The organism is Streptomyces sp. NPDC039609 (genome assembly GCF_055596705.1).
This window is the reverse complement of the sequence record NZ_JBVIUJ010000002.1, coordinates 665999-779307: the sequence shown is the minus strand read 5'-3', so window position 1 is coordinate 779307 and position 113309 is coordinate 665999. Positions and strand designations below refer to the sequence as shown.

General features: G+C 71.6%; 103 protein-coding genes, 1 tRNA gene and 3 pseudogenes (1 of these 107 cut by a window edge). 55 read left to right on the top strand and 52 right to left on the bottom strand.

Translation table 11 applies throughout. The features are described from left to right. Positions 1 to 69: 69 nt before the first annotated feature. From ACZ561_RS08960 to ACZ561_RS08940, 5 genes are all read left to right on the top strand, one after another. Positions 70 to 1317 carry a cytochrome P450 gene (locus ACZ561_RS08960; protein ID WP_470991211.1) on the top strand — a complete coding sequence of 416 codons (1248 nt, stop codon included), beginning with the start codon at positions 70 to 72 and terminating at the stop codon, positions 1315 to 1317. A gap of 138 nt (positions 1318 to 1455) precedes the next feature. Continuing rightward, a complete protein-coding gene (locus tag ACZ561_RS08955; RefSeq protein WP_470991209.1) occupies positions 1456 to 2514 on the top strand; it encodes a DUF2330 domain-containing protein in 1059 nt (352 codons plus the stop codon). After that, positions 2511 to 3179, top strand: a complete 669-nt coding sequence (locus tag ACZ561_RS08950; protein WP_470991207.1) for an O-methyltransferase — start codon at positions 2511 to 2513, stop codon at positions 3177 to 3179. Before ACZ561_RS08955 ends, ACZ561_RS08950 begins: the two co-directional genes overlap by 4 nt. A gap of 31 nt (positions 3180 to 3210) precedes the next feature. Further along, positions 3211 to 3546 carry an antibiotic biosynthesis monooxygenase family protein gene (locus tag ACZ561_RS08945; protein ID WP_470991205.1) on the top strand — a complete coding sequence of 112 codons (336 nt, stop codon included), beginning with the start codon at positions 3211 to 3213 and terminating at the stop codon, positions 3544 to 3546. Between the two features lie 44 nt (positions 3547 to 3590). Continuing rightward, complete coding sequence (locus ACZ561_RS08940) at positions 3591 to 4076, top strand: GNAT family N-acetyltransferase (RefSeq protein WP_470991203.1); 486 nt, start codon at positions 3591 to 3593, stop codon at positions 4074 to 4076. Positions 4077 to 4217: 141 nt separating this feature from the next. Here the strand turns inward: ACZ561_RS08940 and ACZ561_RS08935 are convergent, their stop codons facing one another. Next, positions 4218 to 6272 (bottom strand): MDR family MFS transporter, encoded by a 2055-nt coding sequence (locus ACZ561_RS08935; RefSeq protein ID WP_470991201.1) that lies wholly within the window; start codon positions 6270 to 6272, stop codon positions 4218 to 4220. A gap of 150 nt (positions 6273 to 6422) precedes the next feature. On the opposite strand from ACZ561_RS08935, the gene ACZ561_RS08930 reads away from it, so the two are divergent. Next, a complete protein-coding gene (locus ACZ561_RS08930) occupies positions 6423 to 7415 on the top strand; it encodes a peptidoglycan-binding domain-containing protein (protein ID WP_470991199.1) in 993 nt (330 codons plus the stop codon). Positions 7416 to 7686: 271 nt separating this feature from the next. Next, positions 7687 to 8355 (top strand): HAD family hydrolase, encoded by a 669-nt coding sequence (locus tag ACZ561_RS08925; protein WP_470991197.1) that lies wholly within the window; start codon positions 7687 to 7689, stop codon positions 8353 to 8355. A gap of 107 nt (positions 8356 to 8462) precedes the next feature. Here the strand turns inward: ACZ561_RS08925 and ACZ561_RS08920 are convergent, their stop codons facing one another. Further along, positions 8463 to 9203 carry an ABC transporter permease gene (locus ACZ561_RS08920; protein ID WP_470991195.1) on the bottom strand — a complete coding sequence of 247 codons (741 nt, stop codon included), beginning with the start codon at positions 9201 to 9203 and terminating at the stop codon, positions 8463 to 8465. A 185-nt stretch (positions 9204 to 9388) separates the two neighbouring features. Between ACZ561_RS08920 and ACZ561_RS08915 the strand changes: the two genes are divergently transcribed. From ACZ561_RS08915 to ACZ561_RS08900, 4 genes are all read left to right on the top strand, one after another. Further along, positions 9389 to 10051: an HNH endonuclease family protein gene (locus ACZ561_RS08915; protein ID WP_470991193.1), complete on the top strand. Its 663-nt coding sequence runs from the start codon at positions 9389 to 9391 to the stop codon at positions 10049 to 10051. Between the two features lie 63 nt (positions 10052 to 10114). Continuing rightward, the gene (locus tag ACZ561_RS08910; RefSeq protein WP_470991192.1) at positions 10115 to 11764 is read left to right on the top strand and encodes a DUF7800 domain-containing protein; all 1650 of its coding nucleotides are present in this window, start codon (positions 10115 to 10117) and stop codon (positions 11762 to 11764) included. A gap of 179 nt (positions 11765 to 11943) precedes the next feature. After that, on the top strand, positions 11944 to 12405 hold the full coding sequence (locus ACZ561_RS08905) for a DoxX family protein (RefSeq protein WP_470991190.1): 462 nt from the start codon (positions 11944 to 11946) through the stop codon (positions 12403 to 12405). A gap of 96 nt (positions 12406 to 12501) precedes the next feature. Further along, the gene (locus ACZ561_RS08900; RefSeq protein WP_470991352.1) at positions 12502 to 13125 is read left to right on the top strand and encodes a DedA family protein; all 624 of its coding nucleotides are present in this window, start codon (positions 12502 to 12504) and stop codon (positions 13123 to 13125) included. Here the strand turns inward: ACZ561_RS08900 and ACZ561_RS08895 are convergent. Then, on the bottom strand, positions 13085 to 13333 hold the full coding sequence (locus ACZ561_RS08895; protein WP_329121055.1) for a DUF2277 domain-containing protein: 249 nt from the start codon (positions 13331 to 13333) through the stop codon (positions 13085 to 13087). The two genes, ACZ561_RS08900 and ACZ561_RS08895, sit on opposite strands and share 41 nt — an antisense overlap. A 314-nt stretch (positions 13334 to 13647) precedes the next feature. Continuing rightward, positions 13648 to 13872, bottom strand: coding sequence for a hypothetical protein (locus tag ACZ561_RS08890; RefSeq protein ID WP_470991189.1), 225 nt, complete (start codon positions 13870 to 13872; stop codon positions 13648 to 13650). Positions 13873 to 14062: 190 nt separating this feature from the next. On the opposite strand from ACZ561_RS08890, the gene ACZ561_RS08885 reads away from it, so the two are divergent. Next, on the top strand, positions 14063 to 14821 hold the full coding sequence (locus ACZ561_RS08885; RefSeq protein WP_470991187.1) for a GntR family transcriptional regulator: 759 nt from the start codon (positions 14063 to 14065) through the stop codon (positions 14819 to 14821). Here ACZ561_RS08885 and ACZ561_RS08880 read toward each other — a convergent pair. Then, positions 14763 to 15596, bottom strand: a complete 834-nt coding sequence (locus ACZ561_RS08880; RefSeq protein ID WP_470991185.1) for an MBL fold metallo-hydrolase — start codon at positions 15594 to 15596, stop codon at positions 14763 to 14765. The two genes, ACZ561_RS08885 and ACZ561_RS08880, sit on opposite strands and share 59 nt — an antisense overlap. Next, on the bottom strand, positions 15596 to 16141 hold the full coding sequence (locus ACZ561_RS08875) for a DUF4231 domain-containing protein (protein ID WP_470991183.1): 546 nt from the start codon (positions 16139 to 16141) through the stop codon (positions 15596 to 15598). Before ACZ561_RS08875 ends, ACZ561_RS08880 begins: the two co-directional genes overlap by 1 nt. 719 nt (positions 16142 to 16860) lie before the next feature. Between ACZ561_RS08875 and ACZ561_RS08870 the strand changes: the two genes are divergently transcribed. Both ACZ561_RS08870 and ACZ561_RS08865 read left to right on the top strand, forming a co-directional pair. Beyond that, positions 16861 to 17154, top strand: coding sequence for a hypothetical protein (locus ACZ561_RS08870; protein ID WP_470991181.1), 294 nt, complete (start codon positions 16861 to 16863; stop codon positions 17152 to 17154). A gap of 545 nt (positions 17155 to 17699) precedes the next feature. Continuing rightward, positions 17700 to 18131 carry an SMI1/KNR4 family protein gene (locus ACZ561_RS08865; RefSeq protein WP_470991179.1) on the top strand — a complete coding sequence of 144 codons (432 nt, stop codon included), beginning with the start codon at positions 17700 to 17702 and terminating at the stop codon, positions 18129 to 18131. A 215-nt stretch (positions 18132 to 18346) separates the two neighbouring features. On the opposite strand, the gene ACZ561_RS08860 is transcribed toward ACZ561_RS08865, so the two are convergent. From ACZ561_RS08860 to ACZ561_RS08845, 4 genes are all read right to left on the bottom strand, one after another. After that, the gene (locus ACZ561_RS08860; RefSeq protein ID WP_470991177.1) at positions 18347 to 19003 is read right to left on the bottom strand and encodes a hypothetical protein; all 657 of its coding nucleotides are present in this window, start codon (positions 19001 to 19003) and stop codon (positions 18347 to 18349) included. A 495-nt stretch (positions 19004 to 19498) separates the two neighbouring features. Further along, the gene (locus ACZ561_RS08855; RefSeq protein ID WP_470991175.1) at positions 19499 to 20056 is read right to left on the bottom strand and encodes an SMI1/KNR4 family protein; all 558 of its coding nucleotides are present in this window, start codon (positions 20054 to 20056) and stop codon (positions 19499 to 19501) included. Between the two features lie 523 nt (positions 20057 to 20579). Further along, a complete protein-coding gene (locus ACZ561_RS08850; protein WP_470991173.1) occupies positions 20580 to 21038 on the bottom strand; it encodes a hypothetical protein in 459 nt (152 codons plus the stop codon). A gap of 216 nt (positions 21039 to 21254) precedes the next feature. Then, positions 21255 to 21515 (bottom strand): DUF7660 family protein, encoded by a 261-nt coding sequence (locus tag ACZ561_RS08845; protein WP_470991171.1) that lies wholly within the window; start codon positions 21513 to 21515, stop codon positions 21255 to 21257. Between the two features lie 479 nt (positions 21516 to 21994). Between ACZ561_RS08845 and ACZ561_RS08840 the strand changes: the two genes are divergently transcribed. Then, a complete protein-coding gene (locus tag ACZ561_RS08840; protein ID WP_470991169.1) occupies positions 21995 to 22597 on the top strand; it encodes a DUF485 domain-containing protein in 603 nt (200 codons plus the stop codon). Further along, positions 22594 to 24213: a sodium/solute symporter gene (locus ACZ561_RS08835; RefSeq protein ID WP_470991167.1), complete on the top strand. Its 1620-nt coding sequence runs from the start codon at positions 22594 to 22596 to the stop codon at positions 24211 to 24213. Before ACZ561_RS08840 ends, ACZ561_RS08835 begins: the two co-directional genes overlap by 4 nt. A gap of 400 nt (positions 24214 to 24613) precedes the next feature. Here ACZ561_RS08835 and ACZ561_RS08830 read toward each other — a convergent pair whose 3' ends face one another. Beyond that, complete coding sequence (locus ACZ561_RS08830; protein ID WP_469285737.1) at positions 24614 to 24793, bottom strand: hypothetical protein; 180 nt, start codon at positions 24791 to 24793, stop codon at positions 24614 to 24616. Positions 24794 to 25317: 524 nt separating this feature from the next. Beyond that, positions 25318 to 25620, bottom strand: coding sequence for a hypothetical protein (locus ACZ561_RS08825; protein WP_470991164.1), 303 nt, complete (start codon positions 25618 to 25620; stop codon positions 25318 to 25320). A gap of 214 nt (positions 25621 to 25834) precedes the next feature. Between ACZ561_RS08825 and ACZ561_RS08820 the strand changes: the two are divergent. Then, positions 25835 to 26047: pseudogene (locus tag ACZ561_RS08820) on the top strand (tyrosine-type recombinase/integrase); the annotation flags it as partial. Positions 26048 to 26108: 61 nt separating this feature from the next. Here the strand turns inward: ACZ561_RS08820 and ACZ561_RS08815 are convergent. Further along, a tRNA-Val gene (locus ACZ561_RS08815) sits at positions 26109 to 26183 on the bottom strand. A 164-nt stretch (positions 26184 to 26347) separates the two neighbouring features. Here ACZ561_RS08815 and ACZ561_RS08810 point away from each other — a divergent pair. From ACZ561_RS08810 to ACZ561_RS08800, 3 genes are all read left to right on the top strand, one after another. Further along, complete coding sequence (locus ACZ561_RS08810; RefSeq protein WP_470991162.1) at positions 26348 to 27121, top strand: DUF4097 family beta strand repeat-containing protein; 774 nt, start codon at positions 26348 to 26350, stop codon at positions 27119 to 27121. A 77-nt stretch (positions 27122 to 27198) separates the two neighbouring features. Continuing rightward, complete coding sequence (locus ACZ561_RS08805; protein WP_470991160.1) at positions 27199 to 28608, top strand: hypothetical protein; 1410 nt, start codon at positions 27199 to 27201, stop codon at positions 28606 to 28608. A 9-nt stretch (positions 28609 to 28617) separates the two neighbouring features. Continuing rightward, complete coding sequence (locus tag ACZ561_RS08800) at positions 28618 to 28845, top strand: FmdB family zinc ribbon protein (RefSeq protein ID WP_470991158.1); 228 nt, start codon at positions 28618 to 28620, stop codon at positions 28843 to 28845. Between the two features lie 134 nt (positions 28846 to 28979). Here ACZ561_RS08800 and ACZ561_RS08795 read toward each other — a convergent pair whose 3' ends face one another. Then, a complete protein-coding gene (locus ACZ561_RS08795) occupies positions 28980 to 29618 on the bottom strand; it encodes a response regulator transcription factor (RefSeq protein WP_470991350.1) in 639 nt (212 codons plus the stop codon). Further along, positions 29618 to 30772 (bottom strand): sensor histidine kinase, encoded by a 1155-nt coding sequence (locus ACZ561_RS08790; RefSeq protein WP_470991156.1) that lies wholly within the window; start codon positions 30770 to 30772, stop codon positions 29618 to 29620. The genes ACZ561_RS08795 and ACZ561_RS08790 overlap by 1 nt, the downstream gene beginning before the upstream one ends. A gap of 271 nt (positions 30773 to 31043) precedes the next feature. On the opposite strand from ACZ561_RS08790, the gene ACZ561_RS08785 reads away from it, so the two are divergent. Further along, the gene (locus ACZ561_RS08785; protein WP_470991154.1) at positions 31044 to 31661 is read left to right on the top strand and encodes a DedA family protein; all 618 of its coding nucleotides are present in this window, start codon (positions 31044 to 31046) and stop codon (positions 31659 to 31661) included. Here ACZ561_RS08785 and ACZ561_RS08780 read toward each other — a convergent pair. Genes ACZ561_RS08780 through ACZ561_RS08770 form a run of 3 tightly spaced genes read right to left on the bottom strand, consistent with a single transcriptional unit; the run spans position 31624 to position 36266 of the window. Continuing rightward, a complete protein-coding gene (locus ACZ561_RS08780) occupies positions 31624 to 32481 on the bottom strand; it encodes an HAD family hydrolase (RefSeq protein ID WP_470991347.1) in 858 nt (285 codons plus the stop codon). The two genes, ACZ561_RS08785 and ACZ561_RS08780, sit on opposite strands and share 38 nt — an antisense overlap. An 11-nt stretch (positions 32482 to 32492) precedes the next feature. Then, positions 32493 to 35078, bottom strand: coding sequence for a phosphoribosyltransferase (locus tag ACZ561_RS08775; protein ID WP_470991152.1), 2586 nt, complete (start codon positions 35076 to 35078; stop codon positions 32493 to 32495). Positions 35079 to 35096: 18 nt separating this feature from the next. Then, positions 35097 to 36266, bottom strand: coding sequence for an HpcH/HpaI aldolase/citrate lyase family protein (locus ACZ561_RS08770; protein WP_470991150.1), 1170 nt, complete (start codon positions 36264 to 36266; stop codon positions 35097 to 35099). 177 nt (positions 36267 to 36443) lie between these two features. Here ACZ561_RS08770 and ACZ561_RS08765 point away from each other — a divergent pair, with 177 nt between their 5' ends. Further along, complete coding sequence (locus ACZ561_RS08765) at positions 36444 to 37340, top strand: TerD family protein (RefSeq protein ID WP_470991148.1); 897 nt, start codon at positions 36444 to 36446, stop codon at positions 37338 to 37340. Between the two features lie 33 nt (positions 37341 to 37373). Here the strand turns inward: ACZ561_RS08765 and ACZ561_RS08760 are convergent, their stop codons facing one another. From ACZ561_RS08760 to ACZ561_RS08735, 6 genes are all read right to left on the bottom strand, one after another. Continuing rightward, positions 37374 to 38111, bottom strand: a complete 738-nt coding sequence (locus ACZ561_RS08760) for a TerD family protein (protein WP_376444893.1) — start codon at positions 38109 to 38111, stop codon at positions 37374 to 37376. Positions 38112 to 38207: 96 nt separating this feature from the next. Further along, positions 38208 to 39353, bottom strand: coding sequence for a DUF475 domain-containing protein (locus tag ACZ561_RS08755; protein WP_470991146.1), 1146 nt, complete (start codon positions 39351 to 39353; stop codon positions 38208 to 38210). Between the two features lie 30 nt (positions 39354 to 39383). Then, positions 39384 to 39959 carry a TerD family protein gene (locus ACZ561_RS08750; RefSeq protein WP_470991144.1) on the bottom strand — a complete coding sequence of 192 codons (576 nt, stop codon included), beginning with the start codon at positions 39957 to 39959 and terminating at the stop codon, positions 39384 to 39386. A gap of 297 nt (positions 39960 to 40256) precedes the next feature. Next, positions 40257 to 40832, bottom strand: a complete 576-nt coding sequence (locus tag ACZ561_RS08745; protein ID WP_376437728.1) for a TerD family protein — start codon at positions 40830 to 40832, stop codon at positions 40257 to 40259. A 113-nt stretch (positions 40833 to 40945) separates the two neighbouring features. Next, entirely contained in the window at positions 40946 to 41404 is a 459-nt protein-coding gene (locus tag ACZ561_RS08740; protein ID WP_470991142.1) for a peroxiredoxin, read from the bottom strand. Positions 41405 to 41503: 99 nt separating this feature from the next. Next, positions 41504 to 41926, bottom strand: coding sequence for a DUF3052 domain-containing protein (locus ACZ561_RS08735; RefSeq protein ID WP_137989507.1), 423 nt, complete (start codon positions 41924 to 41926; stop codon positions 41504 to 41506). A 400-nt stretch (positions 41927 to 42326) separates the two neighbouring features. On the opposite strand from ACZ561_RS08735, the gene aceE reads away from it, so the two are divergent. Then, complete coding sequence (gene aceE / locus ACZ561_RS08730; RefSeq protein ID WP_470991140.1) at positions 42327 to 45059, top strand: pyruvate dehydrogenase (acetyl-transferring), homodimeric type; 2733 nt, start codon at positions 42327 to 42329, stop codon at positions 45057 to 45059. A gap of 66 nt (positions 45060 to 45125) precedes the next feature. Further along, positions 45126 to 46001, top strand: coding sequence for a potassium channel family protein (locus ACZ561_RS08725; protein ID WP_470991138.1), 876 nt, complete (start codon positions 45126 to 45128; stop codon positions 45999 to 46001). Here ACZ561_RS08725 and ACZ561_RS08720 read toward each other — a convergent pair. Next, complete coding sequence (locus tag ACZ561_RS08720) at positions 45982 to 46404, bottom strand: peptidase inhibitor family I36 protein (protein WP_470991136.1); 423 nt, start codon at positions 46402 to 46404, stop codon at positions 45982 to 45984. The two genes, ACZ561_RS08725 and ACZ561_RS08720, sit on opposite strands and share 20 nt — an antisense overlap. A 239-nt stretch (positions 46405 to 46643) precedes the next feature. Continuing rightward, positions 46644 to 48266: an MFS transporter gene (locus ACZ561_RS08715; RefSeq protein WP_470991134.1), complete on the bottom strand. Its 1623-nt coding sequence runs from the start codon at positions 48264 to 48266 to the stop codon at positions 46644 to 46646. 126 nt (positions 48267 to 48392) lie between these two features. Between ACZ561_RS08715 and ACZ561_RS08710 the strand changes: the two genes are divergently transcribed. From ACZ561_RS08710 to ACZ561_RS08680, 7 genes are all read left to right on the top strand, one after another. Next, the gene (locus tag ACZ561_RS08710) at positions 48393 to 49025 is read left to right on the top strand and encodes a TetR family transcriptional regulator (RefSeq protein ID WP_470991132.1); all 633 of its coding nucleotides are present in this window, start codon (positions 48393 to 48395) and stop codon (positions 49023 to 49025) included. A gap of 301 nt (positions 49026 to 49326) precedes the next feature. After that, a complete protein-coding gene (locus ACZ561_RS08705; protein WP_470991130.1) occupies positions 49327 to 50538 on the top strand; it encodes an alpha/beta hydrolase in 1212 nt (403 codons plus the stop codon). Between the two features lie 65 nt (positions 50539 to 50603). Continuing rightward, on the top strand, positions 50604 to 51500 hold the full coding sequence (locus tag ACZ561_RS08700) for a DUF4429 domain-containing protein (RefSeq protein WP_470991128.1): 897 nt from the start codon (positions 50604 to 50606) through the stop codon (positions 51498 to 51500). Between the two features lie 481 nt (positions 51501 to 51981). Further along, complete coding sequence (locus tag ACZ561_RS08695) at positions 51982 to 53247, top strand: sensor histidine kinase (protein WP_470991344.1); 1266 nt, start codon at positions 51982 to 51984, stop codon at positions 53245 to 53247. After that, the gene (locus ACZ561_RS08690) at positions 53244 to 53930 is read left to right on the top strand and encodes a response regulator (protein WP_470991126.1); all 687 of its coding nucleotides are present in this window, start codon (positions 53244 to 53246) and stop codon (positions 53928 to 53930) included. The genes ACZ561_RS08695 and ACZ561_RS08690 overlap by 4 nt, the downstream gene beginning before the upstream one ends. 874 nt (positions 53931 to 54804) lie before the next feature. Beyond that, on the top strand, positions 54805 to 55785 hold the full coding sequence (locus ACZ561_RS08685; protein WP_470991124.1) for an alpha/beta hydrolase: 981 nt from the start codon (positions 54805 to 54807) through the stop codon (positions 55783 to 55785). Beyond that, positions 55782 to 56978: an acyltransferase family protein gene (locus ACZ561_RS08680; RefSeq protein WP_470991122.1), complete on the top strand. Its 1197-nt coding sequence runs from the start codon at positions 55782 to 55784 to the stop codon at positions 56976 to 56978. Before ACZ561_RS08685 ends, ACZ561_RS08680 begins: the two co-directional genes overlap by 4 nt. Positions 56979 to 57064: 86 nt before the next feature. Here ACZ561_RS08680 and ACZ561_RS08675 read toward each other — a convergent pair whose 3' ends face one another. Then, positions 57065 to 58078: an aldo/keto reductase gene (locus ACZ561_RS08675; RefSeq protein WP_470991120.1), complete on the bottom strand. Its 1014-nt coding sequence runs from the start codon at positions 58076 to 58078 to the stop codon at positions 57065 to 57067. Next, entirely contained in the window at positions 58075 to 58494 is a 420-nt protein-coding gene (locus ACZ561_RS08670) for a MerR family transcriptional regulator (protein ID WP_470991118.1), read from the bottom strand. The genes ACZ561_RS08675 and ACZ561_RS08670 overlap by 4 nt, the downstream gene beginning before the upstream one ends. Before the next feature lie 52 nt (positions 58495 to 58546). On the opposite strand from ACZ561_RS08670, the gene ACZ561_RS08665 reads away from it, so the two are divergent. Continuing rightward, the gene (locus tag ACZ561_RS08665) at positions 58547 to 59368 is read left to right on the top strand and encodes a serine hydrolase domain-containing protein (protein ID WP_470991116.1); all 822 of its coding nucleotides are present in this window, start codon (positions 58547 to 58549) and stop codon (positions 59366 to 59368) included. A 4-nt stretch (positions 59369 to 59372) separates the two neighbouring features. Here ACZ561_RS08665 and ACZ561_RS08660 read toward each other — a convergent pair whose 3' ends face one another. The 5 genes from ACZ561_RS08660 to ACZ561_RS08640 form a co-directional block, all read right to left on the bottom strand. Next, positions 59373 to 60131, bottom strand: a complete 759-nt coding sequence (locus ACZ561_RS08660; protein WP_470991114.1) for a hypothetical protein — start codon at positions 60129 to 60131, stop codon at positions 59373 to 59375. Next, entirely contained in the window at positions 60128 to 61546 is a 1419-nt protein-coding gene (locus ACZ561_RS08655) for an ATP-binding protein (protein ID WP_470991341.1), read from the bottom strand. Before ACZ561_RS08655 ends, ACZ561_RS08660 begins: the two co-directional genes overlap by 4 nt. Positions 61547 to 61572: 26 nt before the next feature. Continuing rightward, positions 61573 to 62256, bottom strand: a complete 684-nt coding sequence (locus ACZ561_RS08650; RefSeq protein ID WP_470991112.1) for a response regulator — start codon at positions 62254 to 62256, stop codon at positions 61573 to 61575. An 89-nt stretch (positions 62257 to 62345) separates the two neighbouring features. Then, positions 62346 to 63938, bottom strand: a complete 1593-nt coding sequence (gene murJ, locus ACZ561_RS08645; RefSeq protein ID WP_470991338.1) for a murein biosynthesis integral membrane protein MurJ — start codon at positions 63936 to 63938, stop codon at positions 62346 to 62348. A 38-nt stretch (positions 63939 to 63976) separates the two neighbouring features. After that, entirely contained in the window at positions 63977 to 65155 is a 1179-nt protein-coding gene (locus ACZ561_RS08640; RefSeq protein WP_470991110.1) for a lipid II:glycine glycyltransferase FemX, read from the bottom strand. 190 nt (positions 65156 to 65345) lie between these two features. On the opposite strand from ACZ561_RS08640, the gene ACZ561_RS08635 reads away from it, so the two are divergent. Next, positions 65346 to 66542 (top strand): L,D-transpeptidase, encoded by a 1197-nt coding sequence (locus ACZ561_RS08635; RefSeq protein ID WP_470991108.1) that lies wholly within the window; start codon positions 65346 to 65348, stop codon positions 66540 to 66542. Positions 66543 to 66768: 226 nt separating this feature from the next. Here ACZ561_RS08635 and ACZ561_RS08630 read toward each other — a convergent pair whose 3' ends face one another. Next, positions 66769 to 67428, bottom strand: coding sequence for a pirin family protein (locus ACZ561_RS08630; RefSeq protein ID WP_470991106.1), 660 nt, complete (start codon positions 67426 to 67428; stop codon positions 66769 to 66771). A 126-nt stretch (positions 67429 to 67554) separates the two neighbouring features. Between ACZ561_RS08630 and fasR the strand changes: the two genes are divergently transcribed. The 5 genes from fasR to fabF all read left to right on the top strand — a co-directional run bounded on the left by fasR (position 67555) and on the right by fabF (position 72478). Continuing rightward, positions 67555 to 68736, top strand: a complete 1182-nt coding sequence (gene fasR / locus ACZ561_RS08625; RefSeq protein ID WP_376437667.1) for a fatty acid biosynthesis transcriptional regulator FasR — start codon at positions 67555 to 67557, stop codon at positions 68734 to 68736. Positions 68737 to 68825: 89 nt separating this feature from the next. Then, positions 68826 to 69743, top strand: coding sequence for an ACP S-malonyltransferase (locus tag ACZ561_RS08620; RefSeq protein ID WP_470991104.1), 918 nt, complete (start codon positions 68826 to 68828; stop codon positions 69741 to 69743). A gap of 17 nt (positions 69744 to 69760) precedes the next feature. After that, the gene (locus tag ACZ561_RS08615; RefSeq protein ID WP_470991102.1) at positions 69761 to 70831 is read left to right on the top strand and encodes a beta-ketoacyl-ACP synthase 3; all 1071 of its coding nucleotides are present in this window, start codon (positions 69761 to 69763) and stop codon (positions 70829 to 70831) included. A 56-nt stretch (positions 70832 to 70887) separates the two neighbouring features. Further along, a complete protein-coding gene (locus ACZ561_RS08610; RefSeq protein ID WP_362366823.1) occupies positions 70888 to 71136 on the top strand; it encodes an acyl carrier protein in 249 nt (82 codons plus the stop codon). A 79-nt stretch (positions 71137 to 71215) separates the two neighbouring features. Continuing rightward, complete coding sequence (fabF, locus tag ACZ561_RS08605; protein ID WP_470991100.1) at positions 71216 to 72478, top strand: beta-ketoacyl-ACP synthase II; 1263 nt, start codon at positions 71216 to 71218, stop codon at positions 72476 to 72478. Positions 72479 to 72539: 61 nt separating this feature from the next. Here fabF and ACZ561_RS08600 read toward each other — a convergent pair whose 3' ends face one another. Further along, positions 72540 to 73034 carry a DUF3145 domain-containing protein gene (locus ACZ561_RS08600; RefSeq protein ID WP_137989482.1) on the bottom strand — a complete coding sequence of 165 codons (495 nt, stop codon included), beginning with the start codon at positions 73032 to 73034 and terminating at the stop codon, positions 72540 to 72542. Between the two features lie 261 nt (positions 73035 to 73295). Between ACZ561_RS08600 and ACZ561_RS08595 the strand changes: the two genes are divergently transcribed. Both ACZ561_RS08595 and ACZ561_RS08590 read left to right on the top strand, forming a co-directional pair. Continuing rightward, the gene (locus tag ACZ561_RS08595) at positions 73296 to 74195 is read left to right on the top strand and encodes an SGNH/GDSL hydrolase family protein (RefSeq protein WP_470991098.1); all 900 of its coding nucleotides are present in this window, start codon (positions 73296 to 73298) and stop codon (positions 74193 to 74195) included. 11 nt (positions 74196 to 74206) lie between these two features. Beyond that, entirely contained in the window at positions 74207 to 75139 is a 933-nt protein-coding gene (locus ACZ561_RS08590) for an aldose epimerase family protein (RefSeq protein ID WP_470991096.1), read from the top strand. Between the two features lie 59 nt (positions 75140 to 75198). Here the strand turns inward: ACZ561_RS08590 and ACZ561_RS08585 are convergent, their stop codons facing one another. Then, a complete protein-coding gene (locus tag ACZ561_RS08585; protein ID WP_470991094.1) occupies positions 75199 to 77646 on the bottom strand; it encodes a glycoside hydrolase family 3 protein in 2448 nt (815 codons plus the stop codon). Positions 77647 to 77803: 157 nt separating this feature from the next. Here ACZ561_RS08585 and ACZ561_RS08580 point away from each other — a divergent pair, with 157 nt between their 5' ends. The 3 genes from ACZ561_RS08580 (at position 77804) to ACZ561_RS08570 (ending at position 80455) form a co-directional block, all read left to right on the top strand. After that, positions 77804 to 78373, top strand: coding sequence for a TetR/AcrR family transcriptional regulator (locus ACZ561_RS08580; protein WP_376437644.1), 570 nt, complete (start codon positions 77804 to 77806; stop codon positions 78371 to 78373). Positions 78374 to 78451: 78 nt separating this feature from the next. Continuing rightward, complete coding sequence (locus ACZ561_RS08575; protein WP_470991334.1) at positions 78452 to 79693, top strand: pyroglutamyl-peptidase I; 1242 nt, start codon at positions 78452 to 78454, stop codon at positions 79691 to 79693. A gap of 48 nt (positions 79694 to 79741) precedes the next feature. Beyond that, positions 79742 to 80455, top strand: a complete 714-nt coding sequence (locus ACZ561_RS08570; RefSeq protein ID WP_470991092.1) for a carbon-nitrogen hydrolase family protein — start codon at positions 79742 to 79744, stop codon at positions 80453 to 80455. Between the two features lie 16 nt (positions 80456 to 80471). Here ACZ561_RS08570 and ACZ561_RS08565 read toward each other — a convergent pair whose 3' ends face one another. Next, positions 80472 to 81290, bottom strand: a complete 819-nt coding sequence (locus tag ACZ561_RS08565) for an EI24 domain-containing protein (protein ID WP_470991091.1) — start codon at positions 81288 to 81290, stop codon at positions 80472 to 80474. A 100-nt stretch (positions 81291 to 81390) separates the two neighbouring features. On the opposite strand from ACZ561_RS08565, the gene ACZ561_RS08560 reads away from it, so the two are divergent. Beyond that, positions 81391 to 83919: a M14 family zinc carboxypeptidase gene (locus tag ACZ561_RS08560; protein WP_470991089.1), complete on the top strand. Its 2529-nt coding sequence runs from the start codon at positions 81391 to 81393 to the stop codon at positions 83917 to 83919. Positions 83920 to 84015: 96 nt separating this feature from the next. On the opposite strand, the gene ACZ561_RS08555 is transcribed toward ACZ561_RS08560, so the two are convergent. Next, entirely contained in the window at positions 84016 to 84438 is a 423-nt protein-coding gene (locus ACZ561_RS08555; RefSeq protein ID WP_352189301.1) for an organic hydroperoxide resistance protein, read from the bottom strand. 63 nt (positions 84439 to 84501) lie between these two features. Beyond that, positions 84502 to 85521 (bottom strand): NADP-dependent oxidoreductase, encoded by a 1020-nt coding sequence (locus ACZ561_RS08550; RefSeq protein WP_470991087.1) that lies wholly within the window; start codon positions 85519 to 85521, stop codon positions 84502 to 84504. Between the two features lie 94 nt (positions 85522 to 85615). On the opposite strand from ACZ561_RS08550, the gene ACZ561_RS08545 reads away from it, so the two are divergent. Further along, positions 85616 to 86050 (top strand): MarR family winged helix-turn-helix transcriptional regulator, encoded by a 435-nt coding sequence (locus ACZ561_RS08545; protein ID WP_470991085.1) that lies wholly within the window; start codon positions 85616 to 85618, stop codon positions 86048 to 86050. A 22-nt stretch (positions 86051 to 86072) separates the two neighbouring features. On the opposite strand, the gene ACZ561_RS08540 is transcribed toward ACZ561_RS08545, so the two are convergent. Further along, a complete protein-coding gene (locus ACZ561_RS08540; RefSeq protein WP_470991083.1) occupies positions 86073 to 86891 on the bottom strand; it encodes an SCO2400 family protein in 819 nt (272 codons plus the stop codon). A 122-nt stretch (positions 86892 to 87013) separates the two neighbouring features. Here ACZ561_RS08540 and ACZ561_RS08535 point away from each other — a divergent pair, with 122 nt between their 5' ends. The 6 genes and pseudogenes from ACZ561_RS08535 to ACZ561_RS08510 all read left to right on the top strand — a co-directional run bounded on the left by ACZ561_RS08535 (position 87014) and on the right by ACZ561_RS08510 (position 94852). Then, positions 87014 to 87565 carry a hypothetical protein gene (locus ACZ561_RS08535; protein ID WP_470991081.1) on the top strand — a complete coding sequence of 184 codons (552 nt, stop codon included), beginning with the start codon at positions 87014 to 87016 and terminating at the stop codon, positions 87563 to 87565. Positions 87566 to 88046: 481 nt separating this feature from the next. Continuing rightward, positions 88047 to 89090 (top strand): rod shape-determining protein, encoded by a 1044-nt coding sequence (locus tag ACZ561_RS08530; protein WP_470991079.1) that lies wholly within the window; start codon positions 88047 to 88049, stop codon positions 89088 to 89090. A gap of 36 nt (positions 89091 to 89126) precedes the next feature. Then, positions 89127 to 90650, top strand: coding sequence for a GAF domain-containing protein (locus tag ACZ561_RS08525; protein ID WP_470991077.1), 1524 nt, complete (start codon positions 89127 to 89129; stop codon positions 90648 to 90650). Positions 90651 to 90819: 169 nt separating this feature from the next. Further along, positions 90820 to 91982, top strand: a pseudogene (locus tag ACZ561_RS08520) (MFS transporter). 49 nt (positions 91983 to 92031) lie between these two features. After that, positions 92032 to 93507 (top strand): acyl-CoA synthetase, encoded by a 1476-nt coding sequence (locus ACZ561_RS08515; RefSeq protein ID WP_470991075.1) that lies wholly within the window; start codon positions 92032 to 92034, stop codon positions 93505 to 93507. Then, positions 93500 to 94852, top strand: coding sequence for a carboxyl transferase domain-containing protein (locus ACZ561_RS08510; RefSeq protein WP_470991073.1), 1353 nt, complete (start codon positions 93500 to 93502; stop codon positions 94850 to 94852). The genes ACZ561_RS08515 and ACZ561_RS08510 overlap by 8 nt, the downstream gene beginning before the upstream one ends. A gap of 72 nt (positions 94853 to 94924) precedes the next feature. Here the strand turns inward: ACZ561_RS08510 and ACZ561_RS08505 are convergent, their stop codons facing one another. The 4 genes from ACZ561_RS08505 to ACZ561_RS08490 all read right to left on the bottom strand — a co-directional run bounded on the left by ACZ561_RS08505 (position 94925) and on the right by ACZ561_RS08490 (position 103907). Next, on the bottom strand, positions 94925 to 98593 hold the full coding sequence (locus ACZ561_RS08505; protein WP_470991071.1) for a S8 family serine peptidase: 3669 nt from the start codon (positions 98591 to 98593) through the stop codon (positions 94925 to 94927). Between the two features lie 124 nt (positions 98594 to 98717). Continuing rightward, positions 98718 to 99977: an MFS transporter gene (locus ACZ561_RS08500; RefSeq protein ID WP_470991069.1), complete on the bottom strand. Its 1260-nt coding sequence runs from the start codon at positions 99975 to 99977 to the stop codon at positions 98718 to 98720. Next, positions 99974 to 100420 (bottom strand): GNAT family N-acetyltransferase, encoded by a 447-nt coding sequence (locus ACZ561_RS08495; protein WP_470991067.1) that lies wholly within the window; start codon positions 100418 to 100420, stop codon positions 99974 to 99976. Before ACZ561_RS08495 ends, ACZ561_RS08500 begins: the two co-directional genes overlap by 4 nt. A 127-nt stretch (positions 100421 to 100547) precedes the next feature. After that, positions 100548 to 103907 carry an AfsR/SARP family transcriptional regulator gene (locus ACZ561_RS08490; protein ID WP_470991065.1) on the bottom strand — a complete coding sequence of 1120 codons (3360 nt, stop codon included), beginning with the start codon at positions 103905 to 103907 and terminating at the stop codon, positions 100548 to 100550. 117 nt (positions 103908 to 104024) lie between these two features. Here ACZ561_RS08490 and ACZ561_RS08485 point away from each other — a divergent pair, with 117 nt between their 5' ends. Genes ACZ561_RS08485 through ACZ561_RS08475 form a run of 3 tightly spaced genes read left to right on the top strand, consistent with a single transcriptional unit; the run spans position 104025 to position 106940 of the window. Beyond that, the gene (locus ACZ561_RS08485) at positions 104025 to 104783 is read left to right on the top strand and encodes an SDR family oxidoreductase (protein WP_470991063.1); all 759 of its coding nucleotides are present in this window, start codon (positions 104025 to 104027) and stop codon (positions 104781 to 104783) included. A gap of 52 nt (positions 104784 to 104835) precedes the next feature. Then, positions 104836 to 105441: an NAD(P)H oxidoreductase gene (locus tag ACZ561_RS08480; protein ID WP_470991061.1), complete on the top strand. Its 606-nt coding sequence runs from the start codon at positions 104836 to 104838 to the stop codon at positions 105439 to 105441. Further along, the gene (locus ACZ561_RS08475) at positions 105438 to 106940 is read left to right on the top strand and encodes an MFS transporter (protein WP_470991059.1); all 1503 of its coding nucleotides are present in this window, start codon (positions 105438 to 105440) and stop codon (positions 106938 to 106940) included. The genes ACZ561_RS08480 and ACZ561_RS08475 overlap by 4 nt, the downstream gene beginning before the upstream one ends. Before the next feature lie 96 nt (positions 106941 to 107036). On the opposite strand, the gene ACZ561_RS08470 is transcribed toward ACZ561_RS08475, so the two are convergent. Next, positions 107037 to 107519: a MarR family winged helix-turn-helix transcriptional regulator gene (locus tag ACZ561_RS08470; RefSeq protein WP_470991057.1), complete on the bottom strand. Its 483-nt coding sequence runs from the start codon at positions 107517 to 107519 to the stop codon at positions 107037 to 107039. A 105-nt stretch (positions 107520 to 107624) separates the two neighbouring features. On the opposite strand from ACZ561_RS08470, the gene ACZ561_RS08465 reads away from it, so the two are divergent. Then, positions 107625 to 108041, top strand: coding sequence for an organic hydroperoxide resistance protein (locus tag ACZ561_RS08465; protein ID WP_470991055.1), 417 nt, complete (start codon positions 107625 to 107627; stop codon positions 108039 to 108041). A 440-nt stretch (positions 108042 to 108481) separates the two neighbouring features. Here ACZ561_RS08465 and ACZ561_RS08460 read toward each other — a convergent pair whose 3' ends face one another. The 7 genes and pseudogenes from ACZ561_RS08460 to ACZ561_RS08430 all read right to left on the bottom strand — a co-directional run. Next, positions 108482 to 108757: an SH3 domain-containing protein gene (locus ACZ561_RS08460; RefSeq protein ID WP_470991053.1), complete on the bottom strand. Its 276-nt coding sequence runs from the start codon at positions 108755 to 108757 to the stop codon at positions 108482 to 108484. Between the two features lie 266 nt (positions 108758 to 109023). Continuing rightward, positions 109024 to 109638: a hypothetical protein gene (locus ACZ561_RS08455; protein ID WP_470991051.1), complete on the bottom strand. Its 615-nt coding sequence runs from the start codon at positions 109636 to 109638 to the stop codon at positions 109024 to 109026. Positions 109639 to 109801: 163 nt separating this feature from the next. Then, a pseudogene (locus ACZ561_RS08450) lies at positions 109802 to 110027 on the bottom strand (transposase family protein); the annotation flags it as partial. Positions 110028 to 110469: 442 nt separating this feature from the next. Next, positions 110470 to 110619: a hypothetical protein gene (locus tag ACZ561_RS08445; protein ID WP_376437572.1), complete on the bottom strand. Its 150-nt coding sequence runs from the start codon at positions 110617 to 110619 to the stop codon at positions 110470 to 110472. A gap of 32 nt (positions 110620 to 110651) precedes the next feature. Continuing rightward, the gene (locus ACZ561_RS08440) at positions 110652 to 111914 is read right to left on the bottom strand and encodes an ABC transporter permease (protein ID WP_470991049.1); all 1263 of its coding nucleotides are present in this window, start codon (positions 111912 to 111914) and stop codon (positions 110652 to 110654) included. Continuing rightward, positions 111908 to 112621, bottom strand: a complete 714-nt coding sequence (locus tag ACZ561_RS08435) for an ABC transporter ATP-binding protein (protein ID WP_470991047.1) — start codon at positions 112619 to 112621, stop codon at positions 111908 to 111910. The genes ACZ561_RS08440 and ACZ561_RS08435 overlap by 7 nt, the downstream gene beginning before the upstream one ends. Continuing rightward, a protein-coding gene (locus ACZ561_RS08430; RefSeq protein ID WP_470991045.1) for a peptidoglycan-binding protein crosses the window boundary here: on the bottom strand, positions 112618 to 113309 show its 3' end. 826 nt of this gene lie beyond the right edge of the window; 692 of the gene's 1518 nt are visible here — the last part of the coding sequence; its start codon lies off the right edge, out of view; it ends in the stop codon at positions 112618 to 112620. The genes ACZ561_RS08435 and ACZ561_RS08430 overlap by 4 nt, the downstream gene beginning before the upstream one ends.

Sequence of the window (113309 nt, the reverse complement as noted above, 5' to 3'; positions counted from 1 at the left end):
GGTCACCTTCTGATGGACCGTCAGACATGCTGTCAGGCACGCGTGTCTCAGACATGGAGTGTGTTGCCGATGCCCTGCCCTCACCTCCCCGAAGGGTTCGACGCCACCGACCCCGATCTGCTCCAGAGCCGCATCCCCTTCCCGGAGTTCGCGCGGCTGCGACAGACCGCGCCCGTCTGGTGGTGCCCCCAGCCGCGCGGCATCACCGGCTTCGACGACGAGGGCTACTGGGCCGTCACCCGGCACGCGGACGTCAAGTACGTCTCTACCCACCCCGAGCTGTTCTCCTCCACCGAGAACACGGCCGTCATCCGCTTCAACGAGCACATCACCCGGGACCAGATCGAGGTCCAGAAGCTGATCATGCTCAACATGGACCCGCCCGAGCACACCCGGGTCCGCCAGATCGTCCAGCGCGGCTTCACGCCCCGCGCGATCCGCACCCTGGAGGCGGCGCTGCGCGAGCGCGCCCGGGCGATCGTCGAGGAGGCGAAGCGGAACGTCGCGTCCGACGGCTCCTTCGACTTCGTCACCCAGGTCGCCGTCGAGCTGCCGCTCCAGGCGATCGCCGAACTCATCGGCGTACCGCAGGAGGACCGCGCCCGGATCTTCGACTGGTCGAACAAGATGGTCGCCTACGACGACCCCGAGTACGCCATCACCGAGGAGATCGGCGCAGAGGCCGCCATGGAACTCATCGGGTACTCGATGAACCTGGCCGCCGAGCGCAAGGAGTGTCCGGCCAAGGACATCGTGACCCAGCTCGTCGCCGCCGAGGGCCAGGGCAACCTCTCCTCGGACGAGTTCGGCTTCTTCGTGCTGCTGCTGGCGGTAGCCGGCAACGAGACCACCCGTAACGCCATCAGCCACGGCATGTACGCCTTCCTCACCCACCCCGAGCAGTGGGAGCTCTACAAGCGGGAGCGCCCGGCGACCACCGCCGAGGAGATCGTGCGCTGGGCGACCCCGGTGGTCTCCTTCCAGCGGACGGCCACCCAGGACACCGAGATCGGCGGCCAGAAGATCCGCAAGGGCGACCGGGTCGGACTCTTCTACTCCTCCGCCAACAACGACCCCGAGGTCTTCGAGAACCCCGAGACCTTCGACATCACCCGCGACCCGAACCCGCACCTCGGCTTCGGCGGCGGAGGCCCGCACTTCTGCCTCGGCAAGTCGCTCGCCATCAACGAGATCGACCTGATCTTCAACGCCCTCGCGGACGTCCTGCCCGATCTGACACTCGCGGGCGAGCCGCGCCGGCTGCGCGCGGCCTGGCTGAACGGGATCAAGGAGCTGCAGGTCCGGGTCGGCTCCTGACAGACCGGAAGGCGGGAGCCCGTCCCCCCTACGCCTGGGGCTCCCGTCTCCCGCCTCCCTCGGCCTCACGGCACGCGGAACCGGAACCTCGCGCCCCGCGTCTGAGCGCACATGCGGGGGACACAGAGAATTCTGGCCATGATCGTCGCGCTGCTCGCGCTCCAGCTCGGCACACTGATCGCACCGGCCTATGCGTGCGGCTGCGGGGCGATGATCCCCGACCGGAACCAGCGCATCGGCGTCGACCGGGAGACCTCGGCCGTGCGCTGGGACGGCCGTACGGAACAGATCGTGATGCGCTTCACGGTGCGCGGGAACGCCGAACGGGCCGCCTGGATCATGCCCGTACCCGGCCGGGCCGACGTCGCGCTGGGCGACCCGGAGCTCTTCGACGCCCTGGAGGACCTCACCCGGCCCGAGCGCAAGGACCGGTACTACTTCTGGCCGCGCGGCGGCGACTGGCCCTTCGACCGCAACGTCACGGACGGGGCCGGGGCCGCCCTGCCCGGGAACAGCGCCGACGTCGGTGTCGTCGGGCGCGAGCGGCTCGGCCCCTTCGACGTGGCCCGGCTGACCGCCACGGACCCGAAGGCGCTGAGCGGCTGGCTGGAGGAGAACGGCTTCGAGCTCTCCGACCGGCTCTCGACCGAACTGCGGCCGTACGTCGAGCGGAAGTGGGAGTACGTCGCGGTGCGTCTCGCGCCCGACGCCACCGGCACGGCGCTCCGGGGCGACCTCACTCCGCTCAGGATCACCTTCGCCAGCGACCGTCTCGTCTACCCCATGAGGCTCTCCCGCCTGGCGAAGACCCCTCAGTCCCTCGGCCTGTACGTCCTCGCCGACCACCGCATGGAGCCGCGCGACGACATCGGCGGAGCGCCGCCCGAGGTGACCTTCGCGGGCGGGATCGAGGAGAAGGAGGGCGCTGTGGCGGCGCTCACCGGCGGGCGCCCGGTCTATCTGACCGCCTTCGACCAGGAGTTCCCCGAACCGTCGCGGATCGACGGCGACCACGAACTGAGGACGGTCGCCGACACCCCGTACCGGGAGGTGATCTACACCGGCCGGCTGCTCACGGTCGGCGACGGGATCCCGGTCTGGCTCCTGACAGTCTCCGGCGTGCTGCTCGCGGCGGCCGGAACGGCCGTGGCGGTACGCGCCCGGCGCAGGCGCCCTGCGGTACGTTCGGCCGCATGACCAACGACCAATGGACCGCCGTAGACCGCTACTTCACCGACCTGCTCGCCCCGGCCGACGAGGCGCTCGCCGCCACGCTCGCCGACTCGACGGCCGCCGGGCTCCCCGAGATCGCCGTCGCCCCCAACCAGGGCAAGCTGCTGAACCTGCTCGTCGCGACGCGGGGCGCGCGCACGGTTCTGGAGATCGGCACGCTCGGCGCCTACAGCACCATCTGGATGGCCAGGGCGCTGCCCGCCGACGGCCGGATGATCACCCTGGAGTACAACCCGGCCCACGCTGAGGTGGCCCGCGCCAACATCGCCCGCGCCGGCCTCGACTCGATCGTCGAGGTCCGGACGGGCGCGGCCCTGGACACCCTGCCGAAGCTGGAGGCGGAGGGCGCGGGCCCGTTCGACTTCGTCTTCATCGACGCCGACAAGGCGAACAACCCGCACTACGTGGAGTGGGCGCTGAGGCTCTCCCGCCCCGGCACGGTCATCGTCGTCGACAACGTGGTGCGCGGCGGCAAGGTCGCCGAGGAGGACCCGAACGATGCGGCGATCACCGGCACCCGCGCGATGTTCGAACTGATCTCGCGCGAGCCCCGGTTGGACGCGACGGCGTTCCAGACGGTGGGTATGCGGGGGTACGACGGGCTGCTGATGGCCCGGGTCGTGGGCTAGGACCCGGGGTGCCGGTCATATCCTGCCCTTCATGAGCATCGTGAAGATCAACGTCCTGACCGTCCCGGCCGAGCAGCGCGAGGTCCTGGAGAAGCGCTTCGCGTCCCGCGCCGGTGCCGTGGAGGGCTCCGACGGCTTCGAGTGGTTCGAGCTGCTGCGGCCGCTGGAGGGGACGGACCAGTACCTGGTCTACACCCGCTGGCGCAGCGAGGAGGACTTCCAGAACTGGATGAGCGGTTCCATGAAGGCGGCCCACCAGGGCACCTCGGGCGGTCCCGAGGGCGAGGGCCGCCCGAAGCCGGCGGCGACCGGCTCCACGCTGTGGTCGTTCGAGGTCGTCCAGCAGGCCGCGCCCAAGCAGGGCTGACCGCGCTCGAAAACCAGGCGACGGGTCCGGGTCGTGCGTCCAGAATGGCGCGCATGACCTGGACCTTCGCCCCCGAGCGTGTCGACACCCCGGACGCCACCGCCCTGCGCCGCGACTACTACGACGATGTGGCGAGCCGCTACTGGCAGCGGCCCGCGACCGAGGCGGAGATCGACGAAGGGCTGACGAACGACGGGGTGGAGCGTCTGACTCCGCCGACCGGACAGTTCCTGGTGGCCCGGTACGAGGGTGAGGCGGCCGGCTGCGGTGGTGTGCTGCTCCTCGACGGGGAACGCGCCGAGCTGACCCGGGTGTTCCTGCGCCACGCCTTCCGGGGCAAGGGCGGAGCCGGGGCCCTGCTCGGGCACCTGGAGGACGCGGCCCGTGAACTGGGCATGCGTCGGATGGTCCTCAACACCCGTCTGGACCTGGTCGAGGCGCGTGCCTTGTACGGCCGCCACGGATACGCGGAGATCCCGGCGTACTGCGAGGGCCCGTACATGGACATCTGGTACGGCAAGGACCTCTGACGGCACGGCGGTTACGCGGGGTGGCCGCCGGACGGGTTACGCGTGCTGATCGGACGGTCGGGCGCTGCGGCCGCCGGGCGGGTTACGCGGGTGGCCGCCGGGCGGTTTACGCGTAGTAGCTCCGGACGGTCTCCGGGCGGTTTACGCGTGGTGGTCGCGGGGTGGCTCCGGCAGGCGCGGTCGCTCCGCGTCCGAGCCGTTCAGCTCGGCCGTCAGCTCCTCCACCAGCTGCACCAGATCCGTCGGCCGGTCCGGCCCCCACCAGTCCCCCAGCAGCTCGGCGAGCGAGTCCTCACGCGCCTTCGCCAGCTTCGCGGCGGCCTCGACCCCCTCGTCGGTGAGGATCAGCTGCAGCCCCTCCCGGCGTGCGAGGCGGCGCTCCTCGACCTGGCGGGACGCCTCGGTGATGGCCCGCAGCGGTACGGGGGTGGTCTCGGCCAACCGGGCCGGTTCCACGGTCCCGTGGCGGCGGATCCGCAACAGCAGCCAGCTCGCGGCCGGCAGCAGATCGAGCCCGGCTCTCGCGGTGATCTTCTCGTAGATCTCCCTGCGCCCCTTGCGGGAACCGAGCACGGACAGAGCGCGCGCGCACTCCTCGTAGGAGGACCGCTCCACCGGATTGGAGGCCAGGGTCTGGCTGGCGTCGGGGGCGGTGACCGAGCCGCGCAGCTTGTCCTCCTTGAGGAACCAGGCGACCACGAAGGCGACGAAGACCACCGGCGCCGCGTAGAGGAAGACGTCGGTGATCGAGGTCGCGTACGCGTGCACGACCGACGGCTGCAGCTCGGGCGGGAGCGCGGCGATCGCGCGCGGGTCGGCGGCGATCTGTTCGGGGCCGGTCCCGGGCGGCAGCGGCTGTCCGGCGAGGGCGCCCTCCAGCTGTGTGTTGAGCCCATGGGTGAAGATGGCGCCGAAGACGGCGACACCGAACGAGGCCCCGATGGAACGGAAGAAGGTCGCGCCCGCGGTGGCGACGCCGAGGTCCTGGTAGGAGACGGCGTTCTGGACGACGAGGACGAGGACCTGGATGACCAGGCCGAGTCCGACGCCGAAGACGAAGAAGTCGACGCTCATCTGCCAGGTGGAGCTGTGTTCCGTCAGTCTGTGGAGCAGCAGCAGCCCGAGGGTCGTGACGGCGGTGCCCGCGATGGGGAAGACCTTCCAACGGCCGGTGCGGGAGACGACCTGACCGGAGGTCGTCGAGGCGAGGAACATGCCGACGACCATGGGCAGCATGTGGACGCCGGACGCGGTCGGGGTGACGTCCTGGACGACCTGGAGGAACGTCGGCAGATAGGTCATCGCGCCGAACATCGCGAAGCCCACGACGAAGCTGATGGCCGAGACGAGGGTGAAGGTCCGGATCCGGAACAGCTTCAGCGGCAGTACGGGCTCGGCGGCGCGCTGCTCGACGTACACGAAGCAGACGAGGAGTACGGCTCCGAGGGCGGCGAGCCCGATGATCTGGGGGGATCCCCAGTCCCAGGTGGTGCCGCCGAGGGAGGCGACGAGCACGAGGCAGGTGGCGACCGAGGCGATGAGGACGGTGCCGAGGTAGTCGATGGTGTGCCGGGTGCGGCGCGCCGGGATGTGCAGCACGGCGGCGATCACGAAGAGGGCGACGATGCCGATGGGCAGGTTGATGTAGAAGACCCAGCGCCAGGAGAGGTGCTGGGTGAACAGTCCGCCGAGCAGCGGGCCGAGGATGCTGCTGCCGCCGAAGACGGCGCCGAACATCCCCTGGTACCTGCCGCGTTCCCGGGGCGGGACGAGGTCGCCGACGATGGCCATCGACAGGACGATGAGGCCGCCGCCGCCGAGCCCCTGGAGGGCGCGGAAACCGATGAGCTGCGGCATGTTCTGCGCGATGCCGCAGAGGGCGGAGCCGACGAGGAAGATGACGATGGCGGCCTGGAAGAGCTTTTTGCGGCCGTACTGGTCGCCGAGCTTGCCCCACAGGGGCGTCCCCGCCGTCGACGCGAGAATGTACGCGGTGACGACCCAGGAGAGGTGCTCCATGCCGCCGAGCTCGCTGACGATCGTCGGCAGGGCGGTGGAGACGATGGTCTGATCGAGTGCGGCGAGCAGCATGCCGAGCAGCAGGGCACCGATCGCGACGACAATGCTTCGGCGACTCCGCCCCTCGCCAGGAGCGGGGTCGCCGCCGAGGTCCGGCGAGCGTACTTCCTGGGCCATGAGCATCTCCGGGGCGTGTCCTCAGGGGTCCGTATCCCCTCATCCTGATCGTTGTGCCCCCTTATGTCCTCCCGAGGGGACGGCTGTTCAGGTGACGGACAGGAGCGGCCTGCATAATCGCTGCCAGGTGAACTGGGGAGGGGATCCACCATGACCGGACACGTCTGTCCTGAATGTGGTGTACAGAGAAGACCGGGCTGCGCCTGCGTCCAGGCGGAGATCGCCGCGGCGGAGGACTTCGACCCGCTGCGGATCAGGCCGTACGTGACCCTGGACGCGCCGGCACGGGGCGCGAACGAGGCACCGCCGCCGCCTCCGATTCCGCTTCCGGTTCCGGTTCCTGCGCCGGGTTCCGTCTCGGGGTCCGCTCCCGGTCCGGTGGCGCCCGCGGCCGCACCCGTACCGCCGACGGTGGCACCCCCGGTCGGGGACGGCCCCGAGACCATGCCGCTGCTGCTGCCCGGGATCGGCGCGACGCCCGCACCGGACGACGACGCCTATGACGGGACCGACGGGCGCTACGAGTACGACAGGTACGACGAGCCCGAGCCACGGCCCGCCACGCGCCGGCGGGGCGCGATCGTGGCGCTCGCGGCGGCGGTCGCGGTCGCGGTCGTCGCCACGGCGGCGGTCGCGGCGGGCCTGCTGGAGGACGGGGACGAGACGGACGACCGCGCGGCCGTGCCCACGGTCACCACGAGCGCGTCGGAGAACGTCGCCGTATCGGAGGAGCCGACCACCACGCCGTCCACGTCGGCATCGGCGTCGGCCTCCGCATCGCGCTCCGCTTCGGCTTCGCCCTCGCCCTCCGCCGTCCGGACCACGAAGGCCACCACCACCGCGCCGGCCGTTCCGCCGCCGCCCACGGCCACCCGGACCACGTCCGCCCCCACCCCCACGCCCACCCGGGAGACGGCACCCCCGACTCTGCGCCAGGGGGACTCCGGGGCCGAGGTCGAGGAGCTGCAGCTGCGGCTCAAGCAGGCGTGGGGGGTCTACGACGGCCCGATCGACGGCGAGTACTCCAGGCAGGTGAGGCGCGCGGTGGAGAGGTTCCAGGAGTACCACTCCATCGAGGACGACGAAGAAGGCGTGTACGGGCCCGAGACCAGGCGCGCCCTGGAGGCGCTGACCACCGGCTGAGGTGCCCCACCGGGCACCCGCCCCGCCGGGGCACCTCCCGATCCACCGGGCGCCGTCCGATCCACCGGCGCCGTCCGGTCCACCGGTGCCATCCGGTCCGCATGGCACCGTCCGGTCCGCCTGGCACGGCCCGAAGTCCGCGATGCGGAACGGATTGGCGTAGACGGCTCCTCGTTTTGTATCGTGGAGAAACAAAGTGGCTCCCGCCCGCACTCCCTGACCGGTGGGCGGGACCACTTCGTTCTCCTCCCACCCCCTCTGGAGACCGTCGATGCCCGCCATCACCCCGGCAACGCTCACGACCCGCGCCCTCCTGCTCGACATGGACGGCACCCTCGTCAACTCGGATGCCGTCGTCGAGCGCTGCTGGCGCCGATGGGCGATCCGGCACGGGCTGGACCCGGAGCAGGCGCTCAAGGTGGTCCACGGCCGCCAGGGGTACGCGACGATGGCCGCCCTCCTCCCGGACCGGCCCATGGAGCAGAACCACGCGGACAACCGGGTGATGCTGGCGGAGGAGACCGCCGACCTCGACGGCGTCGTCCCCGTCCCGGGCGCTCCGGCGTTCATGGACGCCATCGACGGCCTCCCGCACGCGCTGGTGACCTCGGCCGACGAGACCCTCGCCCAGGCCCGAATGGGCGCGGCGGGGCTGCGGATGCCGGAGACCCGGGTCACGGCGGAGCGGGTCGGCGCGAGCAAGCCGGACCCGGAGGGCTTCCTCAAGGGCGCGGCGGAACTGGGCTTCGACCCGGCCGACTGCGTGGTCTTCGAGGACTCCGAGGCCGGCATCCAGGCGGGACGCGCGGCCGGAATGCGGGTGGTGGGCGTGGGCCCGAGGGCGGCGGCCTTCGCCCCGGACGTCCACGTCATGGACCTCACGGCACTCACGGTGACGCGGATACCCGACGGCACCCTCCGCCTGACGTTCCCGGCGTAAGGCCCGGCGGCGGCGCCCGCCCGAGGGTCCCGCCGCCCTCCGCCTGACGTTCCCGGCGTAAGGCCCGGCGGCGGCGCCCGCCCGAGGGTCCCGCCTCGCCCCGGCGGTCAGCCGCGCGCCAGAGCGCCCCGCGCCACCAGTTCCAGGACGACGGCCACCGCCACCGCCTGGACAACCAGCAGCGCCACCAGCACGAACAGTTGCACCGCTCCCGCCTGCCACGGCGACGCACCGCCCAGCAGCATCCCCACGAACGCGCCCGGCAGCGTGACGAGTCCGACCGTCCGCGTCTGATCGAGGCCCGGCAGCAGCGCGTCCGACGCCGCCCGCCGCGCGACCTCCAGGCGCGCCTCGCGCTCGGCGAGGCCGAGGGCGAGTCCCGCCTCCACCTCACCGCGCCGTGTCTCCAGTTCGTCCAGCGCACGTCGCCCGCCCAGCACAGTGGCCGTCAGCGCCCCGCCGATGAGGATGCCGGTCACCGGGATGAGCGCCACGCCCCGCACCGGCACGAGCCCGGTCAGCACGAGCGCCCCGACGACCGGCACCACACCCGCCGCGATCGGCGCGCCGGCCCACCACCAGCCGCGCCCCGGGGACGGCACCACCCGCCGCCCGGCCGTCCACACGGCCACCCCGTACATCAACAGCAGGAACCCCGGCAGCAGCGGCAGATACCGCATCACCGAGCCGATCACCAGCGACACCGCGATCAACTGGACCGCCGCACGCCCACCCGCGACCAGCGTGTCGCGGGCGCGCCCGAGCCGAGCGAGCGCGACGACACCCGCGGCCACGGCGAGGAGAACGGCCAGAACCACCGCAAAGGTGATGTTCACTTCCAGAAGCACATGCCAACCCTAGGGGCGGGAAACGGAACTGTCGTTCCGTCACCCTTGATATGACGTGCCCATGTCGCCACCCTGTTACCTGGCGCACCCCCCACCGAAACCTGGCGCCATCACGCTGACCTGGCCGCCCGGCACCCCGCCCGGGGACGGCATGGCCAAGGTCCCCCCATCCCCAGGGAGTTCGTATGCTTGCCGCAAGCGTCTACGCGCGTCGAATAGCCCGTCGCACGACCGTGCTCGCCGCCACCGCCGCCCTCTCCGTCACCGGCCTCCTCGCCACCGCCCCCACCGCTCAGGCCGCCATGCCCACGCCGGTCAGCGCGGCCACCGCCCGTACCTACCTCGCCTCCCTCACGGTGAAGGCGGAAGGTTCCTCCTCCGGCTACAGCCGTGATCTCTTCCCCCACTGGATCACCCAGTCCGGCGCGTGCAACACCCGCGAGGTCGTCCTCAAGCGCGACGGCGTGAACGTCGGCCAGGACTCCAGCTGTGCCGCCGTCAGCGGCACGTGGTTCTCCGAGTACGACGGCGCGACCTGGACCGTCGCCTCCGACCTCGACATCGACCACATGGTGCCGCTCGCCGAGGCCTGGCGCTCGGGCGCCAACTCGTGGACCACCGCCAAGCGCCAGCAGTTCGCCAACGACCTGACCCGTCCGCAGCTCATCGCGGTGACGGACAACGTCAACCAGTCCAAGGGCGACCAGGACCCCGCCGAGTGGCTGCCGTCGCGCACCTCGTACCGCTGCACCTACGTCCGCGCCTGGGTCCACACGAAGTACTACTGGGGCCTGAGCGTCGACTCGGCCGAGAAGAGCGCCCTCCAGTCCGTCCTGAACGGCTGCTGAGAACGCTTCCTGCACCCCTCCGTCGTTCCGTACCGTACGGCGGGACGACGGAGGGGGATCACGATGGCGGCCGGGCTCAGAATCGGACCACTGCTGCGGTACGTCGACGGGGTGACCGGCGACTCCGCGACGATCTGGATCGAGGCCGACCGGCCGTGCACGGCGGAGGCCCGGTGCGCGTCCGGCGCCGGCGGCAGCACCCGCACGTTCCAGATCGCCGGCCACCACTACGCCGTGATCCCGGTGACCGGCCTGACGCCGGGCACGGCGACGGAGTACGAGATACGGCTGGACGGCCGCCGGGTCTGGCCCCTGCCCGACTCCCGCTTCCCGCCGAGCACCATCCGCACACCGGCCCCCGGTGACGCGGTCTCCGTGACCTTCGGCTCGTGCCGCTGGGCGGCGAAGCCCGCGGCCGGACACGACCCGGTCGGCCCGGACGCCCTCGACACCCTCGCGACGCATCTGGCCACCCACCCCGACGCCGAACGCCCCGACGTGCTCCTGCTGTTGGGCGACCAGGTGTACGCGGACGAGACCTCGGCCGCCACGCGCCGCTGGCTCGCCGCCCGCCGGGATCCGCGCGACCCTCCGGGCTCGGAGGTCGGCGAGTACGAGGAGTACACCCGGCTCTACGACGAGTCCTGGCAGGACCCCGAGGTCGGCTGGCTGCTCTCCACCGTCCCCAGCTGCATGATCTTCGACGATCACGACATCATCGACGACTGGAACACCAGCGCCGCCTGGCTGACGCGGATGCGCGCCACACACTGGTGGAGCGAGCGGGTGCTGAGCGGGCTGATGTCGTACTGGGTCTACCAGCACCTCGGCAATCTCTCCCCCGCGGAGCTCGCCGCCGACCCCCTGTACGCCGAGGTGTGCGGCTCACCCGACGGCACGGACGCGCTACGGCGGTTCGTGGCGCAGGCGGACGCCGATCCGGCGTGCGTGCGCTGGAGTTACCGCCGTGACTTCGGCCGCACCCGGCTGCTGATGATCGACACCCGGGCGGCCCGCGTCCTGCGGGAGGACGGGCGGGCGATGCTGGACGAGGCCGAGGCGGCCTGGGTCCGCGAACAGGCGCTGTCCGACCGGGGTTCGTACGACCATCTCCTCGTGGGCACGTCGCTGCCCTGGCTGCTGCCCCCGCTGATCCATGACGCGGAGACCTGGAACGCGGCACTGTGCCGGGGCGTACGGGGCGGTCCGGGCGGGCGGTGGGCGCGGTTCGCGGAGGATCTGCGGCAGCGGGCCGACCTGGAGCACTGGGCGGCGTTCCCTTCGTCGTTCGAGGCCCTGACGCGCCTGCTGGCGGAGGCGGGCAGCGGCCCGCAGGCGCCGGCGACGGTGTGCGTCCTGTCGGGGGACGTCCACCACGCGTATGTGGCAGAGCCCCGATGGCCCGACGGGGAACCCGAGGCTCGGGTGACGCAGCTGACCTGCTCGCCGCTCCACAACGCGATCCCGCTCTCGGTCCGCCTGGGCTTCCGGTTCGGCTGGAGCCGCGCCGGCCGCCGACTGGGCCGCGTCCTCGCCCGCCACGCCCACGTGGACCCCGCGGCGGTCAGCTGGCGCAGGACGGGCGGCCCCTGGTTCGGGAACCAGCTGATGACCCTCGCCCTGCGTGGCCGTTCGGCCCGCCTGACGCTCACTCAGGCCCGCCGGGGCGGCCGCCTGGTGACCGTGGACGAACGGATCCTCAGCGGCAGTTGAGTCCCGGACGCGCCGCGGCCGAGGCCGAGGCCGCGTGACGATCGCCACAGATCTTCGAATGACCGAATGTTGAACTTGCAAGTACTACTGAGGGGTGCCTAACCTGACGGCCTCATCGGTTCCGTCCCCCACGTTCCGTTTCCTTCGGAAGCGGAACCGACCGAAGGAGTCCCGTCCCCATGAACAACCTGCCGAACCGCCTCAATCAGGCCCAGCCGTACGCGTTCGGCCTGTTCCGGATCGTCATAGGCCTGCTCTTCGCCTGCCACGGCGCCGCCTCGCTCTTCGGCGTCCTCGGCGGCGCGATGGGCGGTGGCACCGTGCCCGCCGGCACCTGGCCCGGCTGGTACGCGGCCGTGATCCAGCTGGTCGCGGGCGGGCTGGTCCTCGTCGGCCTGGGCACCCGTACCGCCGCGTTCCTCGCCTCCGGCTCGATGGCGTACGCGTACTTCAAGGTCCACCAGCCCGAGGCGCTCTTCCCGCTCCAGAACAACGGCGAGTCCGCGGCGCTCTTCTGCTGGGCGTTCCTGCTGCTCGTCTTCACCGGCCCGGGCGCGCTGGCACTCGACCGGCTCTTCGGCGCCGCCCGCGGCGCCGGGGCGGAGCAGCGCGAGAAGCAGGCCGCTCCGGTCACGGCGTAACACCCCGGAGTGCAGGGGCCGGATTCCGCTTGTGCGGTTTCCGGCCCCTGCCCCGTTTTCGCACTCCGCGCCCGCGTAGGCTCTGGCGCTGTGAATGTGCTCGACAGCATCGGGTCACTGCGGTCACTGACCGCGGGCCCGTGGATCTACGCGGCGGTGGCCACGTCGGTGCTTCTCGACGTCTTCCTGCCGGTGCTGCCGAGCGGGGTCCTCGTGATCACGGCCGCGACGGCGGCGGCGACCGCCACGGCGGCCTCCCCCGACGTCCCCTCCGTGCTCCCCCTTCTCCTGTGCGCGGCCACGGCCTCCGTCCTCGGCGACTTCGTCGCGTACCGGCTGGCCTGGCGCGGCGGCGCAAGGCTCGATCGAGCCATCGCCCGCTCACGTCGGCTGACCGTCGCGCAGGAACGTCTCGGCGTGGCGCTGGCGCGTGGCGGAGGGCTGCTCGTGGTGATCGCGCGCTTCGCCCCCGCGGGGCGCTCGGTGGTCTCGCTGGGCGCGGGTGCGGCCAGGCGGCGGATCGCGGAGTTCCTGCCGTGGTCGGCGCTCGCCGGCGTGGCCTGGGCGGGCTACAGCGTGGCGCTCGGCTGGTTCGGCGGCCTGTGGCTGGGGGCGACCTGGATCGGCGCGGGGGTCTCGATCCTCGCGCTCTTCCTGGCGGGCGCACTGGCGGCCTATGTCATACGGCGTCCGGCTGCGGCTCCCGCACCGGCTTCCTGAGCCCGCGCACCTCCAGGCCGTCGAGGAGCCGCTCGGTCGCGGCGGCGATCTCGTCCACGGCCCGGTCGAACACCTCGCGGTTGTGCGCGGCGGGGTGATGGAAGCCGGAGACCTTGCGCACGTACTGCAAGGCGGCGGCGCGCATGTCCTCCTCGGTGGCCTCTTCGGGCAGGGCGGGCGGTCGGAGAGTCTTGATGCTGCGGCACATGCCTCCAGTGTGACGCGCCCTACTGACAACGTCAGGGCCCGCGACTCTGCCGGCGGGCGCGTACGGCGGGGGGCGGCCTGCCGGGAGGGGACGGCGCACACGGCGGTGGGCGCACACGGGGGCGGGCGCACTTGGCACGCTCGGCGGGGGTGAGCGCGCACGGGGGCGGGCCGCAGGCACGGAGGTGGTCGGCGCACACGGGGCGGTGGCCGCAGGCACGGAGGTGGCGCGCACAGCGGGGGTGGGCGCACACGAGGGACGAACGGCAGGCACGGAGGTAGTCGGCGCACACGGCGGCGATCGGCACCGGCGGGTCAGGTCCCGAGACCCCGTCTGCTCCGCGCGTTGATCTCCGCGGCGCGCGCCCGCAGCTCTCTCATGGGCGTGGCGAGATGCACGTCGCCGGGTTCGGCCTCCCACTCGCAGCCGCCGTGGACGGGCCGGATCAGAAGCCGGCCGGCGACGCTGTCCACATAGAAGCCGACCCGCCCGGTGGCGGCGTCACGGACCAGGTCACCGACCTCGGGCAGTGGTTGCACGATCCCCTCCGTCCCGGAGCTCCAGTTCTCTAGAGATACACCCAGAGAAACCCGATGACTCCTCCCTGTCAACGTATCTCTAGAGATGTCCCCCGTTGGATGGATCGACCGCACGGGTCGGCGCACACACGTGCATCCGCTCGTCCGAGCGCGCCGTAGGGTGTCCCGCAACGAAGGGAGTGGTCCACCCATGACTGACCAGGACAGCGGTCGTCGGCCCAAGTACCAGCGCATCGCCGACGAGTTGAGAACCGCCATCCAGTCAGGCGCCTTCGCCCCCGGCGACCGGCTCCCCGGCGAGAACGATCTGATGACCACGTACGACGTGGCGCGGATGACGGCCCGCCAGGCCCTGTCCGTACTCCGCAACGAGGGCCTGGCCGAGGCCCGCAAGGGCGCCGGGGTCTTCGTCCGCTCCTTCCGCCCGCTGCGCCGCCGGGGCATCCCCCGGCTCGCGCAGGACCACTGGGGCACGGGCCGCTCGGTCTGGTCGGCGGACATCGAGGACCGGGCGCTCGTGGTGGACCAGATCGAGGTCGGCGAGGCGGCGGCGGACGCGCGGGTGGCCGCAGCGCTGGGCCTGCCGCCGGACTCCCCGGTCTGCGTCCGCAGCCGCCGCTTCGTCCTGGACGACAAGCCGGTCCTGCTCTCCGTCTCCTACCTGCCGGCCACCCTCGCCCAGGGCACCCCGATCACGGCCCCGGACACGGGCCCCGGCGGCACCTACGCCCGGCTGACCGAACTCGGGCACCAGCCGGTCCACTTCCGCGAGGAGATCCGTTGCCGGATGCCCACGGCCGACGAATCCACGCGGCTCTCCCTGGAGTTCGGAACGCCGGTGATCCTGATCGGCCGTACGGCCTTCACGGACAAGGGGGTTGCGGTCGAGCTCAACGAGATGACGCTGGACTCCGCGTCGTACGTCCTGGAGTACGACTTCGACGCGTGACGGCGAATACGGTGCCGGGTGCGGCGTATTCGACCGCGCCAGCACCCGCACCCGCACCCGCACCCGCGAACACCCTGCCGGCGTCCGCGACGGCGTGCTCGGGCGCGATGCCGGGCCCCACGTGGGTCACGACCAGCCTGCCGACGCGGGCGTCGACGGCCGTCCTCCCCGCCTGCTCGGCGGAGTGATGCCCGGGCCCCTCACCGTCGGCCTCACAGACGAACAGTTCGCAGTCCCGGGCGAGTTCGGTGAGGGCGGGGCAGGGCTCGCAGTCACCGGAGTACGCGATCCGGCGCCCGTCCTGGTCTTCGACGCGCAGCGCGAAGGCGGGCATCCCACCATGCTCGACGGCGCGCGCACGCAGGCTCAGCCCACCCACGCGGACCTCATGTCCGTCGTACAACTCCTCGATGGCGAAGGCGTCTTCGACGGGACTGCGGTGGGGCCCGTTGGTCAGAAACGCGGCGAGCCGATCGGCGATGGCGGGCGGCCCGTAGAGAGGCACCGGCGCATCGAGCCGGATGTCCGCGTACAGGAGCGCGTAGTAGGCGGTGAGCAGGTCGGAGCAGTGATCGGCATGCAGATGGGAGATCCACACCGCGTCGATCTCGCCGAGCCCGGTGTACCGCTGCAGCTCCCCGAGCGACCCGCTGCCGGCGTCCACCCACACGCGGACGCCGCCGCCCTCGACGAGATACCCCGAGCAGGGGTTCCCGGGCCGGGGACAGGGGGTGGCGGATCCGAGCACGGTGATCCGCAGCGCGTCGTCGCCCATCAGCTTCCGCCCGCCACGGTCCCGGCCTCGGGGCGGGGCGTCGGCACACCGTTCTGCTGCACATCGGCGTTCACCTGCCCGCCGAGGGTCATGACGTTGAGGGTCGCGGAGTTCTCGTTGGCGATGGCCTTCTCCACGCGGGCGACCAGGGTGGTGAAGGAGTCCCGCTCGGAGAGGTTCCGGTAGGGCCCGACCTTGGCCTCGAAGTAGACCCGCTCGTGCCCCAGCAGCTGCTCGGTCGACCGGTAGTTCTTCCACTGCTCGCGATACCGGTACACGCTCTCCAGCGACACGGAAGCGACGACGATCAGGCTGAGCGCGGTGGCCGTCACCCTCGCGAACGACAGATCGAGATTGACCAACACGGGCACGAGCGCGGCGCCGACGACGGAGACGGTCCGCATCCGCAGATGCATGGCCTTCATCTTGGTGGCCTTGCGGTCGTACCACTCCTGGTACTGCACGAGCCGGCTGTCGATGTACCCCTGCGGAGTCGTGGCCCCACCCTCGACCCCGGCCTCCGGAGCGTCCCCCACCTCATCCATACCCGCGAGTACACCGCCCCTGGGCGCGCAGGGTCAACTCCCGATGCCCCACCCCACGTCGGCCGCGCACGCACTCCCCGAAGAACGGCACGACCGATCCGGAAAACTACGCACTTCCATCGGGCACCCGGGTCCGGCGAGGCGTGCGCCTTCGAAGACGCCACCGTCAGGAGCCGCTGAGATCCTCAAGGCTGCCCGCGTCGGCTGTCGTTGATGTCAGGCGGGGACGTCGCTGTCGAACAGCTCCGGATGCGGGCAGGGCTCCAGCGGGTCGCGCGGCCGGTCGGCCCACTTCCACCAAACGTGACGGTTCGAGCAACCCCAGACCATGCGGCAGGCGCGCCGGTCATCGTCCTCGCGTCGACACAGCACGAAGGTGCCGGCCTCCAACGGGCTGTCGCAGGCAGGACAGATCGGCATACACGCCCCGGGTTCGGGTGGACAGGAGCACCCCATCCTGACCGACCGCCACCCTCAGACGGAAACCCAGCACCAAGGGGGACCCCGTGACCTGCTGCCCCCTCGCACGGCCCAGCCACGGCACGGGTGGAGACGTTCATCGATCGCCTGCCTTGCTCTGGCAGCGGTGGCTCTGTACGCGAGTTGCGGCGCCGTCTGCCGACGGGCGAACTGTCGCTCTGCGAACTCGCCCGACTACTCAACGCTAGGATCGCGGCATCGCCGCGGCCTCGCGGCGGACCGAGATTAGGGGCACCTCAATGGCCATCATCGTCACCTTCGACCTTCCTGGCGCCGGACAGGACCTTTACGACGCAGTCATCGACCGCGTAACCGACGGGCAGGGCTTCACCCAGTTCGCAGACCTGCCGAATACGGGTCTCGTCTCTCACGCGGCGGGGCCGGTGGACGGAGGATTCCGCGTGACAGAGGTCTGGGAGAGCCTGGAGGCCCTCGAAACCCACGCGCAGACATTTGGTCCGATTCTGGCCGACCTCGGCCATGCCGACCTGCAGCCCACGATCATTCCGGCGCACAACGTCGTCGTCCGATAGGGACGGTTCAGGCTCTGCCTGAACTTCGCCGATTGCCACGGGCCCACCAAGTCCGGGCAGCTCCTGCCCCAGCTTCACCACAACCCCGGGTGCTGTCACCCGTCGTCGCCGACCTCTGCAGGGAGCCGGGCGCGCCGGATGCCCTCTTGCGGTGCTCACCGCTCCACAGCACGGTTCCGTCGAACGCCGCGCGGGCCGCAGGAGTCCCGGATCAGGCACGCGGGAGACGTAACCCCACTGTCAGCGCCCCGAGCTAGCCTTCCCGAGGTTGGGCCGGCCTGGTACCGCACGACGGTACGACGCGGCCATGGGGGGTGGCTCAGAAGAGTGCGCCGAGCCCCAGGGCTCCGCGACCTCGTGCAGCTCCGACCCCACCCCCCCTTCCAGCCGTCAGCCTTCTGATCCGTAGCCCTGGCCGGATCGGTCAGCGACGGCGTTACCGGTCGCCAAGGGGTCCACAGGGACGGTTGCTGTGGATGTGGCACTTCGCTGCTGTACAGCGCCGGCGGCTCGGGACTGTCGGCCGTCCCGCCTAGGCTGCGCCCATGTGGAAGGAAGCTGCTGCTGGAACCTTGCCCGACGTCGAGTTCCAGGCACCCATTGACACGATGGCGCTGGCCGAGGCAGAGCGACGTCTCGGCCGGAGCCTGCCATCACAGCTGACTGCACTGCTGATGGAGACCGACGGGATGGTCGACGCGTACGGGACTGACGTTGTTTGGACCCTCGATCGGATCGTGGAGCAGAACCTGCTGTTCTGGTCACCCGATGCGTTCCCGGGCCTGTACATGCCCTTTGATCCGCTGCTGTTCTTCGGCGACAACGGCGGGGGCGACCAATTCGCCTTCGTCATCAATCCGGAGCGTCCGGACATCTTCGTCTGGGACCACGAGACTGACGCTCGGATGTGGGCCGCGCGCGAGTTGAAGGACTACGTGCACCGTTCACTCGCGGGCGATGGAGACTGGTGGCGGTAGCCTCTCGAAAGTTGCGCCGGCCTCCATGTCGCTGCGGATGCGCTGACCTGCGGGCGGATCGGCGTGGTGACTCAAGCGCCCCGTGCGGGCCCCTCGCCCTCCGCCCAATCGGGCGGGCAAGGGGCACGCAACTCAGTGCGGCCGGGTACCCGCCGTTCCCTCCTCCGCTCCGGCCCGCGCGGCCGCGCGGGCCGGAGTTCTGGAGGCTGGGAGGGTCACGCGTCGGGGTTCATGCCCTCGGCGGTCTTCTTCAGCCGGTCGATCTGGAGCTTCGCGAAGTCGTTGTAGTTCGGCTTCTCCACGAAGGTGCCGTCGCCGTTCACCACGGCGACGACGCTGCCGATCCGCATCATGACCATGGTCTCGCCGTCGGCGTCCTCGAAGGCATCGGTCTCCTCGGCGCCCGCGTCGATCTCCACCGGCTTCGCCTTCTTTCCGTCCTTCTCGGCCTTGCTGCGCTCCTCGGTGACCAGGGCCTTGTACGTGGCGCTGGCGTCGTCCGGGCTCTGGAAGGCCAGGATGCCGAAGACGACCTCACCGTTGTATTCGGAGCTGTCGCTCCGGCCGCTGTCATCCGTGTCGAAGTCGGTACCGCCCATACTGAGCAGCCCGCCGCAGTTGGACTCGGTCGATCCGGTGCACGCCTCGACGGCCTCGTCGCCGACCTCGACCTCGATGTCGTCGCCCTCGAAGCCCTTCGGGGCGCTGGCCTTGCTGGGGAGAGCGGTGCGGACCATGTCCGGCGTCAGCGTGACCGGGGGCTTGTCGCCGTCCCCGCGGAAGGCATCCAGGCCGTCGTCCGAACCACCACACGCCGTCAGTACGGCCATCAGCACCGCTCCGGCCACGATCCCCCGTGCTGCCTTACTCAACGTCAACCCCTCGCACTCATTACCGATTTGACGTGGACACTCAAGCGCATGAGGGCTGAGCACACCAAATGCGTCTCGCCGTCACCTGCCGCAGTCCCCGGTTCATCTGCAGCGGCGGCTTGTCGCCGGCCCGGTGATACGGGTCGCTCATGGAGAGCGTGGGACAGCGGATCGCAGCACTGCCAAATGGCGATCAGTCGCGTTGTCGCCCGGCACCATGAGTTGCGGCATGAGGCCGGAGCGGCTTTGGCCGGTGCCGCCGTCCCAGCTCAGACCAGCCCGCGTGCTGCGACGGCTGTCGAGGGGCGCTACCACCGCGGTGGCCCGTCAGTGACGGTGGCCGACCGCTCGATCCGGCACGCATCCGGCACACACGGTCGGAGCTCGGTGCTCTGCCTCATGACGTCGTCGGCAAGGTCTCCGTACCGCGGAACGACGGCCGCCGGCGGCCGGTGCATGGCGGACGTGCCCGGTGTCCAGGTGTCCCACGGGTGCTCACCAGGGGTGGTCTGGGCCGCCCTCGGACTCCGGGTGGTAGCGCACGGTCGGGCCGGGCCGGTAGCGCCCCAGGAAGGGCGGGCGCTGTGGGCCTTCGACGCAGCTCAGGAGGAACTCGGTGAAGGGGCCGGGGGCCTCGTGCCACTCCCCTTCCTCCGTCTCGACCACCACGCGCCAGTGGTCGGGGTCCTCCTCCTCGGGAAGGAAGTAGTACATGGTGCCGTCCCCGGCCCCACCCCACGGGATCAGACCGCCGGGGTGGGGATGGAACGGGAACGGGGTGCGCTCGGGGTCGTCGAGGTGCGGCCGACCTGACATCGACCAGAGCTGCTCCAGTTCGACCTGCGTCCCTTCGACCGGGCGGACGAGCCAGAAGATGTGGTCGAAGGAGCCAGGCCCGTACAGGTCAAGGAAGGCCTTGTAGTCCGTCGGCAGAGCCACCCCGAGGTGCTTCTCGGCCGCCTCCCACAGCTGCGGCCGCGCCCAGCCCCAGCACGGCGGCTCGCCCAGCAGCTCCCTCAGTCGCGCCGCCGCGGGCGTTGGTTGGTCGTTCATGAGGGGCACCCTGTCAGACCCCACTGACAGGCTCTCGCCAGCACCCCTCAGAGGCCGAACACGAGCAGCATCACGATCTCACGGGCGGGACGAGCGCGGTCCACGCGCGGTCCCACGGCGCCGACGGCGGTGCCGGAGAAGAGCCAGGAGCCAGGACGAGCAGCGGGGTGAGGGGTCCAGGTTGCGAACCAGCGAACGGCAACGCCCGGCAGAGACGCTTCGAGCCCCGACGCGCGGTAGGCGCGAGCGCGGCCCGTCACCTCGCGGGCCTGTCCCGGCCATCCAGGCACGCCAGTTGTCAGGGGTCTGTTCGCCATGGGCCAGACGGCATGCCCGCACACTCACGGCCCGCTGTCCCGCACACTTTCCAAGTCTGTCGGTGGGGGTTGCGCCGGGTGCGGGGCCGTTCACCTGCGTTCACGGGTGGTTGCCTGTGTGGAGTGGGTCGGCATCCGGTCTCATCTGAACCTGCGCGAACGGCCCTGAAGGAGACGGGAACGGAGTCGACACCTGCCGGGAGTCTTCAGCCCTCGTAGCGGTTTCTCAGGTCAGTCGTGACCCGCGACATGATGTCCATGGCGTGCTGCGGCGACGCATCCACCAACGGCATCTCCACTTGTGGGTCGTAGGCAGTGAGGCCAGTCTCCTTCTCCACGATCGCGCAGAGAGCAACGAGCGTGCCGAGCACCACGTGAGCGTCATCGCCGGCGTGCCAGTAGGGCACAGTGATGCTGACCTCGTCACCGAACACCGACAGGTCGATACCGGTGTCGGAATGGCTCAGGTCTCGCGACTCCTGCTCATACTCCGTGATGTCCACGTCGCCGAGCAGCGTCCGCGCCTGTGGCACTATTCGCTGCCACGCTTCAAGGAGCTTTACGGGGATCGGCCCGATGTCTTCGGCCGCGCCCTCCATAGCCTCCAGGACCTCATCCCAGGACTGCCCATCGCGTCGACTCAGAAAGTAGATGTCGTAGCTCACCGCGAGATCGTAGAGCCACTGGTCCGCGTTGTCGGCAGCGGTGGCGAAATCCGTCGTGGCGCGAGTGACCGTGCATTCACATCCCCACCCACCCCAGGTGAAACCCCAGACCAGGCAACTCTGTCGGGGCGGTTCTCATGCGCGCTGTTCCGCCAACCACCGTGGTACCCCGTCAGTTGCGGGGCGATCGGGCGCAGCAGCGGCACGGCCCTGCGGCTACTCGTATACGACGGCCGCGCTGAGGGCCCGCGCAAAGAACGTCCAGTCGCCGTCCGGCGGCATCACTTCGCCGAGGTACCGATACGAACCGGGCGAGTCCGTGATCCACGCGGCGAGCGCATCGAGGTAGTCCTCCACGGTGCGGTTCTCCCACTCATCGCCCCGTTGTTTGAAGTCGTCGCGAAGGCCCTGGATCATGGCCGCAAGAGACTCTCGCGTCATGACTGACTTGATGGGATCGGGCACACCGTTTGCCATGACTGGACCCTGGCGTGGTCGGGCTTGGTGCGGGCAGGACCCACCAAGCGCCCGCACTGGAGCCGACCCACCGCTGCCGGCCGCCTGACACCGTCCATGTCCGGCGCCGTTGATGTCACGTATGGATGTCAGGACTCTCCTCGATCGGAGACCTGCTGCCGCTGGGAGTATCGGCTCGATTCGCGCCCACTGCGCGTCAGTCAACGGCACCTACGAACAAGACCGGCGGTGTGGTTGGAACGATGCCGCTGTCAGGTGGTCGGCCCGGTGCGCGGGGTGGCCCGAGGCTCACCCGTGACCTGCGGAAAGATCCACGACGGGGGTTACCGCGGGTTCCGTCGCCGCGCACACAGGATCGTCACCGAACCGACATACCGAGCGGTCGGAAACCCTCTTACGCGGAGGCTATACCCATGAGTAACGTACGCGGACCACCGGCGCCACCCGCCCGTCCCCCGGGGCGGCAAGGAGCAAGATCGATGTCGTACCACCAGCCTTTCCCCGGCCCACCGCCCGTACCGCAGCACCGGAATGCCGGGCGGCACCGCCAAGAGGCGGCGTCGCAGTCCTGGGAGGGTGGATCGCCGTCCTGGGACACCGATCCACAGGCAGCCTGGGACTCGTCCCCGCGAGCGTGGGACTCCTCGCCGCAGGGCTGGGACTCCGCGCAGCAGCCCTGGGACGCGTCCCCGCAGCCGCAACCGCCCGCCGCCACCGACGATCGTGATGATCTGCACCGGCTCGGATCGGCCTACCGCAGGCTCCGCCGCGTCGCCACCTTCACCGCGCTCGGCTACTTCGTCATCTTCCTTTTCCTGTCCGGCTACGCCCCCTCGATGATGACCAGCAACATCACCGGTGGTCTCACCACCGGTCTGGTCCTGGGGCTCCTCCAGCTGCCCGTGGCGCTGGCTGCGATCGCGCTGTACGAGCGGATCGCACGCAAGCGCGTCGACCCGCTCGCCGCAGCGATCCGCGAACGTGCCGAGCAGGCGGCTGCGGCAGCCGCGCCCCGGCCAGAACGCCAGAGCCGCTCCGGACGTCCCGTGTGGCAGCAGCCCACCGGAGGTGCCCGCGCATGACCAGCTTCAGCTCCGGGGCCCAGACCATGTCGCTGATGGCGTTCATCGCGGTCATCACTGTCACGCTGCTGCTGTGCGTGATGACCGGCCCCGATCGTGACGACCTGGGCGAGTTCTACACCGGCTACCGCTCCCTCTCCCCCGTGCAGAGCGGCCTCGCGATCGCCGGCGACTACATCTCCGCCGGCACCGTGCTCGGCACCATCGGCATCATCGCGCTCGTCGGCTACGACGGCGTCACGCTCGCCCTGAGCACCGTGCTCTCGCTGGTCCTGATGATGTTCCTGCTCGCCGAACCGCTGCGTAACGCCGGCCGGTTCACGATCGGCGACGTCTTCACCCGGCGTCTCCCCGGCCCCGCCGTGCGGATCACCACGGCCGCGGTCACCCTGACCGCACTGCTGCCGCTGGTGATCTTCCAGCTCGCGGGCGCCGGCGATCTCCTCTCCGTCGTCCTCGGCTTCGACTCCGACGGCTTCAAGACCGGCGCGATCGTGTTCCTGGGCCTGCTGATGATCGTGTACGCGGCGATCGGCGGCATGAAGGGCACCGCCTTCATCCAGATCGTCAAGACCGTCGTCCTGCTCGGCGCGTCCCTCGCGATCGCCGCGCTCATCCTCAACCGCTTCGACTTCAGCCTGCCCTCCCTGCTGGACGCCGCCAAGCGCGGCAGCGGGGCGGGAGACGCCTATCTCGCCTCCGGTCTGCAGTTCGGCGGCAACGAACTCGACATGATCAGCACTCAGTTGACAGTCGTGCTCGGCGCCGCGGTGCTGCCGCAGATCACCATGCGCATGTTCACCGCGCGCAGCGCGGCAGCCGTGCGGCGCTCGATGTCCTGGGCCGTGTCGACCGTCGTCGTGACCTGTCTGCTGATCGCCGTCATCGGCTTCGGCGCGGCGGCGATCGTCGGCCACCAGGGGATCGTCGCCGGCGACCCGCAGGGCAAGACAGCGTTCCTCATGGTCAGCCAGGCCGTCATGGGCACGGACCAGACGACCGTCGAGACACTGCTGTTCACAGCCGTGGCGACAGCCATCTTCCTCACCCTGCTGGCCTCGGTCGCCGGGATCACCCTCGCCTGCGCCAACACCCTGGCGCACGACCTCATCACGCACGGGCTGCGCCGCAAGGCACAACTGAAGGACTCCGCAGAGATGGCCATCGCCCGGACCGCCGCGGCGGGCGTCGGGCTCGCGGCGATCGCGATCGCCGCCGGGGCACGGCATCTGAACCTTCAGGCACTGCTCACCCTGTCGTTCTGCATCGGCGCGTCCGCGGTCGCACCGGCCCTCATCTACAGCCTCTTCTGGCGCCGCTACTCCCGTACGGGACTGCTCTGCACCCTCATCGTGGGCAGCGCCTCCGCGTTCATCCTCATGACCGGCAGCAACCTGGTGTCCGGATCGCCCCAGGCGATCTTCCCGGACCAGGACTTCAACTGGTTCCCGTTCACCACGTCGGGCATCCTCTCGGCCCCGCTGGGCTTCCTCGCGGGCTGGCTCGGCACGGTGCTCCATGAACGCGACCCGGCCGACCAGCGCATGCGGTACGAAGCGGTGGAGGAGACGATCCTGGCCGGCACACCCGCGGCGAACAGCGCCTCCGCGTCCTGACGCCCACGCCCCGACGAAGGGGCGCCCGGCCTGATGTTCCAGGCCGGGCGCCCTTTCGGCTGTCCCGAGGTGCCCAGCTAGTTCTAGGGCCTCTCGTTTGGATCTTGCCTAGCTGGCGGCGTCCCACTCTGAAATGGATGTCAAAGGCCCCCAGCCGAGATCGACTGGGGGCCTTTGTGCTGGTGGGCGCGGACGGTTTCGAACCGCCGACATCTGCTTTGTAAGTTCGATCCGGGGCCGCTCCGGCCGCTGCCGGTGACTGGTGCGACGGCCGGACAGGGATGCTGGTGTACGCCTCCGTCCGGCGTCGTTGATGTCAGTCGTGGATGTCAGAGACCTTCTGATCCGTAGCTCTACAGAGATCGGTCGCTGCCCCACAGCCCTCCGATGTCGCGGACCGTCAGCAGGGTCCCTTGTCCTGGCCGGTTCCGCAGATCGGTCCGGGGTCCTCGTAGATGTAGGCCAGGAAGAGTGCCCAGGCAATCAGGGCGACCACGGTGCCGATGCGCCACAGCCGTTCGTTACGTCGCTTGGTCTTCTCGTCGGGACCGTCAGGCTTGTCCCGTTCTTCACTGTTCACGTTCCCCCTAGTGTGTGCGATCGAGGCCTCGCGTTCGTGCACGCGGGACTGCCCGGCCCCGGTTCCGTCCTGTGCGTCGCCGTGTCGGGCGCGGGACGCGCGACCCTGGGCGTCACCCGGGCCTGCCCGAAATCCAACTACCCGTCGATGCAGGTCTGTCGGACACAGGGCGTCGCCGCTTGTCCGCGCCTGCATCGAGGGAGAGCGCACCCCCTACACCCCGCGGCCCCGGGCTGATCCGAAAGACACGGCCTAGCTCCGATGCGAACTACGGGCGGGGAGGTCGCTGAGGTCATCCGGCCTGATCCCTCGGCCGTCAACGGCTTGAGACGGCTCTCTGGGGTCGGCACGGTTGCTGTACTTCGCTGCGGTACCGCCCTCCCAGGTACAGAGGCTTTGAGACGTGGCCTCATCCTTATCAGGTCGATCATGGGGGCTCTGGGACCTCGCCCAACACGCTCCGCGCGTCGTCTGGCCTGCCGCTGACGTTCGGCGTCGATCGGCCAGATGCGCACTCGTTGGTGTCAGCCGCTGATGTCATCGCCGGACGGTGGCCTTGACAGGCTCTGGTCTGCCCCTTCGTCGCCACCCATGGCGTCGAGCAAACGTTGCCGTGCCTGGTCCAGGCGACCGGCGTAGTCCGGCATGAAGACTTCAGGCAGCGTCGTTTCCAGGGGCCTTGAGATCGCATAGATCGCAGACCAGACCGCGCGGTCGGGCACGATGGCATCGAGCTTGTCGGACTCCATCATGACCTCGTAGAGCCAGTCAGACAGGACGAACGCCTGGTCGCGTGTGAGCTGGATGAGCACCGGTTCTTCGTCCACGCGGTCACGGTACGCGATGTTGACGACGCGCTCCTCAACCACAGCGAGGCCGGCACCGACGCGGAGCGACCACACCGGCCCCCGCCACATCGCGGCAGCAGCTGCTCCCCGCCCGCCCATTCCCGGTGGTGCGGTCGCCTCACGCTCCCGTCATCCGTGACGGCGGGGGTACGGCGCCCCGCCCCACTCAGGCCCGGCAGTCGGCTAGCCGTGCGCCGACCTCCGCGTCGTACGCCTCCACGACGCCCTACACGGTACGGCGACCCTGCTCACCGCGGCCAGCGTCGCTCCCCGCGTCGTCATGGAGATCCTCGGACACAGGCAGATCGCCGACACCATGAACATCTACACCCACATCTCCCACGAGCACCGGCAGGAGGCGATGGGGCACGTGGACCGGCTGCTCCGCCGGCGCCGTCCCGAGTGAGACTGCCGTCAATCACTACCGTCAAAGGCCCCCGCAGCATGAGCTGCGGGGGCCTTTGCACTGGTGGGCGCGGACGGTTTCGAACCGCCGACATCTGCTTTGTAAGAGCAGCGCTCTACCCCTGAGCTACGCACCCGTGGAATGAGGCAACAGCGTACATGGCCCACCGGTGGGTCCCGCAAACCGGGCGGGTTCGGGGGGTAGCCCCACCATCGGACGGTGGGTCGCCGGATCGTGGGGCGGTGGGTGGGTCCGTACCTTGAGGGGACAGTCAGCGCGTTACCTGGGGGTTTGATCGTCATGGCCGCTCGTCGCCGCATCCGTCTGCTCCTCGCCTCCGGCGGGGCCCTCGTCGTCGCCCTCGGGGTTTCCGGTTGTGGGAGCGCCGACGTCGAAGGAGCGCCCGTCGAGCGGAGGAACTTCGCGTTCTCCGGGGACACGCTCACTGTGGACGCCGAAAACTCCGCGCTGGAGATCGTGCCCGCCGACATCGAGGACGTGCGGGTCAGCCGACAGGTCGACGGGTGGGTGTTCATGGGGAACGGGCCCGACGCCAGTTGGAAGCTCGAAGGCGGGCGGCTCACGCTGCGGGTGGACTGCGACGCCGTCGCCAGCAACTGCGACTCCGTCCACCGGATTCAGGTGCCCCGCGGCGTCGCCGTCACCGTCGAGGACGACAACGGGAAGGTGACCGCCGACGGGTTCAAGACCCCGTTGAAGGTACGGTCCGACAACGGCGCCGTCCTCGTCCGGGGGTCCTCCGGGGCGCTCGATCTGACCAGTGACAACGGTGAGGTCGTCGTCGAGGGCGGCACCACCTCCGAGCAGGTCGTCGCGCGGTCCGACAACGGGTCCGTACGGCTCTCCCTGAGCGCCGTACCGGGGCGCGTCGAGGCCGTCAGCAGCAACGGGGAGGTCGACATCGCCCTGCCCACCTCCTCCGTCCCCTACGACGTCGACGGGCGCAGTGACAACGGCAGCGTCCGGATCGACGTCCCGACCCGCAAGGGCAGCCCCCACGTCGTCACCGCCCACAGCGACAACGGGGAAGTCGTCGTCCGCAGCGCGAACTGACAGGCCCGTGTGTTCGTCCTTACCTGGTGGGAGAATGAACCAGACCGGGCAGGGCGGACACAGCACGGGAGAGGGACGTGGCGGCGACTCACGCGAGGGGCGGTTCGACGAGCGCCGTGACGACGGGGGCGGGATCGGAATCCGGGGCGGACGTACGAGGCAGGGGCGGAATCGGGCGGCTGGCGCTCGCACTGCCGCTGCTCGCCTTCGCCCTTCTTCCGGCCGCCTACGCCGGCGGCGGTACGCGGCGGTGGTTCGGTGGGCGTGGCGAGAGCCAGCGGGCCGAGGCACAGGCCGCCAAGGACGCCGCGGCCGCCGCGTTCTACGAGCTCGACACCGCCCAGCGTGATCTTCGGATCTCCATCGAGACGATCACCGCCGTCGACAGCTCGCCCGGCGCCCAGCGCGCCATCGACGGCTTCTCGGCCCTCGGGCAGCGGATCGACGAGGTCAGCCATGCCTACATCACCGCCGTCGACGCCCACGACCTCGACCGTGACGAGCTCGACGCCGCCACGGCCAACCGTGCCCGCACCGAGCTCACGCGCGCCAAGGACGAGCTCGTACGGGTCAAGGGGGAGCTGGACCGGTTCGAGCAGGGGCTCGGCCCCCTGCTCGACAAGGCGGAGACGCAGCTCGCCCGGCTCGCCCCCGCCGTCGAGCGGGCGCGACAGGCGCTCCGGAACGCGAGCACCGCTCTCGACACGGCGCGGCAGTCCGGTCTGCGAGCAGATGATCTCGCCGCGCGCCTCGCCGCCCTCGGCCCCGAACTGACCCGCCTCAACGAAGGCGCCGGCCGCCACGGCGTCCCCGAGACGCTCCAGCGAGCCGACCGCGTCCTGCGCGACGCCGAGGCCGTCCGCGCCGAGGCCGAGCGCCTGCCCGAGCGGGCCGCCGAGACCGGCAAGCGCCTGGTCTCCCTCCGTACCCGCGCCGAGGCGCTCACCACTCGGGCCGGTGCGGTCGAGCCGGTCCTGTCCGAGCTCCGCCGCCGCTTCTCCGCCGCCTGCTGGCAGGACCTCCAGCACGTCCCCGAGCAGGCCGGCGACAACGTCCGCAAGGCCGAGGAGAAGCTCAAGGAAGCGGCCAAGGCCCGCGACGAACAGCGCTGGCCGGACGCCACCAGCCTGCTCGCCACGGCCCGCGCCCTGCTCAACACCACCGACGAGGCCGTCTCCGCCGCCGGCGACCGGCTCCGTCGGCTCGAGGCCGTCGCCAAGGACCCGCAGCACGAGATCGAGCGCACGCGCTTCGCGATCCGCGACGCCCAGCGCCTCGCCATGGACGGGCGCAACACCCCCGACCCCCGGCACGCCCGCCCCCTCGACGACGCCGTCGGCCGGCTCGAACGCGCGATCGGCACGCTGGAGGGACGGCACCCCGACTACTGGCACTTCCTGATCGAACTCGAATCCGTCCGCACCGCTGCCGCCCGCGTCGTCGAGCAGATCCGCGAGGAGCGTGGCGCCGGGCACCAGTCCGGCTAGCCTGTCCCCATGCCTCGTTACGAATACCGCTGCCGGACCTGCGGCGACAGCTTCGAACTCAGCCGCCCCATGGCCGAGTCCTCCGCCCCCGCCGCTTGCCCCGCCGGGCACGACGACACCGTCAAGCTGCTCTCCGCCGTCGCCGTGGGTGGTACGGCGACGGGAGCGCCCGCCCCGAGCGGAGGCGGAGGCGGAGGCGGAGGCGGCGGTTGCTGCGGAGGAGGCTGCTGCGGCTGAGACCGCCACAGCAACAGCCACCACCGCCACCACCGCCACCACTGCCACCGCCGCTGCCGCTGCCAGGGCCTGCCGCCGTGCAGCGGAAGGTGCTGATCAGCGCTCCAGGCACCGTCAGCTGCCCCAGCAGCACATCAGCTCCCCAAGTACCGCAGGATCGCCAGCACCCGTCTGCTGTACCCCTCGCCCCGGCCCGTCAGCTCCAGCTTGTCGAAGATCGCGTTGATGTGTTTCTCCACCGCGCTCTGCGACACATGCAGCTGCCCGGCGATCGCCGCGTTCGTGTGCCCCTGCGCCATCGCCGCCAGGACGTCGCCCTCCCGCGGTGTCAGCCGGGACAGCGGGTCGGTGTGGGAGGTGCGGACCAGGAGCCGGCGGACGACCTCCGGGTCGAACGCCGTCCGTCCCTCCCCCACCCGCTCCAGCGCGTCCAGGAACTCGTCGACCTGCGCCACCCGGTCCTTGAGCAGGTATCCCACCGCCCCCGACTCTCCGGTCAGCAACTCGGTGGCGTACCGCCGCTCCACGTACTGCGAGAGCACGAGGACACCGACGTCCGGCCACTCCCGGCGGATCTCCAGGGCCGCCCGCAGCCCCTCGTCCGTGTGCGTCGGAGGCATCCGGACATCCGCGACGACCACCTCCGGCGGGTCCGCCGCCACCGCCGTCAGCAGTTCGACCGCGTTGCCGACGGCCGCCGTCACCTCATGGCCCTCCTCTGTCAGGAGCCGTACGAGCCCCTCCCGTAGCAGGGTCGAGTCCTCCGCCAGCATCACGCGCACGGGAGCACCGCCCGTACCACCGTCGGGCCGCCCACCGGGCTGTCCACGGCGAACCGCCCGTCCAGGGCCGCCGTCCGGCTCGCGAGCCCGCTCAGCCCGCTCCCCGACGCGTCCGCGCCACCCACTCCGTCATCCGTCACCCGCACGTTCAACTCCCCTTCCGTCACAGCCACATGTACGTCGATCCGGGTCGCACCCGCGTGCTTGACCACATTCGTCACCGCCTCCGAGACGACGAAGTAGGCCACCGTCTCCGCCGCCCTCGGCAGCGGCCCTTGCACCGTGTACGCCAGCGCCACGGGCAACGGGCTGCGCTCGGCGACGCTCTCGAGGGCGGCGCGCAGGCCGGCCTCGTCGAGGACGGTCGGGTACACCCGCCAGGCCACCTCGCGCAGTTCGGTCAGCGCACGCCGGCTCTCCTCGTGGGCCTGGAGCAGCAGTTCGTCGGCGCGCTCCGGGTCCCGGGCGCGCAGCCGACGGGCCCGGCCGAGCAACATGCCAAGGGCGACGAGCCGTTGCTGTACGCCGTCGTGGAGGTCGCGCTCGATACGGCGCCGCTCGTCGTGCACGACGTCCATGACCTCGGCACGGCTGGTGGCGAGTTGGGCGATCCGGGCCTCCAACGCATGGGCGTGGCTGGGCCCGAGGAGGTGGCGGGCCAGTCGGCTCTCGAGGGAGACGACACCGAGGGCCCCCTGGACGGAGAGGAAGAGCAGGAAGAACCCGGCGAGGCTGCTGAAGGTGACGAGCCAGGGGTGGTCGATCTCGGTGATCAACCAGCCGTAGAGACCGAAGGTGCCGAGCCCGAGGCCGTACGCGGCGCAGCCGAGGACGACACCGCCGAGGAGTCCGAGGGGCCAGCGGGCGGCGAGGTGGCGCAGGGCCGCGCCGTCTCCCTGGACGCCGGGGAGCTTCACGCCGAGGAAGTGATCGAGTCGGTACCGCTCCAGCCGGCCGAGGGCGTGGGCGGCGGCGGTGAGGGTCCGCAGGGCGGCGGCTCGGCCGCGTGGCCAGGCGAGTACGGGGAGCAGCGCAAGCCCGCCGGCGATCAGACACAGCAACTCGACGACGGCGGTCGCGGCCCCGAGGGCGAGACCGGCCGCCACACGGAGCCAGCGCATGACGTAGCCGGCGAGAGTCCTCATGATCGTCCACGCTAACGGCAGTCACCGCCGCCCGCACTGCGGAAAACCACAACCGGAAAACCACAACCGGGAATCCACAAGCGGGAATCCACAAGCGGGAATTGCCCACCCGAGGGATCCACAATCGGACGATCCACCGTCCACGAATCCGCAACCGGCGAATCCAACCCCCCAGACCGCAACCGCGGAATCCACTACTACGGAAACCCGCACCCGTACTGTGCGGCCGGCCCCAGTCCGCCGCCTGCCTCCGCTTCCTACCGTCGAAGCCATGGAAACCTGGATCAACGACCTCATGGATACGCTCGGTGCTCCCGGTGCGGGGATCGCCGTCGCCCTCGAGAACCTCTTTCCGCCGATCCCGAGCGAGGTGATCCTGCCGCTCGCGGGCTTCGCTTCCGCGAGCGGGCGGATGGATCTGCTCGCCGCGCTGCTGTGGACGACGGCCGGCTCGGTGATCGGCGCGCTCGCCCTGTACGGGGTGGGGGCGCTGCTCGGCAGGGAGCGGACCGTCGCGATCGCGGCGAAGCTGCCGCTGGTGAAGGTCGCGGACATCGAACGGACGGAGGCGTGGTTCGCCCGGCACGGCACCAAGGCCGTGTTCTTCGGGCGGATGGTGCCGATCTTCCGCAGTCTGATCTCCGTGCCCGCCGGCATCGAGCGGATGCCGCTGCCCGTCTTCCTCGCCCTCACGACGCTGGGCAGCGCGATCTGGAACACCGCCTTCGTGCTGGCCGGTTACGCGCTCGGCGACAACTGGGAGCAGGTCACCGGCTATGTGTCGGTGTACTCGAAGGCGGTGCTCGTGGCGGCTGCGGGTGCGGTGGTGTGCTTCGTGGGGCTGCGGCTGCTCAGGCCGGGTCGGGGAGTTCGGCGGGGGACCCGTTGAGCTGCGCCGGCACCGACGCGTGGTGATCGGCCACGGCCGTCCGGAACCGGCGGATGATCTCCTCGCCCGCTGCCACGCCGCGCTCGGCGAGCACGTCGACGTGCGGGGCGGTCCAGGCCGTGTCGGCGAGCTCTCCGTGGCCGGGCCGCCAGGAGCGGTCGGCGGCGAGCAGCAGGTCGGCGTCGAGGAGGGAGTCCCCGGCGGCGAGGGTGAGCGTGGCGCCGCAGCGGCGCGCGACCTCGTGCATCGCCGCGCTCTTGGTGAGCGGCTTCGGTACGGCGTACACCTTGCGGCCCTGGAGGGAGACCGTCCAGCCGCGGTCCTCGGCCCAGTCGCCGAAGCGCTTCAGCCACTCCTCCGGCAGCCGCTCGCGCTCCACGACGAGGTACGCGAAGAGGTCCTCGGCGACCCGGTGCTTGCGGACCCAGGACAGGTCCGTGGTGGCGGTGAAGTACGCGCGGATCTCGGCGAGCGGCGCGCACTCCTCGGCCAGTCGGCGCACCACGGCCTCGTGCCAGTCGCGGTCGCTGACGCCGTCGACGAGGATGTGCCCGCCGTTGGCGCAGATCGCGTACTTCGGTGCGGGCCCGGGGAGTTGGATGCGCTGGTACTGCTTGCGGGTCCGGGTGGTGGTGGGTACGAAGACCGCTTCGGCGCCCAGGTGCTCCAGGAGCACGGCCGCGTCCTCGGTCATGTACGACAGCGGCTTGGACTCGTGCACCTCGATGCTGAGCAGTCGGGGTGCCTGCGCGTCGGGCATGCCGAGCGCGAGGGCGGCGGAGGAGTAGATCAGCGTACGGTCGAGGTCGCTCGCGACCATCACGGTGCTGGTCACTGGGAGACCACCGCCTTCCCGTCGGCGCCTGTGGCGCCTCTCGTGTACTGGGGGTGGATCAGTCCCACGCAGGTGTACGGGAGTCCGTCGACCTCCTCGACGGGCACCCCGCGCTGTTCGGCGAGCAGCCGTACGTGCGCGAGGTCGTCGCCCGCACCGCGCTGGGCGAGGATCTTCCAGGGGACGCGGCGCAGCAGGACCCGGGTGGTCTCGCCGACGCCGGGCTTGACCAGGTTGACGTCGTGGATGCCGTACTCCTCGCTGATCCGCTCGACGGCCGCCCAGCCCTCCCAGGTGGGGGTGCGGTCGGCGGCGAGCAGCTCCTTGACGTCGGTGTCGACGGCGTCGGCCACCTCGTCGAAGCGGGCGGAGACGGCGTCGAGGAAGTCGTTCGAGACGTCGGCGCCGGCCAGTTCGCGGTAGAACTTGCCGCCGTGGAAGTCGTCGGGCCCGACGAGGTCGGCGCGCAGGACCGTACGCGATATCAGGCCGGAGACGGTGGAGTTGAGGCAGGCGGAGGGGATGAGGAAGTCCTCGCGGGTGCCGTAGGTACGCACGCAGGAGCCGGGGTCGGCGAGGACGGCGATCTCCGGGTCGAAGCCGGTGATCCCCTCGACGCGTTCGAACTCCTCGATCGCGTCGGCGAGTTCGCGGGTGATGGCACCCTTGCCGGTCCAGCCGTCGACGAAGACGGCGTCGGCCGGGTCGTGATGGGCGGCGAGCCAGCGCAGCGCGTTGGCGTCGATGCCACGGCCGCGCACGATGGAGACGGCGTAGTGGGGCAGGTCGATGCCGTGGCGGGCCTGGGCCCAGCGGCGCATGAGCACGCCGACGGGGGTGCCGGCCCGGGCCAGGGAGACGAGGACGGGCGTTCCGGGCTTCTCGGCGAGCACGGTCTCGGTGACGCAGCCGACGGCGCGCGCGATGCGGGCGGCGGAGGTCTCCAGAGCGGCGCGGAAGAGCTCCTGGTACCGGTCGCTCGGCTGGTACTCGACAGGCAGCGACTCGGCGTAGTGGGCGCCTCCACTCTGGATCGCCTCCTCGCGCTCCTCGGTCGGGGCCTCCAACTCGACGTCCGAGAGGTCCTGGAGCAGCCAGCCGACCTCCTCGGGCGCGTACGAGGAGAAGGCTGGGCCGCGGAGGGGCTCGGGCAGCATGGAGCTCCTTTCGGGAGCTTCGGTGGCGGGAGCGGGGATCGAAGCGGAAGCGGGCATCGAAGCACGGGCGGGAACCGCGGCGGGGGCGGGTCCGTATGACGGGACGTACGAGGGGACGACGGCGAGGACCACGTGCGGTATGTGCTCCGCGAGCCGGGCCAGCAGACCGTCGGGGGCGTGCAGCTCGGGGGTGTCGGCGACGGAGTCGACGACGGCGACGACCGCGTCGAAACCTGCGCCGGCCACGTTGTAGGCGTACCGCTCGCCGGGCCCGTCGGCGGGCTCGTCGTGGGCGGGGAAGACCAGCCGGGTGCGTATGGCGTAGCCGGGGTCGTCGACGGCGAGGACGGGCGAGCGGGTGGTGGTGGAGTACGAGACGTCGAGGCCGCTCTCCTCGAGGGCGAGCCCGAGCGCGAGCGGTGCGTACATCAGCTCCTCGAAGCCGAGGACGAGGACGCGACCGGGCCCCGCGGGCGGGAGCGCCTCGGCGAGCCGCGCCGCCAGCACCGGGAGGGACGTCTCCAGGCGGGAGCGGTGCTCCGGGGTGAAGCCGTGGCGGCCGCCGTCCGGTACGCCCTGCGGCCAGTCCAGGTCGACGCGTACGGCCGCCGCGGTGGCGCGCGGCACAGGAACGGCGGAAGCGGCCGACGCCGCGGGCTCCCCCGCCACGGCGGGATCCGGGCCCACGGCGGGAGTCACGCTCACGCCCGGCGCGCCGGACCCGGCCGCCTCGTACCGCGCCACCAGTTCCTGGCCTCTCTCCAGGACGCCCTCCGGCAGGCCCACCGTGCCCGCCGCGAGGGTCAGCAGGTCCACGCGGGCGCCGATCTCGGCCGCGAAGGCCGTGAGACGGTCCCGGTCGGCGGGGGTGCGCATGTCGACCAGGGCGACGATCACGTACCGGTCGCGCGGGTAGCGTTCGTGCAGGTCCCGGATGGTGTTGAGGACCGTGTTGCCGGTGGAGAACTCGTCGTCGACGAGGACCAGCGGGCCGTCACCGGCCAGCAGCTTCGGGTCCTCCGGGAGCAGCAGGTGCGAGGTGGCGTGCGAGTGGGACTCCTCGAAGCCACCGGCCGGGGCGACGCCCGCCACGGGCCGCCGGGTGGAGTGCAGGTAGGGGGCGAGGCCGACGCCGTCGGCGACGCTGTGGCCGAGACCGGTCGCCGTCTCCGCGTACCCGAGGACGACGGCCCGTGCCGCCTCCTCCTCGCCGAGCAGCTCACGTACGCGTAGGCCCAGGTCGTACCCGGCGCCGTGGACCACCGAGGGGCGCTGCGGCACGTGCTTGCCGAGCACGTTGGAGACCAGCAGGTGCGCGCGCTTCGGGTTGCGGCGCAGTGCGAGGCCCAACAGGCCCGGGAGCTCCTCGCCGCCGATCAGTTCGACGCCCAGTCGCTCCGCGACCCACGTTCCCGACCACACCACGTCGTCCTTCACCTTCCGTCAGCCGGCCAGTCCGGCGGTGAGCAGATCGACGAAGCCGACGTCCTCCTTGGCGACGCCGAAGACCTCGGCGCGCAGGAGGGTCCGCTCGGCCCACGCGCGATGCGGCTTCACCTCGTTCATCTTGTTCGTGTACGCGGAACGCATCACGCCGCCCCCGCCGCGTTCGGGCCGCAGGATGTCCTGGGCGTCGCTGTACTCCTCGTGGCTGACCACGGAGAGTGCGTGCACCGGCACCACATGGGTGGGGTGGATACAGGTCTTGCCGAGCAGACCGTTGGCCCGGTCGAGTTCGATCTCGCGCAGCAGCCCGTCGAGGTCGTGCTCGATGAGCGCGGTGCGCAGGTCCTCCGCGCTGCCCTCCAGGAAGGGGCTGCGGCGCAGCTGGGGCTTGAACATGCGCTCGCCGAGCCGGAAGTACTCCCAGACGGGCCCGGTGATGGTGAAGCCGGTGCCGTCGGAGCGGCCGAGGACGTTGACGACGTCGGCGATGACATGGGCGACGAGCTGGACGTCGTAGGCCGTCATGTCGGGCGGGCGGCGCAGTCCGTACGCGGAGCAGAAGTCGGTGACGCCGAGCCGCAGGGCGAGGACCCGCTCGCGGTACTTGTCTACGGTCGCGGCGATGCCGGCGAGGGTCTCGGCGCGGGTCTCCAGGTGCAGAAGCTCGGGCGATTCGAGGACGGGCATGGCGAAAAGCCGCCGTCCGCTCGCCCTCTCGGCGACGGTGAGGGCTTCGAGGAAGGCCCGTCCGCGTGTCTCGGTGAACTTCGGCAGCACGAAGCCGGACAGCAGGTGGACACTGTCGCCGAGCCGTGCGACCAGATCGGTGATCTGGCGGGGCTCGCGGACCCGGATGAAGAGCAGGGGCACATCCTGGGGGGCGTCCGCAGCCGCGAGGTCGGCGAACTGGCGGACGAGGTTGGCCTCGGCCGCCTCCACCTCGGCGTCGTCGATGGAGTCCTCGAGGCACAGCACCATGGAGACGACCCCGCGTGCGGCCTGTTTGCGCACGTCGTCGGCGAGCCGCGGCCGGGTGGCCGGGCTGTAGAGGGTGGCCCCCAGGGCCACGGCGAGCGTGCTCGCGGGCGAGTCGGCGGTGAACTCGGCCGGCTCCCTATGGAACAGCCCGGCCCGCGAAGCGGACGGGATGTGCCCGAAATGACGCATGTAACTCCCCCGACTGCCTCTCTGGGCCCTGACGACATGTGGCCGGTAATAGTACGTAGGTGCGGGTGTCCTTAGTTCCCTTCCATCATGAAATCCAGGTAACTCATCCGCATCCGGCGCATCTCTCCCCGTTCGCCATGGCCCCCGCGTTGTCCACGGGCGGACCGGGAAGGCAGGATGACGGTCATGACGCACGCGATGCTGAAGGGCTCCAACGTCCCTCTCGACACCGCGGCCGTACGGGCCGTGCTCCGCTGGACCCCGGGACCCGGGGTCCCCGACGTGGATGCCTCGGCGCTGCTCCTCGGCGCCGACGGTCGTGTGCGTTCCGACGAGGACTTCGTCTTCTACAACCAGCCACGCCATCCCTCGGGGCTGGTGCGACGGCTGCCGAAGAAGCGGGTGGCGGAGGGGCTGACCGACACGGTCGAGGCCGATCTCGGCGGGCTGGACCCGTCGGTCGACCAGGTGGTGATCGCGGCCTCCTCGGACGGCGACACCTTCCGTTCCGTCTCCGACCTGCGGATTCTGCTGTACGACGCGGGTGCGGCGGACGGGGAGCCGCTGGCCCTGTTCGATGTGAAGGCGGAGACGGGCGAGGAGACGGCGATCATCTGCGGCGAGCTGTACCGCCGCGGGGACGGCTGGAAGTTCCGTGCGGTGGGGCAGGGCTATCCGACCGGGCTCGTCGGGCTCGCCACCGACTTCGGGATCTCGGTGGACGAGGGCACGGACGAGGGGACCTCCGACGCGGGAGCGGGCGAGGCTCCGGCCGCCGCGGAGCCGGGGCTCGACGCGACGGTCGTCCAGCCTCCCGTGTCCGTACCGCCGCAGCCGACCACTCCCCCGGCGCCCGTACCGGGCTACGGCTACCCGCAGCCTGCCACGCCCGCGCAGCCCGCCTACGGCTACCCACAGCCCGCCTCCCCGGCGCAGCCCGCCTACGGCTATCCGCAGCCCGCCACGCCCGCACAGCCCGCGTACGGCTATCCGCAGCCCGCGGCGGCCGCCGCGCCCGCTCCGGACCCGAACTTCCGGCTGCCTCCGATGGGCCCGCAGTTCGTCCGCCCGTAAGGCCGGCCTCGGCTCTGCCCGTGAGGCCACGGGTCAGGCCTTGGTCTTGTAGCCGCGCCCCCACTGCAGGCCCCACCCGTACAGCCGGTCCAGTTCCGCCTGGAAGCCGTACACGAACTTCACCTCACGGCGGACGATCAGCTCGTCCTTGACCTTCTCGACGGTGAACACCGCGCAGGAGCGGGCCTGCGGGGCGCGCTCGTCCAGTTCGATCTCGATCCGCGGCCCGTTGCTGGGGTAGAGCGTGACCTTGGCGTGGGTGCGGTCGAAGGCCGGGGTCTGGTCGTAGATGTAGACGAAGAACAGCAGCCGCTTGATCTCGTCCCGGTGGTCGAGATTGACGAAGATCGTCTCGCCGGACGAGCCGCCGAACCGGTCGTCGCCGCTCAGGTTCACGTACGGCGGCGCGTTCAGGGACCCGAAGAAGTTGCCCAGCGGCTGCACGACGCCCTTGCTGCCGTCCGCCAGCTCGTACATGCAGCCGAGGTCCAGGTCGACGTTGACCATGCTCTGGGTGTGCGCCTGGACGACCTCGGGCTTGAAGAGCTTCGAGGGGTGGCGGAGCAGCTGGCCGCTCTGGCGTGAGCGGCCCTCGATGTCGGAGGTGCGCATCCGCCAGGAGAGGTTGACCCGGAGATTGCCGGTGGCGGCGCCCTGCTTGGTCAGGGAGACCGACGGGCGCCGTTTCGTGAGGTCGATGGAGTTGCTGGACGCGCTGCCCGAGTCGAACTGCGCGGCCCTGCCCGGAAAGAGGCCGTCCCAGAAGGCCATGTGCCCCCACCCCCCATTTGATGCCATGGCATACGCGGCGGGGCGGCCGGGTGCACCGGCCGCCCCGCTGTGAAGCGTTCCTCGTTGCCGGGGGTGTCACACCCCGGAAGACACCTCGGTCTTGCCCGAGGAGTCAGCTTTTCCCTCGGCCGCCGCCAATGCCCTGTTACGGCGGACGGAGGACCAGAAGGACCAGCCGATGAAGGCGACACCGATGAGGCCGGTGACGACCTCGGGAATCTGGTAGCGGATGCTGATCATGAGGATCACCGCGAGCGCGCCGATGGCGTAGTGGGCGCCGTGCTCCAGGTAGACGTAGTCGTCGAGGGTGCCCTGGCGGACCAGGTAGACCGTCAGCGAACGGACGTACATCGCGCCGACGCCGAGGCCGAGCGCCATCAGGACGATGTCGTTGGTGACGGCGAAGGCGCCGATGACACCGTCGAAGGAGAACGACGCGTCGAGGACCTCGAGGTAGAGGAACATGAAGAAGGCGGCCTTGCCGGCCAGCTGCACGGCGGAGACGGGCTTGCCGCTGCGCTTGGCCTCCTCCTCGGCCTCGTGCTCGCGCTCCTCTTCCTCCTCCAGCTTGTTCTCGAAGTAGCCGGAGAGACCGCCGACGACGAGGTACGTGATGAGGCCGAAGACGCCCGAGAGCAGGACGGTCGCCGCCTTGTCGACGTGCGTACCGCCGTGCTGGTGAGCCTGGGTCGCGAAGGTCATGGCGCTGATCGCCAGGACGATCAGGGCGATGCAGACCGACAGCATGTCGATCTTGCCGAGCTTGGCCAGCGGGCGCTCCAGCCAGCCGAGCCACCTGATGTCACGGTCCTCGAAGATGAAGTCGAGGAAGATCATCAGCAGGAACATGCCGCCGAAGGCCGCGATCGACGGGTGTGCGTCGGTCACGAGCTGCTCGTAGCGCTCGGCATCGTTGAGGGCGAGATCGACGGCCTCGATGGGGCCGATCTTGGCGCTGATCGCGACGATCACGACGGGGAAGACCAGGCGCATGCCGAAGACGGCGATCAGGATGCCGATCGTGAGGAAGATCTTCTGCCAGAAGGCATTCATCTTCTTCAGAATTCCGGCGTTGACCACCGCATTGTCGAAGGACAGCGAGATCTCGAGGATGCACAGGATCGCGACGATCCCGAACGCTTCCCACCCCCCGTAGAGCACCGCTGCGACCAGCCCGAGCGCCGTGATGGCGAACGACCAGCCGAAGGTTTTCAGAACCACTGTCTACCCCATCGTTAAAAGTACGCGGCTTTACGAAACGTTGACCCCGAAGTCTAGAGCGATGCCCCGGAGGCCGGACGCGTACCCCTGCCCCACCGCCCGGAACTTCCATTCGCCCCCGTACCGGTACAGCTCGCCGAAGATCATCGCGGTCTCGGTGGAGGCGTCCTCGGAGAGGTCGTAGCGGGCGAGCTCCTGGCCGTCCGCCTGGTTCACCACGCGGATGAAGGCGTTGCTGACCTGGCCGAAGGTCTGACCCCGGTTGTCGGCCTCATGGATCGAGACCGGGAAGATGATCTTGTCGCAGTGTGCCGGGACCCTGATCAGGTCCACGATGAGCGACTCGTCGTCGCCGTCACCCTCGCCGGTGAGGTTGTCGCCGGTGTGTTCGACGGAGCCCTCGGGGCTCTTCAGGTTGTTGTAGAAGATGAAGTACTCGTCGCCGAGCACCCGTCCCGACTCGCACAGCAGGGCGCTGGCGTCGAGGTCGAAGGGCGCTCCGGTGGTGGAGCGCGCGTCCCAGCCGAGGCCGACCAGCACCTGGGTGAGGTTGGGTGCGGCCTTGGAGAGGGAGACATTGCCTCCCTTGGCGAGCGTGACGCCCATGTGTGGTTCCTCCCCGGTGAGTGCTGCTCGGTCCTGCTGATGAGGCGCTGGTGGTGCGGCGCTGTCTGCGGTGCGCGCGACGGGCGGGCGCACCTGTCGGTGGTGCGGTGCCCGTGAGGTGGTGTCGGTGCGGCGCTGTGGGCGGCGCAGCTGTCGGTGGTGCGGTGCCCGTGAGGTGGTGCCTGCGAGGCCGTGCCTGCGAGGCGGTGCGGATGGCGCCGCTGACGGGCACTGCCGATGAGGCACGTCCGGCGCCGCACGGAGAGTGCGGCGCCGGACGGATCAGTCGTGCGTGACTCAGACGTTGACGCCGAAGTCCGCCGCGATACCCCGCAGGCCGGAGGCATAGCCCTGGCCCACGGCGCGGAACTTCCACTCCGCGCCGTTGCGGTACAGCTCGCCGAAGACCATGGCGGTCTCGGTCGAGGCGTCCTCGGAGAGGTCGTACCGGGCGATCTCGGCGCCGCCGGCCTGGTTCACGACGCGGATGAACGCGTTGCGGACCTGACCGAAGGACTGCTGGCGGTTCTCGGCGTCGTAGATCGACACCGGGAAGACGATCTTGGCTACATCGGCGGGCACCGTGGCCAGGCTGACCTTGACCTGCTCGTCGTCGCCCTCGCCCTCGCCGGTGAGGTTGTCACCGGTGTGCTCGACCGAGCCGTCGGCGCTCTTCAGGTTGTTGAAGAACACGAAGTCCTGGTCGTTGCGGACCTTGCCCTCCGCGCTGACCAGAATGGCGCTGGCGTCGAGGTCGAAGTCCGTCCCGGTGGTGGTGCGGACGTCCCAGCCGAGACCGACGGTGACGTCGGTCAGGCCAGGGGCCTCCTTGGTCAGCGAGACGTTGCCGCCCTTGCTGAGGCTGACTCCCACGAGTCCCTCCATGTGGTTACCAGGGGCAGCGCCCCCGTCGTGCGTTGGCATCGGATCAACGAGTGGATCCTAGTGACGGGTTCCCGGCCTGGACAGACGATTCGCCCCGATGGTCAGAGAGTGTCGAGGGCCTTCACGTACTCGCCGAGGTCCCGGGCGTCCGGAAGGGCGTTCACGACGGTCCAGCGGATCACGCCCTCCTTGTCGATGATGAAGGTGCCGCGCACTGCGCAGCCCTTCTCCTCGTCGAAGACGCCGTAGGCGCGCGAGGCGTCGCCGTGCTTCCAGAAGTCGGAGAGCAGCGGGTACTCCAGGCCCTCCTGCTCGGCGAAGACGCGCAGGGTGTGGATGGAGTCGTTGGAGACCGCGAGGAGCTGGGTGTCGTCGTTGACGAACTTCGGCAGGTTGTCGCGCAGCTCGCACAGCTCGCCGGTGCAGACGCCGGTGAAGGCGAAGGGGTAGAAGAGCAGCACCACGTTCTTCTCGCCCTTGAAGTCGGAGAGCTTCACGGTGCGGCCGTGGTTGTCCTTGAGCTCGAACTCCGGGGCCTTGGTGCCGACCTCGATCGCCATGGCGTGCGCATCCCTTCACTGGACCGGACAGGTGAAAGGCCCAGCCTACGCACAGAGCCCCCGCCGGCTGTGCCGGCGGGGGCTCCTGCTGCTTGGGAATCAGCGCTTGGGGGCGACCAGTCGGCTGCCCGACCAGTCCTTGGCCACGCTGATGCTCTTGGTCTGGGAGAAGCCGGCGGTCTGCGCGGCGTCACTGATGTCGCTGGGCTCGACGTAGCCGTCTCGGCCCGTCTTCGGCGTCAGCAGCCAAACGACCCCGCCGTCCTCCAGCAGGCCAATGGCATCGACCAGGGAGTCCGTCAGATCTCCGTCCTCGTCGCGGAACCAGAGCACGACGGCGTCAGCGACGTCGTCGTAGTCCTCGTCAGCGAGGTCCGACCCGATGATGGACTCGATGCCTTCGCGGAGATCGAAATCGACGTCGTCGTCGTAACCGATCTCCTGGACCACCTGTCCGGGCTCGAACCCCAGCCTCGCTGCCGGGTTGGTCCGCTCCTCCGCGTGGTCCGCGGTCGCGCTCACGGCTTGCCTCCTGATCATGTATCGGAAAATGCTTCGGCCACGTGCGTACGCGCGGCGCTGGCCGTAGTCCACACGGGCTGGGCGGATCGCGCAAGTACCCGGCCCCCGAGACCGCCGAAACGGTGACGTTTGGGGCCGTCTCGCCGCATCTTCCGGTCCGGTTCCACTTCGCTCCGTGACAAATGGCACACGCTTCGTCCCGCTTTGCGTTCTTCCGCGGCTTCAGTCTGCCGAACATGGTGACGAAACGCATGCGCGGGTTGGGCGTAAGGTTGCGATTTGACCCAACCAGGCGCCCAGCGGGGGTTACCCCTCGGTAGAGATGACGTTTGACACCGACGGGGTACACGATGGACATCCCGGCCTTCCCGTGGGCTCCACCGAACAGCGAAGGAACAGCGTGGCTTCCGGATCCGATCGCAACCCGATCATCATTGGCGGCCTTCCCAGCCAGGTCCCGGACTTCGATCCCGAAGAGACTCAGGAATGGCTCGACTCCCTCGACGCCGCCGTCGACGAGCGGGGCCGTGAGCGAGCCCGCTACCTGATGCTCCGCCTGATCGAGCGGGCCCGCGAGAAGCGCGTGGCCGTGCCCGAGATGCGCAGCACGGACTACGTCAACACGATCGCGACCCGGGACGAGCCCTTCTTCCCGGGCAACGAGGAGATCGAGCGCAAGGTCCTCAACGCGACGCGCTGGAACGCGGCCGTCATGGTCTCGCGCGCGCAGCGCCCGGGCATCGGGGTCGGCGGCCACATCGCCACCTTCGCCTCCTCCGCCTCGCTGTACGACGTCGGCTTCAACCACTTCTTCCGCGGCAAGGACGAGGGCGACGGCGGCGACCAGATCTTCTTCCAGGGCCACGCCTCCCCCGGCATCTACGCCCGCGCCTACCTCCTCGACCGGCTGAACGAGACGCAGCTCGACGCCTTCCGCCAGGAGAAGTCGAAGTACCCGAACGGGCTCTCCTCGTACCCGCACCCGCGGCTGATGCCGGACTTCTGGGAGTTCCCGACCGTCTCGATGGGTCTCGGCCCGCTCGGCGCGATCTACCAGGCCCGGATGAACCGCTACATGGAGGCGCGCGGCATCGCCGACACCTCCAAGTCGCACGTCTGGGCGTTCCTGGGCGACGGCGAGATGGACGAGCCGGAGTCGCTCGGCCAGCTGTCCATCGCCGCCCGCGAGGGCCTGGACAACCTGACCTTCGTCGTCAACTGCAACCTGCAGCGCCTCGACGGCCCGGTGCGCGGCAACGGCAAGATCATCCAGGAGCTGGAGTCGCAGTTCCGCGGTGCCGGCTGGAACGTCATCAAGCTGATCTGGGACCGCTCCTGGGACCCGCTGCTCGCCCAGGACCGCGACGGCATCCTGGTCAACAAGCTGAACACCACGCCCGACGGCCAGTTCCAGACGTATGCGACGGAGACCGGCGCGTACATCCGCGACCACTTCTTCGGCGACGACCAGCGGCTGCGCTCGATGGTCGAGGGCATGTCGGACCACCAGATCCTTCACCTCGGCCGTGGCGGCCACGACCACAAGAAGATCTTCGCGGCCTTCGCGGCGGCCAAGGCCCACAAGGGCCAGCCGACCGTGGTGCTCGCGCAGACCGTCAAGGGCTGGACGCTGGGCCCGAACTTCGAGGGCCGCAACGCGACCCACCAGATGAAGAAGCTGACGGTCGACGACCTCAAGCGCTTCCGCGACCGGCTGCACATCCCGATCACGGACGCTCAGCTGGAGGGCGGCCTGCCGCCGTACTACCACCCGGGCCGGAACTCCGAGGAGATCCAGTACATGCACGACCGCCGCAAGGCGCTCGGCGGGTACGTCCCGACGCGTGTCGTGCGTGCGAAGCCGCTGGTCCTGCCCGAGGAGAAGACCTACGCCCCGGTGAAGAAGGGCTCCGGCCAGCAGTCGATCGCCACCACGATGGCGTTCGTCCGGCTGCTCAAGGACCTGATGCGGGACAAGGAGATCGGCAAGCGGTTCGTGCTGATCGCGCCGGACGAGTACCGCACGTTCGGCATGGACTCGTTCTTCCCGAGCGCCAAGATCTACAACCCGCTGGGCCAGCAGTACGAGGCCGTGGACCGCGAGCTGCTGCTCGCGTACAAGGAGTCCCCGACCGGGCAGATGCTGCACGACGGCATTTCCGAGGCCGGCTGCACGGCCTCGCTGATCGCGGCGGGTTCCGCCTACGCCACGCACGGCGAGCCGCTGATCCCGGTCTATGTCTTCTACTCGATGTTCGGTTTCCAGCGGACCGGCGACCAGTTCTGGCAGATGTCCGACCAGCTCGCGCGCGGCTTCGTGCTCGGTGCCACCGCCGGCCGTACGACGCTGACCGGTGAGGGCCTCCAGCACGCGGACGGCCACTCGCACCTGCTCGCCTCGACGAACCCGGGCTGTGTCGCCTACGACCCGGCCTTCGGCTTCGAGATCGCGCACATCGTCCAGGACGGCCTGAAGCGGATGTACGGCCCGGACGCCGAGGACATCTTCTACTACCTGACCGTCTACAACGAGCCGATCCAGCACCCGGCCGAGCCCGAGAACGTGGACGCCGAGGGCATCCTCAAGGGCATCCACCGCTACAAGGCGGGCGAGGCCGGCGCGATCCCCGCGCAGATCATGGCCTCCGGTGTCGCCGTGCCGTGGGCGGTCGAGGCACAGCGGATCCTCGCCGAGGAGTGGAACGTACGGGCCGACGTCTGGTCCGCCACGTCCTGGAACGAGCTGCGCCGCGAGGCCGTCGAGGTCGACCGGCACAACCTGCTCCACCCGGACGAGGAGCAGCGCGTCCCGTACGTGACTCGGAAGCTGTCCTCGGCCCAGGGCCCGTTCGTCGCCGTCTCCGACTGGATGCGCTCGGTTCCGGACCAGATCTCCCGCTGGGTGCCGGGGACCTACACCTCGCTGGGCGCGGACGGCTTCGGCTTCGCGGACACGCGGGGTGCGGCCCGTCGGTTCTTCCACATCGACGCCCCGTCGATCGTCCTCGCCGTCCTCACCGAACTCGCCCGCGAGGGCAAGGTCGACCGGTCGGTGCTGAAGCAGGCCGTGGACCGCTACCAGCTGCTCGACGTGGCGGCCGCGGACCCGGGTCCCGCCGGCGGCGACGCGTAACGGCATCACCGTGTGGTGCGGGTGCGGGGGCGAATGCGCCCCCGCACCCCCCATACGATTCCCGGCATGAAGGAACGCTGGGAGAAGCGCACCCAGACGCCACTGCTGATCCTGGCAGTGGCGTTCGGCATTGCGTACGCCATTCCGATCGTGGCGCCTGATGCCGATCGCCGGGTCCATGAGCTGTGTCTGGCAATGGAGTGGGTGGTGTGGGGCGCGTTCGCCGTCGACTACGCCGTGCGGCTGACGCTGGCTCCGGCAAAGTGGCGGTTCGTATGCGGACATCCGCTCGACCTCCTCGCTGTCCTGCTTCCGCTGGTGCAGCCGCTGCGGCTGCTGCGGCTGGTCTCCACGCTGCTCCTGGTGGGCCGGCGGGCCCGGATGGCCCCGCAGATCACGCTCACCACCTATGTGGCGGGCGCGGTGGTCGGGCTGCTGATGTTCGGCTCACTGGCCGTGCTGCACGTGGAGCGCACAGCCCCGAACGGGAACATCAAGACGCTGGGCGACGCGGTGTGGTGGTCGTTCACGACGATGACGACCGTCGGCTACGGCGACCACGCCCCGACCACGGGTCTCGGCCGCGTCCTCGCCGTGGGCCTGATGCTCTCGGGGATCGCCCTGCTCGGTGTGGTGACCGCCAACATCGCGGCCTGGTTCATCTCCCGCTTCGAGCGGGACGACGCCCAGGACCGCCGGCAGACCGAGCTCCTGGAGGCCCTGACCCGGGAGGTCCAGGAGCTGCGCGGCGAGGTGGCGCGGCTCTCCGCACCGGCCTCCGCGCCCACCTCCACGCCGGCCTCCGCGCAGACGTCCGCGCTGGCCTCCGTGCAGACGTCCGCGCCCACCTCCGCGCCCACCTCCGCGCCGGCCTCCGCGCCGGCCTCCGCGCCCGCCTCCGTGCCGCCGCAGGGCGAGATCCCTACCGCTCCCAGATCTTGAAGGCTCTGACCTGATACGGACTCTGGGGCACCCAGATCCCGCGCCCCGGATAGGTCTCGAACTCCCCCGTCTCGGCGCACTCCGCGGACTGGTACGTCGTGACCGGCCGCCCGGTGCGGTTGGCCAGTGCCTGGGCGCTCGTGCCCGGCGGCAGGGCGACGCAGCTCTCGACGTCGGTGTCGGCCAGCTCGTGCGTCCACGCCGTACCCCGGAAGTCCGCCTTGGACCACAGGCACAACTGGCCGGGCGCACAGGCCCCGAGCCTGGGTGCCGGAGCGGCCTGAGCCGCCGCCCGAGCGGCCTGGGCGGCCGGAGCGGCTGCCACGGGCAGGGCGGGCAAGGCGGTGAGCAAGGTGGCCGCCAGTGCCGCCAGAAGGACGCGCCGGAGTGCGTGGCGGCCCACGTCGTGGTGGGCCGGATGGGTTGCGTGATGGGTTGCGCGATGGTTTGCGTGCTGGCGTGCCTGGCGCCTGACGAGCTTCGTGTACATGGTGACCAACCCCCCGATTTCGTAACTCTCTGTAATCAGAACTCTGACGGAGGTCACAGCCAGTTGGGAAGAGGCCAAGGGTCGGTTCACTCGAAGAGGTGACGGCCCCGCCGGACCGGGTCCGGCGGGGCCGTCATTTCACCAGGCAGACGTCAGATGTGGGCGCCGCCCGCACCCGCCTCCGCGTTCGCACCGCGCTTGGTGAGCGTGGCGACGCCGGCCGCGACGACGGCGACGACACCGGCGACGGTGAAGGCCAGGCCCATGCCGTCCATGAAGGTGTCGTGGATGACGCCGCCGATCCGGTCGATCAGGTCCGGGGTCATGCCGGGCGCCTGCGCCAGCCCCGACGGGACCATGCCGAACTCCGCGGCCTGCTCCAGACGGGAGTCGGGCGCGCCCGGGATTCCGGCGGCCGTCCAGTTCACCGCGAAGTCGCCGGAGACCTTGGAGGACATGACCGCGCCGAGCACGGCCGTACCGAGCGCACCGCCCACCTGCATCGCGGCCTGCTGCAGTCCGCCCGCGACACCGGAGAGCTCCAGCGGGGCGTTGCCGACGATGACCTCGGTGGCGCCGACCATCACCGGGGCCAGACCCAGCCCGAGCAGGGCGAACCAGAGGGACATCGCGAGCGTCCCGGTGCCCTCGGTGAGCGTGATCATGCCGAACATCGCGGCCGCGGTGCACACCATGCCGCCGACGAGCGGGATGCGCGGGCCGAACTTGGTGATGAGCGCACCCGCCAGCGGCGAGGAGACGATCATCATCGCGGTCAGCGGCAGCAGGTGAAGTCCGGCGTCGATCGGGCCGAGCCCCTTCACGCCCTGGAGGTAGAAGGTCACGAAGAACAGGCCGCCCATGAACGCGAAGGCCATCAGGACCATCAGGACCACACCGGCCGAGAGCGGCACGGAGCGGAACATCCCCAGCGGGATGAGCGGCTCCTTGACCTTGGTCTCCCAGAGGGCGAAGAGCACGAACAGCAGGATGGCGCCGCCGATGCAGCCCCACGTGTTGCCGCTCGCCCAGCCCCAGTCCGCGCCCGCCTGGATGATGCCCCAGATGAGCGCTCCCATCGCCCCGGAGAGCAGCACGATGCCGAGGATGTCGAAGGAGCGCGGGGCGTTCTCGGCGCGGTGGTCCTTGAGGATCACCAGGCCGAGCACCAGCGCGAGGACACCGACCGGCACGTTGATGAAGAAGACGGACTGCCAGCTGACGTGCTCGACGAGGAAGCCGCCGAGGATCGGTCCGCCCGCCGTGGAGGCGCCGATGACCATGCCCCAGATGCCGATGGCCATGTTGAGCTTCTCGGCGGGGAAGGTGGCTCGCAGCAGGCCGAGCGCGGCCGGCATCAACAGGGCGCCGAAGAGGCCCTGGAGGACGCGGAAGGCGATCACGAAGGCGATCGAGTCGGACAGGCCGATCGCACCGGAGGCGGCGGCGAAGCCGGCGATGCCTATCAGGAAGGTCTGGCGGTGACCGAAGCGGTCACCGAGCTTGCCGGCGGTGATCAGGGCGACGGCGAGCGCCAGAAGATACCCGTTGGTGATCCACTGGAGCTGGTCCAGGGTGGCGCCGAGGTCGGCCTGGATGGCGGGGTTGGCGATGGCGACGATCGTGCCGTCGAGCGCGACCATCATCACGCCGACCGCCACGGCGAACAGCGTCAGCCAGGGGTGGCCTCGCAGGCCCTTCGCCGGAGCCGGGGCGGGGCTCCGGTCACCCCCCTGACCCTGCGGGGCCTTTTCCACGGTGGTCTGACTAGTCATGCGGGTGAGGCTAATGTCAGTCACTGACAATTGACAAAGCAATTCACACGACGGTAACTGTCACGTAGCTCACAGGTACCCTGAGCTGCACGAAGCCTTGAAAAGTGGCGAAAAGAGGGCCATCCGGTGACGGTTTCCGGTCTGCGGGAACGAAAGAAGCAGCGCACACGGGACGCGCTGCTGCGCGTCGCCCTCGAGCTGTTCACGACCCAGGGATACGAGCAGACCACCGTCGACGAGATCGCCGACGCGGTCGAGGTCTCCCAGCGCACCTTCTTCCGCTACTTCTCCTCCAAGGAGGAGGCCGCCTTCGCCGTCCAGCAGATGGTGGAGGAACGCTTCGTCCAGGCGCTGGCCGAACGACCCGCCGAGGAGGGCCCGCTCGACGCGCTGCGCAACGCCGTACTCGCCGCCTGGGACACCATCGGCGAGGCGATCATGGAGGTCGTCCCCCTCGAACTGCATCTGCGCACCTTCCAGATGATCGAGTCGACCCCCGCGCTGCTCGCCGTCCATCTGCGCCGCTCCAGCGAGATGGAGGAGGCCATCGCCCGGCTGATCGCCGAGCGCGAGGGCCTGGACGTGGACGAGGACCCGCGCCCACGGATCGCGGTGGCGGCGTTCAGCGGCGTCATGAGGGTGACGGGTCAACTCTGGGGCAGGAGCGCGGACCCGACGCTGCAGGGGATGCGTGAAATGACCGAGTACTACCTGGACAACCTCGGCCCTGCCCTCGAACCGGAGTGGCGGAGCCGATGACTCCGGACGAGTCGCCGGGCCGATGAATCCGTACGCGCCGTGGAGCGCGCCGACCGCATACGCGTAACCGAGCCGATCAATCCGGACGCGTCGCGGAGCCGCCGACCGCTTACGCCTCGCCGAGCCGATGACTCCGTACATGTGACCGAGGCGATGAATCCGTACGCGCTCCGGAGCCGATGAATCCGGACGTGCGAGGCGTGCGCCCCCGCGTACGGAACGTCACCACGCCTCACCTCACAGGTGATCCACGTCACTCGCCCACCCGACGCCCCGCACCCGTCTCCTAGGGTGTGACGCAGTGACTTCCTTCGACTCCTCCCCCACCCTCACCGTCTGGCGCATGACGCTCGCGCTTGCCGTCGTGTTCGTACTCCTGGCGACCACCGGCTGGACGACGATCCAGCATCAGCGCGGGCCAGGAGAGTCGCGGCAGGCCGCGCTCGCCTCCTGGCTGCACGGCAGGATCGGTCACCGGGCCCTGCCCGACCCGGCCGCCCCCGCCCGTACGATCGCCGCGTTCTTCCGCTCGATAGGCCCGACGCAGGGCGCCTTCCTCGCCGACGCGCACCCGCTCGTCGTCGGCAATCTCAACGGCGCCCCGGTCACCCTCCGCTACCGTGCCAACCGGCTCGCCCTCGCCCGTGCCCTCGATTCCGAGCGCGACAGGGTCGAGGACCCCAGGCTGAGCGCCGACGGCCGGCACGAGGCTCTGCGCCGCGCGCACCGCTTCACCTCGCTGATGCGGCAGGACCGGCAGATCCTCGCCTTCGATCCCACCGCCGGCGGCCGGACGGCCGAGGTGCTCGGCGATCTGGACCGGGCGCAGCGGGTCTCGGTGATCGTGCCCGGCGTCGACACCAATCTGCTGACCTTCCAGAAGACCAGCCGCAAGTTCACGGCGCCGGCCGGCATGGCGCAGTCGCTGTACGCCGCCCAACGCCGGGCCGCCCCCGGAAGCCGTACGGCCGTCATCGCCTGGGCGGACTACACGGCCCCGGTCGGGGTCGGCATCGACGCCGCGATGGGGCGCCTGGCCTCGGCGGGCGCGGTACGGCTCGTCGACATGACCGACGCCCTGCCCGGCGCCTCCCGTGTCAGCCTGTTCTGCCACAGCTACGGCTCCGTGCTCTGCGGGGTCGCCGCCGCCCGGCTGCCCTCCCGGGTAACCGACGTAGCCGTGGCCGGAAGCCCCGGAATGCGGGTGGAGCGCGCGGCCGAACTGTCCACCCGGGCCCGCGTGTGGGCGATGCGGGATGCGGACGACTGGATCCAGGACGTACCGCACGTCGCCGTCGGCGGGGTCGGTCACGGGGCGGACCCGGTGGAGCCGGAGTTCGGCGCGCGGCTGCTCTCGGCGGCCGGCGCAATCGGCCACACCGGCTATTTCGAGCCGGGCACCAAGAGCCTCCACAACTTCGCGGCCATAGGCGTTGGTGCGTACCAGAGCCTGACCTGCGCGAGCGTCGACAGCGCCTGCCGCAGCGGAATCTCCGGTGCGGCAGGCGTCTGACGCGCGTAGAGCACGGCACTTCGGCCCCTCACACAGGGGCGACGCGCGGGCGCACGCCACATACGATGAGGCACATGGGTGATGTGCTGGCCGGAATTCATGCCACCTGGGAGTTCGAGAGCGACGCCGTCGTCATCCGCTTCGATCGGGGGATCCGCACACCGAAACTGTTCCAGACGCTGCGCGAACGACGCATCCCGCACGAGGCGTTGGCGTCCGTGACACTCGCCCCGGGCAAGCGGGGCACGGTCGTGCTGCACGCGGTGCCGAGACCGGGCGCCGATCCTCTGATGGAGGCGGCCGCGGGGCAGTTGAAGGAGGGGAGCGACCCGTACCGACTGGTGCTGCCGGCCGAACGGGAGACGCTGGCGGAGTACTACCGGGACGAATTGCGGGCGATGCTCACGCCCGAGGACGGACTGCCGGACAGATCGTCGGACGGGCCGACGGACGGGCCGACGGACGGCTTCCTCGTGGCGGCGCCGCAAGGACCCCAGTCCTTCAAGGCGTACGACGGGAAGGCGAGCTTCGACGGTACGTCGCTGGTGTCGTTCCGCTGGTTCTGGACGGGCGCGTCCTCGGAGAAGTGGAAGGCGGGCGACCAGACCTTTCCCGTACGGGGGCTCAGCGGGGTCGAGTGGCGCTCGCCGGACGTCTTCGACGGGTACCTGCGCCTGCTGCCCCGATCCGGGGAGCCCCGGCCGGCCCAGGCGGACCGCGACCCGGCGGCCGTCGTCTTCGGCCTCGGCTACGGCCCGGTCCACGAGTCCCTGCCGTTCGCCGCGGCGGTCCTGGCGGCGGTCCGCGGCGCGGGCCGGGCGGCCGCGCTCCCGGAGGCGGAGCTGCGGGACCCGGCGGGGGTCGCGGAGCGGATCCGGCACCTGGGGGAGCTGCACCGGGCGGGTCTGGTGACGGACGAGGAGTTCTCGGCGAAGAAGGCGGAGCTGCTGGCGGAGCTGTGAGGGCGGGTCGCGGCGGGCGGGTCGCGGCGGGCGGGGCGGGGCGGGCGGGGCGGGGCGGGCTCGGCGGGCCAGGCTCGATAGGCCGGGCTCGGTAGGCCAAGCTCGACGGGCCAGGCTCGGCAGGCCAAGACCGGCAGGCCGGGCGCGACAGGCCAAGCTCGGGCGCGGCGGACGGGGCGCGACAGGCCAAGCTCGCCAGGCCGGGCCCGACAGGCCAAGCCCGGCGGGCCAAGCTCTGCAGGCCGGGCGCGGCGGGCGGGGCTCGTGGGCCAGGCAGGGAAGTGGCGCCGGGCCGGGTGGCGTTGTCGGGGCACATGGGGGCTCTTGCGCGGCGGGCGGAGGCGCGGAATCAGGCCGTCATACCCGGGTATCACCCCCCGACCGAGTCCTCGGTATGACGCCCCTCGGGTGCCCGGCTGCCTAACCTGGGCGGGCCATGAAGAAGACACGCTCCCTCGGAGCCGACCGCCATGTCGCCCGGATGCTCGCGCCCGTCCGAGGAGTGATGCAGTCCTTCGGTACCGCCCTCGCGACCCCGACGGAACCGAGCGCCCCGCTGCTCGCCGAGGCGCGCTCGCGCTGGCTGCGGCCGCTCCCCTACGTCATCGCGGTCGCCTTCGTCGCCTCGCTGCTCCCCGTCACCGTCACGGTGCTGCTCAACGACTACCAGGTCAACGGCGCCCTCGCCGGTGCCCTCGCCACCGCCCAGACCGCGCCGCTGCTGCTCGCCGTGACCCGCCCGCTCCAGGCGTGGTGGATCATCGGGGTCGCCGACGTCGCCGGAGCGCTGGTGATGCTGGCCCCGGGCGGGGTCGACGGCCGCAGCTGGCCGTGGACGCCGATGGTCGTGGTCGGCTACCTCGCCCTGATGCTCGCCCTCGGGCTGCGCGAACCGCGCCGGACCCTGCTCGGCGTGTGGCTGGCGACGGGGGCGGCCGGTTTCGTCCTCACCGCGGTCTCGCCGAAGAACACCGACGGCATCCACATCCTCCTCTTCGTGCTGAGCGGAGGCGTCCTGCTCCTCACGGGCGCGCTCCGCGAACGCGGGGACGCCGAGCGCCGAAGCGCCGCCGAACGCGCGCGCAGCACGCTCCTGGAGGAACGGGCCCGGATCGCACGCGAGTTGCACGACATCGTCGCCCACCACATGTCCGTGATCACGGTTCAGGCCGACTCGGCGCCGTACCGGATCCCGGACCTGCCGGAGGCGGCGCGCGAGGAGTTCACCTCGATCGCCGCCGGCGCGCGGGAGTCGCTCGCCGAGATGCGGCGGCTGCTCGTGGTGCTGCGCAGCGAGGGTACGGAGGGCGAACGGGCGCCGCAGCCCGGCCTCGACCGGGTGCAGCAGCTGATCGAGGCGACGGTACGGGCGGGGGTGCCCGCCGAGTTGTCGCTGGCGGCGGATCTCGGCGACGTACCGCAGGCGGTGGAGCTGTCGGCGTACCGGATCGTGCAGGAGGCCCTGGCGAACGTGGTCCGGCACGCGCCGGGCGCGGAGACCCGGGTCTCGATCCGTTCGGACGACGGCTGGTTGACGGTCTTGGTCGTCAACGCCCCGGTCGCCGGGCGCCATTCACCCCTGGAGGGCGGGGACGGGACCGGACACGGGCTGATCGGGATGCGGGAACGCGTACGGTTGACCGGCGGCACGCTGGACACCGGGCCGCTGCCGGACGGGGGCTTCCGGGTCGCGGCCCGGCTCCCGCTGACCTCGAAGACCCCGCTGACCTCAAAGGACGTGTCTTGACCATCCGCGTGATCATCGTCGACGACCAGGCCATGGTGCGGGCGGGGTTCGCCGCACTCCTCGCGGCGCAGGCCGACATCGACGTGGTGGGCGAGGCGCCGGACGGGAAGCAGGGCGTGGAGGTGGCCCGTTCGACGCACCCGGACGTGGTGCTGATGGACGTACGGATGCCGGAGATGGACGGTCTCGCGGCGGCGCGGGAGATCCTGAGCCCGCCGGTGGGGGTCACGCACCGTCCCAAGGTGCTGATGCTGACCACGTTCGACGTGGACGACTACGTGTACGAGGCGCTGCGCGCGGGCGCGTCGGGCTTCCTTCTGAAGGATGCTCCGCCGGCCGATCTGATCGCGGCGGTACGGGTGGTGGCGGCGGGCGAGGCGCTGCTGGCACCGTCGGTGACGCGCCGGCTGATCGCCGACTTCGCCGCGTCGAAGCCGGCGCCGCGGGGGGACCGGGCGGCGCTGCGTCTCAACGGTCTGACACCGCGTGAGACGGAGGTCCTGGAGCTGATCGCGCGGGGGCTTTCGAACCAGGAGATCGCGGACCGGCTGGTCCTGGCGGAGCAGACGGTCAAGACGCATATCGGGCGGGTGCTCGCCAAGCTCGATCTGCGCGATCGGGCGCAGGCGGTGATCTTCGCGTACGAGTCGGGGCTGGTGACGCCGGGGGACGCGGGACGCTGACGCGGCCGGGCCCCCGAAACCGGGGGCAGGCGCCCCGGCCCCCCGGGGCCCGGGTGGCGAGCGCTGCCGAATCGCAGGGGACACGCGCTGCGCGTACGGGCCGGGGCGTGTCCCGCCCGGCGGGACACGGGCGGGGAAGCCGGGGCGGGCCCCGGGCTCCCGGTGCTCGGGACGCGGGCGATGCCGAATCGCAGGAGGCACACGCTGCGCGTACGGGTCGGGGCGTGTCCCGCCCGGCGGGACACGGGCGGGAAGCCGGGGCGGGCCCCGGACCGTCGGGCTCTGGTGGCGGGAATCGCCGACTCGCAGGCGCTGATCCTCGCCCACGGATCGAGGCCGGCCCCGCCCGGTCCGGACGCGGCGGGGAAGGCCGGAGCAAGCCCCCGGACCCCCGGGGCTCGGGGTAGCTGCTCGCGCCGCGTAGTGCCCTTACCTCCGGCGAGGCGCGGCGCCCGGGCGTGAGGGTGGCCGGCCGCTCGGCGCCCCCGCGCTGCCGTCGGCTTTCGCCGGCGCGGACCCTCCCGGCAGGCGCTTGGGGCGGTCCCGAGGATGAGCGACCCGCCGCGCAGTCCCGCCCGCGGCCCCTCCCGGCAGGCGCTTGGGGCGGCCCTGAGGATGAGCGACCCGCCGCGCAGTCCCGCCCATGGGACAGGCCGAGGCCCGCCGCGCCCGCGCGCCGGTCCTGGGGACAGCCCCTCCCTCACGCCTCCACCCCACCGGGGGAAATCCCCACCCCCGCCCTGGTGCCCGCCCCTCGTCCGCCCCCTACCCCGGTATCAGCCGGGAGTTGGCCCCCCGGTGTGACGTGCCGTCACCCGTCCTCTTCCTACCTTCCTCTCGCCACGGACGAGAGACACGAAGAGGGAGGGCCCCTATGCGCCGCTACACGAGGACCTTGGTCGCCGCCGCGCTTGCCACGACGGTGATCGCCGGGACGGCCGGTTGGGCTTCCGCGAGTGCGCAGCAGGTCGTCACGGGTGCCCCGATCGGCACGGAGGCCTGGCGGGCGGACGGTCTGCCCGACCCGGAGCGGATGTCGCCCTCCCAAGTCGCCGCGTTCTTCCAGGGCCTGACGCCCGGTCGGCAGCAGGCGCTCGTGCGGGAGCACCCCTCCGTCGTCGGCAACCTCGACGGCGCTCCACTGCGACTGCGGTACGAGGCGAACGCCCGTACCCTCGGCGCTCAGTACGCCGGGCAGCAGGTCCTCGCCTCCGACCCGCGCGGCCGGGGCCAGATCGCCCTCGTTCACGGCGACCTCGCCGAGGCCGACAGCGTCGCCGTGATCGTGCCCGGTTCGGACATCGACGCCGGGAACGTACGGCCGCTCACCGACATGGCCGAGGCCCTGCGCCGGGCCACGCACGGCCGCACCGCCGTCATCTCCTGGGCCGGCTACACCACCCCCGTCGGCGTCGGCCTCGACGCCGCCACCGGGGACCTCGCCGAGGCCGGCGCGGAGCGGCTCACCCGGCTGACCGACGGACTGAACGCGATCGGAGCCCCCGCCCCGTCCGTGTTCTGCCACAGCTACGGCTCCGTCGTCTGCGGCCTGGGCGCCCAGGACCTCAAGGCCAAGGACCTCGTCGTCTTCGGCTCCCCCGGGATGCGCGCCGCGAACGTCGGCGAACTGCGCACCTCCGCCCGGGTGTGGGCCGCCAAGGACCCGTCCGACTGGATCGACCGCGTCCCCAGCGTCGAGTTCGCCGGGCTCGGCCACGGCGCCGACCCCACCGACCCCGCCTTCGGCGCCCGGCATGTTCCCGCCGACGACGCCCGTGGCCACAACGGCTACTTCGCGCCCGGCACGCAGTCCCTCCGTACCTTCGCCGCCATCGCCCAGGGGGATGTCCGATGAACGCGCTCGTCGAACGCATCGAGGCCCGCACGCCCGTCCACCGCGACCGGGCGATCGACGGGCTGCGCGCCCTCGCTCTGCTCGCCGTGCCCACCGGGCACTGGCTGCTCGGCGGGTTCACGCTCTCCTCCGACGGAGCTCTCCACAACGCCAGCCCGCTCAGCACCTTCGGCGGACTCGCTCCCGTCAGCTGGATCCTGCAGATGCTGGGGATCTTCTTCCTCGTCGGCGGATACGCCTCCGTGCTGTCGTACCGGAAGCGGAAGGGCTCCACCGGCGAATGGCTCAAGGGGCGCCTGGCCCGGCTCGGCCGGCCCGTCCTCGGGGTGACGGCCGTCTGGGCGCTCCTGCTGCCGCTCCTCCACTACGGGTTCGGGGTGCCGGGCGATACGCTGCGGACGGCGTCCACGCTGGTGATCCAGCCGCTGTGGTTCGTCGGGGTGTACACGGTCGTCACGGCCCTGACCCCGCTGTGCGTGCGTGCCGCCCGCCGGGCGGGCGTGTGGGCGGCGGCCCCGCTGCTCGCCTCGGTCGCCGTCGTCGATCTCCTGCGCTACGGGCCGTACGCCGACGCCGTGCCGTCCTGGCTGAGCCTGCTCAACATCCTGCCCGGCTGGCTCTTCGCCTACCAGCTCGGCGTCTCCTGGGGCGAGGGCCGGGTCACCCGGCGGCACGCCTGGGGGCTGCTGCTCGGCGGCGCGGCGCTCTTCGCCGCCCTGCTGCTCGCCTTCGGCTACCCCGCGTCGATGGTCGGCGTTCCCGGCGAGGCCCGCACCAACTCCCACCCGCCGTCGCTGCTCGTCCTCGCTCTGGCCGCCGCGCAGAGCGGCGCGGCGATCCTGCTCCGCGACCGGCTCGGCAAGCTCCTGAAGCGGCCCGCGCTGTGGGCGCCGGTCGTCGTCGTCAACCTGTCCGCGATGACGATCCTGTGCTGGCACCAGACGGCGATGCTCGCCGCCGCGATCCCTGCCTCGTACGTCGGTGAGGTCCCGGGCCTGGTCGGCGCGCCCGACTCGGTGGGCTGGATCCTCGCCCGGCTGGCCTGGATGCCCCTGTTCGCGGGTCTGTTGGTCCTGATCGGCCGGTACGCACGCGGCTTCGAGTCCCCGTGGACCGGCACGGGCCGGACCCGCCGCACGGCGGCAGGCCTCCTCGCGGCGGGCTTCGCTGTCTTCGCCCTGGGACTGGCGTGAGGGGTGCCCCCGGGAGGGGAACACCCGGACACCCGGGAGGGGGACACCCGGACACCCGGGACGGGGCCCCCTCCCCTACTCCGGCGCTACTCCCGCGCCGCCGACGTGGACCTCATGTCCGGGTAGCGGTCCCCCGCGACCTGCGCCGCGATCGGCTCCAGTTCCGCGAGTTCCTGCTCGGTCAGGATGATCCGGGTCGCCGCCGCGTTCTCCTCCAGGCGGGTGCGCTTGCGGGTGCCCGGGATCGGGACGACCGTCAGACCGTGGACCGTGGCGCGCTGCTGGACCCACGCCAGGGCGATCTGCGCCGCCGAGGCTCCGTGCGCCGCCGCGATCTTCAGGACCGGCTCCAGGAGCGCCGCGTTCTTCGCCGCGTTCTCGCCGGTGAAGCGGGGCTGGTACTGGCGGTAGTCGCCGCCCGACAGGTCCTTCGAGGCGTCCGCGAAGGCGCCCGTCAGGAAGCCCCGGCCCAGCGGGGAGTACGGCACGAAGGTCACGCCCAGCTCGGCCGCCGCGCCGACGGCGCTGCGCTCCACGTCGCGGGAGAAGAGGGACCACTCCGACTGGAGGGCGGCGATCGGGTGCACCGCGTACGCCTCGCGCAGCTCCGCGCCGGTCACCTCGCTCAGGCCGAGCTGCCTGACCTTGCCCTCCTGTACGAGCTCCGCCATCGCCCCGACCGACTCGGCGAAGGGGATCTCCGGGTCGCGCCGGTGCATGTAGTAGAGGTCGATCGTCTCGATGCCGAGGCGGCGCAGGCTCGCCTCCACGGCCTGACGGATGTACGCGCGGTCGTTGCGGATCCCCCGGTGGTGCGGGTCGTCGGCGCGACGCTCGATGGCGAACTTGGTGGCGAGGGTGATCTCGTCGCGGTGCGCGGCGACGAAGGGCGCCAGGAACTCCTCGTTGGCGCCGCTGCCGTAGACGTCCGCCGTGTCGATCAGGGTGACGCCGGCCTCCAGCGCCGCGTCGAGGGTGTCGCGGGCGGCGGCCTCGTCGGTGTCGCCGTAGAACTCGCTGATGCCCATGGCGCCGAAGCCCTGGACGCCGATCTCGGGTCCGTCCTGGCCGCCGAGCCGTACGGTGTCGATCCTGCTCATGAGGTGGGGCCTCCGCATTGGTCCGGGTGGTTTCCGTAGTGGCTGATCTTGATGTCGAGCACGGCGAGCGCGTCCTGGAGCTCGCCGATCCGGGAGAGCACGTCCCGCCGGGTGGTCTCCAGGAGCTCGCGCCGTTCGTCCCGGGTGTGGTCGCCCTCCCGCACCAGCTCCGCGTACCGCACCATCGCGGCGACCGGCATCCCGGTCAGCCGGAGCTTGCCGACGAAGGCCAGCCAGTCCAGATCGCGCTGGGCGAAGCGGCGCTGGCCGGTGTGCGAACGGTCGACGTGCGGCATGAGCCCGATCCGCTCGTACCAGCGCAGGGTGTGCGCCGTGAGCCCGGTCAGGGCGGCCACCTCGCTGATCGTGTAGCGGTCCTGCCCGTGCGGCCGGGTCGTGCTCTCGATCACGCTCATGACCCCCACGCTAGAACCTTCGAGTGCACTCCAAGCAAGTAGGCTCGGTCGCATGTCCCTGCAGAGCCTGGCGATGATCGAGAACTGGCCCGTCCCCACCGCGGCCGCCGCTGTCGTACGCGCGGACGGCACCCTGGCAGGGGCTCACGGCCCCACCGGGCAGCGGTTCCCGCTCGCCTCCGTCACCAAGCCGCTGGCGGCCTACGCCGTCCTCGTCGCGTACGAGGAGGGGGCGATCGACCTCGACGAGCCCGCCGGGCCGGAGGGCGCGACCGTCCGCCACCTGCTGGCCCACACCTCGGGTCTGGCCTTCGACGAGCCGCGGATCATGGCCGCGCCGGGCACGCGCCGGATCTACTCCAACACCGGGTTCGAGGCGCTCGGCGACCATGTCGCCAAGGCGACGGACATCCCGTTCGCCGAGTATCTGCACCAGGCGGTCCTGGAGCCGCTGGGGATGACCTCGACGACGCTGGAGGGCTCGCCCGCGAAGGACGGCGTCTCGACGGTCGACGACCTGGTGCGGTTCGCCGCGGAGGTGCAGGCGCCCCGGCTGCTCGACGCCCGTACGGTGCTCGACGCCATGACGGTGACGTACCCCGGTCTGACCGGCATCCTGCCCGGCTACGGCCACCAGCGGCCCAACGACTGGGGGCTCGGCTTCGAGATCCGGGACTCCAAGTCGCCGCACTGGACGGGGGCTTCGTCCTCGCCGCGGACGTTCGGGCACTTCGGACAGTCGGGCACGTTCCTGTGGATCGATCCGGACGCGCGCGCGGCGTGCGTGGCGCTGACGGACCGGGCCTTCGGGCCCTGGGCGGTCGAGGCATGGCCTCCGTTCACCGACGCAGTGCTCGCGGAGCTCAGGGCGTAGGCGTCTACCGGGGCTGCGCGCTCGTCGTGGAAGGCGTCGGATGTGTGGCGCCCGAGGGATCCGTACCGCCCGTGCCCGTCCGACCCGTACCGTCCGTGCCCGTTTCCCGCGTGGTGGCGTCCGGGCTCTCGGACGGCCCCGTCACGGCGGTGCCGACCCTGAGGTCGTCGCAGCGCTCGGCGGGGAGTGAGCCGTCCGGTCCCGTCAGGACGACGGGCGTCCGGCCGTCGGTCTCCTCGTTGTAGGCGACCGTGCACACCAGCTGGCGAATCGCGACACCGTCCAGTTCGCCGACGCGGAAGGGGACGCGGATCCGTAGCGTGCGCTCCGCACCGGTCGTGTCGTGACGCGGCAGAATGTACGGAATCCCCTTGTCGGTCCGCCCGCCCGGCCCTGGCAGCCGGGTGGCGAGGCCGGCCGCCTTCTCCTCCTTGTTCGGGCCCTCCAGCAGCGCGGCGAGCGCCTTGGAGCCGGCGATCCCGCTGCCGAGCGGGTAGGTGGGCGGCGGTGTGCCGACCGGCATCCGGTAGCCCTCCCAGCCGTCGATCGGTCCGGCCATCTCGCGGGCGACCGGCATCAGCCTGCCGTCGGTGTCGACGTAGAAGAGCAGCATCCGGCTGGTCTCGCCCGGGGCGACCGCGACGGTCGCCGGTCCACCGGCCTCCACGACATCGCTCTGCTGGATGCCACAGCCTGTGAGCGCGAGCCCGCCCGCGAGGAGCGCGCCGAGCCGGATCCCGCGCCTCGTCCCGGGCCGCCTCATCGCGGGATCCTCACCGTGAAGACGGCTCCGCCGTCGGGGTGGTTCGCGGCCGTGACGGTGCCGCCGTGCAGGCGGATGTTCTCCAGGGTGATGGCGAGGCCGAGGCCGCTGCCGGCGGAGCGGGCGCGGGCCTGGTCCGCCTTGAAGAAGCGGTCGAACACATGCGGCAGGACCTCGTCGGCGATGCCCGGCCCCCGGTCGGCGACCTCGGTCACCAGCCAGTCGCCGTCGGCCCACATCCGTACGGTCACCGGCGGTGCGCCGTGCTTCAGCGCGTTGCCGACGAGGTTGGCGACGACGAGGTCGAAGCGGCGCGGGTCGAGCCGGGCGCGCACGCCGACGGGCAGTTCGGCGCGGACGAGGGCGGGGTCGGTCCAGTGGCGGTGCTGGAGGGTCTTGCGGACGCTGTCTGCCGCGTCCACCTCGTCCACATGGAGTTCGGCGGCGCGCGCGTCGAAGCGGGAGATCTCCATGAGGTCCTCCACGAGCACGGCGAGCTTGCCGGTCTCGGCGCTGATGAGCCGTACCGCCCTGGCCGTGTCGGTGTCGAGGCCGTCGGCGTCCTCGTCGAGGACCTCGGTGACGGCGAGCATCCCGGCGAGCGGGGTCCGCAGCTCGTGGGAGACGTCGGAGGCGAACCGGCGGGCGCGGGTCTCGGCGTGCCGCAGCTCGACGACGGAACGTTCGAGGGCGGCGGCGGATTCGTTGAAGGCATGGGCGAGGTCGGCGAGTTCGTCGCTGCCCTTGGCGTCGATCCGGGTGTCGAGCCGGCCGCGCCCCATGGAGTCCGCGGCACGCCGTAGTTCCCGTACCGGCCGCAGCACGCTGCGGGCGGCGAGCAGGGCCGGGATCAGGGCGACGGCGAGGGCCGGCAGGGCTCCGTCGCGGGCGGCGAGGACCATCGCCTCGACGTTGGCCTCCTCCTCGTCGAGTTCCATGACCGCGTAGAGCACCACGCCGGTGCGGTGGAGGGTGGTGGCCGGGGTGTGCGCCCTGAAGACGGTGGGGACGGCGATGGTGAGGTAGGGCCGGCCGTTCTTGACCACCCGCTGGAAGCTGCCGTGGGTGGAGGCCCGGGCGCGGGAGCGGAGTTCGGGCGTGATGACCGTGGAGGTGGGGCGGTCGCTGGACGAGACGCTGACGTTTCCGTACTCGGCGTAGACACGCCAGGGGCGGGGCTTGCCCTGCCGGGCGATACGGAGGAGGTCGCCGTGCAGGGATTCCGTGTCGAGAGGCAGTTCGACGCTGAGGCTGTCGACCTGCTCGCGGAAGGCGGAGACGGCGGTGTCCTGGGCCTGTTCGAGGATGGCGTTGCGGGCGGCACGGTAGGTCAGGGCGGCGGTGGTGCCGCAGCCGACGGCGGCCACCAGGAGGAAGGCGAGAACGAGCCGGGTGCGGAGCCCGAAGGGCCTCATACGGCGGCGCAGGGCGCGACGGCGGCTCACAGCGGACCGAAGCGGTAGCCGAAGCCGCGCAGGGTCTGTATGTAGCGGGGGGCGCCGGGGGTGTCCTCGATCTTGTTGCGCAGGCGGCGGACGCAGGCGTCCACGAGGCGGGCGTCGCCGTGGTAGCTGTGCTCCCAGACATGTTCGAGGAGTTGCTGACGGCTGAAGACCTGTTCGGGGGCGGCGGAAAGATGGAGCAGGAGCTTGAGCTCGGAGGGGGCGAGGGCGAGGCGCTCGCCGGACTTGGCGACGGTGAGGCCGACCCGGTCGATGGCGAGCTCCCCGTGGAACTCCACGGCGGGCCGCCCGGCGCCCGGCTCCTCGATGCGCCGGAGCACGGCCCGGATGCGGGCTTCGATCACCTCGGTACGGGCGGGCTTGACGATGTAGTCGTCGGCTCCGGCTTCCAGGCCGACGACGACGTCGAAGTCGTCACCGCGTGCGGTGAGCATGATGATCGGCAGCTGGCTGGTCTCGCGGACGTGGCGGCAGACCTGGACGCCGTTCATGCCGGGCAGCATCAGGTCGAGCAGCAGCAGATCGGGCCGGAACTCCCCGAGCAGGGTGAGCCCGGCCTCCCCGGTCGCGGCGGTACGCACCTCGTGCCCACGGCGTCGGAGCCCGAGTTCGACCCCTTCGCGGACGGAGGGGTCGTCTTCTATGAGGAGCACGCGAGGCATTCGAGCAGTATCCCAAAGTGGGTCGAAGGGCTCCCCCGCGGGACGGGGGAGAGCGGGGAGGTACGTCGGCCGCGTCGGGCGAGGGGGCGTCAGCGGCGTCGGGCGAGCGCGAGCACACGGTGGCTCGCGCCCGCCAGGAGGGCCCGTACTTCCGTGAGCTTGAGCGGGCGGGCCAGCAGGGCGAAGACGGCGAGGATGGCGAGGCCGCCGGCCGCGGCCGCCGCGGGAGAGCCCGCGGGGGCCGTCGAGTGGGCGACGAGCAGCCCGAGACCGGCCGCGGGTACGGCCGCCACCAGCAACCGCGCGAGCGCGGCCCCGGCCCGGCCCGTCTCGGTCCCGGCCAGCCGTCGGCGCAGCACGTATGCCGTCAGCGCCCAGCCCGTCCACAGCGCCAGGGAGTACGCGGCCGCGACGCCGGCCACCGCCCATGTCGGCGGGAGGAGCGCGTACGCGGTCAGGGACAGGCCCGCGTTGAGGCCGGTGATCACCAGGTTCAGCAGGAACGGGGTGCGGGTGTCTCGCAGGGCGTAGAAGGCGCGGGTGCAGACGTACTGGCCCGAGAAGGCGATCAGTCCCGGGGCGAAGGCCATCAGGATCCAGGCCATCGCCCGGACGTCGCCGGCGTCGGTGACGCCGTGCTGGAAGACGACGCTCATCAACGGCGCCGCGAGCGCGAACAGTGCGCAGGCCGCCGGTACGACGGCCGCCGCGCTGGTCCGGAGCGCGTACGAGACGTCCTTCCGTACCCCCGCCAGGTCGCCGTCCGCCGCCGCCCCGCTCATCCGGGGCAGCAGGGCCGTCACCAGGGAGACGGTGACGATGCCGTGCGGCACGACCCACAGCAGATACGCGTTGTTGTACGCGGCGAAACCGAAGCCCCCGCCCGCCCCCAGCTCCTCCGCCCGCGTCCCCGCGGCCGTCGCCAGCTTCGTCGTCACCCAGTACGCGGCCTGGTTGGTGAGGACGAGCAGCACCAGCCACCCGGCCGACCGCAGTGGTGTCGTGAGTCCGCTGCCCCGCCAGTCGAAGCGCGGGCGCCAGCGGAAGCCGGCCGCCCGCAGGGACGGGACGAGCGCGAGGGCCTGGACCGCGATTCCCGCCGTCGTGCCCCAGCCGAGCAGCGCCGTCTCCCGGCCGGTCAGCGCCCCGCCGTCGGCCGTCACCAGGTACAGCACGAAGACGGAGATGACGACGACGTTGTTGAGGACCGGCGTCCACATCATCGCGCCGAACCTGCCCCGTGCGTTCAGCACCTGCCCGAGCAGGGTGAAGAGCCCGAGGAAGAAGATCTGCGGCAGGCAGTACCGGGCGAAGGCGACCGTCATCGACTCCTGGGCGCCGGTGTAGTCGGTGTACGCGTCGACGATGGCGGGCGCCGCGAGCACCGCGCCCGCCGTCAGCGCGAGCAGCGCGAGGACGCAGACCGTCAGGAGACGGTCGGTGTAGGCGACGCCCCCGTCCTTGTGCTCCTTGGCCGCCTTGACCAGTTCGGGCACGAAGACGGCGTTGAGGGCGCCGCCCAGGAGCAGCATGTAGACGATGGTGGGGATCGAGTTGCCGACCGCGTACCCGTCGGCGATCCCTCCGATGCCGAGTGCCGCGGCGACGATCGCGGAGCGGACGAAGCCGGTGGCGCGCGAGACCAGCGACCCGGCGGCCATCAGCGCGCCGCTGCGCAGCATCGAGGATGCGTGCGGCTTCGACTCCGTGAGCGTCGCCGTCACCGGCGGGCCAGATACGCCTGGAAGGCCCGGTACAGCGCGTGGTTCGTCGTGCCGGCCAACGGTGTCTCCCACTCCCCCAGCGTCTCGACGGCCTGCCCTCCCGTGCCGAGCTTCCAGCGCAGCAGACCGTGGGCGCGGTCGTCCGGGTCAAGGGTGGAGGGTATCCCGCGCATGTCGTAGACGTCGGCCCCGGCGGCGTGGGCATCGAGCATCATCCGCCACTGCAGGGCGTTGGAGGGGCGGACCTCTCGGCGGTGGTCGGCGGAGGCGCCGGTCTGGTACCAGACCCGCCGCCCCACCGTGATCATCGTGTGGGCGGCGAGGGTCTCGCCCTCGTGACGGGCGAGGTAGAGCCTCATCCGGCCGGGTTCCTCGGCGTTGAGGACCGCGTACTGCCGCTCGTAGTAGGCGAGGGAGCGGCCGAGCCGGAAGCCGTCGCGCTTCTCGGTGATCCCCAGGAGCCGGTAGAACTCGGGCAGGTCCGCGGCCGAGCCGACGACGATCTCGACGCCGGACCTGCGGGCCTTGCGGACGTTGCGCCGCCACTCCTGGTTGAGGCCGTTCCACAGGTCGTCCGTGGTGCGGCCGGCGAGCGGGATCCGGTAGACGTGCCGGGGCTGGGCGTCGGCGCCGTCGGAGTCGCTGGTGGAGTCGCCGCCGCAGCGGCGCCAGCCGCGGGAGCGGAGGCGTTCGGCGACGGCGGTGCCGAGCGGGTCGACCTCGTCGGCGAGGACGTCGGCGAGACGGCGGCCGGACCCGGTGTGCGCCTTGAGGGTGCGGGCGTTCCAGCTGCGGAAGGCGGGCGAGGGCCCGATGCGTACGGCGAAGGCGCCGGCGGCCCGCAGATGCTGGAGCAGCGGGGTGAGCCAGCCGTCGATGTCGGGGTCGGACCAGTCGGCGACGGGTCCTTCGGGGAGGTAGGCGAAGTACTTGCGGGTCCCGGGGAACGGGCGCAGCAGGACGAGGGCGCCGCCGGTGAGCGTGCCGTCTCCGGATCCCCAGCCGAGGAACTGCGGACGCCAGCCGTCCTTGACGTCCGCCCAGGAGGGCAGTTGGAGGAAGCTGGGGCCGTGCCCCGCGCCCGCCGTCGCGAGGAAGGTCCGGTACGCCTGGGGGGTGACGGGCTCCAGCCGGGTGGTCCGCGGGGGTGCGGCCGTCACGAGCAGGGCTGACACAACGTGAGCCTCCTTGTTCCGCCCCTCGGTCGTGGGGCGCACAGGATGCTCACAGCCGTCCTTGACCGCGCCGCGCGTCGCGTGTGACCGGACGATGACCGTTTCTCTGCAGCCCTTGTCACAAAGCCTTCCGCGTGCTTTCGGCGGCCTACAGTCCGGGCATCCCACATCTTTTCCGGAGGCTTCCGTGATGTCCGTACGCACCCGTGCCCGCACCCGAATACGCCCGGCGCTGGCGGCCCTTGCGCTCTGCGGCTCGCTCACCGCCTGTTCGGCGGGGGCGGTGGGCGCGCCCCGCGCGACGGACGGGACGAAGGCTCCGGATGCCCAGGACGTGCCGGCGAAGGTGACCGTGGTGACTCCGGCGGCAGGCCGGACGGTGACCGTGACCGCCACCGGCGGCACCTTGACGACGGTGAAGGTCGTGGACACGGACGGCGGCGTGCTGACGGGCCGTACCGCGGCGGGCGGGGCGTCGTGGGTCTCGGACCGCAAGGCGGCGCCGGGCACGTCGTACCGCGTGGATGCGACGGCCCGTACGGCCGGGGGCAAGGAGACGACGGCCCGGTCGACGTTCTCGACGGCGAAGGCCTCGCTGGTCAACAAGCTGACGCTGGCGCCCGGGAAGAACACCACGGTCGGGGTCGGGCAACCGATCTCGATCGTCTTCGACCGGCCGGTGACGAACAAGGCGGAGGTGGAGAAGCAGCTCAAGGTGACGACGTCGAACGGCACGATCGGATCCTGGGGCTGGCTGAAGGACTATTCGGGCAAGGACCGGGTGGACTGGCGGCCGCGGGAGTACTGGAAGCCGGGTACGAAGGTCACGCTGGACGCGACGCTCGACGGGACGGACTCGGGCGGAGGCTGGTTCGTACGGGACTACCGCACCGGCTTCACGGTCGGGGGCGGGGCGCAGGTGGTGAAAGTCGACCTCGACCGGAAGCAGTTGGTGCTGGAGAGGGACGGCCGAGCGGTGCGCACGATCCCCGTGTCGGGCGGCACGCCCGGCGGCGACAAGCGGTCGTGGCGGGGGACGGCGGTGCTGATGGCGAAGGAGGGCACGATCAACATGAACTCGGAGACGGTCGGGCTCGGCGACGCCTACGACAAGATGGTCGACCACTCGATGCGGCTCACGTGGTCGGGCATGTACGCCCACGCGGCGCCGTGGAACGCGAAGTACTTCGGCCGCGCGAACCGCAGTTCCGGCTGCATCGGCATGAGCGACGCCGACGCGGCTTGGTTCTACGCCCAGGTCCGCCCGGGCGACCCGTTCGAGATCCGCGGCGCGCACACGAAGGGCACGGTGGCGGAGGGGAACGGCTACGGAGCGTGGAACCTGAGCTGGGAGGCGTGGCGCGCGAAGAGCGCGGTGCGCCGCTGACGCGGCGGGGAGCGGAGGCGGGGCTGCGGTAACGCGGGCCCGGCCACCCCCGCCGGGGCCGCCCCGCCGGGGCGCGGAGGTACGCGGCCGGGGGGCGCATGCACCCGGCGGCGCGGGGGTACGCGAGACCGGCCGAGCCCGCCGGGACGGCCGCGTCGGCGTCGCAGGGGGAGCACGCCCGCTCTGCCCGGCCGGCGCGGCGCCTCCGTGTCCGGTGCGGGTCGGCTCAGGGCCCGCGCATCTCCCAGAGAAGGAGCTCCGCGTCGGAGGTGGCCATGACCGCCAGGTCGCGCGCGGCGGTGATGCGGGCCGCGTCGCCGGCGGCCAGTTCCTCGCCGGCCAGGCGGACCGTGCCGCGCGCCACGTGTGCGTAGACGAAGTCCGCGTCCGGGACGGCGGCGCGTTCGCCGGACTCCAGGCGGCGGACGTGCAGCATCGAGGCCGCCTCCGGGAGCGCGTACGGGGTGGAGTCGGCGATGCCGCGCACGATCTCGTACGAGGGTTCGCCGCCCGGCTCCAGCGGCGCGAGCCACATCTGGACGAAGACCAGCGGCGCGTCGCCGTCGTTGCGCTCCTCGTGGCGCACGCCCGCCGCCGAACCGAGCCGCTGGACGTCCCCGGGGCGGACGACGGTCGTGTGCCCGGTCGAGTCGCGGTGGGTCAGCTCGCCCTCGACGACCCAGGTGACGATCTCGGTGTGGCTGTGCGGATGCTCGTCGAACCCGGCGCCGGGAGCGAGCCGCTCCTCGTTGCAGGCGAGGATCGCGCCGAAGCGGAGGTTGTCGGGGTCGTAGTGCGCGCCGAAGGAGAGGGCGTGGCGGGTCTCGATCCCTGCCGCGGGGTCGCCACCGGGGTAGCGGTCGGCGGCGCGCTGAATACGAATCACGGGGTCACGGTATCCCCGGCCCCGCCGGTCGTGGGCGATCGTTCCGCAGGGCGGGCGGGGACCCAGTGGGACGTATCGTCGCACCCGGAGCCACACGCCCGTGGCCCGATGAGGCACCCTTAGTCCGTGTCTGAACCGACGAACGCCTCCCATCCGCACTCCGCGACCCTGAAGCGCCTCGAACAGTCCTCCGGGCGGCTCGCCGCCAACGCCATTGCCCGTATGGACGAGACGCTGCCGTGGTACCGGGCGATGCCGCCCGAGAACCGGTCGTGGATCGGTCTGGTCGCCCAGGCCGGTATCGCCGCGTTCACCGAGTGGTTCCGGCACCCGGAGACCCCGCAGGCGATCTCCACCGACGTCTTCGGCACAGCGCCCCGCGAGCTGACCCGCGCGATCACCCTGCGCCAGACCGTCGAGATGGTCCGCACCACCATCGAGGTCATGGAGACGGCGATCGAGGAGGTCGCCGCCCCCGGCGACGAGTCCATCCTCCGCGAGGCGCTCCTCGTCTACGCCCGCGAGATCGCCTTCGCGACCGCCCAGGTCTACGCCCAGGCCGCCGAGGCCCGCGGCGCCTGGGACGCCCGCCTGGAGTCGCTCGTCGTCAACGCGGTCCTCTCCGGCGAGGCCGACGAGGGCGCCGTCTCCCGGGCCGCCGCCCTCGGCTGGAACTCCCCCGAGCACGTCTGCGTCGTCCTCGGCACCGCTCCCGACGGCGACAGCGAGCTGACCGTCGAGGCGATCCGCCGCGCCGCCCGGCACGCCAAGCTGCAGGTCCTCACCGGTGTCCTGGGCGACCGGCTCGTCGTCATCGCCGGTGGCAACGACAACCCGCTCGCCGTGGCGAAGGCCCTGATCGGGCCGTACGCCGCCGGACCGGTCGTCGCCGGCCCCGTCGTCCCCGACCTGCTCGCCGCGACCCGCTCCGCGCAGGCCGCCGCCGCCGGGCTCAAGGCGTGCTCGGCGTGGCAGGACGCTCCCCGCCCGGTTCTGGCGGACGATCTGCTTCCGGAGCGTGCCATCGCCTCCGACCCGTCGGCCCGCGAGCAGCTGGTGGAGGAGATCTACAGACCACTGGAGGAAGCGGGCTCGGCGCTCCTGGAAACACTGAGTGTCTATCTGGAACAGGCGAGCAGCCTGGAAGGTGCCGCACGGATGCTCTTCGTCCACCCCAACACCGTGCGCTACCGGCTTCGACGTGTGACAGACGTCACCGGCTGGTCACCCTCCGATGTCCGCTCCGCGTTCACACTGCGGATCGCCCTGATCCTGGGGCGCTTGGCCGACGGAGATTCGCAGTCCTAGACTTTTGTCGAACACCAACAATTCCCCTGACGGTTCTTCGTCCTAGTCCCCACGGGCGCCGACAGCCGTCCCCAAGAGAGAGTGTGAGGGTGCTCGTACTCGTCGCTCCCGGCCAAGGCGCCCAGACGCCCGGCTTCCTGACTCCCTGGCTCGAACTCCCCGGTGCCGCAGACCGCCTCGCGGCCTGGTCCGAGGCCATCGGGCTCGACCTCGCCCACTACGGCACGAAGGCGGACGCGGACGAGATCCGTGACACCGCTGTCGCCCAGCCGCTGCTCGTGGCCGCCGGACTGCTGTCCGCCGCCGCGCTCGGCGACGTGACCCCCGGCGCCGTCGCCGGCCACAGCGTCGGCGAGATCACCGCCGCCGCGTTCGCCGGCGTCCTCGACGACACCGCCGCGCTGCGTCTCGTACGCACGCGTGGTCTGGCGATGGCCGAGGCCGCCGCGATCACCGAGACCGGCATGTCCGCGCTGCTCGGCGGCGACCCCGAGGTGACGGTTCCGCACCTCGAGAAGCTCGGTCTGACCCCGGCGAACGTCAACGGCGCCGGCCAGATCGTGGCCGCCGGCACCATGGAGCAGCTGGCAGCCCTGGAGGCGGACAAGCCCGAGGGTGTCCGCCGGGTCGTCCCGCTGACGGTCGCCGGCGCCTTCCACACGCACCACATGGCGCCCGCGGTGGCGAAGCTGGAGGCCGCCGCGAAGGAGCTGACGGTCTCCGCCCCGCAGGTGCGCTACGTCTCCAACAAGGACGGCCAGGTCGTCACCGAGGGCGCGGAGGTCATCGCGCGTCTGGTCGGTCAGGTCGCCAACCCGGTCCGCTGGGACCTGTGCATGGAGACCTTCAAGGCCCTGGGCGTGACCGCGCTGATCGAGGTGTGCCCCGGCGGCACCCTGACCGGTCTCGCCAAGCGCGCCCTGCCGGGTGTTCCCACCGTCGCCCTGAAGACCCCCGACGACCTCGACGCGGCCCGCACGCTCGTCGCCGAGCACACTGCAGCCTGAGTAAGGAGCCGTAGAGCATGTCGAAGATCAAGCCCAGCAAGGGCGCCCCGTACGCACGGATCATGGGTGTCGGCGGCTACCGCCCCACCCGGGTCGTGCCGAACGAGGTGATCCTCGAGAAGATCGACTCGTCCGACGAGTGGATCCGCTCGCGCTCCGGCATCGCCACCCGTCACTGGGCCTCCGCCGAGGAGACCGTGGCCGCGATGTCCGTCGAGGCCTCCGGCAAGGCCATCGCGGACGCCGGGATCGACCCGGAGCAGATCGGCGCCGTGATCGTCTCCACGGTCTCGCACTTCAAGCAGACCCCGGCCGTCGCCACCGAGATCGCCGACAAGATCGGCGCCGGCAAGCCGGCCGCGTTCGACATCTCCGCCGGCTGCGCGGGCTTCGGCTACGGCCTGACCCTCGCCAAGGGCATGATCGTCGAGGGTTCGGCGGAGTACGTGCTCGTGATCGGCGTCGAGCGGCTGAGCGACCTGACGGACCTGGAGGACCGCGCGACGGCCTTCCTGTTCGGCGACGGCGCCGGCGCGGTCGTGGTCGGCCCCTCCGACGAGCCGCACATCGGCCCCTCGGTCTGGGGTTCGGAGGGCGACAAGTCCGAGACGATCAAGCAGACCGTGCCGTGGAACGAATTCCTCCCCCACGCTCTCGACTTCGCTCGAGCAGGGGGGACCCCCACCGGCGACGTCTCGAAGCTCCCCCTCAACGAGCAGGGCGAGATCAAGTTCCCCGCCATCACGCAGGAGGGTCAGGCGGTCTTCCGCTGGGCCGTCTTCGAGATGGCGAAGGTCGCCCAGCAGGCGCTGGACGCCGCCGGAATCACGGCGGACGACCTGGACGTCTTCATTCCGCACCAGGCGAACATGCGGATCATCGACTCGATGGTGAAGACTCTCAAGCTGCCGGAGCACGTGACGGTCGCCCGTGACGTCGAGACCACCGGCAACACCTCGGCCGCCTCGATTCCGCTCGCGATGGAGCGGCTCCTGGCGACCGGGAAGGCGAAGAGCGGCGACACCGCGCTCGTCATCGGCTTCGGGGCGGGTCTCGTCTACGCCGCGACGGTAGTTACCCTCCCCTAGGCACTCCGGGTCCTCCGGAAGCCCCTTACCTAAGCAATCACAGAAGGAGCGCCACCATGGCCGCCACCCAGGAAGAGATCGTCGAAGGTCTCGCCGAGATCGTGAACGAGATCGCCGGCATCCCGACCGAGGACGTCGCGCTCGAGAAGTCCTTCACGGACGACCTCGACGTCGACTCGCTGTCCATGGTCGAGGTCGTTGTCGCCGCCGAAGAGCGCTTCGACGTCAAGATCCCGGACGAGGACGTCAAGAACCTCAAGACGGTCGGCGACGCGACCGCCTACATCCTGAAGCACCAGGGCTGATTCGGCCCCTGCTGACTCGGTCAGCCACCCGGCGGTGGCGCCGTTTTTCGACCATCACACACGTGGAGAAAGAATTCCTGTGAGCTCGACCAATCGCACCGTGGTCGTCACCGGTATCGGCGCAACCACACCGCTGGGTGGCGACTCCGCATCGACCTGGGAAGGTCTGATCGCGGGACGCTCCGGCGTCAAGCCCCTTGAGGGCGAACGATTCGCCGAACTGCCCGTCCAGATCGCGGCCCTCGCCGCGGTCGACCCGGGTGACGTTCTGCCCCGCCCGCTCGCCCGCAAGCTGGACCGCTCGGCGCAGTTCGCGCTGATCGCGGCCCGCGAGGCGTGGGCCGACGCGGGCTACACCGGCCCGGCCGGTGAGGACGAGAGCATCGTGCCCGAGCGGCTCGGTTCCGTCATCGCCTCCGGCATCGGCGGTGTCACGACTCTGCTCGACCAGTACGACGTGCTGAAGGACAAGGGCGTTCGCCGTGTCTCCCCGCACACCGTGCCCATGCTCATGCCGAACAGCCCCTCCGCCAACGTCGGTCTGGAGGTGAACGCCCGGGCGGGCGTCCACACCCCCGTCTCCGCGTGTGCGTCGGGTGCCGAGGCGATCGGCTACGCCGTCGAGATGATCCGTACCGGCCGGGCCGACGTGGTCGTGGCCGGCGGCACCGAGGCGGCGATCCACCCGCTGCCGATCGCGGCCTTCGCCAACATGATGGCGATGTCCAAGAACAACGACGAGCCGACGAAGGCCTCGCGTCCGTACGACACGGGCCGTGACGGCTTCGTGCTCGGCGAGGGCGCGGGCGTGGTGATCCTCGAGTCCGAGGAGCACGCGAAGGCCCGTGGCGCCCGCGTCTACTGCGAGGTGCTGGGCCAGGGTCTGTCGGCCGACAGCCACCACATCGCGCAGCCCGAGCCGACCGGCCGGGGCATCGCCGCGGCGATGCAGAACCTGCTGGACTCGACGGACCTCAAGCCCTCCGAGGTCGTCCACCTCAACGCGCACGCCACGTCGACGCCGCAGGGCGACGTCGCCGAGATCAAGGCGCTGCGGAAGGTGCTGGGCGACGACCTGGACCACGTCGCGATCTCCGCGACGAAGTCGATGACGGGTCACCTCCTGGGCGGCGCGGGCGGCATCGAGACCGTCGCGACGGTCCTGGCGCTCCACCACCGTCTGGCCCCGCCGACGATCAACGTCGACGAGCTGGACCCGGACGTCGCCGCGGACATCGTCCGCGACGAGCCCCGCGAGCTGCCGCAGGGCACGATCGCCGCGATCAACAACTCGTTCGGCTTCGGCGGCCACAACGTGGTCCTCGCCTTCCGCACGGTCTGACCCACACTCACGGCAGAGGCCCACCCCAAGACCGGGGTGGGCCTCCGGCGTGTCCGGGGCTTCAGACCACCTGGTGGAGCCAGCGGACCGGGGCTCCTTCGCCCGCGTACCGGAACGGCTCCAGTTCGTCGTCCCAGGGCTTGCCGAGGAGCTTGGCGATCTCCGCCTCGAGTTCCGTCTCGCCGCGTACCGAGCGGGCCAGTGCGGCTCTGAGGCGGTCCTCCGGGATCAGGATGTCGCCGTGCATTCCGGTGACGGCGTGGAAAATGCCCAGCTCCGGCGTGGCGCTGTAGCGCTCGCCCTCGGCCGTGGGGCAGGGTTCCGCGGTGACCTCGAAGCGGAGCATCTGCCAGCCGCGCAGGGCGGAGGCGAGCTTGGAGGCGGTGCCGGTCTCGCCCTGCCAGGAGAACTCGGCTCTCCAGGTGCCGGGGGACGCCGGCTGGCGGATCCAGTCGAGCTGGACTCTCGCACCGAGGACACCCGCGACCGCCCATTCGACGTGCGGGCACAGCGCGCGCGGTGCGGAGTGAACGTACAGAACTCCACGTGTCGTCACCGGGACCTCCAGTGTGGGACGAGGTTCGCCTTTCCCAGCGGCCTCAGTAAACAGCATCGGGAGTAAAACTCCACAAAAGGGACAGCATGTGACGTGATGTAATTTACCGGAGCCGGTTGGCAAAGGCGCCTCTGGTTCGACGGGGGAAAAGCTACCGTGCCGCACCGCCCTTGGGGTGACGTACGGTCGGTCCGGGGGTGGGTGGACACCAAGCTTTCACCCGCCAGGACGCCGAACGGACACCGGAGGAGGGGCCGAGGGATGCGCGGCCGACAACGTTTTCGTACCACCGTCGCCTCCGTCGCGGCCGCACTGCTGCTGTGCGCGGGCACTCTGACGGGGTGTGAGGCGGTCGGTCCCGCGGCGACCGCCCCGCCGAAGCCCAGGCCTACACCGAAGCCCACGCCCGTCTGGGACCGCTCCCCCGCCTCCGTCGCGGCCGTCGGCGACTCCATCACCCGCGCCTTCGACGCCTGCTCGGTCCTGTCGGACTGTCCGGAGGTGTCCTGGGCGACCGGCACGGACACCACCGTCAACAGCCTCGCCCTGCGGCTCCTCGGGGCGAAGGGCGCGGCCGCGCGCAGTTGGAACCTGGCGCGGACCGGGGCGCGGATGGCGGAGCTCCCGGAGCAGATGGCCCGGGCGGCGGCCGAGAAGCCCGAGCTGGTGACGGTGATGATGGGTGCGAACGACGCCTGCCGGGACCGGGCCGAACTGATGACCCCGGTCGAGGAGTTCCGCGCGGACTTCGAGGCGTCCCTCTCCGAGCTGCGGAAGACGGCACCGAAGGCGCAGGTGTACGTGTCGAGCGTGCCGGACCTGAAGCGCCTGTGGTCGCAGGGCAAGGAGAGCCCGATGGGCCGCCAGGTCTGGAAGCTGGGCATCTGCGCCTCGATGCTGGCCGACGCGGAGGATCTGAGCGCTTCGGCCGAGCAGCGCCGGACGCGGGTGCGGGACCGCGTGGTGGCGTACAACACGGTCCTGAAGGAGGTCTGCGCGAAGGACCTGCGCTGCCGGTACGACGGCGGCGCGGTGTTCGGCTTCCGCTTCGACGGAGCGCAGCTCAGTCCCTGGGACTGGTTCCATCCGAGCAAGGACGGGCAGGCGAGGCTCGCGGAGATCGCGCACCGGCAGGTGACGGCTCCGGAGCCGCCCGCGTAGGGTTCCCGATCATGAGGATCACGAGTGAGCCCTTCGGTTCGGTCGACGGTGCGGACGTCACGCGCTGGACGCTCCAGCGGGGCGCCGTGCGGGTACGGGTGCTGACGTACGGCGGCATCGTGCAGTCGGTCGAGACGCCGGACCGGGACGGTGTCCCGGGTGGCGTGGCCCTCGGCTTCCCCGATCTGGAGGGGTATCTCAAGCGTCCGGAGCCGTACTTCGGCGCTCTGGTGGGGCGTTACGCCAATCGGGTCGCGGGCGGCGCCTTCACGCTGGACGGCACGGTCCACCGGCTGCCCCGCAACGGCGGGCCGAACTGTCTGCACGGCGGGGAGCGCGGCTTCGACAAGCGGGTGTGGGAGGCGGAGGAGGTCGAGTCCGGGGTACGGCTGTCCCGGGTGAGCCCGGACGGCGAAGAGGGCTTCCCCGGCCGCCTGGAGGTCTCGGTGACGTACACGCTCGACGCCGACGGGGCGCTGCGGATCGGCTACCGCGCGGAGACGGACGCGCCGACGGTGGTGGCGCTGACGAACCACTCGTACTGGGATCTGGGCGACGGGCCGCAGGAGCTGCGGGTGGCGGCCTCGCGCTTCACTCCGACCGACGGGACGGGCATCCCGACCGGAGAGTTCACCGAGGTCGCGGGCACGGAGCTGGACTTCCGCAGCGGCAGGCCGCTCACGATCCCGCTGGACCACAACTTCGTCCTGGACGACGGGGGTTCGACGGCAGCCGAGCTGTACGCGCCGGGGAGCGGTCGTACGGTGACGGTGGAGACCACCGAGCCCGGCCTTCAGGTGTACGCGAGCCCGGAGCTGGGCGGAGTCGCCCTGGAGGCGCAGCACTTCCCGGACTCGCCGAACCGGCCGGAGTTCCCGTCGACGGTGCTGCGTCCGGGTGAGGTGTACGCCTCCGGGACGACGTTCCGCTTCGGCACGCGCTGAACGACGGGGTGAAGCCCCGGGGCGGATGTCAGGTTCCGCCCCGGGGCTGATCATGGGGGTCAGACCTCCAGCGTGGCCGTCAGGCGCGCGTCGGCGAGCGAGTGCGCGGCCCTGACCTCGTACGTACCGGGGACGAAGGTCCAGTCGTTCTTCTCCTCGTCCCAGATCTCGAAGCCGCGGCGCGGCAGGGGGATCTCGACCTCGACGGACTCGCCGGCGCCCGCCTCGACGGAGCCGAAGCCGGCCAGCCAGCGCGCCGGGCGCTCCACACCGTCCGCCGTCGGGGCCAGGTAGATCTGGACGACCTCGCGGCCGGTGCGGGTGCCGGTGTTGGTGATCCGGACCTTCGCCGTCGCCGGGGTGACCTCCAGGGAGTCGTAGGTCCACGTGGTGTAGCCGAGGCCGTGGCCGAAGGCGTACGCGGGGGTGGCGCCGGCCTTGTCCCAGGCGCGGTAGCCGATGAACACGCCCTCGGTGTAGGCGAGTCCCCCGTCGGTGGGGGTGACCTCGGTGACGGGGACGTCGGCGAGGGCGACGGGCCAGGTGGTGGGGAGCCGGCCGCCGGGCTCGGCGGCGCCGGTGAGGACGTCGGCGAGTGCGGCGCCGCCTTCCTGACCGGGGAACCAGCTGAGCAGGATCGCGGCGACGTCATCGCGCCAGGGCATCTCGACCGGCGAGCCGGCGTTGACGACGACGACCGTGTTCGGGTTGGCGGCGGCCACGGCCCTGACGAGTTCGTCCTGGCGGCCGGGGAGGGCGAGGTCCCTGCGGTCGAAGCCCTCGGACTCGACACGCTCGGTGGTGGCGACGACCACGACGGCGGCGTCGGCGGCGCGGGCGGCCTCGACGGCTTCGGCGATCAGTTCGTCGGGGTCACGGCGCGGACCGAGGTGGACGAAGGAGAACATGACGGCCGGCAGCGGGGCCGCGAACTCCTTGTCCAGGGGGTGCAGCAGGGACACCTCGACCGTCTCGCCCGCGGTGAGGGCGATCTTGGCGCGCTCGACGGGGGCGCCGAAGAACGCCTCGAAGGGGTCGGTCTCCGGGCCCATCGCCTGAAGGCCGTCGAAGACGGTCTCGCCCGCGATACGGAGGGTGAAGGCGCCGAGGCCGCGGGTGCCGAAGGAGTGCTCGCCGGACTCGCGCGGGGTGAACGTACCGGTGACCTCGATGGAGGCGAGCGTCTCGTGGGTGACGCCGGCCGGGAGGTCGTCGCCGATCCACTGGACCTGGCCGTTGGGCAGGGTGCCCTCGCCGAGGACGGTGCCGTCGGCGTCGCGGCAGACGGCGCGGAGGGTGAACCCCGACGAGACGGAGCCGGCGGGGGTGAGTTCGTCGCTGGGGTCGGCGCCGACGGAGAAGGTGAGGGCGCCGTCGGGAAGGGCGGCGGTGAGTCCGTCGAGCGGCGAGACGGTGTGGTCGGGGAAGACCTGGGCGGAGCCGCCGCCGAGGACCCGGGCGTCGCGGGCGGCGGCGCCGGACAGCGCGACGGAACCGCCCGCGACCAGCGGCAGCACGTCGTTCTCGTTGCGTACGAGGACGACTCCGCGGTGGGCGATCTCGCGGGCGAGGGCCTCGCCGTCGATCGTCCCGGGCTGTTCGGCGACGACCGGCGGGGCGCCTTCGAGGGTGCCGACGCGGGCGGCGAGCCGCAGCACGTTCCGTACGGCCGTGTCGACCGCGGACTCCTCGACCTCGCCGGCCCGGACGGCTGCGGCGAGCGCCTCGCCGTAGACGGTCCGGGGGCCGGGCATGGCGATGTCGAGGCCGCCCTCGATGTCGCCCTGGGTGGAGCGGGCGGCCATCCAGTCGGAGACGTTGCAGCCGTCGAATCCCCACTCGCCGCGCAGGACCTCGTTGACGAGGTAGCTGTGCTCGGTCATCGTCACGCCGTTGACCTGGTTGTAGGCGGTCATGATGCCCCAGGGGTGGGCGTTCTTGACGATGGCCTCGAAGGGCGCGAGGTAGAGCTCGCGCAGCGGGCGGGCGGCGACCGTGTTGTCGACGGTGAAGCGGTCGGTCTCGGCGTCGTTGGCGACGAAGTGCTTGACCGTGGTGCCGACGCCGCCGTCCTGGACGCCCTGGACGTAGCCGGTGCCGATCTCGCCGGTGAGGTACGGGTCCTCGGAGTAGCACTCGAAGTGGCGGCCGCCGAGCGGTGAGCGGTGCAGGTTGACGGTGGGCGCGAGCAGGACGTGGACGCCCTTGCGGCGGGCCTCCTGGGCGAGGAGCCGACCGGCGCGGCGGGCGAGGGACGGGTCCCAGGCGGCGGCGAGCGCGGTCGGGGACGGCAGGGCGATCGAGGGGTCGTCGGCGGTCCAGCGGACGCCCCGGACGCCGATCGGGCCGTCGGACATGACCAGGGACTCCAGCCCGATCTCGGGCAGGGCCGGGAGCGACCACATGTCCTGGCCGGCGAGCAGCCGCGCCTTGGTGTCCAGGTCGAGCTTGCCGAGCGCCGCCTCGACGGCCTGCTCGCGAACGGTGTCCGCGCTGATCTCCGCCACGGCCGTACCTCCTCGTAGAAGTCCTTGTGGCGCCCATGGTGGACCCGCTACCTGTAGATCGGTAGGTTACGTTACTGTTTCGTAATCTTGAGATGCCGTACGGTCCTGGGTGGAAGGGACTTCCGGCAGGCGGCGACAGGGAGAGGGGGCCATGGCGATGGTGCGGGCCAGGAGCGAGGAGCGGCGCGCGGACATCGTGCGCGCGACCCTCGAAGTGATCGCCGAGCGCGGCTACCGGGGCGCGTCGCTCGGCGCCGTCGCCGAGCGGGTCGGCCTGACGCAGCAGGGACTGCTGCACTACTTCCCCACGAAGGAGGCCCTGCTCGTCGCGGTCCTCGCGGAGCGCGACAAGTGGGACACGAGCGGGGCCGGTTCGCGCGAGGGCTGGCGGCTCGATCTGATCGACTCGCTCGTCGAGTACAACGCGATGCGGCCGGGGATCGTGCAGACCTTCTCGGCCCTGCTCGGCGAGAGCGTGACCGAGGACCATCCGGCGCGCACGTTCTTCACCGAGCGCTACACCCAGGTCCGCGACGAGATGGCGAACGTCCTGCGCCTGGAGTTCGGCGAGCGCCTGCCGAGCGGGCTGACCCCGGAGCGGGCGGCTCCGATCCTGACGGCCGTGATGGACGGGCTGCAGTACCAGTGGCTGCTCGACCCGGCGGCCGTGGACATGCCGGAGGCGTTCCGGGACTTTCTGCGCCTCTTGTACGGAAGCGACAAGTGAGGGCCCTGTAGCGGGAGTTGCGGGTGAGTCGGGATACTGCGCGGGCCGGTTCCCGACCCGACGGAGGGCTCACCTGTGCTGTCCCGGATTCGCCATGCCTCGCTCGGCCTCGCGCTGATCACCGCCACGCTGGTCGCGGCGGCGCCCCCCGCAACCGCCGACGCCGACGCGGGCTGCTCGTGCACCGTCGAGGAGGCACGACTCGACCGCGCCGCGCCGCAGGAGATCCTGCGGCGCGGCGGATTCGACTCCGTGGCACCGGAGTTCGCCCGCGCCCTCGCCGGCGCCGAGTCGTACCGGGAGGCCGAGCGGGCCGTCGCCCGGCACGGGGAGCGGCTCTGGCGGGACGCGGTCGACCGGGCGCAGGGGCGTCGCGTACGGGGCGACCTGAGCCGGGACGACGATCGGCCGCTGTACTGGGCGCGGCTGGGCCTGACCCGTGAACTGCGTTCCTGGCAGCCGGAGTTCGCACTCTCCGACGAGGGGCGGGCGCGGCTGCTCGACCGGCTCGAGCGCTCCTCGCGCGGCCAGGACTCGATCCGTTTCCCGGCGGGCAAGGGCGTGAAGCGCATCCTGATGACCGGGTTCGACCCGTTCACGCTCGACCGGGACGCGCGGATCAGCAATCCGTCCGGGGCCACCGCGCTCGCCCTGGACGGCACCTGGATCCGCACGGCGGACGGCAGCCTCGCCCGGGTCGAGACGGCCGTCTTCCCGGTCCGCTGGCAGGACTTCGCCGAGGGGACGGTCGAGCGGACCCTGCGGGACCAGCTGCCGAAGGCGGACCTGTTCACCACGGTCAGCCAGGGCCGGATCGGCCGCTTCGACATCGAACGGTTCAACGGTGCCTGGCGGGGCGGCTTCCCCGACAACGAGAACCTCTCGCGCACGGAGACCGTCCCGGTCTCCGACCCGGCCACCCAGCCCCAGTGGACGGCGACCACCCTCCCGTACGCCTCGATCGTCGCCGCGAGCACCGGGCGCTTCCCGGTGTACGACAACACGGCGGTGACCGAGATCCCGGCCGGGTCGAGCACTCCCGTGGCGCGCCCGGGCGGCCCGACGCCGGGCTCCACGGCCCGTTCGGGCGGCGGCGGGGACTATCTCTCCAACGAGATCGCCTACCGCGCGACCCTGCTGCGCGACCGGCTCGGCCTGCCGGACCTGCCCGGCGGCCATGTCCACACCCCGGTCCTGCAGTTCGGCGCGGGCAACACGGACCCGACGACGGGCGCGGTGACGGACCCGGAGTTCGTACGCAACCGGCTGGACATCATCGCCCAGGTCCGGGCGATCATCGCCATGGCCGCGTCCCGGTAGCGACCCCTGGGGTTCCCCGTCGGCCGGGCGCGCGGGATGATGGGGGTCATGATCGTCGCAGCAGCGCAGTTCGCCCCGGTCGCCGGGGACATCGACGCCAACGTCCGTACCGTCGCCGGGCTGATCAGGGCGGCGGGCGCGGACGGCGCCCGGCTGGTCGTCTTCGCCGAGCTCTGCCTGACCGGCTACGAGCCCAGCCTCATCAGGGACACCCCCGCGCTGGTGTTCTCCGAGGACGACGAGCGCCTCGAGCCGATCCGGGAGGCCTGTCGCGCCGTCGGCGCGGCGGCCGTCGTCAACGGGCCCGTACGCACCGCCGACGGCGGGACCGGGGTGACCTCGCTGGTGATCGGGGCGGACGGCGCGCTGCTCACCCGCTACGACAAGCGGCATCTGTACGGCGTCGAGGCGGAGGTCTTCGCACCGGGCGGGGTGGACGGCCGCTTCACCCTCGACGGGGTGCGGTTCGCGACGGCCACCTGCTACGACAACCGGTTCCCGGAGCTCGCGGAGCGGGCCGCCGCCGACGGTTGCACGGTCTATCTGGCGAGCTCGGTCCTGACCGCCGACAACGACTCGTTCGAGAAGGTCTATCCGGTACGGGGCCGGGACTTCGGTCTGTACGTGGTGCTCGGCAACGCGCTGGGCCGCAACGAGGACGGCGTGGCCTGCGGCGCCGCCGGAGCCTGGGGCCCGGACGGCGCGCGTCTCGCCGACGCGGGGAGCATCGAGGCGGGGTACGCGCTCGCCGAGGTCGGCTGAGCCCAGGAGGGCCGATCTAGCCCTTGCGGTACGGGTTGCCCGGCATCGGGACGGGGGCAGGAGCCGCGGGGGCCGCGGCCGGCTCGTCGGCGTCCGCGTTCTCCCCGCGCAGGTCCCGGACCATGAGCGTCGCGCCCGCCACCGCGCCCGGCATCAGGAACACGGCCACGAACGGCACCAGGAACGACAGGGTCAGCGGCACGCCGAAGCCCAGGGTCAGCATCCGACGGCCGCGCAGCAACCGCAGCCGCTCCTTCAGTTCGACGCTGCGGCGCTGGAGGGCGACGGCGGTCAGCTCCTCGGCGAGGAAGAAGCCCGAGACGCAGAAGCCGATCACCGGGACGACGGTCTGACCGACGACGGGGATGAAGCCGCAGGCGAAGAGCAGCACGCCGTAGCACGCGACCCGCAGCACGACCTTGAGGCTGTCGCGCGCGGAGATCCACAGCTCGCGCCAGAGGGGCAGGCCCGACTCGGGGACCTCGCCGCCCTCGGTCCGGTCGACCTCCTCGGACAGGGACTCGTAGAAGGGCTGGCCGACCAGCAGGGTCACGGCGGTGAAGGTGACGACCGCGAGGAAGAGCCCGAAGCCGAAGGTGAGGACGGTCAGGGTGTTGCGCAGGAGCCCCTGCCAGGGCGAGGACCAGTCGTCGGCGAACGGGGTCGCCCAGGCCGTCAGGTCGTCGGCCCCGTAGCCGAGGCCGACGAGGGCACCGACGTACAGCACAAGGGTCACCAGACCGGGCAGCAGCCCGAATCCGAACCATCGGCCGTGCCGGCCCACCCACTTCTGTCCCTGTACCAGATAACCGAGACCGGCCCCGAAATCACGCATGAGGATCACCCTATCGGGCCCGCGCCGGAGGCCCTCTTGTTGTCCGGGGCACGACAGGGTAGACCCCTGCGTACTGATCACTTACGGAGGTTGCGTACGTATGGCGAAACCCGGACCCGCCCTGATCACCACCGTCTGCGGCGCGCTCCTCGGCGCGCTGGTCCTCACCGCGCTGCCCGCGAGCGCCGCGCCCGGCCCCTTAGGGCACGGGCCCGGCGGCACCTCAGAGCCCGGTCCCGTACGCGAAGGGGCCGGGCGGGACACCGCGGCCGCGCCGCCGCGCACGTTCGCGGCGCGCTCCTCCCTCGCCCCGGCCGACACCCCGCTCCGCACGGACGGCGGCTATCCGCGGCGGACGGACCTCGCCGTCCCACCCGTCGACCCGGCCGACAGGTCGATCAAGCTGGGGCTCGCCCCCTACCACTCCCTCGCCCCGCGTCTCAACGCGCTGCAGAAGCTCGGGAACCGGGTGAGTGTCGAGGTCGCCGGGCGGTCGGCGGGCGGGCACGAGCTGTATCTGGTGACCGTCACCGCCCCGGAGAGCGCCCGCGAGACCCGTGAGCAGGAGCGCATGCGCGAGCGGATCGAGAACGCGCCCGCCGCCGCGGCGAAGGACACCCGGCTGAAGGCCGCGTACAAGACCCCGGTCTTCATCAACAACAACATCCACGGCAACGAGTGGGAGGGCACGGACGCGGCCCTGGAGCTCATCGAGGAGCTGGCCACCGCCACCGATCGCAAGACCGCCGGGCTGCTCGCGAGGACCCGGGTGTATCTGAACGTCACCGCCAACCCGGACGGCCGGATCGCCGGCACCCGCGCCAACGGCAACGGCTTGGACCTCAACCGGGACTTCATCACCGCATCCCAGCCCGAGGCGCGCGCGATCCGGCGGATCGCCATCGACAAGCAGCCCGCCGTGATGCTGGATCTGCACGGGTACGTCAACGGCACGCTGATCGAGCCGACGACCCCGCCGCACGGTGAGAACTACGAGTACGACCTGTTCCTGAAGAACGCCTACGCCAATGCGCTCGGCATGGAGAAGGCGGTCAACGGTCTCGGCTACACGCCCGCGAAGGGCGGGGTCCGCCCGGCGGTCATCCCGTTCCGGGACGAGCAGGAGGGCTGGGACGACTGGCCGCCGATCTTCACACCGCAGTACATGCCGTTCCAGGGCGCGGTGGCCGCGCACACCATCGAGTTCCCGATGACGGTGAACAACCAGGCGTACGACACCCTGCCGGAGGCGGAGCTGCGCCGCCGGGCGGCGATCAACGTCGACATCGCGGGCGCGGCGATGCGCGCCACGCTCGACCACACGGACACGCATCGCGCGTCGGTGCTCGCCGACCAGATCGAGACGTTCCGGCGGGGCGCGGCTGGCGAGGCGCAGCGGCCGGTCTCCGAGGAGACGGTGCCCGGCGTGCCGGGGATCGGTCCGGAGGATGTGTACACGACCACGTTCCCGCGCGCGTACGTCATTCCGGCGGGGCGGTCCCAAGCCTCTGCGGTGGCCGCGGCACGGCTCGTGGACCATCTGGTCGCCAACGACGTGCGGGTCGGACGGGCCCTCGACGGCTCGTACGTCGTCGACATGCGCCAGCCCAAGCGCGGGATGGCGAACGTGATCCTGGCGGAGGGCCGCGACATCAGCGCGGACGTGTCGACGATGTACGACATCTCGGGCTGGAGCCTCGGGCTGCTGTGGGGCGCGACGGTGCGGCGGATCGAGCACGGCCCGGTGCCTCGCGTGGTGCGCCCGGTCCACGCCGCGGCCCCCACGGGTTCGGTCGCGCCCTTCGGGGACCTGCTGCTGCGGCTCGACGACCCGAAGGAGCTGGCCGCGGTGAACACGCTGCTGGCGCAGGGGGTGAAGGTGCGGCGGACCGCCGACGGAGCGGCGGTGGTGCCGGCGTCGGCGCGGGGCGCGGCACGGGTGCTCGCGGACCGGTACGGGGTGGTGTTCCGGGCCACGAAGGAGCGGGGCTCGGCGCCGCTGGAGCGGACCAGGGTCGCCGCCTCGGTGACGGCCGGTGAGCTGTTCGCGCTGGGCGAGATGGGCTTCGAGGTCGTCCCGGTGTCGACGGAGATCCTGAACGCGGGCTTCGACTGGTCGACGGCCGACGTGCTGTTCGTGTCGCGGGGCCTGGAGTACGGGAAGCTCACCCCGGCCGCGCGGGAGGCTCTGCGGGCGAGCGGTGCGGGTGTGGTGGGGATCGGCTCGGCGGGCGCGGCGTTCAACGCGGCGGCGGGGCTGCTCCCGGCCACGGCGGTGGAGGGCAACGGGGACGCGAACGGTGTCGTGACGGTCCGCAACGCGGGCGGGGCGATCACCGGCGGAGCTCCCGGGCACAGCTTCGTCTACGCGCCGATGTGGTTCACGGGGCTGGGGGCGGGGGTGCGGACCGAACAGTCGTACGCGGCGGCCGATCCGCTCGTCTCCGGGCACTGGCGGCCCGGCGCGGACGGCAGGGGTGGTCCGGGCGACGCGGCCGGGCGGGCGTCGGTGGTCAGCGGCACGACGGCGCACGGTGCGCCGGTGGTGCTGTTCGGCACGGAACCGCTCTTCCGGGACCACCCGAAGGGTGCGTTCGCGCAGGTCGGCCGGGCTCTGCTGGCGCGCTGACCGGTGCGCCGACGGATGCGCCGACCGTCCCCATGACGCAAGAGGGCCGCACCCCGGTCGGTCGGGGTGCGGCCCACGTCAAGCGTACGCGCAAAATCAGACGGCCAGCTCGACCGTGATGTTGCCACGGGTCGCCTTGGAGTACGGGCAGACCTGGTGAGCCTTCTCGATCAGGCTCTTCGCGGTCTCGACGTCCACGTTCGGGATGGTCGCCGAGATCTTGACGATGATGCCGAAGCCGTCGTCGTTCTTGCCGATGCCGACCTCGGCGGTGACCGTCGAGCCCGAGATGTCGGCGTTCTCGTTACGGGCCACGACGCCCAGCGCACCCTGGAAGCAGGCGCTGTACCCGGCGGCGAAGAGCTGCTCCGGGTTGGTGCCGGCGCCGGAGCCACCCATGGCCTTCGGCGGGTTCACGACGACATCGAGCTGACCGTCGTCGGTGGCCACACGGCCGTCGCGCCCGTTCTCGGCGGTGGCGACGGCGGTGTACAGGACGTCGGACTGCTGAATGGACATGCGGGTCTTCCTTCTGCTGGTTCGCCGCGACTCGCGCCCACGATCGCGACGGCTGAGGGAAGACTAGCCGGTCACCGAAACGATCATCTTTCCGGTGTTGTCCCCGCGGAGCAGGCCGAGGAAGGCGTCCACGCTGTTCTCGATGCCCTCGACGACGGTCTCGTTGTACTTCAGCTCGCCGGAGCGCAGCCAGCCGCCGACCTCCTGGACGAACTGCTGCTGCAAGCCGTAGTGGTCGCCGACGAGGACGCCCTGGAGGCGCAGTCGCTTACCGATGATCATGGCCATGTTGCGCGGGCCCGGCACCGGCTCGGTGTCGTTGTACTGCGCGATCATGCCGCAGATGGTGGCGCGGCCGTGCACGTTGAGCGAGGAGATCGCGGCTTCGAGGTGGTCGCCGCCGACGTTGTCGAAGTAGACGTCGATACCGTCCGGGGCGGCCTCGCGGAGCTGGTCCTTGACCGGGCCGTTCTTGTAGTTGAAGGCGGCGTCGAAGCCGTACTCCTCGATGAGGAGCTTGACCTTCTCGTCGGAGCCGGCGGAGCCGATGACCCGGGAGGCGCCCTTGAGCTTCGCCATCTGGCCGACCTGGCCGCCGACGGCGCCGGCCGCGCCGGAGACGAAGACGGCGTCGCCCTCCTTGAAGGAGGCGACCTCGAAGAGACCGGCGTAGGCGGTGAGGCCCGTCATGCCGAGGACGCCGAGGTAGCTGGAGAGGGGGGCCAGCTCCGGGTCGACCTTGGTGGCGTGCTGGGCGGGCACATCGGCGTACTCACGCCAGCCGAGACCGTGCAGGACGTGGTCGCCGACGGCGAATCCCTCCGCGTTGGACGCGATGACCTCGCCGACCGCGCCGCCGTCCATGGGGTGGTCGAGCTTGAACGGCGGGATGTACGACTTCACGTCGTTCATCCGGCCGCGCATGTACGGGTCGACGGAGAAGTGCAGGTTCTTGACCAGGATCCGGCCCTCGGCGGGCTCGGCGACGGGGGTCTCACGGAGCGCGAAGTCCGCGGGGGTGGGCCAGCCGTGCGGACGGGCGACGAGGTGCCACTCACGGCTGGACGCGGGGATTACGGACATCGGTACGGCCTCCTGGAACAGAATGTTTCACTACCTGAAACAACCATGCTCCTGGATATTTCATGTTGTCAAGTATCTGGGTAGGATGGAGCTCATGGCCACCTCGAACTCAGACCCCCTCACCCGCGAAGTCGTCGAGCTGATCGGCACGGTCGTGGCGCGGTACTACGCGGAATACGAGCAGGCGGCCGCGGAGCACGCGCTGACCGGCGCCCAGGCGAGGGTCCTCGGACTGCTCACCCTGGAGCCCGTCCCGATGCGGAAGATCGCCCAGAAGCTGAAGTGCGAGCCGTCGAACGTCACCGGGATCATCGACCGGCTGGAATCGCGTGGGCTGGTGGAGCGCCGCCCCGACCCGGCCGACCGACGCGTCAAGCTGGCCGCGCCGACCCCGGAGGGCCTGGACACCGCCGGCCGGCTGCGCGACTCGCTGGACTTCGCGCGCGAGCCGCTCGGCCAGCTCACGGCGGACGAGCGCGCGCTGCTGCGGGACCTGCTGAGGCGGATGCTGGGCGAGGACGTGGCCTGACGCCGTCTCCGCGCTCGGGCTCCTAGACGCAGAAGAAGATGATCCACGTGCACGTCGGCGTCGGGGACGGCGTGGGGCTGGGTGTGGCCGTCGGCGAACCGCCGGGCGGGGTCGCGGTGGCGCTTCCGGAGCCGGTCGGCGTGGGACCGCTCTGCGAGCCCGAGGGTGACGGCGAGCCGGACGGCGTACCGGCCGGGGGCCCGCCTCCGGAGCCCTGCGAGCCGCCGCCACTGCCGGAGCCTCCGGAGCCCTGGCCACCGGAGCCCTGGCCGGGTATGCCCGTGTGGCCGGGCGCGGGCCCGTCCGAGCCCTTGGGGGTGGCGGACTTCGTGACCGTGACCGGGGTCGGCCCCTCCGGTGCCGTGGCGCTGTCCGAGGGCAGCGGCGGCAGCGAGGTCTCGACGGCCTCTTCCTCCTGTACGGCGGTGGCGGCGCCGCCCTCGTCCGGGGGCTCGAGCGCCAGCTTGGCCATGCTCAGCGCACCCGCCGCGAGGACGATGCCGAGCGTGCCCACCAGGACGTTGCGCCCCTTGCGGCTGCGCGCACGACGGCTGCGGCGGGCACCGCTCCGCCCCGACGCCGCGCCACGGCGGGCGGCGGCCCGACCGCCGGAAGCGGCCGAGCGCGGCGGCTCGAGCGGGTCCAGTTCGTAGATGTGCTCGGCCCGCTCCTCGTACGCCATGGGCGCGGTGGGCTCGACGAACTCGACGCGCTGGGCCGCGACGGCGCGCGCGGCGGCCGGCTGGGGGGTCTCGTACCGCAGCTCCTCGACGGGGGTCCCGCATCCGGCGCAGGCGAGTGCGCCGTTGAGGTGCCGTCGGCACTGGTGGCAGTAGTCCATGGCTGCCGCAGAGTATGTGTCGACAGGACACCAGAGGTAGGCGGGAACGTGAGGATCCTGTGAGGAAACCCCAGGTCGACGGCGTGTCGTCGTGATTCTCCCGCTTCGGGCAGGATGGGCTCATGACACCGTCCGGGCCTTTCGGGCCACGCGAGTTCCAGCTCGTCCTGCTGCGCCGGATGGCCGACCACCAGCCGGACCTGGTCGAGGACGCGCTCAGGGATCTGGGGGCGACGCGCGCCGAGTCGCGTGAGGCGAACCGCCGCTGGCAGGCGTGGGCCCATGGCCGCGGAAGCCGCGGGGAGCTGTCCCGTTACCGCTCCGTCCTGGGCGAGCCGGTGGCACGCCGCGCGGCCCCCCGGCTCGACGCCGAGCTCCTGGAGTGGGAGCTCCCGCTCTGGCCGGAGCTGCGCTGGCAGGTGATCGTGGGAAAGCCGTCGGCGGTCTGGGGCAGCGGCCTGGTCCGGGCGCCCGGCTCCCCCGTGCCCGAGCTGCGCACCGAGGCCGACCTGCACCCCTGGAGCTGCACCCTCCCCGAGGTCGGCAACGCCTTCCCCCCGGCCCGGGCCCGGGACGGCAGCGCCCCCACCCGTCTCCGCCTGGACTTCACCCTCCCCGACGGAACCCCCCGAGCCGCCGAATTCACCTGGGGCCTCCTGCAACGCCTGCTCTGACGGCCCCGCGCCGCGCCCGGCGAGCCTCGCCGGGGCGGCACGTTCGGGGCGGTGCGGGCCCTGCACTGCCCCGCGCGACCCCGGCGCCGTCACGGCGGCCCGTGCCACGGAGGAGAACGAACCCCGCTGTCACGCCGAGTCCGCCCCGCGCCGGCCACGGGCCACGGCGCCACGCTGGGCAACGGGAGCCGGCGGCGACGGAGCGACGGGCGGCGCCCGCGCCACACCCCGCCCCGTGCCCGGCGGCGCACCCGCCGCGCCGAGCTCACGCCCCGGACCACGAACGACCCCACAGCCGTCCGCGCCGAAATCGCCCCCGGGGGCCACCCCGCACCGACCCGCCGTCGGGCGGCCCCGCACCCCCGGGCGGCGCAGCCCAGCGCGCGGCATCGCGGCGGGAGTCGCACGATGCGAACAGAACGCCGTAGCAAACCGGCGTCCACCCTCGCTCGTGCCAGCACCGCACTCCGGAGGATCTGCCGTGACCGTCAGCCTGGAACAGCTGCGTCGTTGCCATGTCGCCGTCGACCTGGGGGCCGCCCGGACCCGGGTCTTCGTCAAGGGCGCCGGGCTCGTCGTCGACGAGCCCAGTGTCGCCGCTGTGAACACCCGTACCGGCGCGCTGATCGCCGTCGGCGCGCTCGCCGAGAAGATGACCGGCCGCACCCCCGACTACATCCGCGTCATGCGGCCCGTCTCCGGCGGCACCGTCGTCGACATCGACATGGCCCAGCGGATGCTCCGCCACCTCCTCGGCGAGAAGCTCCGCCGCCAACTGCGCCGCAAGCCCCGGCTGCGCGCCGCCGCCAGCACCCCGCACGACAGCGACCCGCTCGCCCAGCGCGCCGCCGTGGAGACCCTCGTCGGGCTCGGCGCCCGGCGGGTCGAGCTGGTCGACACCCTGATCGCGGCGGCCGTGGGCTGCGGACTTCCCGTCGAGCAGCCCACCGCGACCATGATCATGGTCTGCGGCGCGGCGACCACCCAGGTCGCCGTGCTCTCCCTGGGCTCCATCGTCACCGCAGAGCGGATCCCCGTGGGCGGCGACGCGATCGACCACGCGGTCATCCAGCACCTGCGCCACCAGCACGAGCTGATGCTGCCCAGCCAGTCCGTCCGCCCGCTGCAACTCGCCCTCAGCGGCAACGGCCTGACCCTCCAGGGCCCGACCTCCACCGAGATCCACGGCCGCGACGTGGCCACGGGCCTCGCCCGTTCGGTGACCGTCGACACCGCCGCCGTACGCGATGCGATCCACACCCCACTGACCGCCGTCCTCGACGGCATCGGCAAGATCCTCCGCGAGTGCCCGCCCGACCTCGTCGCCGACCTCGCCGAGCGCGGCATCATGATGGTCGGCGGCAGCGCCCTGCTCCCCGGGCTCGACCAGATGCTCCGCGAGGCGACCGGGATGCCGGTGCACATCGCCGAGCGGCCGGACGTCTGCGCGATCCTCGGGCTCGGCGCGATGCTGGAGGGCAAGATCCAGCCCATGGTCCTCGACCCGCTGGCCGACACCGAATGATCGCCACATCCCTCCCATTTGTACGACAATAAGCGCATGTCGCTCATGGACCAGGACGACCCGGCTCCCCGTCTGCCGATGCTGCTGGAAGCGGTCCTGAGTGTCGGCACCGATCTCGAACTGCGGACCACGCTCCAGCACATCGTGGACTCCGCGATCGACCTGACCGGCGCGCGCTACGGAGCGCTCGGGGTCGTCGACCCCGAGCGCCGCCGACTGACCGAGCTGTTCACCGCCGGGATGACCGAGGCCGAGCGGCAGCGCATCCCCCGGCTCCCCGACGGCCACACCGGCCTCCTCGGCGTCCTCATCCACGACCCGCAGCCGCTGCGGGTCGATGACCTGACGGCCGATCCGCGCTCCAGCGGGGTCCCGGAGGGCCATCCCGAGATGCGCTCGTTCCTCGGTGTCCCGATCCGTGTCCACACGGAGGTGTTCGGCAATCTCTATCTCACCGAGAAGCGCGAGGGGAGCTTCACCGAGGAGGACCTCGCCCTGCTGCGGGTCCTCGCCTCGCAGGCCGGCATCGCCATCGGCAACGCCCGGCTGTACGAGACCGCCCGTCAGCGCGAGCGCTGGATCGAGGGCGCGGCGGCGGTGACGACGGCCCTGCTCACCAGGGAACCGGCGGAGGACGCGCTGATGACGGTCGCCGAACAGGCCAGGCTGCTCGCGGATGCCTCGGCCGGGGTCGTCCTGCAGCCCACCGAGGAGGGCGGCATGGAGATCGTGGCCGCCTCGACGGTCGGCGACCCGGGCGACCTGGTCGGTACGACCATCGCGCCGGGTTCGCCCGTCCTCGAGCAACTGCTCGGTGGTGAGCCGGTCTTCGTGGAGGACTCGGCCACCGATCCACGGATGACCACCCATGTACGTTCCCGGTTCGGGCCCTCGATGATGCTGCCGCTGCAGAGCGGCGGCCGGCTCATCGGCACCCTCGCCCTCCCCCGGCGACGCGGCGGCCGCCCGTACACGGCGGTGGACCGCCTCCTCGCCTCGCAGTTCGCCTCCCAGGCCGCACTCGCCCTGGTCCTCGCGGACGCGCAGCACGATCGGGAGCAGCTGGCGGTGTACGAGGACCGCGACCGGATCGCCCGCGACCTGCACGATCTCGTCGTCCAGCGGCTGTTCGCCACCGAGATGATGCTGGAGTCGACACGGCGGCGCGCGGCCGAGTCGACCGACGAGAGCGTCCTGGTGGGGCGGGCGGTGGACGAACTGGACTCCACCATCCAGGAAGTACGGACGACCATCTTCGCCCTCCAGCAGCCGCCCACCGACGCGCCGACGACCTTCCGGGGGCGTGTGCTGCGCGAGACGGGCGGTGCGGCGGTCCTGCTGGGCTTCCAGCCCTCGGTGCACTTCTCGGGCGCGGTCGACACCCTGATCGACGAGGCCGAGGGCGAGCGGCTCCTCGCCACGCTGCGCGGCGCGCTGGCTGCTGCCCATCGTCGGGAGGGCGTCACGGCGATCACGGTCGAGGTGGCGGCGACGCAGGAGGGCCCCCACCTGGCGGTGGCGGCCGACGGCAGCCCTCCCACGACGGTGAACTGGCCCTAGCCGGCAGCCCGCCCCCGACCGTGAACCGGCCGTGGCGGGCCGCGCGCAAGCCCCCGGACCGGACGCCCGTACGGCCCAATCCGGCGCGCCCCGCCCGGCGTCGCGGCATTGACTGAATCACGTGGACACCCTTGAGAAGCCCTCCGGCACCGCCTACCGGAACCTGGTCATGGCCACGATCGGATTCACACTCACGTTCTGGGCGTGGACTACAAGGACCGGCTGGACCTCAGCTCGTTCCAGCAGTCGCTGCTCGTCGCCGTCCCGGTCCTGGTGGGCTCGCTGGGCCGGATCCCGGCCGGTGCGCTCACCGACCGCTACGGCGCCAAGGTGATGTTCCCCGTGGTCTCGGCGCTCACGATCGTCCCCGTCCTGCTGCTGATCCCGGCGAAGAACTCGTACGGCGCGATGCTCGCCGTCGGTTTCCTCCTCGGCCTCGGCGGGACGACGTTCGCCATCGGCATCCCCCTGGTCAACTCCTGGTTCCCACCGGCCAAGCGGGGCCTGGCGCTCGGGGTCTTCGGCATGGGCATGGGCGGTGTGGCGCTCTCCGGCTACTTCACCCCGCGTATCGCCAAGCACGGGGAGAACCTGCCGTTCCTCGTCGTCGCGCTCGCGCTCGCCGCGTACGCCGTCCTCGCCGTGTTCCTGATCACCGACCGCCCCGACCGGCCGGTGCCCACGGCCTCCCTCGCATCCCGGCTGGGCAAGGCGGGCCGGCTGCGGGTGACCTGGGAGCTGTCGGCGCTGTACGCCATCGGCTTCGGCGGCATCGTCGCGTTCGGGGTGTACCTGCCGACGTACCTCAAGACCTGGTACGAGCTCGACCCGACCGACGCCGGCACCAAGGCCGCCGGTTTCGCCCTCGTCACCGTCGTCTTCCGGCCGATCGGCGGCTGGCTCTCGGACCGGATCCACCCGGCCCTCGTCACCGCCGCCGCGCTCGGCTTCGCCGCCCTCTTCGCCATCGTCCAGGCCTTCGACCCGCCCCTGAACCCGGGCGGCACGATCGCCCTGCTCTGCATGGCGGCCGGACTCGGCACGGCGAGCGGCTCGGTCTTCGCGCTGGTCTCCCAGGTCACCCCGCAGTCACAGGTCGGCAGTGTCACCGGCATCGTCGGCGCGATGGGAGGGCTCGGCGGGTTCGTGCCGCCGCTGGTGATGGGCGCGATCTACAGCGCCAAGGACTCCTACTCCATCGGCTTCATGCTCCTGTCCGACCTGGCCCTCGCCGGCTGCGTCTACGCGTACGGGCGGATGCGGACGATCCGGCCGGCCGGGGACCGCGACGGCTCCCCGGAGGTGAGCAAGGTCGCAGCGCGCCCCTCCTGAGGCGGGGGAAGAATGCCTCTCGCATCCCGCTACGCGAGGAGGACGACCGTTGAGCGCGCTCTTCCCGGCCCTGGTGGCCGGCTCGGACCGGCCCGCACTGCGCTTCGGCGCGGACACCCTGACCTACGAGGAACTGGCCAAGGCCGCCGGGGCCTTGGCCATACGGATCGGGGCCGCGGGGCGGGTCGCCGTCTGGGCCACACCGACCGCACGGACGGCGGTCGCGGTGGTGGCCGCGCTGCTGGCCGACGTACCGGCGATCCCGCTCAACCCGCGCACCGGGGAGCGGGAGCTGGCGCACATCCTCGGCGACAGCGCTCCGAGCGTGGTCCTGGCGGGGGCGGAGGACGTTCTGCCGGCGGGGCTCGCGGAACTGCCCCGGATCGACGTCGACACGACGGTCACGTCCTTCGGCCCCGTCTCCGCGGCCCTCGCCTTCGCGGGTAGGTCGGACGATTCCGAGTCGCCCGCCCTGATCGTCTACACCTCCGGCACCACCGGCCCGCCCAAGGGCGTCGTCCTCTCCCACCGGGCGATCGCCGCCTCCCTCGACGCCCTGGGGGACGCCTGGGCGTGGACCACGGACGACGTCCTCGTCCACGCGCTGCCGCTCTTCCACGTCCACGGGCTCGTCCTGGGGGTCCTCGGACCGCTGCGGCGGGGCGGATCGGTCCGTCATCTCGGAGGGTTCTCGACCGCGGGTGTGGCCCGGGAGCTCGGTGCGGGCGGCGGCACGATGCTGTTCGGCGTACCGACCATGTACCACCGGATCGCGGACGCGCTGGCGGACGATCCGACGCTGGTACGGGCGCTGGCCGAGGCGCGGCTGCTGGTCTCGGGATCGGCGGCGCTGCCGGTCCACGACCACGAGCGGATCACGGCGGCGACGGGCCGGACGGTGATCGAGCGGTACGGAATGACCGAGACGCTGATGAACACCTCCGTCCCCCTGGGCTCCCACCCGCGCCCCGGCTCGGTCGGGCTGCCGCTGCGCGGCGTGGAGCTGCGCCTGGTGGAGGAGGACGGCACGGAGATGAGGGCGTACGACGGGGAGAGCGTCGGTGAGATCCAGGTCAGAGGCCCGAACCTGTTCTCGTCGTATCTGAACCGGCCGGACGCGACGGCGGCCGCGTTCGACGGCGACTGGTTCCGCACCGGGGACGTGGCGGTCCGTGAACCCGACGGCTACGTACGGATCGTGGGCCGCAAGGCCACCGACCTGATCAAGAGCGGCGGTTACAAGATAGGCGCGGGCGAGATAGAGAACGCGCTCCTGGACCATCCGGCGGTGCGGGAGGCCGCCGTGACCGGCGCACCGGACCCGGACCTCGGGGAGCGGATCGTGGCCTGGGTGGTGCCGGCGGACGCGGAGAAGCCGCCCACGGCGGAGGAGTTGGCCGATCATGTCGCCGGGCTCCTCGCCCCGCACAAGCGCCCTCGCACCGTCCACTTCCTCCGCGCGCTGCCCCGCAACGACATGGGCAAGCTCCTGAAGAAGGCCCTCCCGGAGGCCCTCCATGGCTGAGCGCCTCACGGCCCGTGCGGTGATCGGGCTGGTCACCGACGACTTCGTCCCGTTGCCCGCCCCGGCCGCCCTCGCGCCGCCGCTCCCGGACGGCCCGATCGGCTGGGTCGGTTACGACGCCTCACGCGCGCGTGCCGCCGGGAGGACCGGCGAGGAGGAGTCCGTCCTGTACGGCAGGGCGACGATCGACGGTCGCCGGGTGGTCCTGGTCGCCTTCGAGTTCGGCTTCCTCGGCGGCTCGCTCGGGCAGGCGGCCGGGGACCGGCTCGTCGCCGCGTACCGCGCCGCCCGGGAGGACCGGGTCCCGCTGGTGTCGCTCGTGGCGACGGGCGGCAGCCGGATGCAGGAGGGCATGATCGCCCTGACCCAGCTCCAGCGCGTGGCGGAGGCGACCGTACGACTGCGGGACGTCGGCATCCCCCATGTCGCGGTCCTGCGCGACCCGTCCACCGGCGGCGGCTGGGCCACGGTCGGGGCGGGCGCGGACGTCGTGCTCGCCCTGCCCACCGCCCAGGTGGCGTTCGCCGGTTCGCGGGTCCGCCCTCAGGACGCCGACCCCGCCGCGTACACGGCGGAGAGCCAGTGGGAGCACGGGCATGTGGACGGGATCGTCGAACCGGAGGACCTGCGGGCGACGCTCTCCCTGTGGCTGCGGCTGCTGAGGGGCTCGGAAGACGCCCCGGCTCCCGCCTCCGCTCCCCCGCCCCGCGCGCTCACCGAGGCCGGCCCGCCCTGCACCGGCTGGGAGGCCGTCGTACGGGCCCGGTCCGCCGAGCGCCCCCGCGCCGGGGCCTATCTGGACGCCTACTTCACCACCCGGGCGACCATCCGCGGCGACCGGGCGGGCGGGGTCGACCCCGGAGTGGAGTGCGGTTTCGGACTCCATGAAGGGCGGACGGTCGCGTACGCCGCGCAGGACGGGACGGCGACGCGCCCCGCGGGCTTCCGGACCGTCGCCCGGCTGATCCGGCTCGCGGACCGGCTCGGGATCCCCGTGCTCACCCTGATCGACACGCCCGGCGCCGCCAACGACGCCGACGCCGAACGGGCCGGGGCGGGTCCGGCCATCGCGGACGCGTTCACCGCGGTCGCCGAGGCACGGGTCCCGGTGACCTCGCTGCTGGTCGGCGAGGGCGGCTCGGGCGGGGCCCTGGCGCTGGCCGCGCCGGGCAACACCTGGGCCACGCCGGACGGCTACTTCTCGGTCATCGCCCCCGAGCTCGCCTCGGCGATCCTGAAGAGGGAGCCCGACCAGGCCCCGGTCACCGCCGACCAGCTCCGGCTGCGCCCCCAGGACCTGGTGGAACTGGGCGTCGTGCGCGGGATCGTGACGCGCGGCGGGTGACGGCGGGACGGAGAGAGCCCCGGCACGGCCGCACGCCGTGCCGGGGCTCCCCCGTCTTCGGGACTCCTGGGGCTACTTCACCCCGACCGCCCGGATGATCTCCTGCTTGACCGCGCCACCGCGGTCGTCGGACGCGCCCGCCCGGAGGGAGATGTACTGCGCGTTGTCCGGCACCCGCAGCTCACCCGTCCAGGACGTTCCGCGCCACGACTTCTTCAGAGCGACCTTCTGCCAGGTCTTGCCGTCGTCGTACGAGACCTCCAGCGCGCCGCCGCCGATCGTGCCGGTGTCCGGGGCGCCCTTCACGTACTCGGCCGAGATGCCGACCGGCACCCGGCTTCCGCCGCGCACATCGCCCTTGATGTCGGTGTCGACGTCGAAGCCGAGGTTGATCAGCGGAAGGTAGGTGTAGCGGTCGGACGGGGTCTCCTTGGAGCGGAAGGTCCACTCGGCGTGGCCCTTCGTCGAGAGCCGCCAGCGCGCCGGGTCCAGCGTGGTGTCGGTGACGACCTTGTACTCGGCCTCCTCCGCCGGGGCGTCCCAGGCGTAGGCACCGGAGCTCATCTTGCGGTCGACCCGGGTCCCGTTGACGTACACCTCGGTGTACTGGGTCATCGAGTCGTCACTCCACACGTTGCCGAAGCCGGTGTGGTCCGGGCCGGAGTCGCCCCAGCCGGGGGTGTTGAACTTCAGGTCGTTACCGACCCGCTCCTGGCCCCAGCCGAGCCCGGTGCCCAGCCACGGGTGCCAGACCGGCTTGAACCACTCGCGGTGCGTCGCGCTGTCGCCCCGGTAGGAGATGATCCCGCCGCGCTGTTCGAGGGAGTCCTCCAGGTCGACCGACTCGTGCCAGAACTGACCGCGTTCGGTGGAGACGTACTCGGTGCGCTCGGTCGGGAAGCCGATGTACTCCTTGAAGCCGAAGCCGATCGGGAAGGTGTCGGTGATCGAGTAACGGAACTCGCCGCCGATCTCCTCGCGCCCGGTGGGCATGTGGAACGTGGAGCGCACGGTGGCCAGTTCGTCCTCGTCCGGCCGGAAGACCAGGTCGGACGGAATGGCGCCCGGGTGCCCCTCGGAGAGGTCGTAGACGAACGGGGTGAAGCGCGTGCCGGTCAGGTCGACCGTCTTCTTCCGCGCGGCGGTGTCGGCGAGCCGGGCTCCGTCGGCCGCGTTGACGGTCGCGACGCCCAGCGGCCGGTCCTCGTACGCCTCCGTGCCGAACCAGGTGTTCAGCCGGCCGGGAGCGTTGTCAGTGACGAACAGGAAGGCGACCCCCGCGTCCTGGGCGATCTGCGCGATCTGAACGGGTGTCAGCGCGCCGGCGCGGACCAGGACGGCCTTGCCCTTCACGTTCTTGCCCTCGTACTCGGCGGCCGTGCCGGTGCCGACGTCGACGAGCCCGAGCCGCGAGGTGCCTTCGGGCAGGGTCGTGCCCGGCTGGATGGTGGCGCCGGAGAGCCGGACGCCGCCGGCACTCGCCTCGATGAGCGGCTTGCCCAGCCGCCACACGGTCCGGTACTCGAAGGTTCCGGTGGCGGGCTTGCGGGTGGGGGCGGCGAAGACCGAGTCGTACTTGATGGGCAGCTGGACCGCGCCGCCGTAGGAGGCGCCGTTCGCGTCCCGGTCGAACTCCATGAGGAGCTGGCGCGTCTCGGTCCGCTTCTCGACCTCGGCGCGGATCTCCTTCAGCTGCCGCCCGTCGAGGGTGATCTCGCGGTCGCGGTCGAGGACGATCTCGGGGTCGGTGAGGAAGCCGAGGCCGAGGGAGTCCTTGCCCTTCGAGCCACGGACGTCGAGGAAGGACGAGACGGTGTACGTGCCGGGCTTCAGGCGCAGTTCGAGCGTGCCGGACTCGCCGACGGTCTCCGGGAACGGGTCGTAGCCCTGCTCGAGGCGCTTGACGCCCAGGTGGGCCGAGGTCGGGGCGCCGTCACGGTCCTTGACGTGGATCGTGAGGGTGTAGCGCTCCTCCTCCTTCACCAGGCCGAGCACGGTGTGCGCGACGGGGGTACCGGCGGCCGAGGCGACGATCCGGCCGGAGGCGTTGCCGACCGGGGCCTTCGTGCCGTCACCGGTGACCGTGGTCTGTGCGGTGCCGTGGGCCGGGACGGTGAGGGTGGTGTCGGCGAGGGTCGCGACGCCCGCGGGCATCCCTTCGACGGCGAGGTTCAACTCCACGGCGACGTCGGAGTGGTTGGTGTACGTGACGGTCTTCGTGACCGGCTTGTTCTCCTCGTACGGCCAGGCGAAGAAGCCGAGGTCGGCGGAGCCGGTGGCGGTCACGTTCGCGGAGATCGCGGCGGCCACGTCGACCCGGCCGGCGCCGAGCGCGTAGGCGGAGTCCGTGAGCGTCTTCGACGAGGACATCAGGGCGTTCTTGAGCTGCGCGCCGGTCCAGCCGGGGTGCTTCTCGGCGAGCAGCGCGGCGACACCGGCGACGTGCGGGGTCGCCATCGAGGTACCGCTCATCGTCGTGTAGAGCCCGGTGCCGGTCACCAGCTGGGAGCGGGCGGCGAGGATGTCCACGCCGGGCGCGGAGAGGTCGGGCTTGAGGGCCTGGTCGCCGAAGCGCGGTCCCTGGCTGGTGAAGTAGGCGGCCTGGTCGGCGGAGTCGACGGCACCGATGGTGAGCGCGGAGTCGGCGGCGCCGGGCGATCCGATGGTGCCGGGGGCGCCGCTGTTTCCTGCGGCGATGACGAAGAGGGCGCCCGTCTCCGCGCTCAGGCTGTTCACGGCCTGGGCCATCGGGTCGGTGCCGTCGCTGCCCTCACGCGAACCCAGGCTCATCGAGACGATCTTCGCGTCGATGTCCTTGGCGGCCCACTCCATGCCGGCGATGATCTCGGACTCGGATCCGGATCCCTCGTCGCTGAGGACCTTGCCGACGGCGAGGGTCGCGCCGGGCGCGACGCCCTTCTCCGCGGCGCCCTCGGAACCGGCGCCGCTGCCGCCGACGGTGGAGGCGACATGCGTGCCGTGACCGTTGCGGTCGGCGACCTCCTGGCCGGCGATGAAGGACTTGGACTCGCTCACCCGGTCCTTGAGGTCGGGGTGGGCCAGGTCGGCGCCGGTGTCGAGGACGGCGACCTTCACGCCCTTGCCGGTGAGTCCGGCCTCCCACGCCTTCGGGGTGCCTATCTGGGCGTTGGACTCGGCCATGGCGGCCTCGACCTTGCCGTCCAGCCACACCTTGCCACCCGCGGAGCGGGTGGTGGGCGAGGTGAACGACCGCCAGAACGCGGCCGGGTCGGTCGCCTCCACCGCGGCGCCGCCGATGCTCGGGAGGGCGCGGACGGTCTCGGCGCCGCGCGGTGCGGCGGAGCGCGCGCCCTTGCCGTACGTGACGATCAGCGGCAGTTCATCGGTGATGCCCTGCTCGATCAGGCCGCTGACGTCGAAGAGCCGGCGGTCGAGCACGCCGGAGTCCAGGTAGCTGCGGGCCTCGTCGGGGACGACCGTGACCCGGCCGTCGGAGATCTCGCTGCGTACGGCGCCGGTGGCGCCCTTGGCCCGGTCGACGGTGACGGTCTTCCTGCCGCCACCGAGGTCGGTGACGGTGACCCGGTCGCCGGTGATGAGCGTGACGGTGGCGCTCCGGTCCGCGGCGCCCTTGAAGGTGTCGGGTACGGCGGGGGCGGCGGTTCCCCCGGCAGCGGCGGTCTGCCCTGCCGTGAGCAGCACCAGGGAGATGCCGGCGGCGAGCAGCCCGGCCCTTCCTCCTGCGGAAGGTCTGATCATCGACGCACTCCTCGACACCCGGGGGAAGGGGTGGTTCCGGGCGTCGCGAGGAGTCTGGTCCGCACAGCGGTGGTTGAGTACAGAACGGCCTGGCGGCTATGCGCCGTGGCGGCCAACCGCCAGTTCAGGCAGTGGGGTTGAGCGCGTCGTATCGGCGAAAACCCCGCCCGTACAGGGCAAGTACACCAATCGCGAACACACAGGCGATACCGCCGCCGGTGATGGCGACGGCCGGGGAGGTCAGATCGGCGACCGAGCCGGCGAGGAAGTCGCCGAGCCGCGGCCCGCCGGCGACGACCACGATGAAGACGCCCTGGAGCCGGCCGCGCATCTCGTCCGGGGCCGCGACCTGCATCATCGTGTTCCGGAAGATCATCGAGACGGTGTCGGAGTAGCCGGCGAGGGCGAGCAGGAGCAGCCCGAGCCACAGGTTTCGGGTGAGGCCGAAGACGGCGATCGCGGTGCCCCAGCAGGCGACGGCGAGCAGGATCGCCTGTCCGTGGTGGCGGATGCGCCCCTGCCAGCCGCTGAGGACGCCGCCGAGGAGCGCTCCCGCGGCGGGGGCGGCGGCGAGGAGCCCGGTGGTGGTCGCGTCGCCGTCGTACCAGAGGACGGCGACGACGGGGAACAGCGCACGGGGGTGGGCGAGGATCATCGCGCAGAAGTCCGAGAAGAACGTCATGCGCAGATTGGGCCGGGTGGCGAGGAAGCGCAGCCCGTCCAGGACCGAGGCCCTCTTGGCGCCGGTCCGTTCGGGGAGCATGGAGGGCAGCCGCCACATCGCGTAGAGGGCGGCGGAGAAGGCGACGGCGTCGATGAGGTACGCGATCTGGAAGCCGCCGAAGCCGACGATGAGACCGCCGAGGCTCGGGCCGACGAGCGTGCCGAAGGTCGTCGTCATCGAGTTGAGCGCGTTCGCGGCGCGCAGCTGCTCGGGCGGCAGCAGGCGCGGGATCATCGAGCTCCGGGCGGGCGAGTTGAGCGCGCCGCAGACGGACTGCAGGGCCACGATCGCGTACAGGAACCAGACGTGGTGGAAGCCGGCGAACGCGGCCGCGGCGAGGGCGGCCGAGAGCACGGCTGAGCCGGTGGCGCTGGCGAGCCCGAGCTTGCGGCGGTCGACGGTGTCGGCGATGGCGCCGCCGTACAGGCCGAAGACGATCAGCGGGACGAGCGAGAACAGCCCGACGAGCCCGACGGAGAACGGCGAGCGGGTGATCTCGTACACCTGGAGCGAGACCGCGAGCGCGGTCATGCCCTGGCCGACCCAGGAGACGGTGTTGCCGAACCAGAGGCGGCGGTAGTGCGCGGAGGTACGGAGCGGGGTGAGGTCGGCGAAGACCCGGCGGCGGTCGGCCTTCTCGGCCTCTTCGGTGGCGCTCACGCGACGTCGTACCGGAGCTCGGGCCTGGCCCAGTGGATGTGGCCGGTGGGCTCGACGGTGCCGGTGCGGCGGGCTCCCGTCCGCAGGTAGAACTCCTCGGCGGGCGGATGCGCGACGACCCGTATGGTGCTGAGCCCGGCGGCGCGGGCCTGGCCGATCATGTGCTCCATCAGCAGCCGCCCGACGCCACGCCCCTGCGCCTCGTCGGCGACGAAGGCGAGATCGAGCTCGGCCTCGTCGAGGAGGAGCGCGTAGAACCCGAGCACGCGATCCCGCTCGTCGACGGCGACGAAGACGGGGTGGTGCTCGATGTAGCTCCCTCCGACGACATAGCCGTCGACCATCGCGGCGTAGTCACCGCGATAGGCGCGGGATTTCCGGACGAGCTGCGTGAGACGACGCGAGTCGTCGGCGGTGGCCCGCCGGAGGCTGAGGGAGGACATGGATTGAGTATAGGGACGGGTGCGGGGTGGGGTCCTTACAGTATGTCCCGGCTGCCCACCCGTCCCACCGTTGCGGGCAATCGCCCCCCCCGGAGCGGGAAGGGTCGGCACAACCCACAGGGCGCCATTACGGCACCGGTGCCCCCGAGACCCCGCGCGCCTCCCCCACGGCCGCCGCCGCCCCGAGCCCCTCGCCCCGGGCCTGGGCGGCCAGGAACGCCCCGTCCCCCAGCGCGGCGCGCACGACCGCCTCCACCCGCTCCACATCCCCCCGCTCCGCCGCGGGCAACGGCGCTCCCGTCGACGCCCGCAGCGCCCCCGCCGCGCCCAGCAGCACAGCCGCTCCGTCACGTCGCCCGGCCAGGGCATGGGCGCCGGCCAGACCCTCCAGCGCGAGCGCCACCGCCCGAGGGTCCCCGGTCGTCAGCGCCGTCGCGTACCCCTCCTCGTGCAGCGCGAGCGCCCCCTCCGCGTCGCCCCGCAGCTCCGCCACGAAGCCCAGCTCGGCGAGGATCAGCGCGTTGGCCCCGTCGAGCCCGACGAGCCGGTGCCAGTCGAGGACCTCCCGCAGGTGGACCTCGGCCTCCTCCAGCAGGCCCTCCCGCCGGGCCCCGAGGCCCAGACCGAGCACCGCGTTGATCTCGCCCGCCCTGAAGCCGACCTCGACGGCCTTCTCCCGCCCCGCCCGGTGGTACGCACGCGCCTGCGCCAGGTCCCCCATGAGCAGCGCGGTTCGGCCGAGCCCCGACAGCAGGTCCGGCACCTCGGTGGTGAGACCGAAGCCCTCGGCGGTGTGCAGGGCGGCACGCTTCAGCCCGGCGGCACGCTCGTACTCGCCGCGGATCTCCGCGACGGTCGCCAGCGGGTACACGGACCACAGGCCCCCGCACGCGTCCCCGACCGCCGCGAACAGTGCGGCGCTGCGGGCCGCGTCGTCCTCGGCCCCGGCCAGATCGCCCCGGAGCAACCGCTGCACGGACCGGTCCCCCAGCGCCGCCGCCTCCCCCCACGACTCCCCGGTCTCCGCGAACCCGTCGAGCGCCGCGTTCGTCAGCTCCTCACCCTCGCTCTGGCTCCCGGTCCCGCAGAGCGCGTGGGCGAGGAACCAGCGGGCCCAGGCCAGGGCGGCGGGGCCGGCTCCGTACGCCGCGTCGACGGATGCGAGCGCGCTCGCGATGCGGCGCCGGCGGTCCGTTCCGTCGCCGCTCATGACGGTGAGCCCGGTCCGCCACACGTCGACGCGGGCCCGCACCCGGGCGAGCGCGTCGGAACCCGACGCCGGATCGGGGGCGCCCGCCGTGTCCAGAGCCGTCGCCGTCGAGCGGACCGCCTCGCCCAGGCGGCCGCGCAGCACCCAGTACCAGGCCAGCGCGTCCACGAGCCGCAGCGCGTGCTCCGCGTCGCCCCGCTGCACGGCGCGGTCCAGGGCGGCGCGCAGGTTCGGTGACTCCGCGTCGAGGCGGGTCAGCCACTGCCGCTGGGCGTGACCGCGGAGCTCCGGTTCGGCGGCCTCGGCGAGGCCGGTGTAGTACGTCAGGTGCCGGCCGCGTACGTCCTCGGTCTCGCCCGCGTCCGCCATCCGCTCCAGGCAGTACGCGGCCACGGATTCGAGCAGCCGGTAGCGCGGACCGTCCTTCCCGTCGACGGCGACGACCAGCGAGCGGTCCACCAGCCGGGCCAGCAGGTCGAGCACGTCGTCGGGCGCGATCTCGCCGCCCCCGCAGACCTGTTCCGCCGCGTCCAGCGTGCAACCCTCCGCGTGGACGGCGAGCCTGCGCAGGACCAGGCGTTCCGGTTCCGGCAGCAGCTCCCAGCTCCAGTCGATGACCGCGCGGAGCGTCTGCTGCCGGGCCGGTGCGCCCCGCTGTCCCGCGCTGAGCAGCCGGAAGCGGTCGTCGAGCCGTTCGAGCAGCCGGTGCACGCCGAGCGCCCGCACCCGGGTGGCTGCCAGTTCGAGGGCGAGCGGGACGCCGTCGAGGCGGCGGCAGATGCCCTCCACGGCGGCCCGCTGGGACGCGTCCGGCAGGAATCCGGGCGCCGAGGCGGCCGCCCGGGCGACGAACAGCTCGACGGCGCCGGCGAGGTCGAGCGGCGGCACCGACCACAGCGTCTCCCCGGCGAGGGCCAGGGGCTCCTGACTGGTCGTCAGCACCACGAGGTCGGGGACGGTGCGCAGGAGCAGCTCGGTCAGGGCGGCGGCCTCGTCGATCACGTGCTCGCAGTTGTCAAGGACGAGCAGCATCCGTTTGCCGCGCAGGACGCCGGCGAGCCGCTCCGCCCCACTCGGTGTCCGCCCCGCCTCGGGCCGTACGCCCCACGCCCCGTCGTCGCGCAGCTCCATGGCGGCGGCGACGACCTCTGCCAGCTCCCCATGTGCACCGGCGAGTTCGACCAGCCATACGCCGTCGGGGAACAGCTCCCGCGCCTGCCCGGCGGCCTCCACGGCCAACCGCGTCTTGCCGACGCCTCCGGGGCCGGTGAGCGTGACGAGCCGCCGTCCGGCGAGCAGCTCACGGATCTCCTCGACGGCCTCCTCTCGCCCGACGAGCTCGCTGATGGCCATGGGCAGATTGCCGCGGGTCTCGCCCCGGCCGGTAGCGCCGTGCGCAGCGTCCTGGGTCGGTGCCGAACCCGAAGGCGAGAGCGCGTTCGGGTCCCGTACGTCTCCGTCCCGCGCCGAGGTCGCGGCCTCGGCGGCCGTGGCCCCGGAAGCCACCGACACCTCGGCCCGTACCGCGTCCAGCGCGGGGTCCTGGCGGAGCATCTCCCTCTGGAGCGCGACCAGTTCGGGGCTCGGGTCGAGGCCCAGGTCCTCCGCGAGGCGGACGCGCAGCTCCTCGTACCCGGCCAGCGCCTCGCTCTGCCTGCCCGAGCGGTACAGCGCGCGCAGGTGCACGGCGCGCAGCCGCTCGCGCAGCGGATGCCGCTCGACCAGCTCGGCCAACTCCCCTACGAGCAGCGCGTGTTCCCCGGCGGCGAAGCGCGCCTCGGCCGCGTCCTCTTGGACGACGACCCGCTCTTCCTCCAGGCGGTTCACGGCGGCCCGGGTGAACGGCTCGTCCGCGAAGTCCGCGAACGCGGGGCCCCGCCAGACCTCGAGTGCTTCGGCGAACAGCGCGGCCCGCCGTACCGGGTCGGGCAGGGCGCGGGCACGCGCGGCCAGTTCGGCGAACCGCTCCGCGTCCAAGGCACCTTCCGCGAGCGCCAGTTGGTATCCGGGGGCGCGGGAGACCAGCAGGTCGCGGCCGCCGGGTTCGGCCTCCTCCAGGACGCGCCGCAGCTGGGAGACCTTCGCCTGGAGGGCGCGCAGCGGATTGCCGGGCGGTTCCTCGCCCCACAGGTCGTCGACGAGACGGTGCGTGGCGACAGGCCGGCCCGTGCCGACGAGCAACGAGGCGAGCAGGGCGCGCACCTTGAGCTCCGGGACCCGGACGGGCCGCCCGTCCTCGGTCCAGACGGCCGTCTCCCCCAGCACCCCGAATCGCATGGGGTCACCGTAACTCCCCGCCCGAACCAGGCCCGAACAGAACCCGAACCGATCCCGAACCGCCCTCCCGCAGAGTCTTCCTCGTCAGCAGGAAACACCACCACCGAGGAGACTCCGATGACCCGCTCCACCACCCTCACCGGCAAGACCGCACTCGTCACCGGCGGCAGCCGCGGCATCGGCCGCGCGATCGCCCTGCGGCTGGCCGCCGACGGCGCCCGCGTCGCCGTCCACTACGCGAACAACGAGGCCGCCGCGAAGGAGACGGTCACCGCGATCGAGGAGGCCGGCGGTTCCGCCTTCGCCATCCGTACCGAACTGGGCGTCCCCGGGGACGCCGAGGCGCTCTGGAAGGCCTTCGACGAGCACGCCGACGGCGCCGACATCCTGGTCAACAACGCCGGAATCGCCGGCGCGGGCACGATCGACGAGGTCGAGGAGGCCGACTACGACCGGGTGTTCGCGGTCAACACGAAGGCGCCGTTCTTCATCGTCAAGCACGGCCTCGGCCGGCTGCGCGACGGCGGCCGGATCATCAACATCTCCTCCGGCGTCACGAAGGTCGCCTTCCCCGGCATGACCTCGTACGCCGCCTCCAAGGGCGCGGTCGAGGTGCTGACCCTGACACTCGCCCAGACCCTCGGCGCCCGTGGCATCACCGTCAACGCGGTCTCGCCGGGCACGATCGAGACCGACATCCACCCGTGGATGGCCGACCCGGCCGCCAAGGCGCACGCCGCGGGCTTCTCGGTCTTCAACCGGGTCGGACAGCCGGGGGACGTGGCCGATGTGGTCGGCTTCCTCGCCTCGGACGACGCCCGCTGGGTGACCGGCCAGAACATCGACGCGAGCGGCGGCTCCGGCCTCGGTCTCTGACGCCCACCGTGCCCACCCCCCCTTCCCGAAGGTCTTCCCGAAGGACGCCGTCATGCCCCGCCACACCCTGCTCGTCCTCGCCCACCCCCGTACCGACTCCCTGACCGCCCGGATCGCCGACCTCGTCCACGCCCGGCTGAAGGACGGGGGCCGGAGCGTCGACGTACTCGATCTGTACGCCGAGGGCTTCGACCCCGTCCTCCGGCCGGCCGACGAGCCGGACTGGGAGAACCGGGAGAAGGCGTACTCCCCCGAGGTCCACGCGCACATGGACCGCATCCTGGCCGCCGACGACATCGTGGTCGTCTTCCCGGTCTGGTGGATGGCGCCGCCCGCCGTCCTCAAGGGCTGGATCGACAGGGTGTGGAACTACGGCTTCGCCTACGGCCGCAGCAAGCCCCGCCTGGCGGCGAAGCGGATGCTGTGGCTGGCCCTGATGGGCAACGCCGAGGCGGAGATCGAACGGCTGGGTCTTTCCACCGTCCTGGACCTCCAACTGCGGGTCGCCGTCTCCCGGTTCTGCGGGATCGAGGACTCGTCCGTCGAGATCGTGTACGGCACCGAGCTGTCGGGGGTGCCGCGCGCACTGCGCCCGCAGCGGGTGCGGGAACTGCTGAAGTCCGCCGAGGAATCCCTGAACGGAGCGCTGCCGCGATGACCACCACCCACACCCCCGCATCCCCCGCCGAGGCGGCGCCGGCGAAGGCCGGCGCCCGCCAGTGGCTCGGACTCGCCGTCCTCCTCCTCCCGGTCACCCTGATGACGGCCGACCTCGGCGTCCTCTGGCTTGCCACCCCGTACCTGGCCGCCGATCTGCGGCCGAGCAGCGCGCAGTTGCTGTGGATCACCGACATCTACGGCTTTCTCACCGCCGGCACCCTGGTCATCATGGGCACGCTCGGCGACCGCCTCGGCCGGCGGCGGCTGCTGATGGCGGGCTCGGCGGGCTTCCTGCTGGCCTCGCTGCTCGCCGCGTACGCCCCGAACGCCGAGACGCTGATCGCGGCCCGCGCCCTGCTGGGCGTGGCGGGAGCCGCCGTACTGCCCTCCACACTCGCCCTGATCAGCCATATGTTCACCGACGCACGGCAGCGGGCGACCGCGATCGCGATGTGGGTGACCGCGCTCTCGGTGGGCCTGGCGATCGGCCCGATCGTCGGCGGCGTGCTTCTGGCGTCCTGGTGGTGGGGTTCGGTGTTCCTGATCGGGCTGCCGATCATGCTGCTCGCCCTGGTCACGGCGCCGCTGCTGCTGCCGGAGTACCGCGATCCGGGGGCCGGACGGATCGATGTGCCGAGTGTGGCGCTCTTCCTGCTGGCGGTCCTGCCGCTGGTCTACGGGGTGAAGTCGGTGGCCTCGCACGGTCCGACGGCGGAGGCGGCCGCGGCCTTCGCCGTCGGTATCGCCCTCACGCGTCTCTTCGTCCGCCGCCAGAACCGGCTGACCACCCCGCTGCTCGATCTGCGGCTCTTCCGCGACCGCGCCTTCACGGGGGCGCTGCTCGCCCTGCTGCTCGGCATGACCGCGCTGAACGGGGTGGAGTACCTGGTGCCGCAGTACCTCCAGGCGGTCGCCGGCCAGTCGCCGCTCGAGGCAGGTCTCTGGCTGCTGCCGGGGGCGGTGGGGCTGATCGCCGGATCGCAGCTGACCCCGCTGCTCGCCCGTCGCTTCCGCCCGGCGTACGTCCTGATCGGAGGCCTGCTGGTCTCACTGGCCGGGTACGCGGCGATCGCGCTGGCCGCCGGGGTCGAGGTGGCCTCCCTGGGCCTCGCGGTGGTCATGTTCGGGGCGGCCCCGATCAGTGTCCTCGGCACGGCCCTGGCGGTCGGCGCGGCCCCGCCGGAGAAGGCGGGCGCGGCGGCGGCGACCGGTCAGACGGCGTACGACCTGGGCCTGGCCCTGGGGATCGCGGTGACCGGCAGCGTGGCCGTCGCGGTCTACCGGAGCGGTATCCCGGGCGACGCGCCGGCCGCGGCGCGGGAGTCCCTGGGCGCGGCGAGCGCGGTGGCGGACGAGGAGTTGCTGGCGACGGCGCGGGAGTCCTTCACCACGGCTCTGCAGTCGGCGTCGGCGCTGAGCGCGGGCTTCGCGCTGCTGACGGCGGTCCTGGTGGCGGTGCTGCTGCGGAAGGTGCCGAGGATCACCTCGGGCGGCTAGGAAGCGGCACGGGACGGGCGGGGCCTGTCCTGCGGATCATCTCGGGCGACGCCCGGCAGGATCCGCGGGACAGGCCCCTTCGCCGTCCGGGTGCGCCTACTCGCAGACGCTCAGGTCGTCCGGGTCGACACTGTCGAGCCGGACGGCCAGCTCGTTGAGCCGGGCCCGCAGGACGCGCATCTCGTCCAGCTCCATGCCCGTCGCCGCGGCGATCCGCTTCGGCACGGCAAGGGCCTTCTCCCGCAGCGCCGCGCCGGCCTCGGTGGGACGCGCGGTGACCGACCGCTCGTCCTCCGCGCTGCGCCGCCTCTCGACGTATCCGGCCGCCTCCAGCCGCTTGAGCAGCGGGGACAGGGTCCCGGAGTCGAGACGCAGATGCTCGCCGATCCGCTTGACGGGCAGCTCCCCGTGCTCCCAGAGCACCAGCATCACCAGGTACTGGGGGTAGGTGAGCCCGAGCTCCTTGAGGGCGCCGCGGTAGACGCCGTTGAAGGCGCGCGTGGCGGCGTGCAGCGAGAAGCAGATCTGGTGGTCGAGCCGGAGGAAGTCCTCGTCCCGGGTCGTGTCGAGAGTCTCCATGCGTCCAGGGTACGGGACACCCCATCGCAAGCCATTCAGTTGTGCACAACTGAATTGCACGCTACCTTGGTGAGCACACCCCGACCTGAACGGAAACGAGGACCCATGAACGCGATCTACACCGCCGTCGCCACCGCCAACGGCCGCGAGGGCCGCGCCGTCAGCTCCGACGGCCACATCGACCTCCCCCTCGCCCACCCCCAGGCCCTCGGCGGCAACGGCCAGGGCACGAACCCGGAGCAGCTCTTCGCCGCCGGCTACGCGGCCTGCTTCGCGAGCGCCATGGGTCTGGTGGCACGCCAGGAGAAGATCGACATCAAGGACGCCTCCATCACCGCCGAGGTCTCCATCGGCAAGGACGAGACGGACGGCGGCTTCGGCCTCGCGGTCGTCATGCGCGCCGAGTTCCCCGACCACCTCCAGGGCGAGCCGGGCCGCGACCTCCTCGAGAAGACCCACGCCTTCTGCCCGTACTCCAAGGCCACGCGCGGCAACATCCAGGTCGAGCTCGTCATCGAGTAGTCCCGGCACCCCCGCACGACCGAGGGCCCGTGCGCGTCGTCCGACGCGTACGGGCCCTCGGTGCCGGCGGTGGCACGTCCGTCAGCCGAAGCGGCCCTCCACGTAGTCCGCGGTGCGCTGGTCGCGGGGGCTGGTGAACATGACCTCCGTGGGGCCGTGCTCGACGATCGGCGTCGACCGGATCACGGTCCACCCATGGCCAGTGTCTGAGTCGAAGAGCCCCTGGCCGGTCAGGGCAACTGGCCGGACCTCCCGCACGGGCTCGCATGTCAGTCGACACTGCACCGGTCTCACCACTCGCTGGGCTGGAACTACCTGAGAATCTCCGACTCAGGTCATAGCGGTCACCGGCGCTCGCTGAGCACAGCCCCGGTCCCGGGGACAGCCACAGGGCTGCCCCCGGGACGGCTTTGGGCCGCCCTGAAGGGGCCTGTCCGTTGTCAGCCCTGCGGGGCGGCCGGTTCGACGTCCTTGGACAGCGGCACCTGTCCGGTGTTATCGACGTGCCGGGCGGCGACCCACGCGGACTTGTCGCGCAGCAGGTACCAGATGCTGTTGCCGTCGATGGTCTGGGCGTGCACTTTGCTGCGCAGGCCGATCTCGACGCCGTGGCTTAGGTTGCCGATGACGGAGGAGTCCGTGCTCGGATACTTCCGCAGGTTGACGCCGATGGTGCTGACGACGGTGCCGAACGGCTGGGGTGGACTGGGCATCATGACCTCCAGGGGAACGCCGGAGTGGCGTGGTGCCGTCCGGTATCCGGACGGGCTGCTTGCACGGTAAGGCCGATTCCCGCCGGGGAGCCGGAGGCGTGCGGGGCACGCCACAACCGGCGCCCGGGCGTCATTCCGATGGTTCCGTCCCTCAGCCCGGCTCGTCCCCTCACGCGCGGCGCCCCCGACAAGCTCCCGGGCGCCGCGCAGCACGAACCGGGTCCCGAGTGACCCGGTGGCATGGCCCCGGCGGGGCGTCGGCAGGGACCTCAGGATGTGGGCGCGTCCAGCTGCGGCTCCAGCCGCACCTCGGTCACGCTCACGCCCTCCGGAGCGCCGAACGCCCTGACCATCACGCCCAGGTAGGTACCGGTGACCTCCAGAGCCAAGTGGTCAGCTCCCACGCGCAGGTCGAGCCTTGCCACGGGCTCGCTCGAGAAGTCCGGCGCGCGGTAGATCCGCGCCGCCGGGTAGTTCAGGCTCGTCAGCTTCTTCTGCATCTCCTCGTACGTGGCCGTGTCCGTGCCCGAGAACGCCCTGCTAAGGCGCCATGCGTGCCTCTCGGCGGCGCACTCCTCCTCAGCGGTCAGCGGCACCTCATCGACCAGGATGGGCATGGTGGAGTCGGGGGTCGGCTCCGCTCCCGTGGTGTCGGCCGTGGAAGCCGATGCCACATCATCGGTGCCGCTGGAGACGTCCGGAGCGCAGCTCTGCGAGATGAGGTCTGCCAACTCAAGGAACCGCATCTCCGCATCGTCGTCGCTCGCCACGGCGACACTGACCGTAGAGATTTGATCGGCGGTGGCGTTCTGCGCGCCGAAGCCGGCCAGGACGACGACGAGCGCGGCAGCCAGCAAGGACTTCGGGAGGAATATCGATCGCATGTCCGTACCATGCAGGCTGCTGATCACCGCCCACATGAGCACCCGTACTCAATCCACCAGAGCATCAGCTCACCAACGACCCTCAATCCCTCAGATCCGTCGCCGTCGGCAGCCGCATCAGGTCCGTCTGCGAACGCAGGTGCAACTTCCGGTAGATGCACGTCAGATGGACTTCCACCGTAGTGAACCGCTGCAGGGGTTGTCCCTGCTTGCACTCGGCGATGCCCTCGGTGCGCACGGCCGTCTGATCGTGCATCCGACCCGGTCGCACGATTCCGCTGAACAGGGTGCGGCCCTTGGCGTCGCTGAAGGTGGTCCGTCTTGATGGTGTTCTGCTTCTTCTTGCCCGAGACGAACGCCTTGCGTCCGAGGCGGCCCCGCGCGGGCGGCGGAGCGGGCTCTCGCCCTCTGTGCCCGCGGGGTGTTCCGAGCGGCTCCGCCGACCGGAACACCCCGCGCCAGCAGGGAGGTTCGCTCACAGCAGCGCCCCCTGACCACTTACGGAACACCCCTGCGGCTTTTCCGAGCCGGTCCAGCCGGCTCTGCGGGTGTTCGATGCGGGAGAGCGCGAGTTCCCGGGAGCCGATCGCCACGGCGGCGCCACTGTCCAGTACGCCCGCAGTCGCGCCAACTCCTCGATCGGGGTGGCCTGATCGGCGTCGAACAGCAACACGCGGCTGCTGTGCGAGGCGAGCACACCGATACACAGGGCGCGACCCCTGCCTCGATCACGCTCGGATGTCAGTAACCGTATGCGGCGGTCGGCCGCGGCGACCGCCCGCACGAGGTCGGCGTGCCGTCGGTGGAGCCGTCGTCGACGCCGATGACCACTCAGGTCCCGCTTCCGGGCGGCACGCCGTCCGCGCTCTCCAGGTGGTCGCGGACGGCTTCCAGGGTCGCCTCGATGCGGGCCGGTTCTTTGAACGCCGGTATGACCACCGAGAGTCCCACCCGGGAAGTCTCGGTTGCGGTGTCGGTCACGGATACCGCGAGGCTCTCATGGGCGGGGCGCGTCAGCCGCGAAGGGCTTCGGCCGGTTGCACGGAGGACGCGCGCCGGGCGGGATAGATCCCGGCCACGACGCCGGTCGCCAGACCGATGAGCGGGGCGGTGGCCAGGGTCACCGGGTGCATGACCGGCGTCCAGTCCCTGATCAGCGCCACCACCAGGACGGCCAGCGTGCCGATGGCCGTACCGATGAGTCCACCGAACGCACCCAGCGTGCCCGACTCGGCGAGGAACTGGGCGGTGACATGCCGCCCCTGCGCACCGAGGGCACGGCGCAGGCCGATCTCCCCGGTGCGCTCCAGGACCGCCACCAGGGTGGTGTTGGCAATGCCGACCGCTCCGATGACCAGGCACACCCCGGCGAGCAGCAGAAACAGCTGTTCGAGGTCGGAGGTCACCGAGGTCCGCAGGCTCTTCGGGTCGGGCGGCGGAACCGCCTTGAAGTACTCCGGGTGGTCGGGGCGCAGCGCCGTGGGGGCCTCCCCGGCCACCTGACGGGCAGCACCCAGATCGGTGGCGATGAGCATCCTGGAGCCTTCGGTGGGCCGCCCCCACAGTTCAACCGCGGTGGTCTGAGGCACGAGAACCGAGAGCAGCACGTCCGGCTGGCGCTGAACGTCCTCGACAATGCCCATGACGGTGAACGGCTGCCCCCCGATGAAGATTGCCGGCTTCGTCTCCAGCGTGGTGATCCCCAGCCGCGCGGCGATGCCCGAGCTGATCACGGTGACGCGCTGGCGGGTGTCGGTGTGGAAGTCGTCGTACAGCCTGCCCTGGGAGAGCCGGGGCTCGGCCGCGCGCAGGGCACCAGGGGCGGCGGCCACCACGTTGAGGGTCTCCCCTCCGGCGTCGCCCACCGGGGCGGCGGTGACGGCGAGTTCGGCGGCGCTGCGTCGGGGCCGCACCGTCCACAGCACGCCGGCGTGCCGCACCCCGTTGAGCCGCTCGACGCGGTCCGAGGCATCGTCCGGGAACGCCGCGTCGGCGAACTCGTCCTGTTCGTGGGCGATGTCCTCGACCGTCACCTCGGTCGCGGAGAGCACGTTGAAGCGGGCGTCGATCTGCGAGGAGGCGGTGGCGGTGAGGCCGAGTACCGCGACGAAGGCACCGACGCCCAGGACGGTGCCGAGCATGGTGAGCGCGGAACGGGCGGGGCGCTGCAGCATCCCGGCCAACGCCTCGGCCAACAGGTCCCGTGGCGCAAATGTGGAGCGCCCAATTCCGGGCAGGTGCGCGGCGTGCCGTTTCCTTCCGATCCGGCTCAGCATGCGCGTACCTGCTCGCTCTCGCTCAGTATGCCGTCCCGGATGGTGACCGTCCGTCGGCCGCGGGCGGCCACGGCCAGGTCGTGCGTGATGAGGACGACCGTGATGCCCTCGGCGTTGAGAGCCTCCAGCAGCTGGAGCACAGCCTCGGCGTTGCCGGTGTCGAGGTTTCCCGTCGGCTCGTCGCACAGGAGCAGTGAGGGCCGGGCGACCAGTGCCCGCGCGATGGCCACCCGCTGGCGTTCGCCGCCGGACATCCGCGAGGGAAGTGCGTCGGTCCGGTGGCCGAGGCCCACCCGGTCCAGCGCCTCGCGGGCCCGCTGGGGGCGCTCGCGGTGCGGGGCGCCGCTGTAGACCATGGCGAGTTCGACGTTCTCGCGGGCGCTGCGGTGCGGCAGCAGGTGGAAGGCCTGGAAGATGAACCCGATACGGCGGCCGCGCAACGTGGTGCGCTCGGTGTCCCTGAGCCGGCCGGTGTCGATGCCGTCGAGGAGAAAGCTGCCCGTCGTGGGGGTGTCGAGGAGTCCGGCGATGTTCAGGAACGTGGACTTGCCCGATCCGGAGGGGCCGACGACGGTGATGAACTCGCCCCTGCGGACCGTGAGGTCGCTGGGGCGGAACGCCTCAACGGGCGGCGGTCCCGGATAGGTGAGGCCGGCCTGCCGGAATTCGATGACGGGCGGCTCGGACGGGGTCGGGGACGCGGTCATCCGGCGCCCCCCTGCGCGGCGCCGTCGGCCCGGACCCCGGTCACCACCCGGTCACCCTCGGCGAGGGCCCCGCCGTCCAGGGGGATGACCTCGACATGGCCGTCGCCGGTGGTGCCGGGCTTCACCCGGACCCGGCGCTGGCTGCCGTCGTCCTCGAGCACGGTGACCGCGGTGGAGCCGTCGGCGCCGGCCGACACCGCCGTGACGGGTACGACCAGGACCTTGCCGCCGGTTGTGGCGGCCAGGACGGTCAGGCGGACGTTCTGCCCGGTCCATTCGGCCTCCAACGGCCGGCCCGGCGTCAGAGTCATCAGATAGCCGTCCGCGTCGGCCTGCCCACCGGCCGGCTGTCCGTCCTGCGCGTCGCCATCGGGACGCGGCGTCGTGCGGGTGGTGGCAATGGACCGTACGGAGGCCTGGGCGGTGGTGCCGTTGATCTCGGAGAGGATCTCCGCCTGCTGGCCCGCCCTGATCAGGCCCTTCTGGTGGTCGGGCACATAACCGTGCACCACCAGGGGGCCCGCGGCGACGGTCATCACGGCTCCCTGCACCTTCGCGCCGAGCCGTACGGGGAGATCCTGCACCCGCGCGGGGAAGCTCTCCAGGAACGTCACCTCGCCGGACGGGACCATGGGGCCCGCGGCCGCCCGCGCGGCGACGAGGCCCTCGCGTGCGGTGGCCAGGTCCT

Bases quoted from the DNA above. Each gene is read 5' to 3' on its own strand.
- ACZ561_RS08960 (WP_470991211.1), top strand. From the start codon at position 70: ATGCCCTGCCCTCACCTCCCCGAAGGGTTCGACGCCACCGACCCCGAT.
- ACZ561_RS08955 (WP_470991209.1), top strand. From the start codon at position 1,456: ATGATCGTCGCGCTGCTCGCGCTCCAGCTCGGCACACTGATCGCACCG.
- ACZ561_RS08950 (WP_470991207.1), top strand. From the start codon at position 2,511: ATGACCAACGACCAATGGACCGCCGTAGACCGCTACTTCACCGACCTG.
- ACZ561_RS08945 (WP_470991205.1), top strand. From the start codon at position 3,211: ATGAGCATCGTGAAGATCAACGTCCTGACCGTCCCGGCCGAGCAGCGC.
- ACZ561_RS08940 (WP_470991203.1), top strand. From the start codon at position 3,591: ATGGCGCGCATGACCTGGACCTTCGCCCCCGAGCGTGTCGACACCCCG.
- ACZ561_RS08935 (WP_470991201.1), bottom strand. From the start codon at position 6,272: ATGGCCCAGGAAGTACGCTCGCCGGACCTCGGCGGCGACCCCGCTCCT.
- ACZ561_RS08930 (WP_470991199.1), top strand. From the start codon at position 6,423: ATGACCGGACACGTCTGTCCTGAATGTGGTGTACAGAGAAGACCGGGC.
- ACZ561_RS08925 (WP_470991197.1), top strand. From the start codon at position 7,687: ATGCCCGCCATCACCCCGGCAACGCTCACGACCCGCGCCCTCCTGCTC.
- ACZ561_RS08915 (WP_470991193.1), top strand. From the start codon at position 9,389: ATGCTTGCCGCAAGCGTCTACGCGCGTCGAATAGCCCGTCGCACGACC.
- ACZ561_RS08910 (WP_470991192.1), top strand. From the start codon at position 10,115: ATGGCGGCCGGGCTCAGAATCGGACCACTGCTGCGGTACGTCGACGGG.
- ACZ561_RS08905 (WP_470991190.1), top strand. From the start codon at position 11,944: ATGAACAACCTGCCGAACCGCCTCAATCAGGCCCAGCCGTACGCGTTC.
- ACZ561_RS08895 (WP_329121055.1), bottom strand. From the start codon at position 13,333: ATGTGCCGCAGCATCAAGACTCTCCGACCGCCCGCCCTGCCCGAAGAG.
- ACZ561_RS08885 (WP_470991187.1), top strand. From the start codon at position 14,063: ATGACTGACCAGGACAGCGGTCGTCGGCCCAAGTACCAGCGCATCGCC.
- ACZ561_RS08880 (WP_470991185.1), bottom strand. From the start codon at position 15,596: ATGGGCGACGACGCGCTGCGGATCACCGTGCTCGGATCCGCCACCCCC.
- ACZ561_RS08875 (WP_470991183.1), bottom strand. From the start codon at position 16,141: ATGGATGAGGTGGGGGACGCTCCGGAGGCCGGGGTCGAGGGTGGGGCC.
- ACZ561_RS08870 (WP_470991181.1), top strand. From the start codon at position 16,861: ATGGCCATCATCGTCACCTTCGACCTTCCTGGCGCCGGACAGGACCTT.
- ACZ561_RS08865 (WP_470991179.1), top strand. From the start codon at position 17,700: ATGTGGAAGGAAGCTGCTGCTGGAACCTTGCCCGACGTCGAGTTCCAG.
- ACZ561_RS08855 (WP_470991175.1), bottom strand. From the start codon at position 20,056: ATGAACGACCAACCAACGCCCGCGGCGGCGCGACTGAGGGAGCTGCTG.
- ACZ561_RS08845 (WP_470991171.1), bottom strand. From the start codon at position 21,515: ATGGCAAACGGTGTGCCCGATCCCATCAAGTCAGTCATGACGCGAGAG.
- ACZ561_RS08840 (WP_470991169.1), top strand. From the start codon at position 21,995: ATGTCGTACCACCAGCCTTTCCCCGGCCCACCGCCCGTACCGCAGCAC.
- ACZ561_RS08835 (WP_470991167.1), top strand. From the start codon at position 22,594: ATGACCAGCTTCAGCTCCGGGGCCCAGACCATGTCGCTGATGGCGTTC.
- ACZ561_RS08810 (WP_470991162.1), top strand. From the start codon at position 26,348: ATGGCCGCTCGTCGCCGCATCCGTCTGCTCCTCGCCTCCGGCGGGGCC.
- ACZ561_RS08800 (WP_470991158.1), top strand. From the start codon at position 28,618: ATGCCTCGTTACGAATACCGCTGCCGGACCTGCGGCGACAGCTTCGAA.
- ACZ561_RS08795 (WP_470991350.1), bottom strand. From the start codon at position 29,618: ATGCTGGCGGAGGACTCGACCCTGCTACGGGAGGGGCTCGTACGGCTC.
- ACZ561_RS08790 (WP_470991156.1), bottom strand. From the start codon at position 30,772: ATGAGGACTCTCGCCGGCTACGTCATGCGCTGGCTCCGTGTGGCGGCC.
- ACZ561_RS08785 (WP_470991154.1), top strand. From the start codon at position 31,044: ATGGAAACCTGGATCAACGACCTCATGGATACGCTCGGTGCTCCCGGT.
- ACZ561_RS08780 (WP_470991347.1), bottom strand. From the start codon at position 32,481: ATGGTCGCGAGCGACCTCGACCGTACGCTGATCTACTCCTCCGCCGCC.
- ACZ561_RS08770 (WP_470991150.1), bottom strand. From the start codon at position 36,266: ATGCGTCATTTCGGGCACATCCCGTCCGCTTCGCGGGCCGGGCTGTTC.
- ACZ561_RS08765 (WP_470991148.1), top strand. From the start codon at position 36,444: ATGACGGTCATGACGCACGCGATGCTGAAGGGCTCCAACGTCCCTCTC.
- ACZ561_RS08760 (WP_376444893.1), bottom strand. From the start codon at position 38,111: ATGGCCTTCTGGGACGGCCTCTTTCCGGGCAGGGCCGCGCAGTTCGAC.
- ACZ561_RS08750 (WP_470991144.1), bottom strand. From the start codon at position 39,959: ATGGGCGTCACGCTCGCCAAGGGAGGCAATGTCTCCCTCTCCAAGGCC.
- ACZ561_RS08740 (WP_470991142.1), bottom strand. From the start codon at position 41,404: ATGGCGATCGAGGTCGGCACCAAGGCCCCGGAGTTCGAGCTCAAGGAC.
- ACZ561_RS08725 (WP_470991138.1), top strand. From the start codon at position 45,126: ATGAAGGAACGCTGGGAGAAGCGCACCCAGACGCCACTGCTGATCCTG.
- ACZ561_RS08715 (WP_470991134.1), bottom strand. From the start codon at position 48,266: ATGACTAGTCAGACCACCGTGGAAAAGGCCCCGCAGGGTCAGGGGGGT.
- ACZ561_RS08700 (WP_470991128.1), top strand. From the start codon at position 50,604: ATGAGGCACATGGGTGATGTGCTGGCCGGAATTCATGCCACCTGGGAG.
- ACZ561_RS08695 (WP_470991344.1), top strand. From the start codon at position 51,982: ATGCTCGCGCCCGTCCGAGGAGTGATGCAGTCCTTCGGTACCGCCCTC.
- ACZ561_RS08685 (WP_470991124.1), top strand. From the start codon at position 54,805: ATGCGCCGCTACACGAGGACCTTGGTCGCCGCCGCGCTTGCCACGACG.
- ACZ561_RS08680 (WP_470991122.1), top strand. From the start codon at position 55,782: ATGAACGCGCTCGTCGAACGCATCGAGGCCCGCACGCCCGTCCACCGC.
- ACZ561_RS08675 (WP_470991120.1), bottom strand. From the start codon at position 58,078: ATGAGCAGGATCGACACCGTACGGCTCGGCGGCCAGGACGGACCCGAG.
- ACZ561_RS08670 (WP_470991118.1), bottom strand. From the start codon at position 58,494: ATGAGCGTGATCGAGAGCACGACCCGGCCGCACGGGCAGGACCGCTAC.
- ACZ561_RS08665 (WP_470991116.1), top strand. From the start codon at position 58,547: ATGTCCCTGCAGAGCCTGGCGATGATCGAGAACTGGCCCGTCCCCACC.
- ACZ561_RS08660 (WP_470991114.1), bottom strand. From the start codon at position 60,131: ATGAGGCGGCCCGGGACGAGGCGCGGGATCCGGCTCGGCGCGCTCCTC.
- ACZ561_RS08655 (WP_470991341.1), bottom strand. From the start codon at position 61,546: ATGAGGCCCTTCGGGCTCCGCACCCGGCTCGTTCTCGCCTTCCTCCTG.
- ACZ561_RS08650 (WP_470991112.1), bottom strand. From the start codon at position 62,256: ATGCCTCGCGTGCTCCTCATAGAAGACGACCCCTCCGTCCGCGAAGGG.
- murJ (WP_470991338.1), bottom strand. From the start codon at position 63,938: ATGCTGCGCAGCGGCGCGCTGATGGCCGCCGGGTCGCTGGTCTCGCGC.
- ACZ561_RS08635 (WP_470991108.1), top strand. From the start codon at position 65,346: ATGTCCGTACGCACCCGTGCCCGCACCCGAATACGCCCGGCGCTGGCG.
- ACZ561_RS08615 (WP_470991102.1), top strand. From the start codon at position 69,761: ATGTCGAAGATCAAGCCCAGCAAGGGCGCCCCGTACGCACGGATCATG.
- ACZ561_RS08610 (WP_362366823.1), top strand. From the start codon at position 70,888: ATGGCCGCCACCCAGGAAGAGATCGTCGAAGGTCTCGCCGAGATCGTG.
- ACZ561_RS08595 (WP_470991098.1), top strand. From the start codon at position 73,296: ATGCGCGGCCGACAACGTTTTCGTACCACCGTCGCCTCCGTCGCGGCC.
- ACZ561_RS08590 (WP_470991096.1), top strand. From the start codon at position 74,207: ATGAGGATCACGAGTGAGCCCTTCGGTTCGGTCGACGGTGCGGACGTC.
- ACZ561_RS08580 (WP_376437644.1), top strand. From the start codon at position 77,804: ATGGTGCGGGCCAGGAGCGAGGAGCGGCGCGCGGACATCGTGCGCGCG.
- ACZ561_RS08570 (WP_470991092.1), top strand. From the start codon at position 79,742: ATGATCGTCGCAGCAGCGCAGTTCGCCCCGGTCGCCGGGGACATCGAC.
- ACZ561_RS08565 (WP_470991091.1), bottom strand. From the start codon at position 81,290: ATGCGTGATTTCGGGGCCGGTCTCGGTTATCTGGTACAGGGACAGAAG.
- ACZ561_RS08560 (WP_470991089.1), top strand. From the start codon at position 81,391: ATGGCGAAACCCGGACCCGCCCTGATCACCACCGTCTGCGGCGCGCTC.
- ACZ561_RS08555 (WP_352189301.1), bottom strand. From the start codon at position 84,438: ATGTCCATTCAGCAGTCCGACGTCCTGTACACCGCCGTCGCCACCGCC.
- ACZ561_RS08550 (WP_470991087.1), bottom strand. From the start codon at position 85,521: ATGTCCGTAATCCCCGCGTCCAGCCGTGAGTGGCACCTCGTCGCCCGT.
- ACZ561_RS08545 (WP_470991085.1), top strand. From the start codon at position 85,616: ATGGCCACCTCGAACTCAGACCCCCTCACCCGCGAAGTCGTCGAGCTG.
- ACZ561_RS08540 (WP_470991083.1), bottom strand. From the start codon at position 86,891: ATGGACTACTGCCACCAGTGCCGACGGCACCTCAACGGCGCACTCGCC.
- ACZ561_RS08535 (WP_470991081.1), top strand. From the start codon at position 87,014: ATGACACCGTCCGGGCCTTTCGGGCCACGCGAGTTCCAGCTCGTCCTG.
- ACZ561_RS08525 (WP_470991077.1), top strand. From the start codon at position 89,127: ATGTCGCTCATGGACCAGGACGACCCGGCTCCCCGTCTGCCGATGCTG.
- ACZ561_RS08510 (WP_470991073.1), top strand. From the start codon at position 93,500: ATGGCTGAGCGCCTCACGGCCCGTGCGGTGATCGGGCTGGTCACCGAC.
- ACZ561_RS08505 (WP_470991071.1), bottom strand. From the start codon at position 98,593: ATGATCAGACCTTCCGCAGGAGGAAGGGCCGGGCTGCTCGCCGCCGGC.
- ACZ561_RS08495 (WP_470991067.1), bottom strand. From the start codon at position 100,420: ATGTCCTCCCTCAGCCTCCGGCGGGCCACCGCCGACGACTCGCGTCGT.
- ACZ561_RS08490 (WP_470991065.1), bottom strand. From the start codon at position 103,907: ATGCGATTCGGGGTGCTGGGGGAGACGGCCGTCTGGACCGAGGACGGG.
- ACZ561_RS08485 (WP_470991063.1), top strand. From the start codon at position 104,025: ATGACCCGCTCCACCACCCTCACCGGCAAGACCGCACTCGTCACCGGC.
- ACZ561_RS08480 (WP_470991061.1), top strand. From the start codon at position 104,836: ATGCCCCGCCACACCCTGCTCGTCCTCGCCCACCCCCGTACCGACTCC.
- ACZ561_RS08475 (WP_470991059.1), top strand. From the start codon at position 105,438: ATGACCACCACCCACACCCCCGCATCCCCCGCCGAGGCGGCGCCGGCG.
- ACZ561_RS08470 (WP_470991057.1), bottom strand. From the start codon at position 107,519: ATGGAGACTCTCGACACGACCCGGGACGAGGACTTCCTCCGGCTCGAC.
- ACZ561_RS08465 (WP_470991055.1), top strand. From the start codon at position 107,625: ATGAACGCGATCTACACCGCCGTCGCCACCGCCAACGGCCGCGAGGGC.
- ACZ561_RS08460 (WP_470991053.1), bottom strand. From the start codon at position 108,757: ATGATGCCCAGTCCACCCCAGCCGTTCGGCACCGTCGTCAGCACCATC.
- ACZ561_RS08455 (WP_470991051.1), bottom strand. From the start codon at position 109,638: ATGCGATCGATATTCCTCCCGAAGTCCTTGCTGGCTGCCGCGCTCGTC.
- ACZ561_RS08440 (WP_470991049.1), bottom strand. From the start codon at position 111,914: ATGCTGAGCCGGATCGGAAGGAAACGGCACGCCGCGCACCTGCCCGGA.
- ACZ561_RS08435 (WP_470991047.1), bottom strand. From the start codon at position 112,621: ATGACCGCGTCCCCGACCCCGTCCGAGCCGCCCGTCATCGAATTCCGG.